Origin of the sequence: Amycolatopsis sp. NPDC004079 (genome assembly GCF_040610415.1) — a bacterium.
Taxonomy (GTDB): domain Bacteria; phylum Actinomycetota; class Actinomycetes; order Mycobacteriales; family Pseudonocardiaceae; genus Amycolatopsis; species Amycolatopsis halotolerans.
Genome location: NZ_JBEXMH010000032.1, coordinates 1 through 100,455, shown reverse-complemented (window position 1 = coordinate 100,455; position 100,455 = coordinate 1). Strand labels below are relative to the sequence as shown.

At 69.2% G+C, this 100,455-nt stretch carries 82 protein-coding genes, 1 rRNA gene and 1 other RNA gene; 58 read left to right on the top strand and 26 right to left on the bottom strand.

The window, feature by feature from the left end; genetic code table 11:
• Positions 1-388: 388 nt before the first annotated feature.
• Complete coding sequence (locus ABZX37_RS29075; RefSeq protein WP_354744809.1) at positions 389-718, bottom strand: MGMT family protein; 330 nt, start codon at positions 716-718, stop codon at positions 389-391.
• Positions 719-834: 116 nt separating this feature from the next.
• Between ABZX37_RS29075 and ABZX37_RS29070 the strand changes: the two genes are divergently transcribed.
• Entirely contained in the window at positions 835-4,008 is a 3,174-nt protein-coding gene (locus ABZX37_RS29070; protein WP_354744825.1) for an ATP-dependent DNA helicase, read from the top strand.
• A complete protein-coding gene (locus ABZX37_RS29065; RefSeq protein WP_354744807.1) occupies positions 4,005-7,397 on the top strand; it encodes an ATP-dependent DNA helicase in 3,393 nt (1,130 codons plus the stop codon). The genes ABZX37_RS29070 and ABZX37_RS29065 overlap by 4 nt, the downstream gene beginning before the upstream one ends.
• A gap of 3 nt (positions 7,398-7,400) precedes the next feature.
• Here ABZX37_RS29065 and ABZX37_RS29060 read toward each other — a convergent pair whose 3' ends face one another.
• Positions 7,401-7,784, bottom strand: a complete 384-nt coding sequence (locus ABZX37_RS29060; protein ID WP_354744805.1) for a DoxX family protein — start codon at positions 7,782-7,784, stop codon at positions 7,401-7,403.
• 106 nt (positions 7,785-7,890) lie between these two features.
• Here ABZX37_RS29060 and ABZX37_RS29055 point away from each other — a divergent pair, with 106 nt between their 5' ends.
• Both ABZX37_RS29055 and ABZX37_RS29050 read left to right on the top strand, forming a co-directional pair.
• Positions 7,891-8,973, top strand: coding sequence for a potassium channel family protein (locus tag ABZX37_RS29055; protein ID WP_344288523.1), 1,083 nt, complete (start codon positions 7,891-7,893; stop codon positions 8,971-8,973).
• A gap of 495 nt (positions 8,974-9,468) precedes the next feature.
• Positions 9,469-9,939, top strand: a complete 471-nt coding sequence (locus ABZX37_RS29050) for a hypothetical protein (RefSeq protein ID WP_354744803.1) — start codon at positions 9,469-9,471, stop codon at positions 9,937-9,939.
• Between the two features lie 159 nt (positions 9,940-10,098).
• Here ABZX37_RS29050 and ABZX37_RS29045 read toward each other — a convergent pair whose 3' ends face one another.
• A complete protein-coding gene (locus ABZX37_RS29045; protein ID WP_354744801.1) occupies positions 10,099-11,301 on the bottom strand; it encodes a neutral zinc metallopeptidase in 1,203 nt (400 codons plus the stop codon).
• Positions 11,302-11,499: 198 nt separating this feature from the next.
• On the opposite strand from ABZX37_RS29045, the gene ABZX37_RS29040 reads away from it, so the two are divergent.
• Genes ABZX37_RS29040 through ABZX37_RS29015 form a run of 6 tightly spaced genes read left to right on the top strand, consistent with a single transcriptional unit; the run spans position 11,500 to position 17,728 of the window.
• On the top strand, positions 11,500-13,008 hold the full coding sequence (locus ABZX37_RS29040) for a hypothetical protein (protein ID WP_354744799.1): 1,509 nt from the start codon (positions 11,500-11,502) through the stop codon (positions 13,006-13,008).
• Positions 13,002-13,637, top strand: a complete 636-nt coding sequence (locus ABZX37_RS29035) for a DUF4129 domain-containing protein (RefSeq protein WP_354744797.1) — start codon at positions 13,002-13,004, stop codon at positions 13,635-13,637. The genes ABZX37_RS29040 and ABZX37_RS29035 overlap by 7 nt, the downstream gene beginning before the upstream one ends.
• A complete protein-coding gene (locus ABZX37_RS29030; protein ID WP_354744795.1) occupies positions 13,634-14,773 on the top strand; it encodes a DUF4350 domain-containing protein in 1,140 nt (379 codons plus the stop codon). Before ABZX37_RS29035 ends, ABZX37_RS29030 begins: the two co-directional genes overlap by 4 nt.
• 11 nt (positions 14,774-14,784) lie before the next feature.
• Positions 14,785-15,735, top strand: coding sequence for a MoxR family ATPase (locus ABZX37_RS29025; RefSeq protein WP_354744823.1), 951 nt, complete (start codon positions 14,785-14,787; stop codon positions 15,733-15,735).
• A complete protein-coding gene (locus ABZX37_RS29020; protein ID WP_354744793.1) occupies positions 15,736-17,016 on the top strand; it encodes a DUF58 domain-containing protein in 1,281 nt (426 codons plus the stop codon).
• 40 nt (positions 17,017-17,056) lie between these two features.
• Positions 17,057-17,728, top strand: coding sequence for a hypothetical protein (locus ABZX37_RS29015; protein ID WP_354744791.1), 672 nt, complete (start codon positions 17,057-17,059; stop codon positions 17,726-17,728).
• Here the strand turns inward: ABZX37_RS29015 and ABZX37_RS29010 are convergent.
• On the bottom strand, positions 17,725-18,729 hold the full coding sequence (locus ABZX37_RS29010) for a stage II sporulation protein M (RefSeq protein ID WP_354744789.1): 1,005 nt from the start codon (positions 18,727-18,729) through the stop codon (positions 17,725-17,727). The genes ABZX37_RS29015 and ABZX37_RS29010 overlap by 4 nt on opposite strands.
• A 66-nt stretch (positions 18,730-18,795) precedes the next feature.
• On the opposite strand from ABZX37_RS29010, the gene ABZX37_RS29005 reads away from it, so the two are divergent.
• The 6 genes from ABZX37_RS29005 to nudC are packed head-to-tail and all read left to right on the top strand — an operon-like array spanning position 18,796 to position 25,954.
• Complete coding sequence (locus ABZX37_RS29005; protein ID WP_354744787.1) at positions 18,796-19,644, top strand: RDD family protein; 849 nt, start codon at positions 18,796-18,798, stop codon at positions 19,642-19,644.
• 4 nt (positions 19,645-19,648) lie between these two features.
• Entirely contained in the window at positions 19,649-20,752 is a 1,104-nt protein-coding gene (locus ABZX37_RS29000) for a hypothetical protein (protein WP_354744785.1), read from the top strand.
• Positions 20,749-22,257, top strand: a complete 1,509-nt coding sequence (locus tag ABZX37_RS28995; RefSeq protein WP_354744784.1) for a DUF2207 domain-containing protein — start codon at positions 20,749-20,751, stop codon at positions 22,255-22,257. The genes ABZX37_RS29000 and ABZX37_RS28995 overlap by 4 nt, the downstream gene beginning before the upstream one ends.
• 9 nt (positions 22,258-22,266) lie before the next feature.
• On the top strand, positions 22,267-23,559 hold the full coding sequence (locus ABZX37_RS28990; protein ID WP_354744782.1) for a pitrilysin family protein: 1,293 nt from the start codon (positions 22,267-22,269) through the stop codon (positions 23,557-23,559).
• Complete coding sequence (locus tag ABZX37_RS28985) at positions 23,556-24,947, top strand: pitrilysin family protein (protein ID WP_354744780.1); 1,392 nt, start codon at positions 23,556-23,558, stop codon at positions 24,945-24,947. Before ABZX37_RS28990 ends, ABZX37_RS28985 begins: the two co-directional genes overlap by 4 nt.
• Positions 24,947-25,954 carry an NAD(+) diphosphatase gene (nudC, locus tag ABZX37_RS28980; RefSeq protein WP_354744778.1) on the top strand — a complete coding sequence of 336 codons (1,008 nt, stop codon included), beginning with the start codon at positions 24,947-24,949 and terminating at the stop codon, positions 25,952-25,954. The genes ABZX37_RS28985 and nudC overlap by 1 nt, the downstream gene beginning before the upstream one ends.
• A 3-nt stretch (positions 25,955-25,957) precedes the next feature.
• Here nudC and ABZX37_RS28975 read toward each other — a convergent pair whose 3' ends face one another.
• Complete coding sequence (locus ABZX37_RS28975; protein ID WP_354744776.1) at positions 25,958-26,824, bottom strand: pentapeptide repeat-containing protein; 867 nt, start codon at positions 26,822-26,824, stop codon at positions 25,958-25,960.
• A gap of 223 nt (positions 26,825-27,047) precedes the next feature.
• Here ABZX37_RS28975 and ABZX37_RS28970 point away from each other — a divergent pair, with 223 nt between their 5' ends.
• The 6 genes from ABZX37_RS28970 to ABZX37_RS28945 are packed head-to-tail and all read left to right on the top strand — an operon-like array spanning position 27,048 to position 33,758.
• Positions 27,048-28,244, top strand: coding sequence for an ROK family transcriptional regulator (locus tag ABZX37_RS28970; RefSeq protein ID WP_354744821.1), 1,197 nt, complete (start codon positions 27,048-27,050; stop codon positions 28,242-28,244).
• Positions 28,245-28,269: 25 nt separating this feature from the next.
• Positions 28,270-29,646, top strand: coding sequence for an extracellular solute-binding protein (locus ABZX37_RS28965; RefSeq protein WP_354744774.1), 1,377 nt, complete (start codon positions 28,270-28,272; stop codon positions 29,644-29,646).
• Positions 29,643-30,632, top strand: a complete 990-nt coding sequence (locus tag ABZX37_RS28960) for a sugar ABC transporter permease (RefSeq protein ID WP_344288496.1) — start codon at positions 29,643-29,645, stop codon at positions 30,630-30,632. Before ABZX37_RS28965 ends, ABZX37_RS28960 begins: the two co-directional genes overlap by 4 nt.
• Positions 30,629-31,519: a carbohydrate ABC transporter permease gene (locus ABZX37_RS28955; RefSeq protein ID WP_354744771.1), complete on the top strand. Its 891-nt coding sequence runs from the start codon at positions 30,629-30,631 to the stop codon at positions 31,517-31,519. The genes ABZX37_RS28960 and ABZX37_RS28955 overlap by 4 nt, the downstream gene beginning before the upstream one ends.
• The gene (locus ABZX37_RS28950) at positions 31,516-32,781 is read left to right on the top strand and encodes a 6-phospho-beta-glucosidase (RefSeq protein WP_354744769.1); all 1,266 of its coding nucleotides are present in this window, start codon (positions 31,516-31,518) and stop codon (positions 32,779-32,781) included. Before ABZX37_RS28955 ends, ABZX37_RS28950 begins: the two co-directional genes overlap by 4 nt.
• Positions 32,778-33,758, top strand: a complete 981-nt coding sequence (locus ABZX37_RS28945) for a BadF/BadG/BcrA/BcrD ATPase family protein (protein WP_354744767.1) — start codon at positions 32,778-32,780, stop codon at positions 33,756-33,758. The genes ABZX37_RS28950 and ABZX37_RS28945 overlap by 4 nt, the downstream gene beginning before the upstream one ends.
• A 43-nt stretch (positions 33,759-33,801) precedes the next feature.
• On the opposite strand, the gene ABZX37_RS28940 is transcribed toward ABZX37_RS28945, so the two are convergent.
• The 4 genes from ABZX37_RS28940 to ABZX37_RS28925 form a co-directional block, all read right to left on the bottom strand.
• On the bottom strand, positions 33,802-34,311 hold the full coding sequence (locus ABZX37_RS28940) for an SRPBCC domain-containing protein (protein WP_354744765.1): 510 nt from the start codon (positions 34,309-34,311) through the stop codon (positions 33,802-33,804).
• A complete protein-coding gene (locus ABZX37_RS28935) occupies positions 34,308-34,649 on the bottom strand; it encodes a metalloregulator ArsR/SmtB family transcription factor (RefSeq protein ID WP_354744763.1) in 342 nt (113 codons plus the stop codon). The genes ABZX37_RS28940 and ABZX37_RS28935 overlap by 4 nt, the downstream gene beginning before the upstream one ends.
• A 90-nt stretch (positions 34,650-34,739) precedes the next feature.
• On the bottom strand, positions 34,740-36,107 hold the full coding sequence (locus ABZX37_RS28930; protein WP_354744761.1) for a gluconate:H+ symporter: 1,368 nt from the start codon (positions 36,105-36,107) through the stop codon (positions 34,740-34,742).
• Positions 36,104-36,598: a gluconokinase gene (locus ABZX37_RS28925; protein ID WP_354744759.1), complete on the bottom strand. Its 495-nt coding sequence runs from the start codon at positions 36,596-36,598 to the stop codon at positions 36,104-36,106. Before ABZX37_RS28925 ends, ABZX37_RS28930 begins: the two co-directional genes overlap by 4 nt.
• Positions 36,599-36,724: 126 nt before the next feature.
• Here ABZX37_RS28925 and ABZX37_RS28920 point away from each other — a divergent pair, with 126 nt between their 5' ends.
• Both ABZX37_RS28920 and ABZX37_RS28915 read left to right on the top strand, forming a co-directional pair.
• A complete protein-coding gene (locus ABZX37_RS28920; RefSeq protein WP_354744819.1) occupies positions 36,725-37,408 on the top strand; it encodes an FCD domain-containing protein in 684 nt (227 codons plus the stop codon).
• 25 nt (positions 37,409-37,433) lie between these two features.
• Positions 37,434-38,333, top strand: coding sequence for a cobalamin biosynthesis protein (locus tag ABZX37_RS28915; protein ID WP_354744757.1), 900 nt, complete (start codon positions 37,434-37,436; stop codon positions 38,331-38,333).
• A 4-nt stretch (positions 38,334-38,337) separates the two neighbouring features.
• On the opposite strand, the gene ABZX37_RS28910 is transcribed toward ABZX37_RS28915, so the two are convergent.
• The 3 genes from ABZX37_RS28910 to ABZX37_RS28900 form a co-directional block, all read right to left on the bottom strand.
• Positions 38,338-38,946 (bottom strand): FMN-binding negative transcriptional regulator, encoded by a 609-nt coding sequence (locus ABZX37_RS28910; RefSeq protein WP_354744755.1) that lies wholly within the window; start codon positions 38,944-38,946, stop codon positions 38,338-38,340.
• Between the two features lie 67 nt (positions 38,947-39,013).
• On the bottom strand, positions 39,014-39,844 hold the full coding sequence (locus ABZX37_RS28905) for an SURF1 family cytochrome oxidase biogenesis protein (protein ID WP_354744753.1): 831 nt from the start codon (positions 39,842-39,844) through the stop codon (positions 39,014-39,016).
• 48 nt (positions 39,845-39,892) lie between these two features.
• Complete coding sequence (locus tag ABZX37_RS28900) at positions 39,893-40,354, bottom strand: low molecular weight protein-tyrosine-phosphatase (protein WP_354744751.1); 462 nt, start codon at positions 40,352-40,354, stop codon at positions 39,893-39,895.
• Positions 40,355-40,394: 40 nt separating this feature from the next.
• Here ABZX37_RS28900 and ABZX37_RS28895 point away from each other — a divergent pair, with 40 nt between their 5' ends.
• From ABZX37_RS28895 to ABZX37_RS28880, 4 genes are all read left to right on the top strand, one after another.
• Positions 40,395-41,213, top strand: coding sequence for a Nif3-like dinuclear metal center hexameric protein (locus ABZX37_RS28895; RefSeq protein ID WP_354744749.1), 819 nt, complete (start codon positions 40,395-40,397; stop codon positions 41,211-41,213).
• A gap of 17 nt (positions 41,214-41,230) precedes the next feature.
• Positions 41,231-41,968 (top strand): C4-type zinc ribbon domain-containing protein, encoded by a 738-nt coding sequence (locus ABZX37_RS28890; RefSeq protein ID WP_354744747.1) that lies wholly within the window; start codon positions 41,231-41,233, stop codon positions 41,966-41,968.
• A complete protein-coding gene (locus ABZX37_RS28885; protein WP_354744745.1) occupies positions 41,965-43,107 on the top strand; it encodes a bifunctional RNase H/acid phosphatase in 1,143 nt (380 codons plus the stop codon). The genes ABZX37_RS28890 and ABZX37_RS28885 overlap by 4 nt, the downstream gene beginning before the upstream one ends.
• 182 nt (positions 43,108-43,289) lie before the next feature.
• Positions 43,290-45,035: a hypothetical protein gene (locus ABZX37_RS28880; RefSeq protein WP_354744743.1), complete on the top strand. Its 1,746-nt coding sequence runs from the start codon at positions 43,290-43,292 to the stop codon at positions 45,033-45,035.
• On the opposite strand, the gene ABZX37_RS28875 is transcribed toward ABZX37_RS28880, so the two are convergent.
• The gene (locus tag ABZX37_RS28875; protein WP_354744817.1) at positions 45,032-46,210 is read right to left on the bottom strand and encodes an SLC13 family permease; all 1,179 of its coding nucleotides are present in this window, start codon (positions 46,208-46,210) and stop codon (positions 45,032-45,034) included. The two genes, ABZX37_RS28880 and ABZX37_RS28875, sit on opposite strands and share 4 nt — an antisense overlap.
• Before the next feature lie 77 nt (positions 46,211-46,287).
• Positions 46,288-47,418: a dimethylsulfone monooxygenase SfnG gene (sfnG, locus tag ABZX37_RS28870; protein ID WP_354744741.1), complete on the bottom strand. Its 1,131-nt coding sequence runs from the start codon at positions 47,416-47,418 to the stop codon at positions 46,288-46,290.
• A 109-nt stretch (positions 47,419-47,527) separates the two neighbouring features.
• On the opposite strand from sfnG, the gene rnpB reads away from it, so the two are divergent.
• The 10 genes from rnpB (at position 47,528) to ABZX37_RS28820 (ending at position 59,002) form a co-directional block, all read left to right on the top strand.
• Positions 47,528-47,921: RNase P RNA component class A (gene rnpB, locus ABZX37_RS28865), an RNA gene on the top strand.
• Positions 47,922-47,943: 22 nt separating this feature from the next.
• Entirely contained in the window at positions 47,944-48,801 is an 858-nt protein-coding gene (locus ABZX37_RS28860; protein ID WP_354744739.1) for a hypothetical protein, read from the top strand.
• Between the two features lie 470 nt (positions 48,802-49,271).
• The gene (locus ABZX37_RS28855; RefSeq protein WP_344288458.1) at positions 49,272-49,538 is read left to right on the top strand and encodes a hypothetical protein; all 267 of its coding nucleotides are present in this window, start codon (positions 49,272-49,274) and stop codon (positions 49,536-49,538) included.
• Between the two features lie 12 nt (positions 49,539-49,550).
• A complete protein-coding gene (locus tag ABZX37_RS28850) occupies positions 49,551-50,039 on the top strand; it encodes a hypothetical protein (RefSeq protein ID WP_354744737.1) in 489 nt (162 codons plus the stop codon).
• A 3-nt stretch (positions 50,040-50,042) separates the two neighbouring features.
• Complete coding sequence (locus ABZX37_RS28845) at positions 50,043-53,000, top strand: ATP-binding protein (protein WP_354744735.1); 2,958 nt, start codon at positions 50,043-50,045, stop codon at positions 52,998-53,000.
• Positions 53,001-53,046: 46 nt separating this feature from the next.
• The gene (locus tag ABZX37_RS28840; protein WP_354744733.1) at positions 53,047-55,125 is read left to right on the top strand and encodes a magnesium transporter; all 2,079 of its coding nucleotides are present in this window, start codon (positions 53,047-53,049) and stop codon (positions 55,123-55,125) included.
• A gap of 4 nt (positions 55,126-55,129) precedes the next feature.
• The gene (locus ABZX37_RS28835) at positions 55,130-55,729 is read left to right on the top strand and encodes a hypothetical protein (protein WP_354744731.1); all 600 of its coding nucleotides are present in this window, start codon (positions 55,130-55,132) and stop codon (positions 55,727-55,729) included.
• Positions 55,730-55,731: 2 nt separating this feature from the next.
• Entirely contained in the window at positions 55,732-56,730 is a 999-nt protein-coding gene (locus tag ABZX37_RS28830; protein ID WP_354744815.1) for a C40 family peptidase, read from the top strand.
• A gap of 121 nt (positions 56,731-56,851) precedes the next feature.
• Positions 56,852-58,780: a hypothetical protein gene (locus ABZX37_RS28825; RefSeq protein ID WP_354744729.1), complete on the top strand. Its 1,929-nt coding sequence runs from the start codon at positions 56,852-56,854 to the stop codon at positions 58,778-58,780.
• Positions 58,781-58,804: 24 nt separating this feature from the next.
• Positions 58,805-59,002, top strand: coding sequence for a hypothetical protein (locus ABZX37_RS28820; RefSeq protein WP_116203985.1), 198 nt, complete (start codon positions 58,805-58,807; stop codon positions 59,000-59,002).
• A 215-nt stretch (positions 59,003-59,217) separates the two neighbouring features.
• Here the strand turns inward: ABZX37_RS28820 and ABZX37_RS28815 are convergent, their stop codons facing one another.
• Positions 59,218-60,177 carry an AAA family ATPase gene (locus tag ABZX37_RS28815; RefSeq protein ID WP_354744727.1) on the bottom strand — a complete coding sequence of 320 codons (960 nt, stop codon included), beginning with the start codon at positions 60,175-60,177 and terminating at the stop codon, positions 59,218-59,220.
• A gap of 125 nt (positions 60,178-60,302) precedes the next feature.
• Here ABZX37_RS28815 and ABZX37_RS28810 point away from each other — a divergent pair, with 125 nt between their 5' ends.
• Both ABZX37_RS28810 and ABZX37_RS28805 read left to right on the top strand, forming a co-directional pair.
• Positions 60,303-61,709: an RNB domain-containing ribonuclease gene (locus tag ABZX37_RS28810; RefSeq protein ID WP_354744813.1), complete on the top strand. Its 1,407-nt coding sequence runs from the start codon at positions 60,303-60,305 to the stop codon at positions 61,707-61,709.
• Positions 61,706-62,470 (top strand): helical backbone metal receptor, encoded by a 765-nt coding sequence (locus tag ABZX37_RS28805; RefSeq protein WP_354744725.1) that lies wholly within the window; start codon positions 61,706-61,708, stop codon positions 62,468-62,470. The genes ABZX37_RS28810 and ABZX37_RS28805 overlap by 4 nt, the downstream gene beginning before the upstream one ends.
• Here ABZX37_RS28805 and ABZX37_RS28800 read toward each other — a convergent pair.
• Both ABZX37_RS28800 and gabT read right to left on the bottom strand, forming a co-directional pair.
• Positions 62,451-63,878 (bottom strand): aldehyde dehydrogenase family protein, encoded by a 1,428-nt coding sequence (locus ABZX37_RS28800; protein ID WP_354744724.1) that lies wholly within the window; start codon positions 63,876-63,878, stop codon positions 62,451-62,453. The two genes, ABZX37_RS28805 and ABZX37_RS28800, sit on opposite strands and share 20 nt — an antisense overlap.
• Positions 63,875-65,230: a 4-aminobutyrate--2-oxoglutarate transaminase gene (gene gabT, locus ABZX37_RS28795; RefSeq protein WP_354744722.1), complete on the bottom strand. Its 1,356-nt coding sequence runs from the start codon at positions 65,228-65,230 to the stop codon at positions 63,875-63,877. The genes ABZX37_RS28800 and gabT overlap by 4 nt, the downstream gene beginning before the upstream one ends.
• A gap of 153 nt (positions 65,231-65,383) precedes the next feature.
• Here gabT and ABZX37_RS28790 point away from each other — a divergent pair, with 153 nt between their 5' ends.
• Complete coding sequence (locus ABZX37_RS28790; protein WP_354744720.1) at positions 65,384-66,802, top strand: PucR family transcriptional regulator; 1,419 nt, start codon at positions 65,384-65,386, stop codon at positions 66,800-66,802.
• On the opposite strand, the gene ABZX37_RS28785 is transcribed toward ABZX37_RS28790, so the two are convergent.
• Positions 66,792-67,532 carry a cache domain-containing protein gene (locus tag ABZX37_RS28785; protein WP_344288433.1) on the bottom strand — a complete coding sequence of 247 codons (741 nt, stop codon included), beginning with the start codon at positions 67,530-67,532 and terminating at the stop codon, positions 66,792-66,794. The genes ABZX37_RS28790 and ABZX37_RS28785 overlap by 11 nt on opposite strands.
• A gap of 32 nt (positions 67,533-67,564) precedes the next feature.
• Positions 67,565-68,308 carry an FCD domain-containing protein gene (locus ABZX37_RS28780; RefSeq protein ID WP_344288431.1) on the bottom strand — a complete coding sequence of 248 codons (744 nt, stop codon included), beginning with the start codon at positions 68,306-68,308 and terminating at the stop codon, positions 67,565-67,567.
• 113 nt (positions 68,309-68,421) lie between these two features.
• On the opposite strand from ABZX37_RS28780, the gene ABZX37_RS28775 reads away from it, so the two are divergent.
• From ABZX37_RS28775 to ABZX37_RS28750, 6 genes are all read left to right on the top strand, one after another.
• Positions 68,422-69,837: a gamma-aminobutyraldehyde dehydrogenase gene (locus ABZX37_RS28775; RefSeq protein ID WP_354744718.1), complete on the top strand. Its 1,416-nt coding sequence runs from the start codon at positions 68,422-68,424 to the stop codon at positions 69,835-69,837.
• Between the two features lie 32 nt (positions 69,838-69,869).
• Complete coding sequence (locus ABZX37_RS28770) at positions 69,870-70,946, top strand: ABC transporter ATP-binding protein (protein ID WP_354744716.1); 1,077 nt, start codon at positions 69,870-69,872, stop codon at positions 70,944-70,946.
• Between the two features lie 26 nt (positions 70,947-70,972).
• Positions 70,973-72,181: an ABC transporter substrate-binding protein gene (locus ABZX37_RS28765; protein WP_354744714.1), complete on the top strand. Its 1,209-nt coding sequence runs from the start codon at positions 70,973-70,975 to the stop codon at positions 72,179-72,181.
• Between the two features lie 126 nt (positions 72,182-72,307).
• On the top strand, positions 72,308-73,189 hold the full coding sequence (locus tag ABZX37_RS28760; protein ID WP_354744712.1) for an ABC transporter permease: 882 nt from the start codon (positions 72,308-72,310) through the stop codon (positions 73,187-73,189).
• 9 nt (positions 73,190-73,198) lie between these two features.
• Positions 73,199-74,008: an ABC transporter permease gene (locus ABZX37_RS28755; protein WP_344288421.1), complete on the top strand. Its 810-nt coding sequence runs from the start codon at positions 73,199-73,201 to the stop codon at positions 74,006-74,008.
• Between the two features lie 114 nt (positions 74,009-74,122).
• Positions 74,123-74,785: an alpha/beta hydrolase gene (locus ABZX37_RS28750; protein WP_354744811.1), complete on the top strand. Its 663-nt coding sequence runs from the start codon at positions 74,123-74,125 to the stop codon at positions 74,783-74,785.
• Here ABZX37_RS28750 and pip read toward each other — a convergent pair.
• The gene (gene pip, locus ABZX37_RS28745; protein ID WP_354744710.1) at positions 74,766-75,710 is read right to left on the bottom strand and encodes a prolyl aminopeptidase; all 945 of its coding nucleotides are present in this window, start codon (positions 75,708-75,710) and stop codon (positions 74,766-74,768) included. The genes ABZX37_RS28750 and pip overlap by 20 nt on opposite strands.
• 96 nt (positions 75,711-75,806) lie before the next feature.
• Positions 75,807-76,781 (bottom strand): right-handed parallel beta-helix repeat-containing protein, encoded by a 975-nt coding sequence (locus ABZX37_RS28740; RefSeq protein ID WP_354744708.1) that lies wholly within the window; start codon positions 76,779-76,781, stop codon positions 75,807-75,809.
• A gap of 233 nt (positions 76,782-77,014) precedes the next feature.
• Here ABZX37_RS28740 and ABZX37_RS28735 point away from each other — a divergent pair, with 233 nt between their 5' ends.
• Both ABZX37_RS28735 and ABZX37_RS28730 read left to right on the top strand, forming a co-directional pair.
• Entirely contained in the window at positions 77,015-77,962 is a 948-nt protein-coding gene (locus ABZX37_RS28735) for an undecaprenyl-diphosphate phosphatase (RefSeq protein WP_354744706.1), read from the top strand.
• A 16-nt stretch (positions 77,963-77,978) separates the two neighbouring features.
• Entirely contained in the window at positions 77,979-78,917 is a 939-nt protein-coding gene (locus ABZX37_RS28730; RefSeq protein WP_354744704.1) for a cytochrome c oxidase assembly protein, read from the top strand.
• Between the two features lie 32 nt (positions 78,918-78,949).
• Here ABZX37_RS28730 and panB read toward each other — a convergent pair whose 3' ends face one another.
• The gene (gene panB, locus ABZX37_RS28725; RefSeq protein WP_354744702.1) at positions 78,950-79,840 is read right to left on the bottom strand and encodes a 3-methyl-2-oxobutanoate hydroxymethyltransferase; all 891 of its coding nucleotides are present in this window, start codon (positions 79,838-79,840) and stop codon (positions 78,950-78,952) included.
• Positions 79,841-80,084: 244 nt separating this feature from the next.
• Between panB and lysX the strand changes: the two genes are divergently transcribed.
• The 3 genes from lysX to ABZX37_RS28710 all read left to right on the top strand — a co-directional run bounded on the left by lysX (position 80,085) and on the right by ABZX37_RS28710 (position 85,471).
• On the top strand, positions 80,085-83,408 hold the full coding sequence (gene lysX, locus ABZX37_RS28720) for a bifunctional lysylphosphatidylglycerol synthetase/lysine--tRNA ligase LysX (RefSeq protein ID WP_354744700.1): 3,324 nt from the start codon (positions 80,085-80,087) through the stop codon (positions 83,406-83,408).
• A gap of 865 nt (positions 83,409-84,273) precedes the next feature.
• Positions 84,274-84,882: a hypothetical protein gene (locus ABZX37_RS28715; protein ID WP_354744698.1), complete on the top strand. Its 609-nt coding sequence runs from the start codon at positions 84,274-84,276 to the stop codon at positions 84,880-84,882.
• Between the two features lie 7 nt (positions 84,883-84,889).
• On the top strand, positions 84,890-85,471 hold the full coding sequence (locus ABZX37_RS28710) for a DinB family protein (protein ID WP_354744696.1): 582 nt from the start codon (positions 84,890-84,892) through the stop codon (positions 85,469-85,471).
• A 962-nt stretch (positions 85,472-86,433) separates the two neighbouring features.
• On the opposite strand, the gene ABZX37_RS28705 is transcribed toward ABZX37_RS28710, so the two are convergent.
• From ABZX37_RS28705 to secA2, 3 genes are all read right to left on the bottom strand, one after another.
• Positions 86,434-86,967 carry a methylated-DNA--[protein]-cysteine S-methyltransferase gene (locus ABZX37_RS28705; protein ID WP_354744694.1) on the bottom strand — a complete coding sequence of 178 codons (534 nt, stop codon included), beginning with the start codon at positions 86,965-86,967 and terminating at the stop codon, positions 86,434-86,436.
• Positions 86,968-87,135: 168 nt separating this feature from the next.
• On the bottom strand, positions 87,136-88,857 hold the full coding sequence (locus tag ABZX37_RS28700; RefSeq protein WP_354744692.1) for an NAD+ synthase: 1,722 nt from the start codon (positions 88,855-88,857) through the stop codon (positions 87,136-87,138).
• Positions 88,858-88,960: 103 nt separating this feature from the next.
• Entirely contained in the window at positions 88,961-91,300 is a 2,340-nt protein-coding gene (gene secA2, locus ABZX37_RS28695; protein WP_354744690.1) for an accessory Sec system translocase SecA2, read from the bottom strand.
• 99 nt (positions 91,301-91,399) lie between these two features.
• Between secA2 and ABZX37_RS28690 the strand changes: the two genes are divergently transcribed.
• On the top strand, positions 91,400-93,022 hold the full coding sequence (locus ABZX37_RS28690) for an alpha/beta hydrolase (RefSeq protein ID WP_354744688.1): 1,623 nt from the start codon (positions 91,400-91,402) through the stop codon (positions 93,020-93,022).
• Between the two features lie 92 nt (positions 93,023-93,114).
• Positions 93,115-94,431 carry an alpha/beta hydrolase gene (locus tag ABZX37_RS28685; protein ID WP_354744686.1) on the top strand — a complete coding sequence of 439 codons (1,317 nt, stop codon included), beginning with the start codon at positions 93,115-93,117 and terminating at the stop codon, positions 94,429-94,431.
• On the opposite strand, the gene ABZX37_RS28680 is transcribed toward ABZX37_RS28685, so the two are convergent.
• Positions 94,428-95,063, bottom strand: a complete 636-nt coding sequence (locus ABZX37_RS28680) for an LppX_LprAFG lipoprotein (RefSeq protein WP_354744684.1) — start codon at positions 95,061-95,063, stop codon at positions 94,428-94,430. The two genes, ABZX37_RS28685 and ABZX37_RS28680, sit on opposite strands and share 4 nt — an antisense overlap.
• Before the next feature lie 92 nt (positions 95,064-95,155).
• Between ABZX37_RS28680 and ABZX37_RS28675 the strand changes: the two genes are divergently transcribed.
• The 4 genes from ABZX37_RS28675 to ABZX37_RS28660 all read left to right on the top strand — a co-directional run.
• Positions 95,156-96,445 carry an MFS transporter gene (locus ABZX37_RS28675; protein ID WP_354744682.1) on the top strand — a complete coding sequence of 430 codons (1,290 nt, stop codon included), beginning with the start codon at positions 95,156-95,158 and terminating at the stop codon, positions 96,443-96,445.
• A gap of 64 nt (positions 96,446-96,509) precedes the next feature.
• The gene (gene glnA / locus ABZX37_RS28670) at positions 96,510-97,853 is read left to right on the top strand and encodes a type I glutamate--ammonia ligase (protein ID WP_344288388.1); all 1,344 of its coding nucleotides are present in this window, start codon (positions 96,510-96,512) and stop codon (positions 97,851-97,853) included.
• Positions 97,854-97,896: 43 nt separating this feature from the next.
• On the top strand, positions 97,897-99,483 hold the full coding sequence (locus tag ABZX37_RS28665; protein ID WP_354744679.1) for an amidase: 1,587 nt from the start codon (positions 97,897-97,899) through the stop codon (positions 99,481-99,483).
• 679 nt (positions 99,484-100,162) lie between these two features.
• A 16S ribosomal RNA gene (locus ABZX37_RS28660) occupies positions 100,163-100,455 on the top strand; the annotation flags it as partial.

Genomic DNA, 100,455 nt, shown 5'->3' with positions numbered 1-100,455 from the left:
CCTTGAGGGAATCTAGTTCCCTCAAGGAGCCCTTCACGGACCTCTGCGGGAGTGGGGAACCGCCCCGGCCCGCTTCGCCCCGGCCGCGCGACACCACTGCCAAAACCCCAATGTGGCATTGGGTGCATCTGACGCACCGAACGCCACATTGGGTGCGTGGGACGCACCCAATGTGGCATTGGGGCGGAGTCCTGCCGAGCCATGCAGAAGTCGTCTCCGGCAAGCCGTGGCCCGCGAGCCGTCGTGCGGGAGCCGCAACCTCGTTGCCGCGCGCGCCGGGCCTGGCCGGACGGTCGCCGAGCGGATGGCTCGGCCGGGTCGGCACGAATCCCGGTGTCATCGCGCCGGGGGCGGTGGCTGGTCGCCGTGCAGAGGTCGTGCGGAAGCTCTAGAACAAGCCGGGCGGCTCGTCCTCGTCAGGCTCGTCCCCGTTCGGTCGCCAGCGGTACTTCCGCAGGTCCACTTTCTCGCCGTCCGCCAGCACGCCCTCGGCGCGCAGTCGCTCCAGCTGTTCGTGCAGCAGGTGCGGCGCGGGGGTGCCGTTCGCGCGGAGGATGCGGTGCCAGGGGAGGTCGTGGCCGTCCTCGGCTAGGGCGCGGCCGACCATGCGCGGGGAGGGGGCACCGGAGAGCGCCGCGACGTCGCCGTACGTCGCGACTGTCCCCGCGGGTACGTCGGCGATGACTGCGCGTATCCGCTCGTGCAGTTCGTCGTTCATGACCCGGCAGATGATAGTCCCGCCGAGGGGTGTGCCGGTGCGCCACCCGGGTGAGCGGGCATGGTTCCATCGCTGATGTGCACGTGCGGAGAGCAGGGAACGGACAGGCGCGGCTGGTGCGCCCGCCGGTCCCCGCCGCACCCACGTTCACCTGGGACGAGGACGCGCGGCGGCTGCTGTCGGCTCCCTCGGGATTCCGCCGCGTGCTCGGCGGGCCGGGCACCGGCAAGACGGCGTTGCTCGCCACCGCGGCCGCGCGCCGGATCGCGGAGGGGGCGGATCCGGAGAGCGTGCTGCTGCTCACGACGTCCCGCCGGGCGGCGGACGCGCTGCGGGCCGACCTCACGCGACGGCTCACGTCCGATCCGGACCAGGAGTCTCCGCTGCCGCGCACGGTGAGTGAACCGCTCGTGCGCACAGTGCATTCGTACGCGTTTTCCTTGCTGCGCCTGGAAGCTCGCGCCGAGGAACTGCCGCCGCCGCGGTTGCTGGCGGGAGCGGAGCAGGACGTGGTCGTGCGCGAGCTGCTGGAGGGCGACCTGGAGGAGGGCGCGACGGGGTGGCCGGAGCAGTTGCGTCCGGCACTGACCGTGCCGGGGTTCGCCGAGGAGTTGCGCGACCTGCTGATGCGGGCGGCCGAGCGGGGGCTCGGGCCGGAGGACCTGACCGAACTCGGGCATCGCCAGGACCGCGAGGAGTGGGTCGCCGCGGGGCACTTCTGGGCGCAGTACGAGGAGGTCACCCAGCTGCAGGGGGCTGGCGGAAACGCGCTCGGCCTGCCTGCCGCGCCCGCGCTCGACGCCGCTGAGCTGGTGACGTCGGCGCTGCTCGCGCTGGAGGACGACGAGGAGCTGCGCGAGCGCGAACGAGGCCGGGTCCGGCACTTGTTCGTGGACGACGCCCATCACCTGGATCCGTTGCAGGTCCAGCTGATCCGCACGATCGGGCACACCGCGGAGGAATTCGTGGTGGCCGGAGATCCGGACCAGTCGGTGTTTTCCTTCCGTGGTGCGGACCCGAGGCTGTTCGCCGATTCCGACAACGACGGCGACCGGACCGTCATGCTGACCACGTCGCACCGGCTCGCTCCGACGGTCCGGGCGGCGGTCGCGAAGCTCGGTGCGACGTTGCCGGGCGCCTCGGCGCATCGGAAGTTGGTTACCCCGCAAGGGAAACGCGGCGGCAAGGTGCGGGTGCGGCTGATGCCGACCCCGGCGGCGGAGGCGAGCTGGATTGCCGATCAGCTCCGCCGGGCGCATCTCGTTGACGGGGTGCCGTGGTCGGAGATGGCGGTGCTGGTGCGGTCCCCGGCGCGGACTTTCCTTGTGCTGCAACGCGCTTTGCGTGCGGCTGGTGTGCCGATCGGTTCGGCTACTGAGGAACTGCCGTTGGCGAAGCATTCCGCGGTACGGCCGTTGCTGGCGGTGTTGCGGATCGCGGCGGAACCGGAATTGCTGGACGTCGACATCGCGGAGATGCTGCTGTCCTCGTCGCTTGGCGGGGCTGATCCGTTGGCGTTGCGGCGGTTGCGGCGCGGTCTTCGTCGGCTGGAGTTGGCTGGCGGCGGGCAGCGGTCGAGTGACGAACTGCTCGTGGAAGCGTTGCGGGGCGGGGACATTCTCGTCGGGCTCGCCGACAACGAGGCGTTGCCGGTCCGTAGGGTCGGCAAGCTGCTGAGCGTCACGCACCAGGCGGTGAGCCGTGGTGACGGCGTCGAGCAGGTGCTGTGGGAGCTGTGGCAGGCGAGCGGGTTGCAGGAACGGTTGCTGCGGCTGGTGGATCGCGGCGGTTCGCTGGGCGCGCAGGCTGATCGTGACCTGGACGCCGTGGTGGCGCTGTTCGATTCGGCGGGCCGGTATGCCGACCGGTTGCCAAAGGCGAGTGTCGCGGCGTTCGCGGACTATCTGTCGTCGCAGAACATCGCGGGAGACACGCTTGCCCCGGCGGCGATTCCGGGTGAAGGGGTTTCGCTGCTCACCGCGCACGCGTCGGCGGGTCGTGAGTGGACAGTCGTCGCGGTCGCCGGGGTGCAGGAGGGTGCGTGGCCAGATATGCGGCTGCGCGGTTCGTTGCTGGGTGTGGAGCGACTGGTCGACTTCCTGTCCGGAGTGGACGAACACGACAAGGTGTCCGCGATCGCGCCGATCCTTGCCGAGGAGCGGCGGCTGTTCTACCTCGCGGCGAGCCGGGCGCGCCGGACGCTGCTGGTGACCGCGGTGGCCGGGGAAGACGAGCAGCCGTCCCGATTCCTCGATGATTTGGAAGAGAACGGTGCCGACGACGGCATGCTCGACTCCCGGATGAAGCCGCCGGGACGGTCGCTCGTGCTGGCCGAATTGGTCGGCGAATTGCGCGAGGTCGTGTGCGACGACAAGGCTGATCCGGAACGTCGGCAGCGGGCGGCGAAGCAGCTTGCCCGGCTGGCTGCCGCCGGGGTTCCGGGGGCGCATCCGGACACTTGGTACGGGTTGATGGAAGCGTCCACAGAGGATCCGGTGCACGGGCCGGGCGACCTCATGCGGATCTCGCCGTCCACTGTGGAAATCCTGGTCAAGTGCCCGCTGCGCTGGCTGATCGAACGGCACGGCGGCAGTGATCCGGCGCAGCTGGCAGCGGTGACCGGAACTCTCGTGCACGGTCTGGCGCAGGCGATCGCGGGCGGGAGTACCGAGGAGCAGATCCAGGCAGCGTTGGACGAGGCGTGGGTTCGGGTGGACGCTGGTGCGCCGTGGTTCTCCCGGCGCGAACGGTCCCGCGTGGAACTGATGCTGCGCAACTTCGTGTCGTGGCTGGAAAAGTCGCGGCAGGAGCTGATTGAGGCCGGGGTCGAGCAGGACATCGAGGTCGAGTTGCCGATGGGCGACGAAGAGGTGCGCGTGCTGCTGCGCGGGCGCGTCGACCGGGTCGAGATGGACAAGGACGGGCGTCCGGTGATCGTGGACATCAAGACCGGCAAGGTCCCGGTGTCCGGTGCGGACGCGGAGAAACACCCGCAGCTCGCCGCGTATCAGCTGGCGGTGCTGCTCGGCGCGGTCGAGGGCAAGAACACGCCTGGCGGCGCGAAACTCGTCTACGTCGCCAAGGGGAACAACAAAACCGGGGCCACGCAACGAGATCAGCCGCCGATGGACGAGGACAGCGGTCGCGAGTGGCTGGAACTCGTGCGATCCGCCGCGGCTGCGGCAGTCGGTCCGGATTACCAGGCGCACGAGAACGCCGACTGCGACCGGTGCCCGGCGCGCGGTTGCTGCCCGCTGCGTCCGGAAGGGCGTCAGGTGACCGGACCGTGAGCCCGGTGGTGCTCGCCAACCCCGTCGGACCCGCGGAAATCGCTGACGCACTGGGGTTGCACCGTCCGACGCCCGAGCAGGCGACCGTGATCGCGTCGCCGGTCGAGCCGTCGCTGGTCGTCGCGGGCGCGGGCGCGGGCAAGACCGAAACCATGGCCGCGCGCGTGGTCTGGTTGGTGGCCAACGGAATCGTGAGCCCGGAACGGGTGCTCGGCCTGACCTTCACCCGGAAAGCCGCGCGTCAGCTCGGGGAGCGGGTGCGGGCGCGGCTTCGGCGGCTCGCTGGCTCGGGACTGCTGGAGCGGATCGATCCGTCGGGTGCGTTGCGGTCCACTGTGGTCGCGGGTGAGCCGACTGTGCTGACTTATCACGCGTATGCCGGGCGCTTGCTGTCGGAACACGGTTTGCGGCTTCCGGTGCAGCCGGGTGTCCGGTTGCTGTCGGAGACTTCGTCGTGGCAGCTCGCGCACCGGGTCGTGTCCACTTGGGACAACGACCTGGACACCGACCGAGTGCCGCCGACGGTCACCGCGCAGCTGCTCGCGCTGGCCGGTGAACTGGGCGAGCATCTGATTTCGACGGAGAAGCTCGGGCAGTACACCGAGTGGCTGTGCGAGGTCATCGAAAACGCTCCGCGGGCTAAAGGCCAGCGCGCGTCGCTGCCGGTGAAACTTCAAGACGTGCTGGCAGCGCAACGATTTAGGCTCGCGCTGCTGCCGTTGGTCGAGGATTACCACCGGCGCAAACGGGCGGAAGGCGCGCTGGATTTCGCGGACCAGATGTCGTTGGCCGCGCAACTCGCGGACAGCTATCCGGCAGTGGTCACGGGGGAGCGCGAGCGTTACGGGGCCGTGCTGCTCGACGAATACCAGGACACTGGGCACGCACAGCGAGTGTTGCTGCGGTCGTTGTTCGGCGGCGTTGATCATCCGCCGATGCCGGTGACCGCGGTTGGTGACCCAGCGCAGGCGATTTACGGCTGGCGCGGAGCGAGTGCGGCGAACCTTCCCCGGTTTACTACGGACTTCCCGCGTCGCGGCGAGGAACGGCTCGAAACCGCACACGAATTCGGGCTGCTCACGAGTTTCCGCAATCCGCCGGAAATTCTGGAGCTGGCCAACGCGATCTCGGAACCGTTGCGGCAGCGCGGACTTGGCGTCGAGCGGTTGCGGGCGCGGGACGGTGCTGGCCCGGCGGACATCGCGGTCGCGTTGCTGCCGGATGTGCGCGCGGAACGCGAGTGGGTCGCCGACGCGATGGCGCAACGTTGGCATGCGGAGAAAGAAGAATCCGGCAAGCCGCCGACGGCTGCGGTCCTAGTGCGCCGTCGGGCGGACATGGCCCCGATCGCGGCGGAAATGCGGATGCGCGGGCTGCCGGTGGAAGTCGTGGGTCTCGGCGGATTGCTGGACGAACCGGAGGTCGCCGACCTCGTGTCCACGCTGCGGGTGCTCGCCGATCCGCTCGCGGGCAGCGCGGCGGCTCGGCTGCTGACCGGTGCGCGCTGGCGGATCGCGGCGGCGGACGTCGCGGCATTGTGGCGGCGGGCCAACGAACTCACCTCGCCCGAGCCGCGCGCGAAGGAGGGCGAGGAACCGGAACTGGTCGCCGAGCGCGCGGAACAAGCCGGACTGATCGACGCCGTCGACGAACCCGGCGCGCCCGAGCGTTATTCCGCGGAGGGGTACCGCCGAATTCGCCGTATCGGTGCGGAATTGACCGCATTGCGTCGTCGGCTGGATCAGTCGCTGCCGGAATTGGTGGCGGACGTCGAACGCACGATGCTGCTGGATGTCGAATCGCTCGCCCGTCCAGGATCGGCTGGCCGCGCGCATTTGGACGCGTTCGCCGAGGTGGTTACTGATTACGCGGAAACCGCGCCGACTGCGACTCTGTTGTCCTTTGTGGACTACCTGAACACCGCGGCACACGCGGAAGACGGCCTTACGCCCGGTGAAGTGCAGGTGGTTCCGGACCGCGTGCAGGTGCTCACCGTCCACTCGGCCAAGGGGTTGGAATGGGAAGTGGTGGCTGTCCCGCACCTGGTGGCTGAGGTGTTTCCGGGCAAGCGTCGTTCGTCGTCGTGGTTGCGCACTTCTACCGCGCTGCCCGCGCATTTGCGCGGCGACTCGGCGGATCTGCCGAAGCTGCAGGTCGCGGAAGGCTATGACCGCAAGGAAGTGCAAGAAGCCCTGGAATTGCACGAGGAAGGGTTCGTCGCGCGCGAAGCCGATGAGGAGCGACGGCTGTGTTACGTCGCGCTGACCCGTTCCGAACGCGCGCTGCTCGTTTCCGGGCATTGGTGGAACGAAAGCAGTACGCGCGCTAAAGGACCGTCGATCTTCCTGTCCGAGATCGCCGAGGTGATGGGCGAGGCCGATCCGCCGCTGGGCGTGGTGGACGTCTGGGCGGACGAACCGGAGGAGGGCGAGGAGAACCCGCTGGTCGCGGACTCGCGGACGGCGAAGTGGCCGGTGGATCCGCTGGGCGACCGGCGGTCCGGCGTGGCCACCGGGGTGGATCTGTTGCGGGCGGAAATGACTGCCCTGGAAGAAGAACCCGAGCCGGAACCCAAAGCCGAGGCCGAACCAGAAGCCGAGCCTCTCCCCGCAGCCGAGGACGACGAAATCCCGCTGCCGCCGGAACCCGAGGACGAAGAAGAGTACCTGCCAGACGACTTCGAAGACGACGAAGACGTCATCGACCCGGAAGACCCGGACGGCTGGGCCGCCGACACCGACGTCCTGCTCGCCGAACGCGCCCGCTCGCAGTCCACAGTGGATCGCGTCGCACTGCCCGCACAGCTGAGCGTGAGCCAACTGGTGGACCTGGCGTCCGATGCGGACGCTCTGGCGCAACGCCTGCGTCGCCCGCTTCCGTTGCCGCCCAACACCTTCGCCCGCCGCGGCACCGCATTCCACAGCTGGCTGGAGCAACGCTTCTCCGGCGACCGACTGCTGGAGATCGACGATCTGCCCGGCGCGGCGGACGTCGGCGAGGCTCCGGACACCGATTTCGAAGCCCTGCAAGAAGCTTTCGAGAACAGCGAATGGTCCGACCGTGTCCCGGTGGCCGTGGAGGTGCCGTTCTCCGCAGACGTCGAAGGCATCACCCTGCGCGGCCGGATGGACGCGGTCTACGCGGATCCGGACGGCGGCTGGACCGTTGTGGACTGGAAAACCGGATCCGTCCCGTCCGAAGAACGGTTGCCAGCACTGGCTGTTCAGCTCGGCGCGTACCGATTGGCCTGGGCGGCGCTGAAGAAAGTCCCGGTGGAACGGGTGCGCGCGGCTTTCCACTATGTCCGACCCGGACACACGCTGCGCCCGGCCGATCTGCTGGACGCGGAAGGCCTGCGTGCCTTGCTGCGCAACGTTCCCCGCGAGTAGGAGCTACGCCCGATCGCGCACGGTCAACGCCCAGCTCACCAACGGCCACTGCATCGGCAGCCGCAGCCACGCCACCGCGCGATCCCGCGCCGGACGGCCGCGGCGCTGATAGTCCAGCGCCATTTTCACGTTCCCCGGGAACACCCCGACGAACAGCAGCGCCGCCGCCAACCCGCCCAGCCGGCGCGTGCGCGGCAGCGCGATCCCGGCGGCGACGGTCAACTCGGCGACGCCCGAGGCGTAGGTCCACGTGCGCCGGTCACCGGGCAGCTCTTTCGGGACCAGCGCGTCGAACGGCTTCGGCCGGGCGAAGTGCAGGACGCCCGCCCCGGCCAGGAGGGCGGCGAGAAGATGGGCCGGACGTTGCGACGCGCGAGGCTCGGACATGCGGCAAGCCTGCCACAGCATGATCGCCGTGACGGGTGTGCGGGTGCTCCGATTGGGTTATCCTCCCCGCTGTGAGTGACGCCGAACGCGCGCGGGGAGCCGGTGCATGAAGGCCTTGAAACGGCTGCCCCTGAACGTCCGGTTGAACGACCGGCCCGACCACGAGCTCGTCGGCGTGATCCGGATGCCGGAGCTGACCGTCAGCCCGATGCGGGCGATCGTCAAGCGGATCATCGGCGCGCTGCTGGCGCTGCTCGCCACGGTGCTGATCGTCTACCTCGACCGGGACGGCTACCGCGACGCCAACGGCGACGGCCTCTCGCTCCTCGACTCGCTTTATTACGCGACAGTTTCCCTCTCGACCACCGGCTACGGCGACATCGCGCCGGCCACCGCGTCCGCGCGGCTGGTGAACGTCATCGTGATCACGCCGCTGCGGGTGCTCTTCCTCATCGTCCTCGTCGGGACCACCCTGGAAGTGCTCACCGAGCGCTCCCGGCAGGCGTTCAAAATCCAGAAGTGGAGGACGAAGGTGCGTGACCACACCGTCGTCGTCGGTTTCGGCACGAAGGGCCGCTCGGCGGTCAACGCGCTGCTCGGCGACGAAGAGGTGCAGGCCAACCGCGTAGTGGTCGTCGACACCGACCAGCAGGCGCTGGACGCGGCGAGCGCGCTCGGGCTTGTCACCGTGCACGGATCGGCGACCAGGGCGGACGTCCTGCGCGTCGCGGGCGTGCAGCACGCGCGGGCCGTAGTGGTCGCGCCGAACCGCGACGACACGGCCGTGCTGGTCACCCTCACCGCGCGCGAGCTGGCCCCGAAGGCGCACATCGTGGCGTCGGTGCGCGAGGCGGAGAACGTGCACCTGCTGAAGCAGTCCGGGGCGAACCAGGTCGTGGTGTCGAGCGAGACCGCGGGGCGGCTGCTCGGGATGGCGACGTCCACTCCGCTTGTAGTGGACATGGTCGAGGACCTGCTGACCCCGGAATCCGGCCTGGCGATCGCCGAACGCGCCATCGAACCGAGCGAGGAAGGCGGCTCGCCCCGACACCTGCCGGACACGGTGCTCGGCGTGGTGCGTGACGGGGTGCTTTACCGGGTGGACGCTCCGCAGGCGGACGCGCTGGAGCCGGGGGACCGGCTGCTGTACGTCAAGAAGGTCACGCAGGTCGATCACATCGAGCGCTGAGGGTGCCGGGTTCGGGCTGGTTCCGGACCGCTCCAATGTGGCGTTGGGTGTGCTGAACGCACCGAATGTGGCGTTGGGTGCGTCGCACGCACTCGGGGGTCGTCTCAGCGGAAGCTGTGCGCGGCCCCGCTACGGCGATGCGGAGTGCTGGCTGGGCCGCGTGGCTCCCTGCTCCCGGCAGCGCCGGACCAGGTCCGGTGACCAGGAAGACCTCGCGCACCGTCGACCCGGCACCTGCTACTGAGAAACCCCAATGTGGCGTTGGGTGCGTCTGACGCACCCAATGTGGCGTTCGGTGCGTGGGATGCACCCAATGTGGCATTGGGGTGGGATTCGGGCCAGGTCGGTCGGGGGGCGGGCGGCGGGTGCGGTGGCGCGTGGGGCATCGGGGCGGCGGACGGCAGCGAGTGACGGTGCTCTCGCGGCGCGCGGCGGGGTCCCCCGTGCGCGGGCACCTCACTGGGTTTTGCCCCCGGCATCTGGAAGCATGGTGTCGTGCAGGTTTCCGACCCTCCGCATAAGAGCCCCGTCAAGCGGTGGCTGCAGGTGGGCATCCCGATCGCGACCGGGGTGCTCGTCGTGGTCTTGACGTGGCTCGCCGGTCCGGGGCTGCTCGGCATCCACGCGAAGTCTCCCGGCGCGCCGGTGGACGCCCAGATCACCAAGGCCGTCGACTGCTCCGTTCCCGGGGCGGCCGAATCGGTCTCGTTCCAGCTCGGCGGCAAACCGCGCCAGGGCACGCTCGACAGCTGCGGGCACGGCAAGGACGAGCACCTCCAGGTGGTGGTCCCGGACGATGCCCCGGACAGCGGCGTCGTCTCCGTCAGCACTCCGGACACCTCGGCGGGTTCGCAGGACCTGCGCGCGCCGATCGCGCTGGCGCTGCTGGTGTTCGCCTGCTTCTGCGGCGGGATGTACGCCTACCTGGTGATCCGCGGTTCGGGCAAGCTCGCGCTGCTCAGCTGACGCGACACCGCAGCCGCGCTCGGCAAACCACTACAGCCGCAGCACCAACCCTGGACCGGGACTTAGCCGCAACTGGCGAACCACTACACCTGTAGTGCCAACAGTGCGCCGGACACAGCCGCCCCGCCGCGAACCACTACGACCGCAGCGGCGACCAGTTCAGCTGACGTCCGAAGCGGACGCCGCGAAGGTGTTGCAGTCCGCGATCCGGTTGTCCTTCGCCCCGGCGCGCCACCACTGCGCGTAGTGCGCGTTGGTGCCGTGGTCGTGGCTGCGGGAAGTGTTGTCGCCGCGGGTTTCCTGGTCGTTCCAGGCCTTGTTGTACATGTCGCGGGTGATCGTGCCGCCGCGGTCGACGTGCGCGCCCAGGAACATTCCGGAGAAGCACTGCGCCTGTAGTTCTTTGCGGCGCGACATGTCGAGGCCCTCGGGGCTGTTCTGCCCGGCCGCGTAGATCTTCTGCCACGCGGCGTCCATGATGCCGGCGACTTCCTGCACGTGGTGGCCGTACTCGTGGGCGAACAGTGCCAGGTAGACACCGGGGTTGTTGCCGTACTGGTCGGTCTGCAGGCCCTTGAACGGGACGTACAGGTTGTTCTCGCAGTAGTACGCCGCGGTCGCGATGCCGACCTGGATGGTGCCGCATTCGGTGTCGAAGCTCGGCCCGGTCGGGAAGTGCAGCGCGGGCGGCGTGAACGGCAGGTTGTAGGACTCGAGGAACGGGCCCCACGCCGCGTCGAGGCACTTGCTCGCGGCGGTGAAGAACGCTTCCGCGCCGTCCTGCGTGCTGGTCCACTGCGGAAGGTTGCAGACGAGGTTCTGGAGGCCGGCGTTGCGGTCCTGCAGGATCGGGTGATCGGCCAGCTTCAGGATCTTGTGCGGGCCCGCGCTGACCGAGGTGCTCGGGCTTTCCGACGAACTGGACGGCGCGCTCGAAGCGGTGGACGAGCCGCTGGTGGGCGGCAGTTCGTAGGCGGACGTCGGCGAGGGCGGCGCGGCCTGGTAGCCGGCGTTGCTCGGACCCGACCCGCGGTTCAGCGAAACGATCGCGACGACGCCCAGCGCCAGCACCGCGACCGCGCCGAGGCACAGGCCGACGATCAGACCGGTCGGTTTGCGCGGCGGCACCGGATAGGACGGCGGCGGCTGCTGCCACGGCGGGCCCTGCGGCGGCGGACCTTGCGGCGGCGGGCCCTGATACGGCGGCTGCTGTCCCTGGTACGGCCCTTGTCCCGGCTGTGCCTGGTACGGACCTTGCGCCTGACCCGGGTACTGGCCCGGCGGCACCGGTCCTTGCCCCGGCACCGGCGGCGGTTGAACGGTCCCGCGTGGCGGCACCTGGCCGTAGGGCGGTTGCGTCATCAGGGCAGTCCCGGTGGGTCTCGGCGCGGGCCGGGCGTACCCCGGCTTGCCGTTCAGCATATCGGGGGACGCCCGGCGCGCCGCAGCACTTCGCCGGACTGCCTCGTCGCCCGGACGTCCCCCCAGGTCTGGCCGGGTGCGGACGGCTCTGGAAGAGTGACGGCAGCAACCGCAGGGCCGTGCAGACGAGGGGCTCCGATGACACATTCACCCGGTTCGTCCGGGCCGGGGGACGACACGCCTACGCCGAGCCGGGGCTTCGCGAGCCCCGACCCCGGCGCGTCCGCCGCCACCCCGCCGGAGACCGGCGAAACGGACACCTCCTCCTCTGGTGCCGGAATTTCGTCGTCCGCCAGCGAAAACTCCGGTTCGTCCGGGGAGAAGCAGGCCGCTTCGGACGGTCCGACCGGCGCTGATCCGTCGCCTGCCAGCGAAAACGCGACTGGCGCCACGCCGCCGCCGGGCTGGGCGAGTCCGGCTGGCGCGGCTCCGTCGCCTGGCAGCGAAAGTCCGGCTGACCCGACGTCGCAGCCAGGCGGGCAAAACCCGGCTGGCGCGCCTTCGCCTTCTGCCGGTGAGAATCCGGCAGCCCCGCAGCCGGGGAGCGAGACCTCAGCTGGGGTGTCTTCGTCTTCCGGCGGCGAGAACGCGGCTGGCGCCACTCCGGGACAGCCCGGCGCGTTCCCGCCTCCTGGCGCGACCTCGCCCCCGGCGGGCGGCCAGTGGCAATCCCCGGGCCAGCAACCGCTTCCGCAGTACCCCGGCGGCGGCTACGGCCGTCCCGGCGCCGGCTGGAGCCCGCACGGGCTGGGCAAACCGGGCGTGATCGCGTTGCGCCCGTTGAACGTCGGCGACATCCTCGACGGCGCGATCACCGCGATCCGCCGGTACCCGTTGCTGATCCTCGGGGTGGCCGCGGTCGTCGCGGTGATCTCGGCGGGGCTGAACCTCGTCGCGTCGCTGTGGCTGGTGCCCGATTTCAACCGGGTCGCCCAGCTCGGCCCGGCCGCGACGCAGCAACAGCAGCTCGACGCGGCGTACAGCCTGCTGGGCTCCGCCCTCACCGCACTGCTGCCCACGCTCGTGATTTCCATGCTGGCGCAGACTTTCCTCACCGGCTTCCTCACCGTGGTGATGGGCAAGGCGGTGCTCGGCCGTCCGGTCGACTTCGGTTCGGCGATGCGCGAAGCCGCGCCGCGCCTGCTGCCGCTGCTGGCGGTCACCATCCTTTACACGCTGGCCACGATCGTCGCCGCGGCGTTCTGCCTGCTGCCCGCCGTGCTGCCGTATGTGTTCTGGTCGCTCACCGGTCCCGCGCTGGTGCTGGAACGCGGCACGATCGGGCAGGCGTTCACGCGGTCGCGCCAGCTCGTGTCGGGCATGTTCTGGCGGGTGTTCGGGATTCTGCTGCTGGCGGGCGTGATCGGCTGGATCATCTCGGCGATCATCAGCATTCCGTTCAGCGTCGGCTCGGGCGCGTTCAGCGGCCTCTTCGACCCGCAGGCGACCCTGCCGAAGGTGACGACCGGCGGGCTCGTGCTGCAATCGGTGGGCAAGGTGATCGCGGAGACGATCATCATGCCGTTCACCGCGCTGGTCACCGTGGTGCTCTACATCGACCAGCGGATGCGCCGCGAGGGCATGGACATCGAACTGGCAAGGGCGGCGGGCATCCAGCCGCCGCAACCGCCGCAGCAGGCGTGGTGATCGGTTTTCTCGCCGACGTCCCGGTCGACATCGACCGGGACCCCGCCCGGCTGCGGGCGGCCCAGGAACTGACCGACCCGGGTTACGCGGCTGCGCGGCCGGGCTTTCTCGAGCAGGTCTGGCAGTGGCTCGGACGGCGGATTTCCGAGCTGTTCAACGCGTTGTCCGGGGTGCCCGGCGGCCCGCTCGGCCTGCTGCTGGTGCTGGCATTGGTGATCGTGCTGATCGTGGTCGTGCGGCTGCGGGTGGGCAAGGTCGGCCGGTCCGCGAAAACGTCCGGCGAGGTGTTCAGCGGACGGCGGCAAACCGCTGACGAGTACCGGAAAGCCGCCGAGGAAGCCGCTGCTCGCGGCGATTTCGCCGACGCGGTGCGGGACCGGTTCCGCGGGCTCGTGCGGGGGATGGAAGAGCGCGCGCTGCTGGACGTCCGCTCCGGGCGGACCGCGGACGAAGCCGTCGCCGAGGCCGGAAGGTTCCTGCCGGACCTCGCCGTTGAGCTCACGGCTGCCGCGCGGCAGTTCGACGACGTCCACTACGGCGGCCGGCCGGGCACCGAAACCGGTTACCGCGCTTTGTCCGAATTGGACGAACGCGTCCGTCGCGCCCGACCGGTTTTGGCGGACGCATGAGCACTGCTGTTTCGCCGGATCTGCGCCGAATCTGGCGTGGCGCCCGGGTTCCGCTCGCGATTCTCCTGCTGATCGTGATCGTCGCGATGGTCATCGTGCTCAGCCGCGGAAAGCAGACCAGCGGCGAATTCGACCCCGGTTCCTACGAACCGCGCGGCAGTCACGCTCTCGCGCATTTGCTGGAGCAGCAAGGCGTTCAAGTCCGCGCCGTGCATTCGCTCGCCGAGGCGCGGGATGCGGCCGACAGCGGAACTCTGCTGATCACCGCGCCGCAATTGGTGCCGACGAACGGGTTGGCCGACCTGCGACGCCGGGTCTCGCACCTCGTGCTCGTCGCGCCCGGATCGACCGCGCTGGGCATGGCCGCGCCGACAGTTTCCCCGGTGGGAGCGGGAGATGTCCGTACGCTGCAACCGGGTTGCACGGTCGGTGCGGCGGTCAGCGCCGGTTCGGTCACGCTCGGCGGACGGCACTACAGCACCGACGACAAGACAGCGCGCACCTGTTATCGCGACGGCAGCGAACCGAGTTTCGTGCAGCTGGCCGACCGAACCGGCACCGTGACCGTCCTCGGTGCCGCAGACGCGTTCACCAACGACCAGATCGCCAAGGAAGGCAACGCCGCGTTCAGCATGCGGCTGCTGGGCGATCACCGGCAGCTGACCTGGTACGTGCCGTCCACAGAGGACTCGGCGCTGGCCGGTGACAAGAAGCCGTTCGTCGACCTGATCCCGCCGGGCTGGCGCTACGGTGCGTTGACCGCCGGAATCGCGATCGTCCTTTTCGCACTGTGGCGTGCGCGGCGGCTCGGGCCGGTGGTGCGCGAACCGCTGCCGGTGGTCGTGCGATCGGCGGAAACGGCGGAGGGCCGGGCCCGGCTGTACCGGCGGGGCGGCGCGACCGGGCACGCGGCGGAAACCTTGCGTGAGGCAGCCAGGACACGGCTGCGGAAGAGACTGGGATTGCCGCGCGACGCCGGCCCGCCCGCGGTGGTGGAGACGGTGAGCGCGCGGACCGGCCGGGCGCCGAACGAGGTCGGGGCGGTGCTGTACGGCCCGTCGCCGTCCGACGAGACGGCGCTGGTGCGGCTGGCGGACGAACTGGACGCGGTGGAACGAGAGGTGGAGCGTTCTTGAGTACCGAACAGATGCAGGACGCGCGGGCGGCCCTGATCGCGTTGCGCACCGAGGTCGGGAAAGCTGTGGTCGGCAACGACGCGGCCGTCACCGGGCTCATCCTCGCGCTGCTCTGCCGGGGGCACGTGCTGCTGGAAGGCGTGCCGGGCGTCGCGAAAACGTTGCTGGTGCGCGCTTTGGCGGCGTCGCTGGACCTGAAGACGACGCGGGTGCAGTTCACGCCGGACCTGATGCCGGGCGATGTCACCGGGTCCATTGTGTACGACGCGCACAGCGGCGAGTTCTCCTTCCGCGAGGGGCCGGTCTTCACGAATCTGCTGCTGGCGGACGAAATCAACCGGACGCCGCCGAAGACGCAGTCGTCGCTGCTGGAGGCGATGGAGGAGCGGCAGGTCTCGATCGACGGCACTTCGCGGCTGTTGCCGGATCCGTTCGTGGTGATCGCGACGCAGAACCCGGTGGAGTACGAGGGCACCTATCCGTTGCCCGAGGCGCAACTGGACCGGTTCCTGTTGAAGCTGACCATGCCGGCACCGTCGCGTGAGGACGAAATCGGCATTCTTTGGCGGCACGCACAGGGTTTCGACCCTCGGAACCTCGCTGCGGCGGGCGTGCGTCCGGTCGCCGGGGCAGCGGAGCTCGCGGCCGCGCGGGAAGCGGTCGCGAAGGTGACCGTCGGGCCGGAAGTGATCGGCTACGTCGTCGACTTGTGCCGTGCTACCCGGGAACTCCCGGCGGTGCGCATCGGCGTTTCTCCGCGTGGCGCAACGGCTTTGCTGGCCGTGACGCGTGCGTGGGCCTGGCTGTCCGGCCGGGATTACGCGACGCCCGACGACGTCAAGGCACTCGCCCGTCCGGCGCTGCGGCACCGCCTCGACGTGCGGCCCGAAGCCGAACTCGAAGGCGTGACCGCGGACGGCGTCCTCGACCGGGTGCTGGCCTCCGTGCCGGTGCCGCGCTGAATGGCAGTCACCGGGCGGCTCGGGCTGCTGGCGCTCCTGGGGGCGCTGGTGGTCGGGCTGCTGTTCCCGTCCGGCACCGGCGTCGCGATCGTGGTCGCGGTGCTGCTGGTGCTGGTCGTCGTGGACCTCGTGCTGGCCGGGAGTGTGCGGGCGCTGCGTTTTTCGCGCAGCGGCACCACTTCCGTCCGGCTGGGGGAGCCCGCCGAGGTCACGCTGACCGTGACGAACCCCGGCGGGCGCACCGTCCGGGGTTCCCTGCGCGATGCCTGGCCGCCGAGCGCCGGTGCCGACGACCGGCACGCTCTCGTTGTGCCTTCCGGCGAACGGCGCGCGTTGACGACCGCCCTGCTCCCGACCCGCCGCGGCGACCGCGTCGCGGCCCGGGTGACCGTGCGCGCGGTGGGCCCGCTGGGCTTGGCCGCGCGACAGGGTTCGCACGAGGTCCCGTGGGCGGTTCGGGTGCTGCCGCCGTTCCACAGCCGCAAGCATCTTCCTTCGCGGCTGGCTCGGTTGCAGCAGCTGGACGGTCGCAATGCCGTGCTGATTCGCGGCCAGGGAACGGAATTCGACTCCCTGCGTGAGTACGTGATCGGCGACGACGTCCGCTCGATCGACTGGCGCGCGACGGCCCGCGCTTCGGACGTGATGGTGCGAACGTGGCGTCCGGAACGCGACCGGCAGCTGGTTTTGGTGCTGGACACCGGCCGCGTCTCGGCCGGGCGGGTCGGCGACGCGCCACGGTTGGACGCGGCGATGGACGCGGCGCTTTTGCTGGCCGCGCTGGCTTCCCGGGCGGGGGACCGGGTCGACTTGGTGGCTTACGACCGTCGGGTGCGGGCTTCGGTTCCGAATGCTTCGACGCCGTCTTTGGTGAACGCCCTTGCCACGGTCGAACCGTCGCTGGTGGAGACGGACGCGCGGGGCATGGTGGCGGAAGTGCTGCGGCGGACTCGTCGGCGGGCTTTGGTGGTGTTGTTGACGGGGCTGGAACCGGCGCCGTTGGAAGAGGGCTTGTTCCCGGTGCTGGGCTCGTTGACGGCTCGGCATGAGGTGCTGGTGGCTTCGGTGGCGGACCCGCGGGTGGCGGAGATGGCGGCTTCGCGGGGCTCGGCGGAGGCGGTTTATGACGCTGCCGCGGCGGAACGCGCGTTGGCTGGCCGGGAGTCGTCGGTGGCTTGGCTGACCCGGCACGGGGTCGGGGTGGTGGACGCGGTGCCGGAGGAGTTGCCGCCTGCGCTGGCTGACCGCTACCTAGCCCTGAAAGCGGCGGGCCGGTTGTAAGCGGTACCCGGTGGCGACTGGGTGCGGCAGGATGAGGCGAGTGACTATCGAGGCTGACTCCGGGGCGCGCACCGATGCTGAGCTGTTGTTTGTCGCGGTGGACCTCGGCGCTTTGCCCGCCTTGGAAGCGGTGGAGCGCAACACGGTCGCGTTGCGTGCGCTGACCAGGCAGGCTCGAATGCTGGTGGCATTGCCGAGGATGCCGAACGCCGAGCGGTACCTCTATTACCGGCAGGATCGGGCACCGCGTCGTGATGCGCTGTGGCGCGGCGCGGCGCCGTTGAGCGAGGAGGGCTGGGCGGCAGACCTGCGGGTGGCCCGGATGTCCATGGCCAGCCCGTGGCAGGTGGTGCTCGCGGAGGTGGCGCGGGCGTCGTCTCCGGTCGCCTACGGCGGTGCCGCGCTCATTGCGTTGCAGCAGCTGCTCAAGATGGTCATGACTTGGCAGCAGCACCGGGTCGAGCTGGAGCGAGCGGAACTCGATCTGCAAGCCCGCCGCCACGAGCTGGCTCTTCGGGTGATGCGCGAAAGCAGCACCGTGGTCGGTCAGCTGGCTTCCGAATCCGCAGACCCGGCAACGAAAGAACAGGCGATGACCTTCGTCGCGCAACACCCGGTCCCCAACGACCTCCTGGATTCCGTCGAGAACCTCAACGACGTCCGAGCCGCCGAGCTGATCCCGCCCGACGACCCCCGTGCGACCGGACGCTAGCCAGCTTCGGGAAGCGCGTCCCCGGCGGCGCGGCGGTCGACATCCCCAGTCTCCCCGTCCAGCGCGGCCCGCCGCCCCAGCGTGAACACGTACGTCAGGAACAGCAGCTCCACCACCGCCCCGATGCCGATTCGCAGCCACGTCGGCCAGCCGGACGGTGTCACGAACGCCTCGATCACGCCCGACACCAGCAGCACGCACGCCAGCCCCAGCGCCATCACCACGACCGACCGGCCTTGCTCGGCCAGCGCCGCGCTTCGCGATCGACGGCCCGGGTCCACCACGGTCCAGCCGAGCTTCAGACCGGTCCCGGCTGCGATGAACACCGCCGTCAGTTCCAGCAGGCCGTGCGGCAGCAGCAGTCCCAGCAGGACATCGCCGCGGCCGGCGGAGGACATCAGGCCGATCGCGATCCCGGCGTTCAGCGAGTTCATCCACAGCGCGGCGATCACCGGCAGGCCCAGCGCGACGCCCAGGAACAGGCACGTCGCCGCCACCCAGGCGTTGTTCGTCCACACCTTCGCCGCGAAGGACGCCGCTGGGCCGGTCGAGTAGTACGTCTCGTATTGGCCGCCCGGTGCGGTCATCGCGTGCACCTCGTCCGGCGACACCAGCGACGCGCGCACGTCCGGGTCGCCCGCGATCCACACGCCCAGCACCGCCATCACCGCGACCGACAGCAGCGCCGCCGGGATCCACCAGCGGCGGCTCAGGTACACCGCGGCCGGGAACCGCCGGGTGAAGAACAGGCCGACCTCGCGCCACGCCGGGCTGTGCGAGCCGGCCACCGCCGAACGGCCGCGGGCGACCAGCGCCGACAGCCTCGCCAGCAGGGCCGGGTCGGGCGCGGTCGAGCGGATCATCGACAGATGCGTCGCGGCGCGTTGATACAGCGTGACCAGCTCGTCTGCCTCCTGGCCGGTCAGCCTGCGCCGTCCGGCGAGCTCGCCGAGCCTGCTCCATTCGGCACTGTGCGCCGCGACGAACACATCGACGTCCACCGGCCACCTCCCTCGTCCGCCAGGATAGTGGCACCGGCGCCCGCGTCGGCGCTCTACGCTGGCCTCGTGCAGGAAGAGTCCGATCTCGTCACCGGTGAGGCCGTCGTCCTCGACCTGCGGGTGGCGAAGCTCGCCAGCCGCGCGGTCGCGATGCTGCTCGACGTCCTCGTCCAGGCCGCGTTGCTGCTGCTGGTGTTCGTCATGCTGATGCTGACCGCGGGGTCGTTCGACTCGGCGCTCACCGTCGCGCTGATGCTGACCACGTTCGTGCTGGTCGTGATCGGCTACCCGGTGCTGTTCGAAACGCTCAGCCGCGGCCGTTCGCTCGGCAAACTCGCGCTCGGCCTGCGCGTGGTTCGTCTCGACGGCGGCCCGATCAGCTTCCGGCACGCGCTGACCCGCGCGCTCGCGGGCTTCTTCGTCGACTTCTGGGCGCTCGGCTTCCTGGGCGCGGTGGCCGTCATCGTGTCGCTGACGTCGTCGAACGGCCGCCGCGTCGGCGACTACCTCGCCGGGACCCTGGTGATCCGCGAACGCGTGCCGCAGTCCGCGCAGGCGATTCTCATGGTGCCGCCCGGCCTCGAGGCGTGGGCCGCGCACTTCGACCTCAGCGGACTCACCGACGACCTCGCCATGGCCTCCCGCCAGTACCTCGGCCGCTACCACGAACTGCGCCCGGAAGCGGCCGCGTCGCTCGGCTTCGGCCTGGCACAGCAGGTTTCGGCGGCGATCGGCGTACCGCTGCCGCACGGGATGCCGCCGTGGGTCTTCCTCACCGCGGTGCTCGCCGAGCGCCGTAACCGCGATCACGCCCGGCTCGCGCCGATGCAGTACGGCCCGCCCGCCTACGCGCCGCCGCCGGTTCAACCTCCGGCGCCGCCGAGGTCCGACAACCCCTTCACCCCGCCGAGCTGAGGACATGCTCGCCGACGACGTCACCGTCACCACTGCCCAGGACGGTCAGCTCACGGTCATCGAGCGCATCGTCACCGACGCCCCCGCCGTCCATCGCATCGCCGAGCGCGTACCCGTCACTGACGACGAGGACCGGCTTTACTCGGTCACTGACCTGCATCTTTCCGGTGCTGCCAGTGCGAACGGAACGACGATCACGGTTACCGGTCCGGCCACCATTTCGTACACAGTGGACGGCGCGGTCGCCGCCGGGCAGGTTCGGTTTCAGCTCACTGGCGGCTGGGATCGTGCGGTCGATCGGGTCACTGCCGCCTTCAGCGCGCCGGGAGTGTCCGCCGCGGATTGCTACGCCGGTCAGCCGGGGTCGTCTCGGCAGTGCACTTTCTCCGAACTCCGGAGCGGGGGAGCGCATGCCGAACAGAACGTTCTGCGCCAAGGGGATCGGATCGATCTGGCCGTCCAAACCGGGCCGTTGCCGGAGAACGCCCGGTTTGTCCCGACTGGACCGTTGGCCGCCTTCGCGCCGGGTTTTCCTTCTGCCCTCAGTGGTCTTGCGTTAGTGCTCTACCTGCTCATCGGTGCCAGTGTGCTGCGTCGCCGCACCAGGCTGCGTCGTGAACTCGACCTCACCGGCACGGTCCTCGATCTCGTCGCCCGAGGGCATCTGCACATCGCCGACGGTCAGGTCAGCCATGGCGAAGCCGATCCGCTCACGCCGTTCGAACAAGCGGTCAAGTCAGCCTTCCGGCCGGGTCCGCTCGCTGCCGCACGGCCGGATCAGGCGGAACTGCGCACCCTTCTCGACGCCGAAGCGCATCGCCATGGCTGGCTGTCCACGAGGCAACCGCACGTCCGCCGAGCCGGGCTCATCCTGGTCGCTGCGGGCATCGTGACGACCGTCGTCCTCGCCCTCACCGTCGGCGAGGCGCTGATCGGCGTCGCGCTCCTGATCGCTGGAATCGCCACCTTCCTAGCCGCTCCTCTGGTTCACACCCGCCGTGGCGGCGCGTGGGGGAGTCCGACGGGGCGGGCCGAATCTCCGTTGGCGGCAGAGATCGGCGCGATCCAGGCCATGGCCGAACGGCGCTCGGCGGTGGCCGCGCAATGAAACTCGCCGCGCTGCTGCTGATCCCGTTCCTCTCCGCGGCGCCGGACCAGCCGTCGCTGCCCGGCCTGCCGCAAAGCGTCGAGGTAGCGCTGAAGGTCCAGCACGACGGCAGCCTGTCCGTCACCGAAGCAGTCTCAGTACCGCGCGACACCTCCATGACCCGCACGATCCCGTTGCGCGCCAACGCCCGCGTGCTCGGCATCCGCGACATCAGCATCGAAGGCGCGGGCAACGCCGAATCCGGCAACGACCAGGTGACCTTCTACCTGCGTGGCGGAACGTCCGTGCTCCGGTACACAGTGGACGGTGCGGTCGGCACGAGTCTTGGCGTCGAGCACGTGACCTGGGATGTAGCCGGTGGCTGGGACACCCGCCTCGAACTGGTCCGCGCGACTTTCGCGGCACCCGCCATCCCCGATGCGCTCAACTGCCTCGCCGGTCCGCCCGACTCGACGTCCCGCTGCGGCGCCGCGCAAATCGACCACTCCGGCCTGACCCGCGTCTCGGTGCCGAACCTCCAGCCTGGCTCGCGCGTACAGCTGACCGCCGAACTCCCTGGCGGCACAGTCGCCGCGACAGAGCACCTCATCCCCACCGGTCCCTTCGCCGCGACCGCGTCGGTGTGGTGGGCATGGCTGGCCTTCGCCGCGCTGTCGATCGCTGGTGCCGTCACAGTCTTCGTACGCCGCCGACGCGACCGACAGCCCGGCCGAGCCACTCCCGTGCAGCTTCTCGACAACGGCCGCTTCTCTTCACCGGACGGAGTACTCCCTGGACACGTAGGACTGCTACTCACCGGACGCGTCAGCTCCGTCGACCTAGCCGCGACAGTGCTCGACCTATGCGTCCGTAACTACCTATGGGTCACCGAAGACGGTCCGCACAGCTGGGTCCTCGTACGCCGCAACCCGCCCGACGAACACCTGACCGCCTTCGAGCGCGCGGTTTACGCAGCCGCTGTGCCGGGCGAAGCCGCGACACTCGCCGAAGTCCGCGAAGCAGGCGTACGCGAGCTAATAGCGGACACGGTCCGTCGCGGTTGGCGCTCCCCGAAGCGGCTGTCGAAGATCGGCCCGCGGCTATGTGGGTACGGCGTCTTCCTTACCGTCCTGCTGGCCTTCACTGTCGGTTACGCACAACTCGGGTTGGTGCTTCTCGCCACCGGCGTCGCCGTGACGGCCGCCGCGCGCCTTCTCCCGGAGCGCACGAAGGCTGGCCTAGACCTCCGAGACCGCCTTCTCGGCCTCAACGCACAGCTGCGCGCCATGGAAGCGCCAGACGACGAACTGCTCGTCTCTCGCGCGCTCCCGTACGCGTACGCGCTGGGCGAAGCAGACGCTTGGCTAGTTAACGCTTGTTCGCTGTCGGCGTACTGGTACGGCGCCTCGGGCGAGGACGCTGTGCCGTTGGTGCGGACCAGGGGATTCGTGGCCGCACTGACCGTCGCGTTCGAGGGCGCGAGGCACCTCCGACCGGACGAGCCCAAGACGCCCGCGCCTGCGTAGGGTGGAGGCATGGCCGATCCCGAGCTCTTCCGTTTCACGATCGACAACGGTCTGCGCGTGGTGCTCGCTCCTGACCCGACCGCGCCGGTGGTCGGGGTCAGCGTGCACTACGACGTGGGCTTCCGCTCCGAGCCGGAGGGGTTGACCGGTTTCGCGCACCTCTTCGAGCACCTGATGTTCCAGGGCAGCGAAAGCCTGGAGAAACTGGCGCACTTCCGGCACGTGCAGTCCAGCGGCGGCACCTTCAACGGTTCCACGCACCCGGACTACACCGACTACTACGAGGTGCTGCCCGCGGCCGCGCTGGAACGCGCGCTGTTCCTCGAGGCCGACCGGATGCGCGCGCCGAAGCTGACCGCGGAGAACCTGGCGAACCAGATCGAGGTCGTCAAGGAGGAAATCCGGCTGAACGTGCGCAACCGGCCGTACGGCGGATTCCCGTGGATCCTGCTTCCGCCGGTGCTGTACTCCACCTTCGCCAACGCGCACGACGGCTACGGCGCCTTCGAAGACCTCGAAGGCGCGACGCTGGACGACTGCGCCGCCTTCTTCGACACCTTCTACTCGCCGGCCAACGCGGTGCTGACCGTCGCGGGCGACTTCGAGGTGGAGGACGCGAAGGCGCTCGTCGAGAAGCACTTCGGCGACGTCCCGCACCGGCCCGCCCCGGTCCGCCCGTCGTTCGCCGAGCCGCTGCCGACGACGCAGCTGCTGGGCGAGCACACCGACGCGCACGCGCCGCTGCCCGCGCTGGCCGTGGGCTACCGGATGCCGGACCCGATCAACGACCTCGACGGCTACCTCGCGTACCTGGTGCTGGCCGGCGTACTCACCGACGGTGACGGTTCGCGGCTGCAGCAGCGGCTGGTGCACGTCGAGCCGCTGGTGGTCGACATCGGTGCGGGCGCCGGGCTGTTCGGCCCGTTCGAGGCGCGCGATCCGGACACGTTCACCATCACCGCGATCCACCCGCCGGAGGTGCCGCGCGAGCGCGTGCTCGCCGCGCTGGACGAGGAGCTGGAGAAGCTCGCGTCCACGCCGCCGGACGAGCAGGAACTGAAGAAGGTCACCGCGCGCTGGGCGGCGAGCCTGCACGCGGAGCACGACCGGCTCGTGTCGCGCACGCTGGCGCTCGGCGCGTTCGAACTGCTTTACGGCGACGCGTCGCTGGTCTACCAGCTCGCCGACCGCTTGTCCGCGGTCTCCGGCGAAGCTGTGTCGGCGGCGGCGAAGGCGCTGCGCCCGGACGCGCGCGCCGTGCTCGTCGTGAAGCCCGCAAGCACCGAAGGGACGGAACAGTGACCTCGGCTGAACAGGTCAAAGCCGCACACCGCAGCGCCGAGGAGATCGGCCGCACCGCCACCGGACCGCGCCCGCTGCCCGAACTGGGCCACCAGCGCGCCGCCGCCGATCTGTCCCATGTGGACACGACGCTCTCCAACGGGCTGCGCGTGCTCGCGGTGCGCAAGGCGAGCGTCCCGATGGTCGAACTGCGGCTGTGGATCCCGTTCGCGGGCGAGGACCGGATGCACGCGGCCACCGCGGAGGTGCTCGCGGAGACCGTGCTCACCGGCACGGCGCGGCGCGACCGGGTGGAAATCGACGCCGAGGTCGCGCTGATCGGCGGCGACCTGAGCGCGGGCGTGGACCCGGAGCGGCTGTACTTCGGCGGCACCGCGCTGTCCGACGGCCTGCCGACCCTGCTGGACGTGCTCGGCGACGTGCTCACCGGCGCCACGTACGGCGACACGGAGGTCGCGCGCGAGCGGGAGCGGCTGATCGAGCGCATCGCGGTGTCGCGCACGCAGCCGCGCACCATCGCGCGCGAAGCGCTGCAGAAGCACCGCTATGGCGATCACCCGGCGACCCGCGAGGTTCCGCAGGCCGAGGACGTCGCCGAGGTGACCGCCGAGCAGGTGCGCGCGCTGCACAACGCCTCGGTGCTGCCGCGCGGCGCCGTGCTCGTGCTGGTCGGAGACCTTGACCCGCAAGAGGTTCCGGCCGAACTGGAGCGTGCGCTCGGCGGCTGGAAGTCGGACCGTTCGGCCGTGGTGCTGCCGCCGCTGCCCGCGCTGACCGGCGGCAACGTCCTGCTGGTCCCGCGCGCCGGTGCCGTGCAGTCGCAGATCCGGCTGTCCGCGCAGACGGTGCCGCGCACCGACCCGCGGTACCCGGCGCTGCAGCTGGCGAACCTGGCGTTCGGCGGGTACTTCTCCTCGCGGCTGGTCGAGAACATCCGGGAGGACAAGGGATACACCTACGGCGCGCACTCGGGCTTCGAGTTCACCGGCGACAGCGCGGTGGTCAATGTGGACGCGGACACGGCCAACGAGGTCACCGCGGCGGCGTACCTGGAAACCCGGTACGAGCTGTTCCGGCTCGGCACCGTGCCGCCGACCTCCGAAGAGGTCGAATCGGTGCGGCAGTACGCGATGGGCTCGCTCGTCACCGGCACGTCGTCGCAGGGCGGGCTCGCCGGGCAGCTGATGGCGCTGGCGTCGAACGGCCTCGGCATCGAGTGGCTGCAGAGCCACCCGGAGCGGCTCGCGGCGGTGACCGAGGAACAGGTCGCCGAAGCGGCGGCGGAGTTCTTCGCGCCGGGCGGGTTCACCGGCGTCGTGGTCGGCGACGCGGACCTCCTCGCGCCGAAGCTGGCCGCGCTCGGAGTTTCGGCAAGCGAGAAGGACTGATGAGCGTTCCGTTCGAACTGGGGGCACTGCCGACGCTGTCGCGTTCCACAGTGGACCGTCAGGAAACCTTGCGCACCAACCCGGAGCGGCTCGCCGCGAAATGGTCGGAAGCCCGCGTGGTGCTGCTCGACGACACCGGTCGCACGCCGGTTGTCGAGGGAAGCTCGGCGCTGGCCACCCGCAAGGCGATGAATTTCGGCACCGAACCGCCCGCCGACGCGGTGTTCCTCGGCGAGTGGGAAGACATCGACTACTGGTCGCTGCCCGGCAGCATCGAGGGCGACGTCGACAGCGTGCGGCTGGCAGGCAGCTGGGGCGTGATCGAAGAGGTGCCGCGCGCCAACGGCGAGCTGTGGGTCGAGCTGCGCGGATACGGCGAGCAGCTGGACGACACGTCGGCCGGGCTGTTCACCACCGCGCAGGCATTGCGGCACTGGCGGCGGCAGTCGCGCTTCTGCACCCGCGACGGATCGCCGACGCAGCTGACCCAGTTCGGCTGGGCCAGCCGCTGCGAAGCCAAGGGACACGAGGAATACCCGCGCACCGACCCGGCGGTGATCTGCCTGGTGCACGACCTCGACGGAGTCAACGGCTCGCACGTGCTGCTCGCGCGGCAGCCGATGTGGCCGCCGGACCGGTACTCGGTGCTCGCCGGATTCGTGGAAGCGGGGGAGTCCCTGGAGGGCTGCGTCGTCCGCGAAATCCGTGAAGAGGCCGGGATCGAGGTGGGCGACGTGCGGTATCTCGGCAGCCAGCCGTGGCCGTTCCCGCGCTCGATCATGCTGGGCTTCACCGCACGCGCGGACCGCGAGGCGCCGCTGGTTCCGGCTGACGGCGAGATCGAGGAAGCGCTGTGGGTGTCCCGGGAGGACGTTCGGGCCGCGTTCCGAAACGCCGGGACTGGGGTGCCGACGCCGATCGCCGGTGGCGCGTCGAATCTGCTGCTGCCGGGGAATTCGTCGATCGCCCGGGTGATGTTGAAGGCATGGGCGGAAGCTGAGGAGTGACGATCAGGTGCGGGCCGCTTCGCATTCGGCGATGCGTGCCCGCACCCGTTCGTTCCCGGCGAGCTCGTCGGAAAGCTTGGTATCGCGGTAAATCCTCGCCGACACGAGCTGATCCGCGGTCAATCCCCATGCCCCGCGCAGATTCGCGCCGAGCAATTTCGCGTTGTCCATATTCGCGCCGGTCAGGTTGGCCTCTTCCAAGTCGGTGTTCTCGAAATCCGCCGACCGCAGGTCCGCTCGGATGAAATCGGCTCCGCCCAGCAGCGCCGCCTCGAAGTCCACTCGCCGCAACTGTCCGTTTTGGAACTTCCCGCGGCGCAGTTCGACCCGGCGCAGGTCCAGTCGCGGTTCGCCGTCCCGGATCGGGCGGCGGCACAGCACCGTCACCGCGGCCTGCAGATCCTCCGGCGGCCGCGGCGCGGCTGAGTCAGTCCCCGGCGACCGGTGCCGCAGGAACGCGGCGAGCACCTCGAGCACGGTGTCGTGGTCAGCTTCGCTGTCGCGCAGGATGCGTTCAAGGCTGTAGATCCCGCCGATCCGCTGGTCAGTGTTGGCGTCGCCGAGCAGTTTGATCGCCTCGACGTACCGGCCGGTCAACTGTTCCTGCCGGTGCAGATCGAACAGCTTCTGCGTGTGCCGGTGGTTCTTGTGCGTGTAGAGCAGGCCGAGCCCGCCGACGACCCCGGCCCCGATCGCGACCAGCGTCGTGCGGAACCCGGTGACCACCGCGCCGTCGGCCGGTTGCAGATCGCGCTCGCGCAGATGGCTGCCGTCGAGCCACCACGGTCCGCGCCACAGCAGCAGCGCGAAGACGACGAGGGCGAGCACGCCCCCGGCAACGGCCATCGCCTGTTTGGTCCTCGGTGTCATGGACCACATGATGCCGTTGGTCTGGACCGCGCACGGTCCGCGCTCGCCCGATCACCCTGTGCCGGTCGCTGACATCCCGCGGTACCAAGCCGTTACCCCGCCGTTTCCCTAGCCCATTGACGGCGTGTGGCCGCGCTCACTACAGTCCCGGAAAACCGTCTGTAAAGTTTCCTAATAAAGGAGCAGCCAGGTGCGAGCCGGCAGTCCGCGAACGTTGCGCGAGATGAACGACCGCGCGGCGATCGAGGCGTTGCTGCGGAACGGGCCGCTCACGCGGGCCGAGCTCGAGGCCGCCATCGGGTTGTCCAAGCCGGCCACCGCGCAGTTGCTCACCCGGCTTGAGCAGGACAACCTCGTCGGCAAGGCGGGGGAGCGGGCCGGTGGCGGACGCGGGCCGCGCGCGCAGTTGTGGGCGGTCAACGGCGGGCTCGCGCACGTCGCGGCCGTCGATCTCACCCCGCGGGTCGCGGACTTCGTAGTCGCCGACGTCGCCGGGGCCGTGCTCGCCGAGTATCGCGTGCAGCTTCCGGTGGCCGAGGGCGCGGACGTCGTCGGGTCGTTCGGGCAGGCGCTGCGCCGGGTCACCAAGGCCGCGGGCATGCAGCTCGACGATCTGGCCAATGTGGTCATCGGCGCGCAGGGCGCGTTCGATCCGCGCACCGGATTGCTGTCCTCGGCCCCGCACATCCCGGGCTGGCTCGGGTTCGACGTGCCGGCGCGGCTGAGCGACGAACTCGGCGTCACAGTCAAGATCGAGAACGACGTAAACCTTGTCGCGGTTGAGGAAATGACCGTCGGCAACGCGCAGGACGTCGACGACTTCGTGCTGGTCTGGCTGTCCGAAGGCGTCGGCGGCGCGGTCGTGATCGGACGGCGGCTGCTGCGCGGCGCGACCGGTGGCGGCGGCGAGATCGACTGGATGCGCGTCCCCGATCCGGCCACTGTGGACACTGGCGACAGCTGGCCGTCCGCCGGTGCGCGGTTCGGAAACCTGGTCGACTCGTCCGCGATCACCCGGCTCGCCAAGGCGCACGGCATCTCCGCCGACAGCGGCTGGGACGCCGTCACCCAGGCGCGGCACACGGCACACCAAGGGTTTCTGGACGATCTCGCGCGCCGCGTCGCCAGCGGAGTCGCGAGCCTCGTCGCGGTCGCCGACCCGCAGCTCATCCTGTTGTGCGGCGAGACCAGCCGCGCCGGCGGCGACGAGTTCGCCGGGATCGTCGCGGAGAAGCTGCACGAACTGGTCCTGCCGCGCACGCCCGTCGGCGTCGCTTCGGTGCAGGGCAACGCGGTGCGCGCCGGTGCGCTGCAGTCCGCGCTCGCCACCGCCCGTGAGGACGTCTTCGGCGTCGTCACCCCCACGCTCCTCGGGCCGCGTCGGTCCGCCGGAGAGCAAGCCCCGTCCCCGACCGAGTAGACCCACCCGAAGGACAGGAGGGTTCATGTCCGCTCCCACCCGCACCCGGAGAATCGCGCGCAAGCGCGGGTCTCTGCTGCTCAGCGCCGTCGCGGCGAGCACGCTGCTGGCCACCGCCGCGTGCGGTGCCGCCGCGCCCGCAGGCGGCGGCGACGCCGCGGCTCCGCCGAACAAGGACGACAAGCTCACCATCACCGTCTACAGCAAGTTCACCGACCGCGAGTACGGCGTGGTCACGAAGGCGCTGGACAAGCTCAAGGCGAAGTTCCCCAACATCACCATCAAGCACGAGGGGAACCAGGACGACGACAAGCTCACCCAGTCGATCCGCGGCGGGAACCCGCCGGACGTGGCGATCTCGTTCTACACCGACAACCTCGGCGCGTGGTGCTCGACGGGCAGCTTCCAGGACCTGAAGCCCTACATCGACCGCGACAAGATCGATCTCGAGCAGATCCCGCAGGCGGTTCGCGATTACACGTCCTACCAGGGCAAGCGGTGCGCGATGCCGATGCTCGCCGACGTGTACGGGTTCTTCTACAACAAGACGCAGTTCGCGGCCAAGGGCATCGCGGGCCCGCCGAAGAACACCACGGAGCTGTTCGAGGACGTCAAGAAGCTCACTGAGTTCAACCCGGACGGTTCGATCAAGACCGCGGGCTTCCTGCCGTCGATGCCGTTCTACGCCAACCAGGCGCAGTACTGGGCACCGAACTTCGGGGCGAAGTTCATCGGCCCGGACGGCAAATCGTCGCTCGCTTCCAGCCCCGGCTGGAAGGAGATGTTCGAATTCCAGAAGAAGCTCATCGACTTCTACGGCGGGCACGAGAAGGTCGAGAAGTTCAAGGCCGGGCTCGGTGACGAATACTCGAAGGACAACGGCTTCCAGTCCGGCAAGCTGTCGATGATCTACGACGGCGAGTTCCGCACCGCGTTCCTCAAGGACCAGATGCCTTCGCTCGACTACGGCACCGCGCCCGCTCCGGTGCTCGACAGCCTGGCCGGCCAGTACGGCGGCGGGTTCGGCACCGGCACGATCATCGCGATCCCGAAGGGCGCGAAGAACCCCGGCGCGGCGTGGGAGCTGATCAAGCAAGCCTCGCTCGACACCGACACCCTTGTCGAGATGGCGAATGGCCTGAACAACGTGCCCAGCACCAAGGATTCGCTGAGCTCGCCGAATCTGAAGATGCCGCCGCAGTTCAAGACCTTCACCGACATCTACAACAGCGGCAAGCTGGTCGCCAACCCGACCACGCCGATCGGCGACGCGTTCCTCAAGGCGGTCAACGACTTCGCCGAGAAGTGGCAGGCCGGGTCGGTTCCCGATCTGGACGCGGGCCTCAAGAAGGTCGACGCGCAGATCAACGACGAATTGGCGCAGAAGGGCGCCGGCGGATGACCACGCTGACCGCGGCGGAATCCGGAACCTCCTCCGCGCCGAATCAGGCGCGGAGGGGGTCTCCCCGGGCCAAGCGCAGGCGCACGGTGTTCTGGTTCATGGCACCGGCGACCCTCGGGTTCCTCATCTTCTTCGCCTACCCGCTCGGCGCGACGCTGTTCTACTCGTTCACCCGCTACGACCTGATCAACCCTCCACAGTGGATCGGGTTCGACAACTACGTGCGCATGTTCACCAGCGAGCCGCTGGTGAAAACGGCTGCGTACAACACGTTGTGGCTGGTGATCATCCTGACGATCTGCCGGGTGCTGTTCTCGCTCGGCGTGGCGTCGGTGATTTCGCGGCTGAAGAGCGGCGTCGGCATCGTCCGCACGCTCTGCTATCTGCCCGCGCTCGCCCCGCCCGCGGCCGCGACGCTCGCGTTCGTCTTCGTGTTCAACCCGGAATTCGGTCCGGTGAACCGATTCCTGCGGCTGGTCGGCATCGACGGCGGATTGTGGTTCAACAGCCCGGAAATGTCGAAGCCCGCGCTGACCCTGCTCGCGCTGTGGGGTTCGGGCGAGCTGATGATCATCATCCTGGCCGCGTTGCTGGACGTTCCGCAGGAGCAGTACGAGGCCGCGGAACTCGACGGGGCCGGCCCGATTCGCCGGTTCTGGCACGTGACGCTGCCGTCGATCTCGCCGGTGCTGCTGTTCGGCGTGGTCAACTCGATGATTTACGCGCTGCAGTTCTTCACCCAGGCGATCGTCGCCGCGTCCGCCTCCGCGGGAACGGCGGACGTCGCCGGGAACTCGAAACTGATCGGTGCGCCGGAGAACTCGACGCTGACGTATCCGATCTGGTTGTACGTGCAGGGTTTCCGGTACTTCAACATGGGCTATGCGGCGGCGATGGCCGTGTTGCTGTTCCTGGTTTCCGCTGGTTTCACCTGGATTCTGGTTCGGCAGATGCGTAAGACGCAACATCAGGAGGACGGGGCATGACGACGCTTTCGGCACCGCCGCGTCCGGCTCCTCCGGTGCATCCGCGGGAGAAGTTCAAGCGGCGCTGGGACAAGAAACTGTCCTTTGTGGCCACGCACGCGGTCGGCATCGCGCTCGGCCTGATCTTCATGCTGCCGCTGCTGTTCGTTTTTCTCACCTCGGTGATGAAGAGCGACCAGGCGATGACGTCGAGCCTGTGGCCGACGGAATGGCATTTCGAGAACTTCGTCGAGGTGTTCCGGAAGGCCCCGTTGCTGGAGTACTTCGGCAACAGCTTCCTGTACTCGGCGCTGGCGACGGTCGGGGCGCTGCTCTCGGCGATCCCGGCGGCGTACGGGCTGGCGAAACTCCGGTGGCGCGGGCAAAACCTGTGCTTCATGCTCGTCGTCGTCGCGATGATGCTGCCGCCGCAGGTCACTGTCGTTCCGCTGTACGACCTGTGGGTGCGACTCGGTTTCACCGGCACGTTGGTGCCGCTCATCGTGCCGTACTTCTTCTTCGACGCCTTCTCGATCTTCCTGCTGCGGCAGTTCTTCCTGACTATTCCGAAGGACTACCTCGAAGCGGCGAAGATCGACGGCTGCAACGAGTTCCGGGTGCTCACGCGAGTGCTGATCCCGATGGCGAAGCCGGGGATCGCGGCCACCGCGATGTTCTGCTTCCTGTTCACCTGGAACGACTATTTCGGCCCGCTGCTCTACACGGGCGAGAACAAAGACAACTGGCCGCTTTCACTGGCGATCGCGTCCTTCCGAGGCATGCACCACGTCGAATGGAACCTCACGATGGCCGCCACCGCGCTGATCATGCTGCCGGTGATCGTGCTGTTCGTGTTCGCGCAGAAGTCGTTCGTCAAGGGCATCACGTTCACGGGAGTCAAGGGATGAAACTGGCAGTGGTCGGCGGTGGGTCCACCTACACGCCGGAGCTGATCGACGGCATCGCCGGGCGGCGGGCCTCGCTCGACGTCGACGAGATCGTGCTGATCGACCCGGATGCCTACCGGGTCGAGGCGGTCGGCGATTTCAGCCAGCGGCTGCTGAACCACGCGGGGCATTCGGCCCGCGTGCGCACCACCGCGAATCTGGAGGAGGGCGTCGACGGCGCGTCGGCGGTTCTCATCCAGCTGCGCGTCGGCGGGCAGAAGGCGCGTGCGTCGGACGAGACGTTCCCGCATATGTGCGGTTGTGTCGGCCAGGAAACGACCGGTGCGGGCGGCCTGGCGAAGGCGCTGCGCACGGTGCCGGTGGTGCTCGACATCGCCGAGCGCGTGCGCAAGGTCGCCGGCGACGACACCTGGATCGTCAACTTCACCAACCCGGTCGGCATCGTCACCCGCGCGCTGCTGCAGGAGGGCCACCGGGCGGTCGGCCTGTGCAACGTCGCGATCAACCTGCAGCGCAAGTTCGCGAAGCTGCTCGGCGCGTCGACCGGCGACGTCAAACTGGTCCACACTGGACTGAATCACCTGAGCTGGGAACGCGGCGTCCTGGTCGACGGCGTCGACCGGCTACCGGAACTCCTTGCCCAGCACGCGGAATACCTCGGCGAAGAGGTCAGTGTGCCGGTCGAGTGGATGCAGCGGATGCAGGCCGTGCCGTCGTACTACCTCAAGTACTACTACTCGCACGACGCGCAGGTCGCGAAGCAGCAGACCGAACGTCCGCGCGCCGAGGTGGTCAGCGACGTCGAGGAAGAATTGCTGAAGATCTACCTCGACCCGGAGCAGGTCACGAAGCCGGATTCGCTGGAGAAGCGCGGCGGCGCGTACTACTCCGAGGCGGCGGTGCAGCTCGTGCACGCGCTCACCTCCGGCGGTGGCGCCGAGGAGCACGTGGTGAACGTCCGCAACAACGGCACGTTCGACTTCCTGCCGGACGACGCCGTGATCGAGGTTTCGTCCACTGTGGATTCCGCGGGCGCGACCCCGATCCCGCAGGCTCCGGTCGACCCGCGGTTCGCCGGGCTCATCGCCGGGGTCACGGCTTACGAGTACCTGGCCTTGGACGCCGCGATCAAGGGCGGCCGGGACCGGGTCGCGGACGCGCTGCTCGCGCACCCGCTGGTCGGCCAGTACGCCAAGGCGGACCAGCTCGCGGACGAACTCGTCGCACGCAACCGGGATTTCCTGCCCTGGGCGCGGGCATGAGCGACACCGTCGTCGCGATCGACGGGGGGAACAGCAAGACCGAGGTGCTGGTGGTTTCGCGGGACGGCGTCGTGCTCGGCGCCTCCCGCGGCCCCGGGGTTTCTCCCCAGCGCGTCGGCGTCGACGGATGTGTTGCCGCACTTGAGGAATTTGTCCAGGAGGCCCTCCGTGCCGGTGGGCTTTCGACCGAGCCGCCGTTCGCCGTGCACACCTCGGCGTACCTGGCCGGTCTCGACTTCCCTCGGGAAGAAGAGGCGCTGCACAAGGCTTTGTCGGCCCGCGGCTGGAGCTCCACTTTGGACGTCGGCAACGACGTGCTCGCTTTGCTGCGGGCTGGAAGTTCCGACGGCGCCGGGGTAGCAGTGGTGTGCGGCGCGGGAATCAACGGCGCTGGCTTCGCCCCGGACGGTCGTTCTTACCGATTTCCCGCGCTGGGCAAAGTGTCCGGCGACTGGGGCGGCGGCTACCGGCTGGGCGAGGAAGCCCTGTGGTGGGCCGTCCGCGCGGAAGACGGACGCGGTCCGCGAACTGCGTTGGAATCGGCTGTCGCGGAGTACTTCGGTGCTTCGAAACTGCTGGATGTGGTGCAGGGCTTGCACTTCGAGGAGATCGACGCCGCCTCGATCCACGGCCTCTGCCCGCTGTTGTTCGAGGTGGCCGCGTCCGGTGACGAGGTCGCGCAGGACGTGGTGACGCGGTTCGCCGAGGAGGTAAGCCTGCTGGTGGCCGCGATCATGCGCCGCCTGGACCTCACGACGTCCGCTCCGGAGGTCATCCTCGGCGGCGGCGTGCTGACCGGCGTCGGCGAACCGGTGATCGCGGATATCGAACGGCGCTGTCTGAAGGTGGCCCCGCGGGCGCAAGTGCGCGTAGTGGAGGTGAACCCGGTGGTCGGAGCCGCACTGTTCGGTTTGGACAAACTCGGCGCTTCTGACTCCGCGAAGGCAGCTTTGAAGGCTGCGACGCAACGCGCGTGAGCACGGGGTGGCTGCCCGAACGAGCAGCCACCCCATTCTCGGGTCAGGCCGCGATGCCCTTGCCGGTCTCCAGGACCGACTTCAGGTCGGACAGGATCCACGCCCAGCCGCCGCCCGCGTTCTCGCCCGGACCGGCGTTGACGTCCTCGTGCTGGCCGGACACGAGAGCCGCGTGGTTGGGCGCGCCGGTGACGTCGTGGGTGACGGTGAGCCGGGTGCCCGCGGTCTGCGTTTGCTCGATGTCGTAGGTGACCGTGGTGTACGGCTCCGCGACGAGACTCGGATCCATCTGCAGTTTCCACGTGACCACCAGCTTGCGCGGCGGATCGACCTCCAGCACTTCGCCGTCGAGGAGGTCGCTGGTGAACCCTGAGTCGATGAACTCCTGGGTCGGCTTGGTGCGGTGCTTGCCGCCGCGCTTGAGGTCGTAGTCGGCCAGTCCGGTGTAGCCGTATTTCTGGGTCCATTCCGGCTTCGTGATGGCGTCCCACACCGCCTGCGGGGTGGCCTTGATGTACACGCGGTTGACCTGCACGGTCGTGGTCTCGCTCATTTTCCGGGCTCCTTATAGGTTTCTTCGGCTTCGAGCTGGGCTTTGAGGCCCAGCAGCGCCGAGGTGTGGTGTGCGGTGTACTTGTCGATCCAGCGGTCGTGGATCTGCCGGATCGGGATCGGGTTCAGGAAATGCCGCTTTTCCCGCCCCTCCTTGCGCGAGGTGACCAACTCGGCCTCCTCGAGCAGCTTGAGGTGTTTCATCACCCCGAACCGGGACATGTCCACTTCGGACTCCAGCTCGGTGAGCGTGCGGCCGTCACGCGCGTAGAGCAGGTCGAGCAGGAACCGGCGGGTCGGATCCGCCAGAGCCTTGAAAACCAGGTCCTCGTCGGGCACGCACCGAGAATAGGTGACCAAAAGGTCACGTGTCAACCAAAGAGAACGGCCGCCGGGTTCGGAGCCCGGCGGCCGTCGAAGGGTTCGGCGCTAAAGCAACGCGCCCAACGGCAGGATCAACGCAATCGCCACCACCGAGATCACCGTCTCCATCACCGACCAGCTCTTCAGTGTCTGCCCGACCGACATCCCGAAGTACTCCTTGACCAGCCAGAACCCGGCGTCGTTCAGGTGCGAGAAGAAGAGCGACCCGGCGCCGATGGCGAGCACCAGCAGGGCGTTGTGCGTCGGGTCGAGGGTCGCGGCCAGCGGGGCCACGATGCCCGCCGCGGAGACCGTCGCGACCGTCGCCGAACCCGTCGCCAAGCGGATCGCCACCGCGACCAGCCAGCCGAGCAGCAGCGGCGACAGGTGCGCGCCCTTGGAAAGGCTGGTGATCACGTCGCCGACCCCGGCGTCCACCAGGGTCTGCTTGAACCCGCCGCCCGCGGCCACGATCAGCATGATCCCGGCGATCGGGGCGAGGGAATCGCCGATGATCGACGACAGCCGTTCCCGGTTCAGCCGCGCCGGGCGGCCCAGCACGACCATGCCGACGAGGACCGCCAGCAGCAGCGCGACGAGCGGGTCGCCGATGAAGTCGAGGACCCGGCGGACCGGGTTTCCCTTGTCCGCCAAGATGTCCGCGAGCGCCTTGGCCAGCATCAGGACGACCGGCAGCAGCACCGTGGACAGCGTCGCGAAGAAGCTCGGGCGGTGCTTTTCGTCGGTGCCTTCGGATTCCGGGACCAGCCGGGCGGGCGGCGCGGCGTCGGGCACCATCTTGGCGGCCAGGCGGCCGAACAGCGGACCGGCGATGATCACCGTGGGAAGCCCGACCAGCAGGCCGAGGCCGAGGGTGAGGCCGACGTTGGCGTTCAGCGAACCGGCGGCGGCCAGCGGGCCGGGGTGCGGCGGGATCAGGCCGTGCAGCACCGAGAGCCCGGCCAGCGCCGGGATTCCCAGCAGCAGCACCGGTTTCCCGCTGCGCTTGGCGACCAGCAGCACCACCGGGATCAGCATGACCAGGCCGATCTCGAAGAACATCGGCAACCCGATCAGCGCGGCGATCAACGCCATCGCCCACGGCAGCCCGCCGCCGCGGACCCGGCCGAGCACGGTGTCGACGATCCGGTCCGCGCCGCCGGAATCGGCGAGCAGTTTGCCGAGCATGGCACCGAAGGCGATCAATACGCCGACGGACGCGATAGTGCTGCCGACGCCGTTGGTGAAGCTCTTCAACAGCTTGTCCACCGGCATTCCGGCGACCAGTCCGAGCACGCCGGAGCCCAGCGTGAGCGCGAGCAGCGGGTGCAGTTTCACCTTGCTGATCAGCACCACGATCACGGCGATGGCGAGCACCGTGGCGAGGATCAGGCGGGTGTCGTGGCCGGTCCAGCCGGCGGCGAGGGTCGTCATGCGCGCTCCCGGAACGCTTTCAGCGCCGACGCGACGAGGTCGGCGGGCGGGCGGCTGATGTCGAGGGTCACTCCCGGCTCGTCCGCTTCCAGCGGTTCGAGGTCGGCGAGCTGGGAATCGAGCAGAGAGACCGGCATGAAGTGGCCGGTGCGGGTCTTCATCCGCTCGGCGAGCAGGTCGCGCGAACCGTGCAGGTGCAGGAACCAGACGTCCCCGCCGCCGCGGAGCACGTCGCGGTAGCGCCGCTTCAACGCGGACGAGCTCACCACCGCGCCGTTCTCGTGGTGCTTCCCGATCCAGGACGCGATCGCCGCCAGCCACGGCGCCCGGTCCTCGTCGTTCAGCGGGTGCCCGGCGGTCATCTTTTCGATGTTCGCCCGCGGGTGGAAGGTGTCCGCCTCGGCATACACGGTCCCGAGCTGCTCCGCGATCGCTGTGCCGACCGTCGTCTTGCCCGAGCCCGATACGCCCATCACCACGATGACCGTCATCCGCACCTCCCACGTCTTTGTGCTCTGGAGAGTCAAACTCAAAAGTACTACTTAATCAAGAAGAAGTAGTACTTAATCGAGTCAGAGCGCTAGGTTAACCCGGTGGGGACTGATCGGCACGAGGAGATGCTCGACGAGCTCGGCGCGGCCATCGCGAGCGGCGAGCTGGCGCCGGGCGCGGTGTTGCGCTCCGAGGAGCTGCAGGAGCGGTACGGGGCTTCGCGGACGGTGGCCCGCGAGGTCGTGCGGGTCCTCGAGACGATGGGGTTGACCAGCAGCCGCCGCCGCGTCGGGGTCACCGTCCGCGAGCCGGCCGAGTGGAACCACTATGACCCGAGGCTGATCCGCTGGCAGCTCGACGGCGCGGACCGGCCGGCCGCGCTGCGCACGCTGACCGAACTGCGCTCGGCCGTCGAGCCGTGCGCCGCCCGGTTCGCCGCGATCCGGGCGACCCCGGAGGAACGCGGGCGGATCCGCGCGCTGGCGGTGCACCTCCAGCGGACGGCGCGCGCCCGCGATCTCGACGCCTTCCTCGGCCACGACGTCGCATTCCACGATCTGCTGCTGTCCGCGTCGCGGAATCCGATGTTCGCGCAGCTGTCCTCAGTGGTCGCCGAAGTGCTCGCCGGCCGCACCGGGCACGGCCTGATGCCGGACGAACCGCAGCCCGAGGCGGTCGCGCTGCACGTCGAGGTGGCGGAGGCGATCGACCTCGCCGACCCGGTGCGTGCCGAACGCGCGATGCGCGACATCGTGGAGCAGGCACGCGAGGAAATCGCCGCGGCGGTGTCGAGTAATCTCGGCGACTGAATCGTCCACGTTCGGGGGGCTGCAAGTGAGCGCGGCGCGCGCGATCGGCTTGATTCTCGGTTTGGCCGCAGACGGAGCACTCGGCGACCCGCGGCGACGGCCGCCGGTGACCGCCTTCCGCCAGGTAGTCGCCGCCACGGGTTCGCGGCGCGCGGCCGGGCTCGGAATCGCTGGCGCGGCCGTCGCGGCTGGCGTGCTGGTCGAGCGGACCGGCCGCCGCAGCCCGGTGCTGCAGGCGACAGCGACGGCGGTGGCGACGTGGGCGGTCGTCGGCGCGTCCGGGCTGGCGACGCAGGGGACGGAACTGGCCCGCGATCTCGAAGAGGGCCGTCTCGAACCTGCGCGCGACACACTGTCCGAACTGGACCCGCGCGTCACCGACGGGCTCGGGACGATCGGGCTTTCCCGTGCGTCCGTGGAAACTTTGGCGGAGAACACGTCCGAAGTGGTCGTGACACCGTTGCTGTGGGGCGCGGTCGCGGGCGTGCCCGGGCTGCTCGCGGCGCGGACGATCGGACTGCTGCGTCGCCTGCTCCCCGGGCACTGGGCTATCGACCGGCTCGATGAACTCGTCCACCTCCTGCCGACCCGGGTGGCCGCCGCGCTGACCGTTGTGGGTGCGCCGGTGGTGGGCGGTTCGGCGGGTGGCGCGTGGCGGGCTTGGCGGCGCGACACGATCGCGCATCCGAGCCCGAACGCCGGTCGCGTTGAGGCGGCTTTCGCTGGTGCGCTGGAGATTCGGGTCGGCGGGCGGACCGAGTATCCGCAGGGCGTGGTGGAGCTGCCGGTGCTCGGGGTCGGCCGGAATCCGGACGCTGGGCACGTGACGCGCGCGGTGGAACTGTCCCGAGTGGTCGGTTGGCTGGCCGCCGGGACGTCGGTGGTCGTCGCGGTGCTGACCGGATTGCGTCGCCGAAACCCCTGAGCCGTCAGGGTTTCAGGTGCGCGATGGCCTCCGCGTCGCCGAAACCGTCCCGTTCGGACAGTCGGGCCCCGATCCGTTGCCGGTCCTCGGATTTCTTGTTCCCGCCGTACTTGAACTTCGCCCGCACCTCGGTCACGGTCAGCTCGATGCCGCGAATCCCGGGCAGCAGCCGCCGGTCCGGAGCGTCCACGGCGGACACCGGGGTGCGCTTGCCGTCCGGCTCGAAGTGCGCCAGCTGGTGGTTCAGCAGCGCGGCCTTCTCCGCCGGGTCGTCGACGATGCGGACGTCGCAGGCCAGCTGCACGCTCGCGTAGTACGACGTGGGCACGCCCAGCGCGGGATCGTCGGCGGTGTTCCAGTCCGAGCGGATGTACGTGTAATCGCCGGTCACCGTCAGCAGGGCGCGCGGGTGTTCCTCCAGCAGCGGCCACACCGGATTCGGCCGGGCGAGGTGCAGGCGGACGGTCGCTTCGCCGTCGAAGACGAAGTGCGTCGGCACCACCACCGGGAGATCACGGCCGCGGCCGCCGGCGACCAGTTCGCCGAAATCGTGTCCGGCGAGCCAGCCCCGCCATTCGTTCTCGTCCGCGGTGTCCCAGGGGTGGATCAGCATGCCGCCAGTATCAGCGCCGCGAGTGGCCCGGACAAAGGGCCATTTTTCCGGAGAACGACCAGGCCACTCAGGCGGTCGGTGTGTACTCGTCCTCTTCTTCGGCGAGCATCTCGGCGACGGACTTGCGCCGGCCGCGCTGCGGGCGTTCGGTCGTCAGCGCGCCGCCCGGACGCAGCTCGCGGATCGTGAAGTACAGCCAGCCCAGCAACGCCATCGTGCCGAACGCCAGCCACTGCAGTGCGTAGGAGAAGTACGGGCCCGATTCCAGCTGCGGCAGCGGAAGCGCCTTGAGCACGCCGGGCTGGTTCCCGTCGAGCTGGAAGTAGCCAGGCCGGATAGTGAGGCCGGAAGACTTCGCGACCACGCGCGAATCGACGGTGTAGCTCTGCAGCTTCCCGTTCGTCGACGCGTCAGCGAACGCGTCGCGGTTCTTCGGGTCCGTCTCGTCGCTTCGCACGCGCGCGACGACCGTCACCTGTCCGCCCGGTGCTGCCGCGTACGGAAGGACGCCGGAGTTGCTGCTGAGCCCGACGTAGCCGCGGTCGACGAGGTACACAGTGCCGTCTGTGGCGCGAAGCGGCGTGAGGACCTCGTACGCGCCTTCGCCCTGCACAGTGCGCAGCCGTGCGACAACTTCCGCCGAAGGCAGGTACGTGCCGGTGATCGACACGAGGTGCCACTCGGTGTTCTTGTCCGGCTTCGTTCCGGGCGGCAGCAGCTGTGCCGCGGGAGCGGGCTTCGCGGTGAACGACGTGGTCAGCGCGTTGTTCTGGGTGACCTGTTCGCCGTCGCGGCGGAACTGCCACGGGGCCAGCAACGTGTAACAGCAGATGGCGAAGGTGAACACCACCACTGTCAACGCCAGCCATCCCGGCCGGAGCAGAAACCGCAACCGCACCCCTCTACGGTAGGCCGTCGCGTTCCGTGCGCGCACCCGGACCGGACGTCACGCCTGTTCGCGGACCCAGTCCAGCAGTCCCGGCACGCTCCGCTCGATCATCCCGAGCACGTCCTCGAAGCCGTCGCCGCCGCCGTAATACGGGTCCGGTACCTCGGCATCTTCGGGGGCGGACGGGTCGAAGGACCGCAGCAGCCGTACCCGCGAAGGGTCTTCGACGCGGGACCGCAGGAAGCCCAGGTGACTTTCGTCGGCGGCGAGCAGCAGGTCGGCTTCGAGGTCTTCGTCGCTGACCTCGGCCGCGGTGTGCTCGGTGGGGTAGCCGTGCGCCTTCAACGTGGCGCGCGCCCGCCGGTCGGCCGCCTCCCCGACGTGCCACGGCCCGGTTCCCGCGCTGGACACGTGCACGGCGTCGGAGAGGCCCGCGTCGGCGAGCTTCTTGCGGAAGACGAGCTCCGCCATGGGGGAGCGGCAGATGTTTCCCGAACACACAAACACCAGGGAAGGCATGGTCGGAAGTCTCCCAGAGTGATCGTGCGAGGATCCCCAGGTGCCTGCATTAGCCGAGATCATCGCCGTCCTCGAACGCAGTTACCCGCCCCGGCTGGCGGAAAGCTGGGACGCGGTCGGGCTCGTCTGCGGAGACCCGGCCGAGGACGTCGCCCGCGTGTTGTTCTGCGTCGACCCGGTCGAGGAGACGCTCGCCGAGGCCGAGGAAATCGGCGCGCAGCTGATCGTCGCGCACCATCCGCTGCTGCTGCGCGGTGTGCACGGCGTCCCCGCGGACACCGCCAAGGGCTCGCTCGTGCACCGCATGATCCGCGGCGGCATCGCGCTCTATTGCGCGCACACCAACGCCGACTCGGCCGACCCCGGCGTGTCCGACGCGCTCGCGGAGGCCATCGGGCTCGTGGTCGACCGGCCGCTCGACCCGCACGAACCGGGCGGTGCCACCGGGATCGGCCGGATCGGGCACCTGTCCGCCGCGGAGCCGTTCGCGCAGTTCGTCCAGCGGGTCGCCGACGCGTTGCCGGTCACCGTGCCCGGCGTGCTCGGCGCGGGAGACGAGGACCGGCCGATCCGTACCGTCGCGGTGTCCGGCGGTGCGGGCGACTCCTATCTCGCGAAGGCGACGGCCGAGGGCGTCGACGCGTACGTGACCGCGGATCTGCGCCACCATCCCGCCGGCGAACACCTCGCCGCGGCGGGAACCGTGCCCGCGCTGGTCGGCTTGACGCACTGGGCCAGCGAGTGGCCGTGGTGCGGACAGGCCTCGGCCCTTGTCGGCGCGGCCTTTGCGGGTACCGTCGAAGCTCACGTCTCCACGCGGTGCACCGACCCGTGGACCATCCGCGCTACCACCCAGTAACTAAATCAGGGAGCACAGTGAAGGCCGACCCCGCCGTCCAGCGTCAGCTGCTCGAACTCGCGAAGGTGGACGCCGAGCTTTCGCGCGTCGCGCACCGCCGCCGCACCTTGCCCGAGCTCGCCGAGATCGAGGCCGGGGAGAAGTCTGCCAGGGAGAAGCGCGACGCGCTCGTGTCCGTCCAGACCGCGTCCTCGGACCTCGACCGGGAAATCGCCCGGCAGGAGAAAGAGGTCGAATCGGTGCGGGCGCGCGTCGACCGCGACCGCAAGCTGCTGGAATCCGGATCGATCGGCGCCAAGCAGATGACCGATGTCGAGCACGAGTTGCAGACGCTGGGCCGTCGGCAGGGAGCGCTCGAGGACGACCTGCTGGAGCTGATGGAGCAGCGCGAGGCGCTGGGCCTGGACGCGCAGCGCACCAGCGCCGAGGTCGACAAGGCGGTGCAGGAGGTCGAGGCCGCCACGGCGCGCCGCGACGAGGCGTTCAAGGACCTCGACACCACCGAGGCCCGCCGCAAGGAGGACCGCGCGAAGCTGCTGCCGCGGTTCCCGGAGCCGCTGCTCAAGCTGTACACCCGCGTCTACGACCACAAGGGCATCGGCGCGGCGCTGCTGCGGGCCCGCCGGTGCGGCGCCTGCCAGCTCGAACTCGACCGCAACACCATCTCAGAGATCAAGGCCGCGGCCGAGGACAGCGTCGTGCAGTGCGACAACTGCGGCGCGATCCTGGTCCGCACGCTGGAGTCGGGCCTGTGAGCGAACGGGCGATCGTCGAGGCCGACGGCGGATCCCGGGGCAACCCCGGCCCGGCGGGCTACGGCGCGGTCGTGAAGGACGCGGCCACCGGCGAGGTCCTCGCCGAGCGCTACGAATACCTCGGCATCGCCACGAACAACGTCGCGGAGTACTCCGGGCTCGTCGCCGGGCTCGCCGCGGCGGCCGAGCTCGGAGTGTCCATTGTGGACGTCCGGATGGACTCGAAGCTCGTGGTGGAGCAGATGTCCGGCCGGTGGAAGATCAAGCACGCCGCCCTGCAGCCGCTCGCCGCGCAGGCGCGCGAGATCGCGGCGGGCTTCGACCGCGTCGGCTACACCTGGATCCCGCGCGCGGAGAACTCGCACGCGGACCGGCTCGCGAACGTCGCGATGGACAGCGCCGGGTCCGGGGCCACCTCGCCCGCCCCGCTCGCCGAGACACGGCCGAAGGCCAAGGTTTCCGAGCCGGACCGGGTGTCCCCGGCGGGCTGGACCGGAGCCCGCGGCACGCCCACCAAACTGCTCCTACTGCGCCACGGCCAGACCGAGATGTCGGTCGACCGCCGCTACTCCGGTCGCGGCGACGTCCCGCTCACCGAACACGGCCGGGGCCAAGCCGCCGCGGCGGCGAAACGGCTGGCCGCGATGCCGGGGCTGATCGGCGAGGACGGCGAACCGGCCCCGATCATCTCGTCGCCGCTGATCCGCACCAAGCAGACCGCGCAGGCGGTCGCCGACGCGCTCGGCGGCCGGGTCGAAACGCATCCCGGCCTCATCGAGACCGACTTCGGCGAATGGGAGGGCCTCACCTTCGGCGAGGCCGCCGGGCGGGATCCGGAACTGCACCGCTGCTGGCTGAGCGATTCGTCGTGCCCGCCGCCCGGCGGCGAGAGCTTCGACGCGGTCCACGAGCGGGTCGGCAAGGCCCGCCGCGACCTCGTCGAGCAGTACGACGGACGCACGGTGCTCGTGGTCAGCCACGTGACGCCGATCAAGACCCTGCTGCGGATGGGGCTCGACGCCGGTCCGTCGCTGCTGTTCCGGCTGCACCTCGACCTGGCGTCGCTGTCGATCGTCGAGTTCTATCCCGACGGCAACGCCTCGGTCCGGTTGGTGAACGACATCTCGCATCTGTCCTGAGCAGCGTTGATGTGACGTGGATCACGGTCGGGGATGACGTGTGAAACGCCCCGAATGAGGTATTGGCTAGAGTGCGGTGTCGACCGCGGCGCCGCGGCGCTGGTCCCGGCCGGGACTTCAAGGGGGGCGCAGGCTCGTGCGTTTCTTCGGCAGCATCCGCAAGTGGAAACAGTGACGAGGACATGACGGCTAGCGCACTCACCGCAGTATCGGAGCCCGACCTGCCGGGGGAGGAGACGACCGACCCGCCTGCGCGGTTCAAGCTCAGCTGGCTGGCGTCGACGCTGGCGGTGCTGGCCGGCGTGGCCGCGATCGCCTGGCACGCCACCCGCTACGGGCACTGGATCGTCGACGACGCGGCCATCACGTTCTCCTACTCGCGCAGCGTCGCCGACGGGCTCGGCCCGGTGCTGGCCCCCGGCCAGCCGCCGGTGGAGGGCTTCTCGGACCCGACGTGGATGATCCTGCTCGCGCTGGGCAAGGTCGTCGGCCTCTTCGACAAGGGCCTGCTGTTCGGCATCCCGGACTACGTGCTGTTCCCCAAGCTGCTCGGCCTGTTCTTCGCCGCGGGCATCCTGGTGCTGTGCCATCTGGTGGCCCGGCAGGTGTTCCGCAGGCACGCGTGGGCGATCACGCTGGCCACCGGCCTCGGGCTGGCGGCGATCCCGTCGTTCGTGATCTGGGTGGTCTCCGGCCTCGAGAACTCGCTGTTCGCGTTCTTGATCACCGCGTTGGCGGCGCTGCTGTTCACCGCGCTGCGCAAGGAAAACTCGCTGTCGTTCAAGGTCGCGATCGTCGCGGGCGTGCTCGTCGCGGCCGCCGCGCTGACCCGGCCGGAAGGCCTGATCTACGCCAGCGCGTACCCGATCGTCCTGCTGTTCGGCGTGAAGCGCGAGGGTTTCTGGCCCAGCCTGCGGTCCGCGCTGGTGTCCATCGCGGCCTTCGCCGTGCTGTTCGGCGGCTACGTCGTCTGGCGCTACACGGAGTTTCACCGGCTGCTGGCCAACCCGTCGGTCGCCAAGAAGCAGGGGCTGCCCACCTTCGCGTCGATCATCCGGCCGAACCAGCTGGTGGAGTACGTGGGCATCGCGCTGACGCTCGTGCTGGTCGCGGCGGTCGTGTGGGCGCTGGTCAAGGCTCCGTGGCGGCGTCCGCTGATCGGGCTGGTCACGCCGCTCGTGCTCGGCGTGATCGCGTACGGCGTGATGGTTCCGGACTGGATGGCGCAGTACCGCTTCGCGACGCCGGTGTGGGTGCTCGGCACGCTGTGCGGCGTCATGGCCGTCGCCGAACTGCTGCGTTCGCTGGCGAAGGTGCAGTGGCGAGCGGTCGCGGCGCTCGTGCTCGTGGCCGCGTCGGTGCCGTCGGCGATCGGCTTCGTGAACCAGTCCGACGAGTTCATCAAGAGCCCCACCGTCCCGGCGTGCCTGATCGCGGACCGCTTCGGCCGCGGCTTCAACACGTACGCCGACATGCTCGGCCTGCAGCAGGCGTCGCTGCTGCTGCCGGACCTCGGCGGCTCGTCGATGACCAGCCGGCTCGAACTGGTCGACATGGCCGGCCTGGTCAACGCGCCGATCGCGGACCTCACGCACAAGGAAGACATCGCCGGCCTGCGCGACTACGTGTTCGACACGGTGAAGCCGACCTTCATCCACTCGTGGGGCCCGTGGGCGGACGGCAACGAGATCAGCATCGACCCGCGCATCGACCGGGACTATGTCCCGATCCTGGTGTACCCCGGCCCGGGCAAGCGCCAGGGAGACTTCGTCCGCAAGGACGCGGTCACCGACCCGGCGAAGCTCGCTGCCGTCCAGCACTACGCGCAGGTCACGATGATGAACGTGGAAGCGCAGCGGTTCGGGGACGGTCTCGACGACTGTGGCCCGACGTTGTCGCGCGGCAGCACGATCGCGCCGCGCGGCTAAAGCACCAGCCACAACGCGCACGTCGCCGCAGCCAAGGCCAGCGGCGTCGTGAGCGCGCCGAGCCTCAGGAATTCGCCTACCGGCGGATGCTGCCCGTGTCGGACGACGACACGGCGCCACAGCAGCGTCGCGAGCGAGCCTAGATACGTCGCGTTCGGGCCGATGTTCACGCCCAGCAGCACGGCGAGCAGCACGCCCTGATTCGGGTGCGGGCCGAGGACGGACAGCAGGATCAGCGTCGCGGGCAGGTTGTTGACGACGTTCGCCAGCACCGCCGCGATGGCGGCGGCGAGGAGCAGTTCGGGCAGCCCGGCCGTAGCCGGCAGGATTGAGCGCAGCAGCCCGCCGAGAACGTGTTCGTTGACCGCTTCGACCACCACGGCGAGGGCGAGCACGAAGAGGATCAGCAGCGGGGACGCCTCGGTGATCACCTGCCAGGGCCGGATCTTCCGCTCCGCCAAGGCTTTCGCGGCGAGGACGAGCGCGGTCAGCGCGGCGACCCAGACCGGTTCGACGTGCACCAGCTGTCCGGTCGCGAATCCGGCCAGCATGACCGCCAGCACGATGAGGGTGAAGACCGGCGCTTCGCGGTGTTCGGGGCGGCGGGTGCTGGCCGGTTCGCGGAGGTCCTTGCGGAAGAACCAGGCGAACGCGGCGAGTTCGACGGCGAGCGTGACCAGCCAGGGCAACGCCATCAGCGCGGTGAAACCGGCGAAGGTGAGGCCGGAAGCGGTGAAGGCGAGCAGGTTCGTGAGGTTGGAGACGGGAAACAGCGTGGACGCCGAGTTGGCCAGGTGCGCGCACGCGTAGACGTGCGGGCGCGCGGTGAGTTTCAGTTCCGCCGCGGTGGCGAGGACGACCGGGGTCAGCAGGACGACGGTCGCGTCGAGGCTCAGCACGGCGGTGACGATCGCCGCCGCGGCGAAGGTGAGCAGCAGCAGCCGAGGCTGCCGTCCGCGGCAGATTTCGGCGAGTTCGGCGCCTAGCCAGGTGAAGACTCCTTCTACCGCGGCGAGGTGGCTGACCAGCAGGATCGCTGCGAGAAAGCCCATCGTCGGCAGCATCTGGACGACCCGCTCGCCCGCTTCGTGCGGGGAAGTCAGGCCGAGCGCGAGGACGACACCGGCGGCGGGGACCGCGAAGACAGCCTCCGGGAGACCGCGCGGGCGCGCCATGGCGAACCAGAGCGTTCCGGCGAGAAGAAGCAGAGACAGGGCACCGTTCACGCCCGAACGCTAGCCGCCGCGAGATCTCAGATCCCCGCCGGTTCCGGGACTCCCGCACCGCGTTCCAGTACCCGCTCCTTCTCGCGGATCACCGGCAGCACCGCCCGGCCGAAGTGTTCGACGTCCTCCAGATAATGCAAAAACCCGAGCAGCAACAGGTTCGCGCCGCGCTTTTTGTACTCGATCGCCCGGTCCGCGATTTGTTCCGGAGTGCCGATCAACCCGGTCCGGAATCCGTCGTTGTACTGCACCAGGTCCGCGAACTCCGAATCCGCCCACATGCCCTTGGTGTCCGAAGTGGACTTCCCGGCCTGCGCGACCGCCGAGCGGAATCCTTCGACGGCGGGCACGTTCGCCTTCGCCACGATCTCCCGCAGCACCTCGCGCGCCTCGGCTTCGGTCTCGCGGGCGATCACGAAGCCGTTGAGCCCGAAGCGCACCGCGTGGTCGTTCTCGGCGGCGTACCCGCGCACCTCGTCGACCTGCTCGCTGAAACCGGCGAAATCCTTGCCATTGCTGAAATACCAGTCCGAAACGCGACCGGCCAGCTTGCGCGCCGCGGTGGAGTTGCCGCCCTGGAAGACCTCCGGATGCGGCCGTCCGGGGCCGGCGACCGGTTTGGGTTTGATGTCGAAATCGTGGATGCGGTAGAAATCGCCGCCGAACTCGGCGTGGTCGTCGGTCCACAATTGCTTGAGCACGCGGATGAACTCCTCCGAGCGGCGGTAGCGCTCGTCGTGTTCGAGCCAGGGCTCGCCGAGACCGGTGAACTCGTCTTTGAACCAGCCGCTGACCACGTTCACCGCCGCCCGGCCGCCGGAGATGACGTCCGCGCTGGCGATGAACTTCGCGAGCACGCCGGGCTGCCACAGTCCAGGGTGGACGGCCGCGATGACCTTCAGCCGCTGCGTCGCGAGCAGCAGCGCCAGGCTGAAACCGGTGGATTCGTGCTGGTAGGCGGCACCGTAGCTGGCGGTGTAGCGGACCTGGGTGAGCGCGTATTCGAAGCCGTTGTTCTCGGCGAGCACGGCCAGGTCGCGGTTGTACTCGTAGCCCCAATCGGTGCGCTGTTCGATGTCGCTGGTGACCAGGCCGCCGCTCACATTCGGGACCCAGTAAGCGAATTTCAGGGGTTCGTGGGGTTCAGGTGCGGACATGGCGGGAGTGAAACAGCGGCCGGGCGCGGTGGCAAAGGGCGTCCACGCGGTGGAATGTGCCAACCCGTGCCGGTGCTCCGGCCGTCCCCGGGTACGCTGCTCCGGCGGACGAGCTGGCAGGACGGTCGCGGCCCGGGTTCTCCCGGTCCGAGGAAAGTCCGGACTCCGCAGGGCAGGGTGGTTGCTAACGGCAACCCGGGGCGACCCGCGGGACAGTGCCACAGAAAACAGACCGCCCCCGTCTCACGGCGGGGGTAAGGGTGAAACGGTGGTGTAAGAGACCACCAGCATCCCGGGTGACCGGGATGGCTCGGTAAACCCCACCCGGAGCAAGGCCAAGAGGGAGCTTCGCTCCTGCGCAGGCGATCGAGGGCGGCCCGCCCGATGCCTGCGGGTAGGCCGCTGGAGCCTGCCGGCGACGGCAGGCCGAGATGGATGACCGTCGCCCGGTCCGCCGCGAGGCGGCCCGGGAACAGGATCCGGCTTACATGCCAGCTCGTCCGCCCGATCGCTACGATCGGGCGCATGGGTCAAGCCGTCGCCGCCGCTGTCGCCTTCCGGACCACCTTCGACGCTCTGCACGCTCCCGTCTACTTCGCGCCGGAGACTCAGCAGCGGCTCGCCGCCGTGGGGCTCAAACCGGGGTCGATGACCTACTTCGCCAGCCGCGCCGCGGCGATGGGCGCGGTCGGACCGGGCACGGTCACCGCGACCTTCTACAGCTTCAGCCCCAGCCTGATCGCGCACTTCGTCCCGCGTGTCTGGACGCTCGCCACCCCGGAGACCGTCCTGGAAGCCCGGCTCGCTGCCGTCGACGAGGTCTACCGCAGGCTGTTCGGCGCCGAGACGCTCGCGTCCGCGGAGGTCGCCGAGGCGGCGGCGCTCGCGCGCGAAGCGACCGAAGGCTGCCGTCCGGAGGGGCGTCCGCTCTACGCCGCCCACGCGGACCTGGCGTGGCCCGAGGAGCCGCACCTCGCGCTCTGGCACGCGACCACGCTGCTGCGCGAGCACCGCGGAGACGGGCACGTCGCGGCGTTGACCACGAATGGCCTGCCCGGTCTGGAGGCACTGGTCACGCACAGCGCGACGGCGAACGGAACACCGCCAGACACCGCCAAACGCACCCGCGGCTGGAGCGACGACGAGTGGGACGCGGCCGCGTCCAGGCTGGCCGCCGACGGAATCCTCGGCGCGGACGGCGCGCTCACCGAACGCGGGCTGGCGTTCCGCGAACACGTCGAGACGGCGACGAACGCGGCGGCACAGGGCCCGTGGCGGCGCCTCGGCGAGGAGAAGACGGCTCGGCTGGAACAGCTGTGCGCCGCGCTCAGCCGCCGGGTGATCGAAGCCGGCGCGATCCCCAGCAGCGCGTTCCGGGCCTGATCCTCGAGACGGCCTGGAACTGCCCGGGATCACGCTTTGTAGTGAACAAATGCGCACATCGGACGTGATGGTGACCGTTATCGCATCAGAGAGTGATCAATTCCGGATTGTTTTCCAATCCGGTTGTCACTCACCGGACTCGCGGCGGAACGCCGATCGGGGCATGCCACACTGGTCCCTGCCCGACACGCCGGTCCGGGGCGCACTGAGAGTGAGCGCCGCACGATTTGCGGAGCCGCACCGCCGGAACACTGCGCAATCCGGGTGGCTTGGGTTATTCCGGAGCACCCTTGCCACGATGATGGAGGGCGAGGAATCCTGACCACCGGACCGCAGCACCCGCCCGTTAACCACAAGTCGACATCTACGCAGCGCGCTTTGACCATTACCCCTTGTAACGCCATGATGGTGTTCGTAGCTTCGCCGAAGCCAGAACAGCGCGGCGCCTGCCGTGCACCGGGAGTATCGCGATGACCAGCATGACCGCCCTTGAGACGTTCGTGGCCGAAGGGCTCGGCACCAGCAACGTCCGCACCTGGCTGCTCGACAACGTCATCCCGCTCGTACTGCTGGCGGTGGCGTTGCTGCTGCTGTGGCTCGGCGGCGGCAAGGGCGACAACGCGGGAGTCATGCGGCGGCTCGCCGGTGTGGTCATCGCGCTCGCGATCATCGGACTCGCGGTCAGCGGAGCGGGCGTCAACGTGGGCCAGTGGATCGCCGGCCTCTTCACCGGCTGAGGCGGAGCAGGCGTGCGGATCAGGACCGATGACGAGGTGTACCGGGTCGATGCCGTCTGGCTCGGCCCGCCGAAAGCGACTTTTCCCTGGCGAGCCCGATACGTGGCATGGCTCGTCGGCATTCCGGTCTTCCTGGTCGTGCTCACCGTGGAGCGGTGGGTCGGCTGGAGTTTCGGGTTCTTTTCCACGGCGTGGGCGTTCGTGGCCACGATCGTGATCACCAGGCTGATCACCGCCAAGATCAGTCACGAGCGCCCGCTGGGCGCGGTGATCGCGATGATGGGCCAGGAATTGCGCGCGCCGCGCGAACGGTCCTCGGGCGCGGGCGGCGCGGTGAGCGCCAGCCGGGTCCGGGTGCGGGCGGAGCGCCCGCTGCCGAAGCACAAGAGAAGGCGGCAGTACCAGCACCGCGACCCTCGTCGCGGTGCTGGCACGAGTGCCGGGAAACAGGGAGCACCACGAGCGCGCCGGAGCCGCCCCGCGGCTCGGGCCGGGAGGTAGTCGTTGTTCGGTCGCGGCGGAAGCCGAGGGAAACGGGAGCAAGACGTCCCCGCCGGCGCGTGGAACGCGCCACCGCGGGGCCGTCCGCCGTCCGGCGGCACAAACTCCGGCGGCAAGGGCCGCCGGCTGCCCGGTGAGCAGGCGATACCGGCGTACACGCCGTCGATCGCCGCGCGCAGCATCGACGGCCACCTGCTGCGGACCGGGTACGAGGTGTACGCCTGGTACCGGCTCGCGCCGCAGCGCTGGTCGTTCCGTTCCGATTCGCAGCGCCGCGACCTGATCGCGGCCATCGCGGGCCAGTACGCCGAACTGCAGGGCCGCTGGCTGCACCTGCGCGTCACGAACCGGCCGTACCCGATCCGGATGTGGGCCGAGGCGCACGTGCACAACGCGGTCGGCAGGCCGGGCGACGTGCCGGGCGCGCTGTCGTTCGACGACTACCTGATCGGCGAGCAGCAGCAGCTGATGGGCCGCTCGATGGCGGAAAAAGAGGTCTACCTCGGCGTCCAGGTGCAGACGCGGCGCATGGTGGACCGCGCGGTCGAACGCGCCGCGCCGGTGCTGCGCCGGATCCTGCCCGAGGCGGTCGACGCCGAACTGGCCGCGCTCGACTCCGAGATCGAGCACCTCGACCAGATCATCGGCAGCGCCGGGCTGGAAGGCCGTCCGGTGCACGCCGAGGAGATGTCCTGGCTCATGCACCGCTCGTGCTCGCTGGGCCTTCCCGCGCCGCGGAACATGCCCGCGGTGCCGGGTGCGGCGTGGGAGCCCGAGGACCTCGCCAGCTTCACCGACGCGGCTGATTTCCACGCCGACCCGTACGCGCCCACGGTCACCGTGCGTGGCCGCACCGGGTCCAACGCTGGCGTGTCGCGGCATCTCGCGGTGCTCACCGTCGGCCAGATGCACGGGCTGCAGATCCCCGAGGTCGACGACCCGTGGATCCAGCACGCGGACCGGCTGCCCGCGGCGGTCGAGGTGTCCGCGCGGATCTACGTGCGGCGTCCGGAAGAGGTGTCCGGCGAGCTGCAGCGGCAGATGAACAAGGTCCGCTCGCAGGTCAAGCACTACACCGACGAGCACGAGCTGGAACCGCCGCAGTCGCTGGCCCGGCAAGCGGGCCGGGTGCTGGAGATCGACGACGAGATGACGTCGGGCTTCACCGCACTCGCCACGCGCGTGCGGTCGTGGTGGCGCCTCGCGGTGTCCGGCCCGACCGAGCGCGACGCGTTGCGGCTGGCCCAGCAGCTGCTGGACCTGTACAAGCCGAAGATCGCCATCGAGCACCCGGAAGCCCAGTACGCGATGGCCAGGGAGTTCATCCCGGGCGAACCGCTGGCCTCGGGCGCGTACATGCGCCGCGGTTCGGTGGTGTGGACGGCGTCCTCGGTGCCCACCGCGACCGCGGAGGTCGGCGACCGGCGCGGGATCCTGCTCGGCGAAACGGTCACCGCGACGCGGCGTCCGGTGGCCTGGGACCCGTGGATGGCGCAGGAGATCCGCGACGGATCGGGCCTCACCGCGATGGTCGCCGGACTCGGCGGCGGCAAGTCGTTCCTCGGCGGCGGCATCGTCTACAAGACGCTGCGGGCCGGGGCGCACTGGACGATCCTCGACCCGTCCGGCCCGCTGTCGCGGCTGTGCGACCTGCCGGAGATCCGGCCGTACGCGCGGCCGATCAACCTGCTCAACGCCCAGCCGGGCATCCTCAACCCGTACCGCGTGGTCGCCGATCCGCTGATCGAGCACTTCATGGACGAGGAGGACCCGGAACGCTCGTGGCGGCGCGAAAAGGCGCTGGCCGGGGCGACCCGGCGGCGGCTGGTGCTCGACGTGCTCACCGGCGTGCTGCCGTACGAGGTGTCGCGGATGGCGCAGACCCGGATCGTGCTGCTGCGCGCGGTGCGCGCGGTCGGCGGCCGGTTCGACGCGGACCCCGGCCAGGTCATCGACGCGCTGCGGCGGGATTCGAGCGAGCACCACGAGCACGCGGTCGTGGTCGCGGACTTCCTGGACGAGATGCGCGAGCGGATGGCGCTGCTGATCCCGGAAACCGACGCGGACCCGTACGCCGAGACCCGCGACGACCGGATGACCGTGCTGACCATGGCGGGCCTGACCCTGCCGAAGGACGGCGTCCCGCGCGAGTACTGGACCGACGCCGAATCCCTCGGCGTGGAGATGCTGAACCTCGCGGCGTGGCTGACCCAGCGGTCGGTGTACGAGAAGCCGAAGGAACTGCGCAAGGGCGTCTGGATCGACGAGGCGTTCTTCCTGTCCGAGGTGCCGACCGGGCGCGTGCTGATGAACCGGTTCGCGCGTGACTCGCGGAAGTGGAACGTCCGGGTGCTGCTGTCGTCGCAGATCCCGGCGGACTTCCTGAAGATCCAGGGTTTCGTGGCGCTGCTGGACTCGGTGTTCGTCGGCAGGCTCGACGACGACGACGCACAGGCCGACGCGCTGCGGCTGCTGAAGGTGCCGGTCGGCGTCGGCTACGAGCAGGTCGTCGCCGCACTGGGCCGTCGGCCAGGAGCCCAGCGCGGGCTGGAACGCGACATGGAACCCCGGCAATTCATCTTCGGCGACGGCGCCGGCGGCGTGGAACGCATCCGCGTCGACTTCTCCGGCCCGCATCTCGACCCGCTGCGCGCGGTCATGGACACCACCCCGGGCTCGCCCGACGCGCGCACGAAACCCGGCAGCGAACTCGTGGCACCCCACGAGGACGAGGCCAAGCCGTATGTCCCCGCCCCACCGGAGGACGACGAGCTGGAACACGACTTCGAACTCCAAGCGGAACTCGAGGTCGGTCTTGCCGACGAGCAGCTCCTGGGCTCGCCGGACCCGCTCGCGTCCGAGACCGGCGAGGTGGAGGGTGCAGTGCGCAACGGACGGCAGGAGGACCGGCACGCCCGCGCCGGCGGCAAGGGCGGCGGCACCGGCAGGGATGCCGCATGAACCCCGGTGATCCGGGCCGGCCCGCGCCGGCTGTGAGGAGGCCTGCGTGAACACCGTCTTCACGCTGGCGTTCGTCCTCGCGTTCGCCGCCGGCTGGCACGCGCTGCGCAAACGCGTCAAGGAGGGCCCGAAGCCGGGCGGGCGTCGGCCCAGCCGGCGTGCGTCGCTGCTGGCCGTGGTGGCGGTGATCGGCCTGCAGACGGTGCTGTTCGCCCCGGCGGCCAACGCGGCGGCTTGCGGGGAATCGCCTAACCCGGAGCGTCCGGGAGCGGGCATGGTCGGCGCGCTCGACCCGCCCGAGGGCCATGGCGAACCTGGCAGCGCCTACATCGACTACAGCTACGCGGGCACGGTCTGGAACACCTATCAGACCAACTGCACGGCGCTTTCCGCCATCGCGTCGCCCAGCTCGACCATCGACACCTGGGCCGGGAACCAGCTGTTCAACGTCGGCAAGAACATCGTCGGCGCCACGAACTCGCTGCACTACACCGTCCTCGAGGGCGGGTTGCTGAACCCGATCTACAACGCGGTGAAATCGGGCGCGGAGAAGGTCTACAACAACATCTACGCGCAGTTGTTCGGCCTGGTCGCGCTGATCTTGTCGATCATGTTGTTCCGCAACATCTGGCGCGGTGACCTCGCCGGGGTCAGCAAACGGGCGCTCTACGCGATGGCGGGCGTCTGGCTGGCCGCTTCGTCGCTGGCGATGCTGAGATATTTCGATCCGATCGACAAGGCGATCGTCCAGACCACCACCAACATCCAGGCGGGATTCGTCGACTCGTCGCAGAACCGGATCGTCCGCGACATCCTGCCCACGGACCTGCACAACCAGGTCGTCTACGACAACTGGCTGCGCGGCGAGTTCGGTTCGCCCACCGCCCCGCAAGCCCAGCAGTACGGCAAGCCGCTTTTGGACGCGCAGGCATTCACCCGCGATCAGCTGGTGAACGGCGACGACGCCAAGCAGAACGTCGTCGACGCCAAAAAGGCCGCCTTCAAAGACATCTCCACCAAGCTCGGCCCCGCCACCGGCTACTTCACCGGCGAGGCGGGCGGCCGCACCGGCGCCGGGTTCCTTGCCCTGGGCCAGAGCCTCGTCTACTCGCTCTTCCAGTTGCTGGCCAAGGCGTCCGTGCTGCTCGCGCAGGTGCTGATCCGCCTGTTCGCGCTCACCGCGCCGCTGATCGGGCTGGTCGCGCTGCTGAACCCGGAGATCCTGCGCCGCGTGCTCAAGGTCGCCGGCGGCATCGCGTTCAACCTGGTCGTGCTGTCGGTGCTGGCCGGCGTGCACGCGCTGCTGCTGCAGGCGATCTTCGCCGCGGGCGACGGGCTCAACCTGCTCACCAAGATGGTCCTCGCCGGCCTCATCACGGTGCTGTTGTTCCTGGTCGGCCGGCCGGTGCGGCGGCTGTGGCAGATGGTCGAGATGTCGGTCAGCATGGTCGGCGCGGCGGTGCCGTCGCCGGGCGGCGGGCTGTTCTCCCGGTTCCGCCGGAAGAACGGGCCGACGCCGCAGGACGAGTTCTGGCAGAACGTCCGCGACACCGACGACGTCGTCGACGGCGAGCAGCGCGGCCCGATCGGCGCGACGGTCGGCGGCGGCCGGTATCGGCCCGAGGCGGCGGTGTTCGCCAGCTCGCAGCGGCTCGACAACGGCTCCCGCGCGGCCCGGCCCGCGGCGGCCTGGTCCGGTGCTCCGTGGCCGGGCGCGGTCGGTCCCGCGCAGTCGGCCGCGGGCGCGCTGCCCGCGGGCGGCGGGGGAGGCGCGCCGGTGTTCGGCCAGTACCACCCGGTGGCCGGTGCGCCCGGCGACTACGTCATGGCGGGTGCGCGCTGGCCGGTCAAGGAAAGCCGCCAGGTCGACACGTCCCCGGTCGCCGACCGGCGGTGGAGCGACGAGCCGGAACCGGTGGTCGTGCCGTCCCGGATGGCCGCGCCGGACCGCGGCTACTCCTCGCCTGCCCCGGACCAGCCCGGGTTCACCGTGCCGACCCAGGGCATCCGGGCCCAGCCGCGCCGGGTGGACCCCGAGGTCGTGGCCGGGAAACCGGTGTTCGTGCTGTACCGCCCGTCGCGCGGCATCGAGGTCCGCGACACCGACCAGGTCATGGGGCGGTGAGGCGATGCCGATCCGCACCAACCGCGGCCGGACCGCGGTGTACCGCCGCCTGTGGGGCTACCCGCTCCGCTCGCCCCGGCACCTCGTGGGCACGCTGGTGTTCCTCGCGCTGGTGATCACCGCGCTGGGCATCGGCCTGCCGAAGGTGCTGGGCAAACCGGCGTCCGCGCAGCCGGGAGCGGCTCCGCCGAACTCGTCGGCCGGACCGCGCACCGGCGTCGCGGCTCCGGTGCCGAGCACTGAAACCCTGCCGACCCGGCTGTCGCAGCCGCTGGTCACCCCGACGTCGGCGCCGCCGAGCCCGGAGGCGGTGAACGTCGCGAGGCAGTGGGCGAACGCCTGGGTCCGCCATCCGGCGGGCATCTCGAACGCCGACTGGCTCAACGGGATGCGCGGGCTCACCACCGACGAGTACCTCCCCGTCATGTCCACAGTGGACCCCGCGAACATCCCCGCCACCAAGGTCACCGGCGATCCGACGGTCACGCAGTCCTACTCCAGCTCGGTCAAGGTCGTGGTCCCCACCGACGGTCCGAAACTCAGCATCACCGTGGTCAAAATCAGCGCGGGGTGGCGAGTGTCGGATTACGACCAGGCGAGCTGACCGTGAAGCTGGCCATTCTCGTCTCGGTGCTGATCGCCGCGGTTTTCGCCACGGTGCTCACCACCAACGTCGTGACGAAGGTCGTGAACGACCAGCAGCAGGCGGCGGCCGGCGGCATCGCGCTGACCTCGTGCGACGCCGCGATCGGCCCGACCCAGCCCGGCCAGCCGGAGCAGGGCGGTTCGGACGCCGCCGAACTCGACCAGGAGTCGCGCGGCACGGTTTCGCTCATCATCGCGATCGGCAAGCAGCGCAGCCTCGCGCCGCGCGCGTGGCAGGTCGCGATCCAGGCCGGGATGACCGAATCGCGGCTGCACAACGTGAACTTCGGCGACCGCGACTCGCTCGGCATCTTCCAGATGCGCCCGTCGATGAACTGGGGCAGCGCGGCCCAGGTCACCGACCCGAACTACGCGATCAACAAATTCTTCGACGTCCTGCTCGGCGTCCCGGACTGGGAAAACCTGCGCCCCGGCGACGCAGCGCAGCGAGTCGAGCGGTCCGGTTTCCCGGACCGGTACCACCGCTGGGAGGCCATGGCGGCCTCGCTGGTGCAGAACATGGGCCAGATCGCGGATGTGGTCGGCTGCGGGCAGGGCATGGGCGCCGCGCTGCCGCCGAGCCAGGCCGCCGCGCAGGCGATCAAGTTCGCCCTCGGCGAGCAGGGCAAGCCCTACATCTGGGGCGCGACCGGCCCGGACTCCTACGACTGTTCCGGCCTGATGCTGCGCGCCTACGAGTCGGCGGGCGTGGTCCTGCCACGCGTTTCGCAGGACCAGTACAAGGCGGGCGCGATGTTGCCGGTGCGCGAAGCACAGCCCGGCGACCTGATTTTCCTCGCCACCGACCCGGCCGACCCGACGACCATCCACCACGTCGCGATGTACCTGGGAGACGGCAAGATCGTCGAGGCCCAGCAGACCGGCGTCCCGGTGCACATCCGCCCGTTCTCGTTCGACGAGCGTCAAGTGGTGCCGCAGGCGGTGCGCCCCGGCGTCTAGCATGGGTGCGGGAGGCATCGGCTCTTGACCCGCGGGCGCCCAGTACCGCGGGTCCGGATTCACCCCGAAGTCGCGGCCTGTCCACGAGCACGTGGCCGCGCGCTGGCAGAGGATGGCACACGTGGCACGGAAATTCGGCAAGCGAGGCAAGTCAGGCCAGAGCGAGCCCCAGGACCCGGCGGCGCTGTTCGGCGCACCGCAGCCGCCGCGCCAGTCCGCGCACCCCGCGTCCAGCACCCCGTTGGCGGACCTGCTGAACCAGGGAATGCCCGGAGTGGACGGCGGGTACGTCGTCCTGCCGCGCTCCCTGGCGGAGGGCATGTCGCTGCCGTGGCAGCAACAAATGGCGGCTTTGCTGGCCCAGTTCCACGCAGGGCATGCGCGGTTGTCGTGGCCGGTCTATCGGGTGGTCCCGTCCCGTTACGAGCGGTTGGTCGATCTCGACGAGGAGCAGCTCGCGGAGGCGGGTTACCTGGTGGAGATGGACGCCGAAGGGGAGATGGTTTACCGGGAACGGAGCGGCCGGAAGGTCCAGGACCCGGACCGGACGACTGTGCTGGTGTCCTGCCTGGACCCGATCCCGCGCCCGGCCGCGGCGGGTCCGGCGCCTGCCGGGGAGGTGCGGCCGGTGGGGCCGTTGCCCGCGCCGGTGCCGATGAACATCGGACCGGCACCGGTGTGGCGGTCGGTTCCCAACGGGCCTGAGGAGGGGGCGGCTGGGCCGGTTAACACTGGTCAGGTGCCTCGTCCGCCGGAGGAGACCCGCTCGGCCGCTGGTACTGGCTCGGTTCCGGTAGCGAATCCGGAGCCGGTGACGAACGGCCAGGTCAAGGCACCGGAACCGCCCGCGCCTGTCCCGCCTGCGCCGCCCGCTGCGATGGCGGAACCGCCCGCGCCGGTCTCGCCCGCTGCGACGGCTGACCAGGTTCCGGAGACGGCCAGCCCGGCACCTGTGGCAGAGGCGCCCCAGCCTGATCCAGTGCCCGCAACTGACTCGGGCACGACTGTCGAAAAGCCGGTTCCTCCGCGCAACTCGGGCACCGCGGATTCCGCTCCGCCCGCGGTGGAAGAGGTGCCGCCCGCGGTTCCCGCACCGACGATTCCGGCCTCTCCGGCCTCTGCCCCCGCACCGCACGAGGCTCCGGCTCCCGCGCAACCGGTCGATTCGCAGTTGCGGGCGAGGCAGTCGTGGCAGCCGAAGCCGTACGTCCACGAGCCGAGGCAGCCCGCGCGACCCGCGGAACCATTGCCGCCGCAGGGAAATCCAGCGCACGGCCAGGCTCCTCAGCCAGGAGTGCAACAGCCGCAGTACGTCGCTCCGTCCCCGGCGCCGCAAGCTCCGTCCGCGCACCCGCCCGTTTCCGGGACACCGCAACAGGTTCCGCCTCCTGCCGCGCCGGTCACGGAGCAGCCGCCTGCGCAGCAACCCGCGCAGCCGATTCCGCCGACTGCACCGGCTGCGCAGCACCAGACTCCGCCCGCGCCTGCCCCGCAACAGACCGCGCCGGTGCAGCAACCGTCGGCGCAGCCTGTCCCGCAACCGCTTCCGCCAGCGAACCCCCCTGCCCAGCAACCGCTTCCGCCCGCACCCAGCGCCCAACCGGCTCCGCCCGCGCAGCAATCCCCAGCGCAACCGGCAAACCCGAACGCGACCGGACCGTCGCAGCCGGTCCCTCCCGCCACGGGCACCCCGTTCCAACTGCCGCAGCCCAGTGGCCGCCGACGGCCCGCCGAGACCGGACCGGACGGACGACCGCTGCCGGTTTTCCCCGGGCAGGAAACTGGTCCGTCCGGGCCACCGCAGCCGTCGCGGACGTATCGGGAGGAGCCGCCGGTCTTTCCCGGCAAGGAATCAGCCGTACCGCCGGTGCCGAAGCCGGATTACGGCGCTTCCTCCCCGGCGGACGACGCGGCGACCCCGCCGCGCGGCATCCCGGTTCCGGACGACCGCGGGTGGTTCGACGAGCACCCCGACCACGAGGACGACGGCCCGACCGACTTCGGGCCCACCGGGCAGCCCACCGAGGTCCCGTTCCGCTGGCGCAAATGAGCGGGCAGGTGTCAGGCTGAACCCATGTCTGACGACCCGAACCCGGACCAGGGCTGGTACTACAACACCCGGACCCGCGAAGTCGAGCACCTGGAACGCAGCCGAGGAGCGGACCTCCTCGGCCCCTACCCGGACGAGGCCACGGCCCGCCGTGCGCTCGACATCGCCCGCGAACGCACCCGCCAGGCCGACGCGGCCGACCGTTCGTGGGACGGCGACTGATCGTCTGACGCTCGCGGTCAGGCCTGAGTGGCGGGAGTCGGCTCGCCAGGCCCCGGACATAGAGCGCGCCTGTCAGGCCGATGCGACAGCGACTGGCCTGCTGGTTCCCACTGCCAGACCTGACTGGCGGGCGCAACCGGGCCGCGGGACAACGGAAAACCGCCGACCGGACACATCAAGTCCGGTCGGCGGCCTCGGTCCCTTCACAAAGACAGCTATCCCGCCACGAGAGCCGGATCCAGGACGAACTCCGGGTCTACCTGCTCCGCCAGATCCGCTCCCGCGCGCCCGTTTCCCCAGGCCCGCGCGTTCCGCAGGTGGAATTCCACTCCCTGCCGCTGATACCGAGCCCAATCGCGCGGCGTCGTGTCCACCAGTTCCTGCATCGCGGCCAGCGTCGCCAGGTTGCGCGGTTCCAGTTCGCCGATCGGCCGCGTCGTGCCGCGTTCGGCAGCTCGGACGTGGCCGGACGTCGTCATCCAGCCCAGCAGGGCCGAACCCAGTTGCGTGGTCAGGAAATCCACGTCGTCGCTGTCGGTGACCTTGTTCCCGACGGCAACCAGGTGAACCCCGAAGTCCCGCGCGTGATCCGCGTACTGACGGTAAACACCGACGCTGCGCAGGGTCGGTTCGCATACCAGGAACGTCACGTCGAAGCGCGTGAACAGACCCGAGGCGAACGCGTCGGCGCCGGCGGTCATGTCCATCACGACGTACTCGTCCGTGCTGTCCACCAGGTGGTTCAGCAACAACTCAGCCGCGCCGACCTTCGAGTGGTAGCAGGCGACGCCCAGGTCGTCCTCGTCGAATTTGCCGGTGACGCCCAGGCGGACGTCGCCTAGCGGGCGGAAGCAGGTGTCGAAGACGGGGTTGTCTTCGAACGGGCGCACGAGCCGCGAGCCGCGGCCGGGCGGGGTGGTTTTGATCATGGCGTCGGCGGACGCGATCCGCGGGTTGTCGCCGCGCAGGTAGTCCTTGATCAGCGGCATGTGCTCGCCCAGCGTCGGCCACGCCAGCGCCTGTTCTTCGGTCGCGCCCAGGGCTACCGCGAGGTGCTGGTTGATGTCGGCGTCGATGGCCAGCACCGGTTTGCCCGCACCCGCCAAGTACGAGACGAACAGCGACGAGAGCGTGGTTTTCCCGCTGCCGCCCTTGCCGACGAACGCGATCTTCACCGATTCGGCCCCTTCTGAAAATGAAGACGGTTATCAATGCCAGGCAGGCTACACCCGACCGGCCCGCGCCCGAACGGGCGATCATCGGCGGTTCGGCGGGATAGTGTTGGACCGTGCCGCCACTCGTGCTGAGGACGCCAGCGTCGGGAGGGGACTTCGGTCGTCTCCGGGCGGAGTTCGCGCTGCCGGAGTCGTTCGGGCCCGCGGTGCTCGCGGAGGCCGAAACGGCGGTGCTCGATCCGCTCGCGTCGGCCGGCGGCCGCGAGGACGCCACTGACCTGCCGTTCGTCACGATCGATCCGCCCGGGTCCAAGGATCTCGACCAGGCGATGGTGATCGAGCGGCGCGGCACCGGGTTCCGGGTGCAGTACGCGATCGCGGACCTGGCGGCGTTCGTGCCGCCGGGCGGGGCGCTCGATCACGAGGCGCGGCGGCGCGGGCAGACGCTGTACCTCCCGGACGGCAATGTCCCGCTGCATCCGCCGGTGCTGTCCGAAGGCGCGGCCAGTCTGCTGCCAGGCGAGATCCGGCCCGCGGTGTTGTGGACGATCGACGTCGACGAGGCTGGGGAAATCGTCGCCACGCGCGTTCGGCGGGCACTGGTGCGTTCGACTGAGCAGCTTGACTACGAAGGGGTCCAGTCGTCGCTCGACGCCGGGAAACCGCATCCGTCGGTGGCGGCGTTGCCGGAGCTGGGCCGGTTGCGGCGCAGTCTCGCGGTACGGCGCGGCGCGGTCGAGTTGCAGTTGCCGGAGCAGGAAATCAGCGGCGACATCGACGGCGGCTGGATTCTCGCGCGCCGGCCGCGGACGGTCGTCGACGCGTGGAACGCCGAAATCTCTTTGCTCACCGGGATGGCCGCGGCACGGATCATGATCGACGCCGGGATCGGGGTATTGCGGACGCTGCCGTCGCCGGAGCCGGACGCGGTGGAATGGCTGCGCCGGTCCGCGGCGGCGACCGGGCTGGCCTGGCCGGTCGAGCTGACGGTGTCCGAGTTTCTGTCTACTTTGGACCCGGGACAGCCCGCGTCGATGGCGTTGTACGCGGACACCACCAGGCTTTTGCGGGGCGCGGGTTACACGGCCTTCGCCGGGGAATTGCCCGCGGTTACGACGCATGCCGGGATCGGCGGGGCGTACGCGCATGTCACGGCGCCGATTCGTCGGCTGGTCGACCGGTTCGGCACCGAGGTGTGCCTGGCGGTGACGGCGGGGCGCGACGTGCCGGATTGGGTCCGCGAGGCGTTGTCTGAAGTACCGGCGCAGATGTCCGCTTCGGACAGTCTGGCCGCGCGGGTCGAGCGGGCGTGCATAGATCAGGTCGAGGCGTGGGTACTCGCTGAACATGTGGGTCACGAGTTCACCGCGGTGGTGCTGCGCGCGGAGGAGACGCGCGCGGAAATCCTGGTCGAGAACCCGCCGGTGATGGCGAAGTGCTCCGGCGAGAAGTTCCCGGAGGGCGAGCGGATCGCGGTGCGGCTGACCGAAGTGGACGTCGAGCAGCGGAAGGTGTCGTTCGAACGGGTATGAGGAACTCGGAACTGGTCGATGATCTCGGGGAGCCGGTGCCGATCGAGGGGCCGCCGCGGCGAGTGGTGTCGCTGGTGCCTTCGCTGACCGAGGCGGTGGAAGTCAGCGCGCCTGGGCGGTTGATCGGGGCGACGGACTACTGCACGCATCCGGCCGATCTGGACGTGGAACGGGTCGGTGGGTCGAAGTACCCGAAGCTCGACCGGGTGCTCGCGCTCAAGCCGGATCTGGTGCTGGCGAATTCCGAGGAGAATCGGCCGGAGGACGTCGAAACCCTGCGCGCCAACGGGATTCCGGTGTTCGTCATGGCCGCGGCGGAATCCGTGCCCGCGGCCCTGGGTTCGTTGCGGCGGATTTTCGGTCAGGTGTACGGCATCGACGAACCGGAATGGCTCGACACCGCGGATGAGCTGTGGCGCGAGGTGGAGCCGGTGCGATACCGGGCGGTGATCCCGGTGTGGCGCAAGCCGTGGATCGTGCTGGGGCGCGACACCTTCGCCGGTGACGTGCTGCGCCGCGTCGGGATTGAGAATGTCTACTCGGGACACTCGGAGCGGTATCCCCGGCCGTCGCTGGAAGAACTCCAGAAGACCGGGGCCGACCTGGTCGTACTGCCCGACGAGCCGTACGAATTCACCCAGGACGACGGCCCCGGCTTCTTCCCGGAGATGCGCCCGGTGCTGATTTCCGGGCGCTACCTCACGTGGTACGGACCGTCCCTCGTGGACGCCTGCGCGGCGCTCAGAGAGTCAGTCCAGTAAGGACGGTCACGCGCTCCTCGGTGAAGTCCGCCATCGCCGCGGCCGGGCCTTCCCGGCCGACGCCGGAGTCCTTCACCCCGCCGTACGGCATCTGGTCGGCGCGGAAGCTCGGCACGTCGCCGACCAGCACGCCGCCCACCTTGAGCCGCGCCGACACGTCGAACGCCGTCGGCAGATCGCGGGTGAAAACGCCGGTCTGCAAACCGAAGCGGGACGCGTTGATCCGCTCGACGCCGTCGTCCACAGAGGACACGCGAACCAGTGAGACCACCGGGCCGAACACCTCGTCCGCCATCACCGAAGCGTCCTCGGGAGCTTCGGCGAGCACGGTCGGCTCCACCGTCGCACCCTTGCGGCCACCGCCGGCCAGCAGCTTGGCACCGGCGACAACCGCGTCGGTGACCCAGGATTCGACCCGCGAAGCAGCTGCCTCGTTGACCAGCGGGCCAACGTCGACGCCGTCCTCGCGCGGGTTTCCAGTGCGCAGCGCGGCGACCTGCTCGAGAACCTTCGCCTGCAGTTCGTCGTAGACGTCCGTGTGCGCGTACACCCGCTGCACCGAAATGCACGACTGTCCGGCCTGGTACATGGCGAACGTCGCGATCCGCTGTGCGGCGAAGTCGAGGTCAGTCCAATCCGGACAGACGAGCACCGCGCCGTTGCCGCCGAGCTCCAGCGCGACGTGCTTGCGCGGCACGCTGTCGCGGATCGCCCAGCCGACCGGCACCGAACCGGTGAACGACACGACCGGCAGCCGCGGGTCCTTGACCAGTTCGGCGGTCGCTTCGTTGCCCAGCGGCAGAATCGACCAGCTGCCCGCCGGAAGATCGGTCTCGGCAAGGATTTCGCCGAGCAGCAACGCGGTCAGCGGCGTCGCCGGGGCCGGCTTGAGCACGATCGGCGCGCCGACCGCGATCGCCGGGGCGACCTTGTGCGCCACCAGGTTCAGCGGAAAGTTGAACGGTGTGATGCCCAGCACCGGACCGCGCGGCACGCGCCGGACGAGCGCGAGCCGTCCGGTGCCGCCCGGGTCGGTGTCGAGGCGCTGCAGGTCGCCGGAGAACCGGCGGGCCTCCTCGGACGCCCAGCGGAACGTCGACACCGCACGGCCGATCTCGCCGCGCGACCACTTCAGCGGCTTGCCCGATTCGGCGGTGATCAGCTGCGCGATCTCCTCCGCCCGCTCGGAAAGCCGCCGCGAGATGTGGTCCAACGCGCCGGCGCGGACGTGCGCGGGCAGCGTCGCGTACTCGTCGGCGACGTCGGCCGCGGCCTGGACCGCGGCCTCCACTTCGGACGGTCCGGGAAGATAGTGCGAACCGGCCTCGGAACCGTCGAACGAATGCCGGACGACGGTGGTTTCGCTGCTGGTTACCGGCTTTCCGGCCACCCAGAACGGGAAAGTCACTTGCGGGCCTCCGTGGCGATTGCGTACTCGAGAACGGCGAGGCCTTCGTCGAGCAACTCGTTGGACAGGGACAGCGGGGGAAGCAGCCGGACGATGTTGCCGTACGTGCCGCAGGTCAGCACCACGACACCCTGTGCGTGGCAGGCGGCGGCAATGCGCTTGGTGAGGTCGGCGTCCGGCTCGTTCGTGCCCGGCTTGACGAACTCGGCGGCCAGCATCGCGCCGCGTCCGCGGATGTCGCCGATCACGCCGGTTTCCTCGGCCAGCGCCCGAAGCCGCGGCAGCACCAGTTCCTCGATGCGCTTCGCGGAACCGGTCAGGCCGTCGTTGCGCATGGTCTCGATCGCGCCCAGCGCCGCGGCGCACGCGATCGGGTTGCCGCCGTAGGTGCCGCCGAGCCCGCCCGGGCCGACCGCGTCGAGCAGCTCCGCGCGCCCGGTCACCGCGGCGAGCGGAAGACCGCCCGCAATGCCCTTGGCCGTGCAGACCAGATCGGGGATGACGTCCTCGTGCTGCGAGGCGAACCAGTTTCCGGTGCGGCAGAAGCCGGTCTGCACCTCGTCGGCGACGAACACGACGCCGTTCGCCTTGCACCACGCGGAAATCGCGGGCAGGAAGCCGGGCGCGGGCTCGATGAACCCGCCCTCGCCCTGGATCGGTTCGAGCACGACGGCCGCGACCTGGTCGCCGCCGATCTGCTTCTCGATCCGGTCGATCGCCTGCCGCGCGGCCTCCGGGCCGGCCAGCCCGTCGCGGTACGGGTAGGAGCCCGGCACGCGGTACACCTCGGGCGCGAACGGGCCGAAGCCGTGCTTGTAGGGCACCGATTTCGCGGTCATGCCCATGGTCAGGTTGGTGCGGCCGTGGTAGGCGTGGTCGAACACCACGACGGCCTGGCGACCGGTGGCGGTGCGCGCGATCTTCACCGCGTTCTCGACCGCTTCGGCACCGGAGTTGAACAGCACCGACTTCTTCGCGTGGTCGCCCGGGGTCAGCTCGGCCAGCGCCTCGCAAACCTCCACGTAACCCTCGTACGGGGTCACCATGAAGCAGGTGTGGGTGAACAGCGCCGCCTGCTCGCGCACTCGGTCGACCACCTCGGGCGCGGAATGCCCGACGCTCGTCACCGCGATCCCGGAACCGAAGTCGATCAGCACGTTGCCGTCGGCGTCGGTGAGCAGTCCGCCGCTGGCGGAGGTGATGTAGGCGGGCAGCGTGGACGCGACCCCGGCGGCGACCGCGTTCGCGCGGCGTTCTTGCAGCGCGCGGGAGACGGGCCCGGGGATCTCGGTCTGCAGCCTGCGCTGCCGGGGTGCCGGAGCCTGCGGCTCGGCGGCGGTGCTCGTGGTCACGGCGCTCCTACGTCGCGGGTCGTGAGTGTTAATCCCGGTTAGAACCGCGATGCGCACTCACGAGCTTTCAGGTGGGTCGCCCTCAGGATGGGGCCTGCGCCGCCCGCCGTCAGCTGGCCGTTCTGTCCAACTTGACGTCTACAATTAGCCGTTATGGCACTGACCCTGCGCGCCCTCGCCGCCGAACCCGCGCTCGGCCTGCGTGTGGTCGCGGGCGAGGCCGGGCTGGACCGCCCGATCGGCTGGGTGCACCCCACCGAGCTGACCGACCCGCAGAGCTTCCTCGAAGGCGGGGAACTGCTGCTCACGACCGGCCTGACGCTCTACAGCGCGACCTACGCGGCGTACATCCGGCGGCTGGTCGAGGCGGACGTCGCCGGGCTCGGCTTCGGTGTCGGGCTGAGCCACGCGAAGGTGCCGGACGCGTTGGTAGCGGTCGCCGACGAGGTCGGGTTGCCGGTACTGGAGGTCCCGCGGAAGACGCCGTTCATCGCGATCACGCGCGCGGTGTCCCGGTCGGTCGCAGCCGACGAGTATGCCGCGACGGTACGGATCGGCCGCGCTCAACAGGAGCTGACGAGGACCGCGGTCGGGCGCAGCGGTGCGGGGGGAGTGGTGCGGCGGCTCGCGCGGCTCATCGACGGCTGGGTCGTGCTCTACGACTCCGCCGGACGCGTGCGCGAGGCGTCGTCGGCCAAGGCGCGCAGTGCCGAGCTGGACGTCACCGGCCTTCGCGCAGGCACGCGCGTGGTGTCCCATGGCGACGACGAGGTCGTCATCCAGACTCTGCACACGCGGGGTGCGTTGGCGGTCGGTACCGCGGAACCGTTGGACAGCACCGGACAGCACATCGTCAACACGGCGGTATCGCTGCTTTCCCTTGCCCTGGAACAGGATCGGGCACAGCGGCTTTCGCTCTCCCAACTGCACACCGGCGTGCTGGAGCTGCTCGCCGCCGGACACCGTGAGCTGGCTCGCGAGGTCGTGCCGGATCTTCCGCCGGAGCCGTGGACGGTGCTCGCGGTGGCAGGAAGCAAGGCCGCGCGAAACACGCTGTACGAACGGCTGGAAACCCTTGCCGGGCAAGTGTTCGCCGCGCATCGCGGGGACAAGCTGATCGTGCTGGCCGAGAACGACGAGGTGAGCGCGATCGTCGCCGAGACCGGGGAGTTCCACAGTGGACTGTCGACAGGGGAGTTCCCGACCGCGCTAAGGCAGGCGGAAGAAGCAGCCGAGGCGGCGCGGACCCAGCGCGTGCCGATGCTGCGCTACGCCGATCACGCTGGGGCCGGACTGCTCGGCGTGGTCGATCACCAAGCCGCGCAAGCGTTTTCCGACCAGCTCCTCGCGCCGGTGCGGGAGTTCGACCGGACCGGTCGCGGCGACCTGGAGCTGTCCCTGCGCTGCTGGCTCGAGCACCACGGCCACTGGGACCTCGCCGCGACGAAGCTCGGCGTGCACCGGCACACCTTGCGCAACCGGGTCACCAAGGCGGCCGAACTGCTGGGCCGGGACCTCGACGCACCGGGCGTCCGCGCGGAACTGTGGTTCGCCCTTCAGATTAGGTCGTGACCAGCAACGTGATCGGCGAATCTCCGCAGCGCCGCAACGTCATCCCGCCCGGCGCCGTGTACGGTTCCGCACCGGAGGCCCACCAGGCTGGCACGTCGATCTCGCGCACCAGCGACCCGGTCGCCTTCCGCACGCTGTTCGAGACGATCACCCGGCCCTGCGCGTTGAGCAACGCGGCGGTCCGGCCGAGCGCGCGAAGCCGGCGACTCACCGTGCGCTCGAACTCGCGCACATACACGTCCGCACCAACGACTCCGGCGAATTCCTCACCGCGCGTGACCGGCACGGTGAACGTCAGCGTGTATTCGTCAGTGCAGAGATAGTCCACGTACGGCCCGTTGACGTGCCGCCGTCCGCTGTCGCGCGGGACGGTAAACCACGATTGCCGCGTGTAGTCAAGGAAATTAGGGCTCTCCGGATCGAGACTGATGAACAGCTGTTCCGGCGCGCCGTCGTCGGTGCGGCACGAAGTCCACCACTCGAAGCCGAGTTCCTGATCAGCCAGGACATTCGGCGCGCTCACGAAGCCCGCGCCGACCACGAGGCCGCCGAGCGCCTCGATGACCTGCGGCCGGATCGTGTGCAGCGCTTCGGCGGACAGGTCGGCGGTTTCGCCGAGCAGCGTTTCCGCGGCGGCCAGAACTGGTTTCAGGCGCGCGAAAATCTCCTCGACGAGGGCGGAAACCTGGGTCACTACCTCTTCGCCGGTCAGCGTGTGGGTGTCGGTCACGATGCTCACCTCGTGATGCGGGTCATCGGAGCTTACGGCGTTTCGAGGGTCAGGTGCAGATCTGCGAGCCGATCAAGCGCGCCGAGAAGGTGTTCTTCGGTCAAGGCGCGCGCCCGATCGCCGTCGGCCGAGGCGATCGCGGTGACGATCGCCTGGTGCTCAGCGTAAGACCCACGGCAGGTTTCCTTGTCGCCGAGGGGCGCCCAGAGCAATACGCCGTGTTCGCTCTGCAGCTGAACTTCCTGGTTGGTGAGCCGCGGGGACTGTGCGGCGGCGGCGACTTCGAGGTGGAAGTGCCGCTCCGCGCGGGTCGCGTCGGGGCCGCTCGCGCCGAGGAGGTCTTCCGCGGTGAGCCGCAGCCGTTCGAGATCTTCGGGAGTGCTGCGTTCGGCGGCGAGTTTCGCGGCCGAGCCCGCGACGGCGAGGTAGTGGTCGCCGAAGTCGCGAAGTTCAGCCATTGAGACCAATCGCAGGCGTTCGGCCCAGGAACTCTGCGCGGGCCAGTCCGGGGTGCGCACGAAGCTGCCGCCGCCGCGCCCGCGCCGCGTTTCGACGAGACCCTGCTGCCGCAGCACCGCGAGCGCCTCGCGCACAGTGACCGTGGAGACGCGGAACTGCGCGGCGAGTTCGGCCTCGCTCGGCAACTGCTCGGCGTCGTCGAGGAGACCGAGCGTGATGGCGTCGAAGAGCCGCGCCGCGACCGCTTCCGCGCGCCCCACCTGTTCCAGCGGGGCGAACATCGCCAGTCGTGCGCTGTTCGACATCTCCTTGCGCATCGTTGGTCCACCCGTCTCGGCATCCGTTGGTGCCAATCCTGCCCCAGGGCCTTGTCATTTGAAATATGGAGTTATATGTTTCATTCTGCCACGGAGAGTCAGGAGGCGCACGCGTGCAGGAGTTGAAGCACTACATCGGCGGGACCTACGTCGACTCGCTGTCCGGAAAGGTCGCGGAAATCGTCGACCCGGTTACCGGGCGTGCGTACTGCACCGCGCCGGTGGCCGGCGCCGAGGACGTGGACCGCGCGCTGAAGGTCGCCGCGGAAGCGTTCGAAAGCTGGCGCGAGACCACCCCGGCGCAGCGGCAGCTCGCACTGCTGAAGATCGCCGACGCGCTCGAGTCGCGCGGCGAGGAGATCATCCGCGTCGAAGCGCAGGACACCGGCAAGCCGTTCGCGCTGACCATGGAGGAGGAGCTGCCCGCGGTCATCGACCAGGTGCGCTTCTTCGCCGGCGCCGCGCGCGTGCTCGAAGGCCGTTCGGCCGGCGAGTACATGGAAGGCCACACGTCGTTCATCCGCCGCGAGCCGGTCGGCGTCTGCGCGCAGGTGACGCCTTGGAACTACCCGCTGATGATGGCGATCTGGAAGATCGCGCCCGCGCTCGCCGCGGGCAACACCATCGTGCTCAAGCCGTCCGACACCACGCCTGCCTCCACGCTGCTGCTCGCCGAGATCTGCGGCGAGCACCTGCCCGCGGGCGTGTTCAACGTGATCTGCGGCGACCGTGACACCGGACGGGCGTTGGTAGAGCACGACATTCCGGCGATGGTGTCGATCACCGGCTCGGTGCGAGCAGGCATCGAGGTCGCCGGTTCGGCGGCGCACGACGTCAAGCGCGTGCATCTCGAACTGGGCGGCAAGGCCCCGGTGATCGTGTTCCCGGACGCGGATCTCGAAGCAGCCGCCGAAGCCATTGCCGCGGCTGGATATTTCAACGCGGGCCAGGACTGCACGGCCGCCACTCGCGTGCTGGTGCACGACGACGTGCACGACACGTTCGTCAACGCGCTCACTCGCCAGGCCGAGGCGAACAAGACCGGCACGGACGACGACGTCGCCTTCGGTCCGCTCAACAACGAGGCACAGCTGGAAAAGGTCTCCGGCTTCATCGACCGGCTCCCCGCGCACGCGACTGTCCACTGTGGAGGACGGCGCTCCGGCGACGAGGGCTATTTCTACGAGGCCACCGTGGTTTCCGGCGTCCAGCAGGACGACGAGATCATCCAGAACGAGGTCTTCGGCCCGGTCATCACGGTGCAGCGGTTCACTGAGGACGACGAAGCGCTCAAGCACGCCAACGGTGTTCCTTACGGCCTCGCTTCCTCGGTGTGGACCAAGGATCACCAGCGCGCCATGAAGTTCTCGGCGAAACTCGACTTCGGGTGCGTGTGGATCAACACGCACATTCCGCTCGTGGCCGAGATGCCGCACGGCGGGTTCAAGCGGTCCGGCTACGGCAAGGACCTCTCGCTGTACGGCCTCGAGGACTACACCCGCGTCAAGCACGTGATGAGTGCGCTGTAGCCGTCGTGACCAGATCCATGGGAAGGCCCGTCATGCCCCATCAAGCCCCCGCCGAGACCCGGCCGCCGGGAAGGCGTCCGCAGTCCGCGCAGCCGGCGATCCGGCTCACCGGACTGGAAAAGCACTTCGACAAGGTGCGCGCCGTGGACGGGGTCGATCTCGACATCCCGCCCGGCGAGTTCTTCTCGATGCTCGGCCCGTCCGGTTCCGGCAAGACCACCGTGCTGCGGATGATCGCCGGGTTCGAATTGCCGACCGCGGGCACGATCGAGCTCGAAGGCAAGGACGTGAGCCAATTGGCTCCGTTCGACCGCGACGTCAACACGGTTTTCCAGGACTACGCGCTCTTCCCGCACATGACGGTGCAGCAGAACGTGGAGTACGGCCTGAAAGTCAAGCGGGTCGCGAAAGCCGAGCGCCGGGACCGGGCGAAGGAAGCGCTGCGCACGGTGCGGCTGGAGGACTTCGGCGACCGCAAGCCGGCGCAGATGTCCGGTGGACAGCGACAGCGCGTCGCGCTCGCCCGCGCTCTCGTAAATCACCCGAAAGTGTTGCTTTTGGACGAACCCCTTGGCGCGCTTGACCTGAAGCTGCGCCAAGCCATGCAGGTCGAGCTCAAGCAGATCCAGCGCGAGGTCGGCATCACCTTCGTCTTCGTCACCCACGATCAGGACGAGGCGCTCACCATGAGCGACCGGATCGCCGTGTTCAACGCGGGCCGCATCGAACAGGTCGGTACTCCGGTCGAGGTGTACGAACGCCCGGCAAGTGCTTTCGTAGCAGGGTTTGTCGGCACCTCGAACCTGCTCAGCGGCCGCGGCGCCGAGGCGGTGATCGGCAGGCCGGGCGTCTACAGCATCCGGCCGGAGAAGATCCGCATCGACGGAGACCTTGCGTCTCCGGCCGGTCCCGGAGAGACTTCTGCGACCGGTTCGGTCACGGATGTCGTTTATGCCGGTTCGACGGTGCGCTACGCTGTCGCGCTCGATGCCGGGGGCCAATTGTCCGTTGTCCGCCAGAACACCAGCGAGCCGACCGAGTTCGCCGACGGTCGCGTCCGCCTGCGCTGGCGCCGCGAACACAGTTTCCGGGTCCCCGAAGCCGGCTAGTTCCTCACGGGAAGGTTTCTCTCGCTATGAAGAACAGGAAGACGCTGCTCGCAGGGCTGTGCGGCGTGAGCCTCCTGCTCGCTGCCTGCGGCACCTCGGGCTCCGACTCCAAAGCGGGGTCGGCGCCAGGCGCACAGGGCTTCACGCCGCCGAAGCTGAACGCGCTGACGCAGCTCGGCCAGCCGGAAGGCCAGCTGAACGTGCTCGCGTGGCCCGGCTACGCGGAAAACGGCTCGAACGACGCGAAGGTCAACTGGGTCACGCCGTTCGAACAGCAGACCGGGTGCAAGGTCAACGTCAAGCCGTTCGGCACCTCGGACGAGGCCGTGACGCTGATGAAGACCGGGCAGTACGACGTGGTTTCGGCGTCCGGCGACGCCTCGCTGCGGCTGGTCGCCTCGGGTGACGTCGAGCCGGTCAACACCGCGCTCGTGCCGAACTACAACGACATTTACCCGTTCCTCAAGAACAAGTCGTGGAACAGCGTCAACAACGTCGCCTACGGCATCCCGCACGGCTGGGGCGCGAACGTGCTGGCCTACCGCACCGACAAGGTGCAGCCGGAGCCGAAGTCGTGGTCGCCGATGTTCGACGAGAAGTCGCAGTACAAGGGCAAGATCATTGCCTACGACTCCCCGATCTACATCGCCGACGCCGCGCTGTACCTGATGGCGCACCAGCCTGACCTGGGCATCAAGAACCCGTACGCCTTGGACGACAAGCAGTTCAAGGCGGCCACGGACCTGCTGAAGAAGCAGCGCCCGCTGGTCGAGGAGTACTGGTCGGACTACCTCAAGGAAACGCAGTCGCTCAAGAGCGGCGACGGCGTGATCGGCACGGCCTGGCAGGTGACGGTGAACCTCGCGAAGAGCGAGGGCGCGCCGATCGCGGCCACGGTGCCGAGCGAAGGTGCGACCGGCTGGTCGGACACCTGGATGGTGTCCGCGAAGTCGCAGCACAAGACGTGTGCGTACAAGTGGATGGACTACATCACGAGCCCCAAGGTGAACGCCCAGGTCGCCGAGTACTTCGGTGAGGCCCCGGCGAACTCCAAGGCCTGTGCGGAGTTCAAGGACAAGTCGCTGTGCGACACCTACCACGCCAACGACGCCGCGTACGCCGCCAAGATCCAGTACTGGACCACGCCGATCCCGCAGTGCCTCGACGGCCGCACGGACGTCAAGTGCAAGGACTACGGCGACTGGACCCGGGCCTGGACCGAGATCAAGGGTTGACCGACTCTCGCGGATGCCGGTTCCCACCGCGCCGGCATCCGTGAGTCCGCCGGGGGTTGCGGGCCCTCCCCAATGTTCCCGCAGCCCCCGGCTTTTTCTCCCTTCCGCACCCGAAAGCGCTAAGACATGACCGCCGTGAGCCCGCCGAGTCACCGCATCTCGGCTTTCTTCCACCGCAAACCCCAGCTGCGCCTCGGACTTCTCCTCACCGCGCCGATGCTCTGGCTCGGCCTGGCCTACCTCGGCGCGCTCGCCGCCCTCTTCATCACGGCCTTCTGGTCCACCGACGTCTTCACCGGCAAGGTGGTCACCGACTGGTCCTTCGACAACTTCGTCACGCTGTTCAGCGATTCCGTTTATCGCACGATCACGTTCCGCACCGTCGGCATCGCGCTGCTGGTGACCGTGATCGACGCGGTGATCGCGTTCCCGATGGCGTTCGCCATGGCCAAACTCGCGTCGCCGCGGGCGCAGCGGCTGCTGGTGATCATGGTGATGACGCCGCTGTGGGCGAGCTACCTGGTGAAGGCGTACGCGTGGCGGACCCTGTTGTCCGGCAACGGGGTGCTGAACTGGCTGCTGAACCCGCTCGGCATGTCCGGCCCGGGATACGGCGTCACCGCGACCGTGATCACGCTGTCCTACCTCTGGCTGCCGTACATGATCCTGCCGATCTACGCGGGCCTCGAGAAGCTTCCGACGTCCCTGGTGGACGCTTCCGGCGACCTCGGCGCGAAATCCTTCCGCACGTTCCGTTCGGTGATCCTGCCGCTGACGTTCCCGGCGATCGTCGCGGGTTCGATCTTCACCTTCTCGCTGTCGCTCGGCGACTACATCGCGGTGAAGATCGTCGGCGGTACCTCGCAGATGCTCGGAAACGTCGTGTACGACAACATCGGCGCGGCCAACAACCTGCCGTTCGCCGCGACCGTCGCGACGGTTCCGGTCGTGATCATGCTCGTCTACCTGGCCGCGGTGCGTCGCACCGGTGCGCTGGACAACCTCTAGGAGACCGCCGTGCGGATGTCGAAACCCGCCCGGGTGCTGCTGTGGACCGCACTCGGCGCCGGATTCGCGGTGATCTATTTCCCGCTGCTGGTGGTCCTGCTGAACTCGGTCAACGCCGACACCACGTTCGGCTGGCCGCCCAAGAGCTTCACGCTCGAATGGTGGGGCCGGGCGATCACCAACGAGGGCGCCCTGCACGCCTTGTGGACCAGCGTCATCGCCGGGCTTTCCGCGACCGCGATCGCGTTGGTGCTCGGCACGATGGCCGCGTTCGCGTTGCAGAAGTACCGGTTCTTCGGGCGCAACTCGTTGTCGCTGCTGGTGATCCTGCCGATCGCGCTGCCCGGCATCGTCACCGGTATCGCCTTGAACAACGCGTTCCGGACGATCTTCGGCCTTGACCTCGGGCTGATGACGGCGATCGTCGCGCACGCCACGTTCTGCATCGTGGTGGTGTTCAACAACGTGGTCGCCCGGTTGCGCCGGATGGGCGGGAACCTGGAAGAAGCGTCGATGGACCTCGGCGCGGACGGCATGACGACGTTCCGCCTGGTGACGTTCCCGATGCTGCGATCCGCTTTGCTGGCAGGCGGATTGCTGGCGTTCGCGCTGTCGTTCGACGAGATCATCGTGACGACGTTCACGCTCGGCACCGGCATGGAAACGCTGCCGATCTGGATCTACAACAACCTGTTCCGCCCGAACCAGGCCCCGGTGGTCAACGTGGTGGCGGCGGTGCTGATCATCGTGTCGACGGTGCCGGTCTACCTGGCACAGCGACTTTCCGGCGGCGACAGCTCCAGCGGCGGCCGCATCTAGCTCCGAAGGTCCGTGAAGGGCTCCTTGAGGGAATCAGATTCCTTCAAGGAGCCCTTCACGGCTTTAAACCGGTTGCCGCGCCCGAGGACAGCGGGCACAGTGCGGTCAGTGGACATGCGTGATCATGGCGGCACTGGCGTCCCGGTCGTCTTGCTGCACGGCGGCGGTGGCCGCACGAGGCACGACTGGGATCACCTGGTCCCGCTCCTGCCCGAATTCCGGGTCGTCGCCTACACCTTCCGGCCGGGGCCGTGGAACTGGCAGCAGGCGTTAGCCGATCTCGCCGACGTCATCCGGCATTTCGACCTCGACCGACCCGCCGTCGTCGGACATTCGCTCGGCGGCATGCTGGCGGCGCTGTGGGCCGCGGAACATCCCGAGTGCCCGCTCGCGGTCAACCTCGACGGGCACACGAATCCCACCGGCCCGGTACTGCGCGGCTTCGTCGACGAGCAGGTCCGGCTGTCGGAGGATCCCGATCTCGGCGCGCTGATCGCGGCGTTCGACGAACTCGACCTGATCGCGACTTACCGGGCCACGCGGTGCCCGCTGCTGGTCGTCTCCTCGCTGCGGCCGGAAGCCGGGATGCTGCTTCCCGAGGAGGTCGGCGTCGCGTTCGCCCGGTACCGCAAGGAATTCGGCGACCAGCTGGCCGCCGCTGCCGCCGATACTCCGCTGCTTTCCCTGCACGAGACCGACACCGGTCACGACGTGCATTTCGAAGCGGCGGAGGAAGTCGCCGACCTGATCCGCCGGGCTACCGGAACCCGTCCGTAGCCTCGCGGAGGGCGGCGAGGATGCCGGGATCGGTAACGGCGTGTCCCGCGGATTCGGTGAGCTTCAAGGTCGAACCGGGCCAGGCGCGGTGCAGCTGGTACGCCGTGATCGGCGGGCACACCGCGTCGTAACGCCCTTGCACCAGCACTCCGGGGATCCCGGCGAGCCGGTCAGCATCCCGGATCAGCTGGCCTTCTTCCAGCCACGCGCCGTGCTGGAAGTAGTGCACCGCAAGCCGAGCGAACGTCAGCGCGAACTGCGGATTCGAGTATTGGTTTACAAAGGACTGTTGCGGCAGCAGTGCCACTGTCGCGCCTTCCCAGACGCTCCAAGCGATCGCGGCCCGTTCGCGTACCGCAGGGTCGGGGGAGTGCAGCAGCTCGGCATACCCAGCGAGCGGGTCTTCCCGCTGAGGACCATCCAGCGGCTCCAGGAAGGCGTCCCACTCCGCCGGGAAGAGATTCGCCGCGCCACCACGATAAAGCCAGTCCAGTTCCCGTTGGCGCACCGTGAAAATCCCGCGCAACACCATCTCGGACACCCGCGACGGATGGGTTTCGGCATACGCCAGCGCAAGCGTCGAACCCCACGACCCGCCGAACAACTGCCACCGCTCGACGTTCAGCCGTTCGCGCAGCAGCTCCATGTCGGACACCAAGTGCCACAACGTGTTCGCCGACAGATCGTCGCCCGCGTTAGGTGTGCTGCGACCCGCGCCGCGCTGGTCGAACAGGATGATCCGGTACGCCTCGGGGTCGAAGTGCCGCCGGGTCATCGGCGCGGTGCCGCTTCCCGGCCCGCCGTGCAGCACCACCACCGGTTTCCCCTGCGGGTTCCCGGCTTCCTGGCAGTAGATCCGGTGCCCGTCGCCGACGTCCAGCATTCCGTCTGCTCGCACCGGGATCGGCGGGTAAAGCTCGTCCATACCGGACACTCTTCCCGAAGGCTTCCGGCTCCCCGAAAGGAGGGTGGGGGCCCGCCCCCGCCGCCGGGCTGAGCGGGCCCCCGTCTGTGATCGCGGTCAGCAGCCTGGTGTCGCGGCTACGTTCGCGAAGCCCTTCCCGGCGTTCGTTACCTTGTTGCTGGCGCAGACCTTGTTCCCGGTGGCCGCCTTGACCACGTAGAAACCGTAGGCCGAGGGCGCCTGCACGTCCGCGGTGTTGTCCGAGAAGGTGTTGTTCTGGCCCCAGCCGTCGACCTGCACGTGGACCTCGAACGACCCGTAGGTCGCGTCGTGCACGAAAACCTTGCTGCCCTTGTTGCCGGTGACCAGGTATCCGTTGCCCTTCACGTCGACCCAGCTGTCGGCGTAGTTCTCGCCGCTCTGCCCGGTGCCGTCGAAGGTGTTGCCGCGCAGTTCACCGCCGGTGGTGCCTTCCTTGACGTCGATGGACTCCGCGCGCACGTTCGGCCCGATCTTGTTGCCGATCGCCTTGTTGCGGTCGCTGTGATCAGGCTGCCCGCCCGGCCAGTTGCTGGTGGCCGAACCGAAGTAGATGCCTTCGCCGAAACCGCCGTTTTCCTTGCCGGTGTCGGAGATTTCGGAGTTCTGCACGACGTTGTCGCTGCTGTCGTGCTGGAAGTGGATGCCCTCGTTGCCGATGCCGGTCACCTTCAGCCCGTCCACCAGCGTGTGGTTGACGCCCAGCGCCATCACGCCCTTCTGGCCGCCGGTGACGGTGAACCCGGACAGCGTCCAGTAGCTGCCGGTCAGTTCGATGGTGCGGCCGCCGGACGCCTGCACGACCGCGCTGCGCGGGCCGGTGAGGGTGATCCGGCCGGAGTCGGTGCCGTTGGCGGCGGCCTTGAAGTTGCCGGTGTAGGTGGTGTTCGCGGCCAGCTGGATCGTGGTGCCCGGCTTGGCCGAGGCCAGCGCCGTCTTCAGCTCGGCGGAAGTCTTGACCGGGACTGTCCCGGCGGACGCCGCGGGTGTGGCGAGTGCGAGCAGTGCTGCGGCTCCGGCAGTGGCTGCCAGAACCCGATTGCGGACACGCATTCCAACCCTCCTCGTCGAGGCTCGATGACTTCGGATGCGGCGTGCGCTCACGCTAAGACATCGAGAGAACACTGGTCAAGTACATGATTGATGTTCATGGATGTGAACAGAATGAACAAAGGGTGGCCGGAAAGTGTCGCCTGCGACTGTTCCCGCCCGGCTTGCTCGGAGTTAACCCGGTCCTCGGTAGCTTTTCCGCGGAATGCCCGAACTGCGGCGAGAAAGGCCCGTGAATGTCCGCGGTCAGCTACCTCGAGTCCATTGTCGTCGGCGCTTTGCAAGGCGTGTCGGAATTGTTTCCGGTGTCCAGTCTCGGACACAGCGTCCTGTTGCCGGCGCTCGTCGGCGGAAGCTGGGGCCGCGACCTGAGCATCGGGAAGGACTCGCCGTATCTCGCGGTGCTGGTGGCGATGCACGTCGCCACCGCGATCGCGCTGATCCTCTTCTTCCGGCGCGACTGGGTGCGCATCGTCACCGGCTTGTGGACGTCGATCCGCCGCCGCGAGGTCCGCACGGCCGACCAGCGGCTCGCGTGGCTGCTCATCCTCGCCACGATCCCGGTCGGGATCGCCGGGCTGCTGCTGGAAAGCCTGCTGCGCGACGTGCTCGGCAAGCCGGTCCCGTCGGCGATCTTCCTCGCGCTCAACGGCGGGGTGCTCTTCGCCGCGGAGAAGTTCTCCCGCAAGCCCAAGACGGCGGTCGCGCGGGAGGAGGAGACCATCGATTTCAGCGCCGAGGAGACGATGGTGATGCGCGCGGTGACCATCGACGAGGCGACCGACGTCCGGCTGTCCAAGCTGAGCGTGAAGGAAGCCGTGCTCATCGGTTCGGCGCAGATTTTGGCTCTGCTGCCCGGGATCAGCCGCTCTGGCATCACCATGGTGGCCGGTCTGCGCCGCGGTCTCGACCACGAGGACGCCGCCCGTTTCGCCTGGCTGCTCGCGACGCCGGTGATCCTCGCCGCGGGTGCGTTGAAGATGCCGTCGCTGTTCACGCCGGAGAGCAAGCCGTCGCTCGGCCCGGCGCTGGTCGGCAGCGTGGTGGCGTTCATCGCCTCCTACATTTCTGTCCGTTTTCTGACGAAATACTTTGAAACGCGCACCTTGACCCCCTTCGCCATCTACTGCGCGGTCGCCGGAATCGGCAGTCTGATCTTCTTCGCGGTGTCAGGGGCGGCGTAGGGCGCGATTTCGCCGGGTGCACACTGAACGCATCGAAATCGTGCCTGACCTGCCGCCGCTGAGCGGATCGACGTTGTTCACGGCCTGGACCTTGGATGTCCCGGCCGTGGTCGTCGCGCTCGCGCTCGGCGTCGGCTACGTCGTGGCGGCACGCCGTCAGGAGTGGTCAGCGGGCCGGACCACAGCGTTCCTCTCCGGGCTGGCCACGCTCATCCTCGTCACGTGCTCGTTCCTGGGCGTGTACGACACGACGCTGTTCTGGGTGCGCGCGACGCAGAACACCGTGCTGCTGATGGTCACGCCGCTGCTGCTCGCGCTCGGCGCGCCGGTGACGCTGTTGATGCGCACCGCCCCGCCCAGGGTCGCCACATGGCTGCGTACGCATGGCCGTGGCCGCTTCGCGCAGTTCATCACCTTCCCGCTGTGCGTCACCGTGGTGTTGATCGCGCCGTTCCTGCTTATCTACCTCACGCCGCTGTACGAGCTTTCGCTCGACTCAGCGGTCGTCGGCGGCCTCGTGCGCGTGGTGCTCGTGCTGGCTGGCTTCCTGTACTTCTACAGCCGCGTGCAGCTCGACCCGACGCCGCGCAACGGCTCGCACCTGGTGTCGGTGTGGATCTCGTTCACCGAAGTGATCTTCGACGGCGCGCTCGGCCTCGTGCTGTGGCTCGGCCCGCTGCTCGCGCCCGCGCACTACGACGCGGTGCACCGCGACTGGGGACCGGACCGGCGCACGGACCAGATCATCGGCGCGGGCGTGCTGTGGATCGGCGGAGACGTCGCCGGGCTGCCGTTCGTCGGCGCGCTCTTCATCAGGTGGGCCCGCGACGACGAAAAACGGGCGAAACGGCTCGACCGGAAACTGGATGAGGAGGCAGCGGCAGGCGAAGCACCGGCGAAGGGATTGTGGTGGGAGAGCGATCCGGAACTCGCCGAACGGTTCCGCCGCTCGTGAGTGCCGGTTCGCACCGGCACTCACGAGGCAGCTCAGTGGAACGCGTGCTCGGGCGCGGGGAACTCGCCGCGCCGGACGTCCTCGGCGAACGCCGTCGCGGCGCTCTGCAGCACCCCGGCGACATCGGCGTACCGCTTCACGAACCGCGGCGCCTTGCCGCGGCGCAGCCCGGCCATGTCCTGCCAGACCAGCACCTGGGCGTCGCAGTCCGGGCCGGCTCCGATGCCGACCGTCGGGATCTTCAGCTCGTGCGTGACGCGCTTGGCCGCCTCGGCGGGCACCATCTCCATCACGACCGCGAACGCGCCGGCTTCCTGCAGGGCCAGCGCGTCGGCGAGCAGCTTCTCCGCCGCTTCGCCGCGCCCCTGCACCCGGTAGCCGCCGAGGTTGTGCTCGCTCTGCGGGGTGAAGCCGATGTGGCCCATGACCGGGATCCCGGCCGAGGTGAGCGCCTCGACGTGCGCCGCGAACCGGTGCCCGCCTTCGAGCTTGACCGCGTGCGCGCGGCCCTCCTTCATGAACCGGACGGACGTGGCCAGCGCCTGCTCCGGGGACAGCTGGTAGGAGCCGAACGGCAGATCGGCCACCACGAGCGCGCGTTTGGCCGCCCGGGTGACCGAGCGGACCAGCGGGAGCAGTTCGTCGACCGTGACCGGCAGCGACGTGTCGTAACCGAACACGTTGTTGGCCGCGGAGTCGCCGACCAGCAGCACGGGGATGCCTGCCTCGTCGAAAAGCTCGGCGGTATACATGTCGTACGCGGTGAGCATCGGCCACGGTTCGCCGCGGTCCTTCAGCTCGCGCAGATGGTGGATCCGGACTTTTCGCGGCTTGGCCTGGCCGGCGGTGCTCGCCGGGCCGGTTCCGTAAGGGGCGGCCACCTCGCCGGCGGCGCCGTCGGGTTGGGCAGACTGGGCAGACATCGTCGTCGACCGTCCTTCCCTCGAGGCCTCGCGGAGGTCCCCGGGTCGTGGAGTCAGTACCGGACACAGCCTGACACGCGCGCGGAAGGGCCCCAAGGTCGTGCGACCAGCTTCACACGGCCGGGTAGCGACAACCGTTTTGCCTCCTGTGACGTCTTGATAGGCACCGGACCGATATGCGTCCGGTGGTGAGAAAGTCCGGCGCCTCCCTCGACGGGGCGGACGCGCCGCAAGAAAGGGACCAATGGGAACCCCAGTGAGCGCCCGCCCGCGCAGCCTCGGCTGGAAGGCCCGCGCCGGCGGTCTCGTGGCCACTGTCGTGCAGCTCGCGGCGATCTTTTCGATCGTGCTGCTGCTCGCCGGCGGACGGCACGGGCACCTGCTGAACGGCATCGACATGGCGTTCGGCGCGGTGAGCGTGCCGACCAGTTCGAGCCTGGTGATCGTGCTGCTGCTCGTCGTGCTCGGCGCGGCGCTGCGCAGGCGCAAGAAGGCCGCGCTGTACGTGCTCGTGCTGTTCCAGGTCGCCGGCCTGGTCACCACGCTGGTCCTGCAGGCGCTGCTGCTGTGGGCTCCCGACCTGCTGACTCTCACCGCCCGTCAGATGCGGCACATCCCGACGCAGGTGGGCGCGCTCGCGGTGGCCGACGTCATCTCGATCCTGCTGATCGTGTTCCTGCTGTCGTTGCGCCCCGCGTTCCCCGCGCGGCTCGCCCCCGGCGCCTGGTGGAACGGCCTTTCCGTGCTGTTCGTCGGGTTCCTCGCGGTGATCGTGTGCGGCTGGGCACTCACCGAGGTATTCCCGGGCAGCCTTGGCGACGCGTGGGAGCGCTTCGCCTGGGTGGTCAACCACGCCACCGGCGAAAACCTGCAGCTGCGCCGCATCGGCGTCGGCGAAGGCCCGGCGTGGATTGACGTCGTCCTCGACCTCGGCGCGACCTTCGTGTCCACTGCCGCGCTGTACACGCTCTTCCGCGGCGTACGCAGCCGTCGCATTCGGACAGACCACGAAGAACTGCAGCTGCGCCGTCTGCTGGGCGAGTACGGCGAGGACGACTCGCTCGGCTACTTCGCCACGCGCCGCGACAAGAGCGTCATGTTCGCGCCCAACGGCCGCGCCGCAGTGACGTACCGCGTGCTCGCGGGCACCACGGTGGCGAGCGCAGACCCGATCGGCGACCCCGACGCGTGGCCGGACGCTGTGCAGGCGTGGCTCCACGAAGCGCGTACGTACGGCTGGACGCCAGGCGTGCTCGGCGCGAGCGAGAAGGGCGCGAAGGTGTACGCCGCCGCGGGGCTGCGCGCGCTGCAGATCGGCGACGAAGCGGTCCTCGACGTCCGAGAGTTCTCACTTACCGGTCCTGAGCGGAAATCCGTGCGACAGGCGGTGAAGCGGATCCAGCGCGCCGGGTACACCGTGCAGGTCCGGCGACACAGCGAAATCCCCGAAGACGAGATGGTGCAGCTGCTCGCCCGCGCACAGCAGTGGCGCGTCGACGAGACCGAGCGCGGCTTCTCGATGGCGCTCGGCCGTCTCGGCGACCCGAGCGACGGACGCAGCGTGATGGTCGAGGCGTACGACGCGCGCGGCGAACTGCGCGGCCTGTTGTCGTTCGTGCCGTGGGGCCGTCGGGGCCTCTCGCTCGACTTGATGCGCCGTGACCGGGACGCCGAAAACGGGCTCAACGAGTTCATGGTCGCCGAGGTCGTCGCGGCCGCGCAGCACGTCGGCGCGCAGCGGATTTCGCTGAACTTCGCGATGTTCCGCGCGGTGTTCTCCGAAGGCGAGCGCATCGGCGCCGGACCGGTGCTGCGCGCTTGGCGTGCGGTGCTCGGCCTCGCGTCGCGTTTCTTCCAGCTGGAATCGCTGTACCGGTCGAACGCCAAGTACGGCCCGGAGTGGGAACCGCGGTTCCTCTGCTACTCCTCGGCTAGGCGGCTCCCGCGAGTCGGCATCGTCGCGGGCGCGCTGGAGGGCTTCGTGCCCACCGGCCGCGCGCGTTCGCTGCGGCTGGAGAACGTGGGGGAGGATTTCGTCGCGCAGGTCCGGCGCATCGACGAGGAGGCGGCGCAGGTCGTGCCGCGGCCCAAGCGGCGTCCGGAACAGGTGCGCGTGCGAGTGGCCAAAGTGGACAAACTGCGGGAGCTCGGGGTGGACCCGTACCCCGTCGGTTTCTCCCGCGAAGACCACCTCGGCGACATCGTGCACACGTTTTCCGGACTGGAGCCCGATTCCCACACCGGAAAACGCGTCCGGGTAGCCGGGCGTGTCCTGGCCCTGCGCACCCTCGGCGGCCTGTGTTTCGCGCGAATCAAGGACTTCTCCGGCGAACTGCAGCTGATGCTCGACGCGAAGGTCCTCGACCTCACCGGCTGGCGAACCGGCGTGGACCTGGGCGACCATGTCGGCGTGAGCGGCGAGGTCATCACGTCCCGCCGAGGCGAGCTGTCCGTGCTCGTGGACGAGTGGACCGTCACCGCGAAGTGCCTGCATCCGTTGCCGGACAAGCGAAAGGGCCTCACCGACCCGGAGACGCGAGTACGCCAGCGTTACCTGGACCTGGCGGTCAACCCGGACTCCGCGAACATGCTCCGCCTGCGCTCGACGGTCGTCCGCGCGGTCCGCGAACGCCTGCACCAGGGCGACTTCCTCGAGGTCGAAACCCCGATGCTGCAGACCATCCACGGTGGTGCCAACGCGCGACCGTTCGTCACGCACATCAACGCGTACGACATGCGGATGTACCTGCGGATCGCCCCGGAGCTGTACCTGAAGCGCCTGTGCGTGGCCGGCGTCGAGCGGGTTTTCGAGCTGAACCGGAACTTCCGGAACGAGGGCGTCGACGCGACCCACAACCCGGAATTCACGATGCTGGAGGCGTACCAGGCGTACGCGGACTACAACGCTATGCGCCACCTGATGCGCGACCTGATCCAGTACGCCGCCGAAGCCGCGTACGGCGCACAGATCGTGCGACGCCCCGACGCCAACGGCCGCGTCGTCGAACACGACATTTCCGGCGACTGGCCAGTGATCCCCGTGCACAAGGCCGTGTCGGACGCCCTCGGCGAGGAAATCGACTCCCGCACCCCCATCGCCACTTTGCGAAAACTGTGCGCCGCCGCCGGAGTCCCGGCTCCTGAGGAAGCCAGCGCGGGCGACCTGGTCCTCAAGGCGCACGAGCACCTCGTGGAGGGCTCGACGGTCCTGCCGACCTTCTACACGGACTACCCGACCGAGGTCTCCCCGCTGACCCGCCAGCACCGGACGGACCCGCTCCTGGCAGAACGCTGGGACCTGATCGCGTTCGGCTCGGAAGTCGGGACTGCGTACACGGAGCTGACCGACCCGCTAGAGCAGCGTCGCCGGTTGGAAGCGCAGTCCTTGCGCGCGGCGAGCGGGGATGTCGAGGCGATGGAGCTGGACGAGGACTTCCTGCTGGCACTGGAACACGGAATGCCGCCGACTGGCGGGTTGGGGCTCGGAGTGGACCGGCTGCTGATGATGCTGAGCGGGACGTCCATTCGGCAGACGGTGCTTTTCCCGTTCGTCCGTCCGCAGGGGTGAGGTTGGTTCGGTTGCTTGCGGCCTTGCCTCACCGTGGTGGACGCCTACAGCTGCGGATCTTGTCGGCTTCTTGCCCCGCTCGGCGACGCTGACGTCTGTGCGCAGCTCTGCTTGACTCCGGCTCGCTCTCGCGCGGATAGACAGAGGGCGGTTGTAGTGCTCTGCTCTCGTGGGTCGTGGGTCGTGGGTCGTGGGCCGTGGGTCGTGGGCTCTGCTCTCGTGGGCTGTGGGCCGTGTCGGCAATTGCAGACGCCGCACCCCGCCACCGCTCGCCGAAATCCGCAGCCACAAGAACCCGCCGCTTCCGATGGCTCGCAGATGTCGGCAACTGCAGACACGCCGCTGCCATCCGCGCAAGACCGTGGGCCAGGCACTCCACCCGCAGGTCACCGGCCGTCCCGACCATCGCCCGCGGTCAGCCGCCCAGTCCATTCCGTGGCCAGCCGCCCCGGTGCTTTCCGCGGCTAGTCACCTCAAAACCTCGCAGCCGTCCGGTGTCGTGAAACGCCACGGCCATCCGGCCTCGCGATATCCCACAGCCGTCCGGCGTCGCGGACCCCCGCACCCGTCGGGCGTCGCGGAACCCTGCGGCCGTCAGGCCTTGCCGCCCTGCCCTCCCACCACGCCGGGCCGCCCGCGGTGTCCCCTCCCTGCTCCCTCCCTAGCCCCCGCAACCCCCGGCCAAGTTCTGAACGTCTCTCACGTTCGAGGCAGGTATTGGCAGCCCGCCAACCATGATCCGGTAGCCTCCCCCAAGGATTCGGTGCGTGAGTTCGTGGTAGCGGATGGTGTCCGGAACCTCCGGTAAGTCACGGGTGTGACACCATCCGGCACTTCGTCGCAGAGATTCGCTTAGGGTGGGCAAGTGCGTGCTGCGCGGGTGGCTTTGATAGTCCTGCTCGGACTGGGTTTGGCGGGATATTCCGCGTGGCTGCTGGAGTTCTTCATGCAGACCGGGGTGTCGGCGACCGATCAGCCGGTCTGGGATTTGTTCTACGCGCAACCGGTCTTCCGCATCGCGACGGGCATCGGCGGCCTGGCCTTTTTCCTCACCGGACCGGCCCTGATGCGGCTCGCGCCGGCCCATTGGAGCGGGCGGCTGACGTCCGTTTCGGTGTCGGTGTTCGGGATCGTGCTGATGGTGTGCGCGGGCGTCCCGGAGACGGTGGTGACTCCGAACCTGCTGAGCGCGGCTGTCGCCGTCGGCGCGTTCAGCCTGATCTTCTGGTGGCCGTCCGGTTGGCGAGCCTGTGCGGTGGGTTGCCTGGTAGTCGTGCTGGTCGCGTGGGCGCTGGTGGTGGCGTCGACGCTGGCCGGGCACCTGGAGGGCGTGTTCACCAGGATTCAGCTGGTGGTGCACGCGGCGCAGGTCGTGATCGGCGGCGCGTACGTCATGCAGACCCCGGTTCCGGTCCGCGGCCGAAAATTGTCGGTGGCGGGTGCGATGCTGCGGAGCAACAGACACCGGAAGTGAGGCCACCATGGCTGGCAAAGTCTCCCCAACCCCTGACGAACGCGGCGGTTTGCTCGGTTTCCTGGCCCAGCAGCGGCAAGCGGTGAAGACCGCCGCGTACGGCCTGACCGACGAGCAGGCGCGCGCCGTGCCCAGCGCGAGCGCCCTGAGCGTCGGCGGGCTGCTGAAACACGTGTCGTCCACCGAAAGCGACTGGATTGACCACGTGCTGCGCATCCCGCCGAAACCCTTCGCCGAAAGCATGGCGACCTACCAGGAAAACTACCGGCTCGGCCCGGACGAGACGCTGGAGTCGGCCATCGCGGCTTACGACCAAGTCGCCGCCCGCACCGAAGAGGTCATCGCCGGGGTCGAGGACCTGAACCAGGAAGTCCCGGTCCCGAAGGACGTGCCCTGGTTCCCGGACGACGTGTCGGCCTGGTCCGTCCGCTGGGTGCTGCTGCACCTGATCGAGGAAACCGCCCGCCACGCCGGCCACGCCGACATCGTCCGCGAATCTTTGGACGGCGCCACAGCCATGCCCTTGCAAGCCGCGGCAGAGGGCTGGCCGGAGACGGACTGGCTGAAGCCGTGGAAACCGGCGGAATGAGCTGAGTTTCGCTGATCATTCGCCCGGTCAGCCGCGGTGGTCGAGCCAATCCGAGTCGGACTGGCCGAAGGTGGGCCAGCAGTGACGCTTGAGCTAGGCGGGATTGGCTGGCTGAAGCGGGCTGCTGGTTAGCCGTGGCGGGTGAGCCGGGAGCGTTTGACTGGCTGGCTGAGGTTGGCGGGCCTGGCCAGCCGTGACGGTTGAGCTAGGCGAGTTGGGTTGGCTGAAGGTTGGTCGGCTGTGACCGTTGGGCTAAGTGAGTTGGGTTGGCTGAAGGTTGGTCGGCCGTGACGGTTGAGCTAAGTGAGTCGGGTTGGCTGAAGGTTGATCGGCTGTGACCGTTGGGCTAGGCGAGTCGGGTTGGCTGAAGGTCGGTCGGCCGTGATGGTTGAGCTCGGAGCGTTGGGCTCGCTGGAGGTCGGGTTGGCCGGTCGCCGTGCCAATAGCGGCTGAGCCAGACCTGGTGGCTTGGTTGGCTGTCGGGCCGGGTGCCGCTGACTTCAACGGTTGGGGCGGGCGGCCAACTGGGGGCGAGCGATTCCTCCGGGCGGACTGCTTCGGTCGGCTGCGGCGGTCAACCCACTGGCTTGGCTGGCGAGAGGCCTGAGCTGGAACGGGTCGGCGGCTGGCGACGGACGAGCCACGGGGGAGTGGCTTTCAGCTGGCTGAAATGACTGAGCCAGGGGCTGGATCGTGCCTGACCAGTTGCGGACGTCGTGATCGTCGGCTGGTTGGCCGCGGGGCCAACCAGCTGTCGACCGGGCAGCCTCAACCGCCTGCGGTCTTTGCGCGGCACATGGGTGCACTCGGTTGGGAACCTGCGGCACTGGGGGTGCGGCTGGATTCGAACCGAGTGCGCCAAGGCTTCAGCGTGCTCACGAAGCTCCAGGTGGCAGCCGGGCAAGCCTTCAGCGAGCCTCCCGGCCGGTCCCCCAAAGCAGATCAGCTCCCGCACCCGCCTGTCAGAACAGCGTCGGTTCCTCCGGAAACGCCCCTTCGATCACCAGCATCCGCCGCTTAGTCGCAACCCCGCCCGGTGCCGAGAAGCCGCCGGTGTTCTTGCCTGCTCCCAAAACCCGGTGGCACGGCACGATGATCGGGAACGGATTGTTCCCCATCGCCTGTCCGACAGCCTGCGCGGAACCCGGCGCACCCAGCTGATGCGCGATATCCCCGTACGTCAGGACTTTCCCCGGCGGAATAGCCCGCGCGACGTCGTACGCGCGCCGGTTGAAGTCCGGCACGTCCCGGTAATCCAACGGTGCCGCACGCAAATCGCGAGCCTCTCCCGACAGCAGCGCGACGACATCCTCCACCACCGCGCGAAGTTCCTTCGGCACCGGCGATTCCACCGCGTCCGGGAAGCGGGTCGCGAGGTGCGCGCGCGTCCGCTCAGCCGTGCTTCCGGGCAGTGCGGTTCCGATCACCGCACCGTCCCGCCAGGCGAGGCCGCACGCCCCGATCGGGGTGTCGAACACCGTGTACCCAACCGTCATACCGCCCAGCGTACGACCCGGCACCGACAGAAACTGGCGAGAAAACGACACGACCCTGGAGCCGCGGCGAACCCGGTCAGCGACGATGAAGACGAAGGCGACCGCGACAACCGGCCAGGCCGCGAACCCCGGTCAGGCCGCAAACCCCGGACAGATCGCAAACCCCGGTCAGGACTTCCGTTCCCGCCACCCGTTCGTCATCGGAAGCCGTCGGTCCCGGCCGAACGCCTTGAACGTGATCTTCGTGCCCGGCGGGTACTGCCGCCGCTTGTACTCGGCTCGGTCGACCAGGCGCACGACCCGGTCGATCGTCTCCGGGTCGAAGCCCGCCTCGATCAGGTCCGCGTAGCCGCGGTCGTTCTCGACGTAATCGTCCAGGACGTCGTCCAGCAACTCGTAATCCGGCAGCGAATCCGAGTCCTTCTGGTCCGGCCGCAGCTCCGCCGACGGCGGCTTCGTGATCGAGTTTTCCGGGATCGGCGGCGTTTCCCCGCGCTTGGCCGCTTCCTCGTTCCGCCACCGGGCCAGCTGCCACACGTGCGTCTTGAACAAGTCCTTGATCGGCGCGAACGCACCGACCGCATCGCCGTAAATGGTCGAGTAGCCGACGGCCAGCTCGGTCTTGTTGCCGGTCGCCAGCACCAGGTGGCCGTCCAAATTGGACAGAGCCATCAGCAGCATCCCGCGCACCCGCGCCTGGATGTTCTCCTCCGCGAGCCCGGTCAGCTGCAACTGATTGACATACACGTCCACCATGTCGCCGATCGGCTCGACCCGGTAGTGCGCGCCGATCCGCTCCGCCAAGTCCGAAGCGTCATCCCGCGAGTGCGACGACGAGTACTTCGACGGCATCGAAACGCCGTACACGTTGTCCCCGCCGAGTGCGTCCGCCGCCAACGCCGCGCAGACCGCCGAGTCGATTCCGCCCGAGAAGCCGAACGTGACCGACGAGAAGCCGTTCTTGTGCACGTAATCGCGCAGCCCGACGACCAGCGCCGACCACACCTCGGCCTCGTCCGACAGCGGTTCGCTGATCGTCGGAGCGACCAGCGGCGAGTACTCAACCAGCGGCGAGTCATTCAACACCCGCCGGTGCACTTCCAGCCCGTCGAAAGAGCCCGTGGCGGCAGCACTGGCGACAGGCAGGTCCAAGTCCAGCACCAGCAGGTGCTCCACGAACTGCGGGGCCCGCGCGAGCAGAGTCCCGTCCGCGCCGACCACCAGCGAGTCGCCGTCGAAAACCAGGTCGTCCTGACCGCCGACCTGGTTAGTGTACACCAGCGGCGCGCCCGCCTCGGCCGCGCGCCGGGCGATCAGCGGCAGCCGCTGTTCGTCCTTCGACCTCTCGTACGGCGACGCGTTCGGCGCGACCACCAGGTCGACTCCGGCCTTGCCCAGCGCGGAGATCGGGCCGCCGTCCTGCCAGATGTCCTCGCAGATCACCATGCCGATGTCGACGCCGTGCAGCCGCAGCACCTCGAGTTCGGTGCCCGGTTTGAAGTACCGGTGCTCGTCGAACACCCCGTAGTTCGGCAGGTGGTGTTTGAACTGCCGGGCGACGACCTCGCCGCGGTACAGCGCCGCCGCGGCGTCGCGCGGGCCGATTTCGTCGTGGTCGAGGTAGCCGACGTACGCGAGCACGTCGCCGCAGCCTGCCTCGTCGAGCCGGCGCGCCAGTTCGGTCACCGAGCGCCGGGACGCGTCGGCGAACGTGCGCCGGAGCGTGAGGTCCTCGACCGGATAACCGGTCTGGGACATCTCCGGGAACACGACGACGTGCGCGCCCGCCTCGGCGGCCTTGCGGGTCCACTCGACGGTGAGCGCGGTGTTCCCGTCGATGTCGCCGACGGTGGTGTTGACCTGGGCCAGTGCGATGCGCAGTTGCGGCATGCCGCCATTCTGTCCCACCGCACCGACAGAAACTACGCAGAGGTGAGCCAGAGAACGGCGAAGGGCCCCTCACCCGCGGCGAGAGGCCCTTCGAAAGAAGGAATCAGGACTTCTTCATCCGCATCATGCTGCGCACCTTCTTGACCGTCTGCTCGAAGTCCGAGTCGAACGGGTTGTCGTGCACCAGGTACGTCCACGTCGTGTTCGCCCGCCGCACGCCGACCTCCTCGAGGTCGAGGCCGTCGTCGGTGATCTCGGCTTCCTCGAGCGTCTTCGCCGCGCGCGAGGCGGATTCGGCGATGATCTTGTGGAACTCCGGGATCGCCGCGCGGTGGAACTCGTCCAGCGGCGTCTCGCGGGCCAGCGCGCGCAGGTGGATGCTCTCGCGCACGTCGGTGAGGTACGCCAGGTGGTCCGACCACAGCTGGTCGAGGTGGAACAGCCGGACCTCGCGGCACACCTGCTCGAGCCGGTCGGAGTCGTCCAGCTTTTCCTTCAGCTCGGCGAACTTCTCCGGCTGCGCCTTCTCCAGTTCCTCGGCCGCGAGCCCGGTGTGCAGCACCTTGTCGCGGTGCTCCAGCAGCTCGGCGCGCTGCCGCTCGATCAGCCGGGTGTAGCGCCAGGTGTTGCGGTGGATCTCCAGGTCGACGCCCTCGGCCACGCGCTGGGCGTGGTTGAGCTGCCGGTGCGCGGCCGGGTCGGTGATCTCGCCGGTCTCGGTGTCCGCGTCGATGCCGTCGGGCAGATCCGGCGCGTTCGACAGCACGAGGTCGTCGTTGAGGCTCGCGAAGAAGATCGCGCTGCCCGGGTCGCCCTGCCGTCCGGACCGGCCGCGCAGCTGCCCGTCGAGGCGGCTCGACGGATACCGCGCGGTGCCGATCACGTGCAGGCCGCCCAGCTCGGCGACCTCTTCGCGGGTCGTGCCGTCGCTGCCGCCGAGCCGGATGTCGGTACCGCGACCGGCCATCTGCGTGGACACGGTGACCGCGCCCTTCTTGCCCGCCTCGGCGATGATCGCGGCCTCTTCGGCGTCGTTGCGCGCGTTCAGCACGACGCACGGCAGTTCGGCCTTCGCCAGCTTCTCCGCCAGCTCCTCGGACTCGGCGACGTCCTGGGTACCGACGAGGATCGGCCGCCCGGTCTCGTGCACCGTGCGGATCTCCTCCTCGATCGCGCGCAGTTTCTGCGACGGCGAGGCGAAGACGCGGTCCTGCTGGTCCTCCCGGACGTTCGGGGTGTTCGGCGGGATCACCGCGACCTCGAGCTTGTAGAACTCGCGCAGCTGCTCGGCGACCGCGACGGCGGTACCGGTCATGCCCGCGACCTCGGGGTAGCGCGCGAGCAGCGCCTGCACGGTGATCGAGTCGAGAATCTCGCCCCGGTCGGTGGCGGTGACCTGCTCCTTCGCCTCGACCGCGGCCTGGAGGCCGTCCGGCCAGCGCTGCAGTTCGGCGACGCGGCCGCGGGCGGCGTTGATCAGCTGCACCTTGCCGTCGCGGACCAGGTAGTCGACGTCGCGGGTGAGCAGCGCGTGCGCGTGCAGGGCGACGTTCACCGCGGCGAGCCGGTCCGAACCGGATTCGTCGTACAGGTCGACGCCGCCGAGCGACTTCTCCACGACCGACGCGCCGGCGCTGGTCAGCCACGCGTTGCGGCCCTCGGAGTCGGTCTCGTAGTGCAGGCCGAGGCGCAGCCGCCGGACGATCTTGGCGACCTCCTCGTCGGCGTCGTTGTGGTCGATCGAACCGGCCATGACCAGCGGCACCCGCGCCTCGTCGACCAGCACCGAGTCGGCCTCGTCGACGATCGCCACCTCGGGAGCCTTCTGCACGAGGTCGTCGGCGTTCGTGACGAGCCGGTCGCGCAGCACGTCGAAGCCGATTTCGGCGACCGCGCCGTAGGTGACCTCCTTGCCGTAGGCCTCCTTGCGCTCCTCCTTCGAGTGCGCCGGTTCGACCCAGCCGACGGTGACGCCGAGCAGGTCGTACACCGGGCCCATCCACTCCGCGTCGCGGCGGGCGAGGTAGTCGTTGACCGTGACCACGTGCACCCGGCGCCCGCGCAGCGCGTACCCGGCTCCGGCCAGCGCGCCGGCGAGCGTCTTGCCCTCACCGGTCTCCATCTGCACGACGTGCCCGGTGAGCAGGCCCATGGTGCCGAGCAACTGGACGTCGAAGGCCCGCTCGCCGAGCTTGCGCCGGGCGGCCTCGCGGCCGAGCGCGCAGATCTCGATCAGCTGGCCGTCGGTGAACGAGGCGGCCCCGCCGATGGCGTCCCGCAGCTTGCCCGCGCGCTCGGTGAGCTCGGCGTCCTCGAGCTTCTCCAGCTCCGGTTCGAGCTTCTCGACGGCGGGCAGCAGCGCCTCGTAACGGGTCAGCTCGACGCTGCCCGGCCGCTGGATGATCCGGCGGAGCCGCTTGCCCACCCGGCTGATCAGTGCCACGCCTGGTCTCCTCGTGTCGATGTGTCTCCGGTCGCACCCGCACTGCCCAACGCGCCGACGGTGCGTTCGAGTTCCGCGCCCGGATGGCACGATCAAACCGTGCCACGTCATCCCAGCGCCAGCCCGAAAGTCCATCCGTTCGTCGCGTTAGCGGCTGCCGGCCTGCTCGCGACCACGCTCGCGGCGTGCGCGTCCAAGCCCGACCAGGCCGCACTCGCGCCGACGGTCGAATCGCACGCGCCGGTGGGCCCGGTGCCCGCCGGACTGTCGCGGTTCTACGGGCAGAGCGTGTCCTGGTCCGCGTGTGCACCCTACGCGACCTCGGACGACGCGCGATCCGCCTTCAAGGCGCAGGGAATCGAGTGCGGACGGCTCACGGTTCCGTTGAACTATGACAAACCGGACGGCCAGACGATCACCATCGGCGTGCTGCGCCACCGCGCGAGCGATCCGGGCCAGAAAATCGGTTCGCTCGTGGTGAACCCGGGCGGACCGGGCGCTTCGGGCATGGTCGCCGCGGCGGGCCTGATGGACCAGGTGTCGAAGTCCGATCTGGGCGACCGGTTCGATCTCGTCGGTTTCGACCCGCGGGGGATCGGGGCCAGCGAACCGCAGATCAAATGCCTGACCGGACCCGAGCGCGACGCCGACCGCGCCGATGACAGCGAGACCGACGGTTCTCCCGCTGGTGTCGCGAAGCAGGAGACGGAACAGAAGGACTTCGCCGCGAAGTGCACACAGCGGACGAAGTACGGCGACGACATGCTCGCGCACGTCGGTACGCGCGACGTCGTTAAGGACATGGACGTGCTGCGAAGCGTCCTAGGCGACGAGAAGCTCACGTACCTCGGTTACTCGTACGGCACGCGCATCGGATCCACGTACGCGGAGACCTTCCCGAAGAACGTGCGCGCGCTCGTTCTCGACGGTGCTGTCGACCCGACGCAAAGCCCGGAAGACTCACTCGTCGCGCAGGGCAAAGGCTTCGGCGGAGCGTTCAACGAGTTCGCGAAGTGGTGCGCGGCGCGTCAGGACTGCGCGCTCGGCAACAACCCGGCTGAAGCGACGAAGCAGTTCCAAGACCTCACGCGCCGGCTGATCGACTTCCCCGTGCCGGTGGGCGACGGCCGCAAGCTGTCGTACGACGACGCGACCACCGGTGCCATACAGTCCCTCTACCAGCAGAATCTCTGGGAGTACCTCAACACCGGGCTGAACGAGCTGAAGCTGCAGCGCGGCACGACGTTGGAGAAGCTCGCCGACATCTACAACGAGCGCAATCCGGACGGCAGCTACGGCACCACGCAGGACGCCTTCATCGCGATCCGCTGCGTCGACGACCCTCGCGTCACCGATCCGAAGCAGATCCTCGAAAGTCAGGAGAAATACGTAAAGGCGGCACCGTTCCTCGACGACGGCCGCCAAGCCAGCTCCGCTCGCGACGCGTGCGCGTTCTGGCCAGTGCCGAACACGTCGAAGCCGCACGAGCCGAACGTCGAAGGCCTGCCGAAGACCCTGACGATCTCGACGACGAACGACCCCGCGACGCCGTACCAGGCGGGCGTGAATCTCGCGAAGGCGCTGAAGGGTTCGCTGTTGACCTTCGAGGGGACGCAGCACACGGTGTTCCTTCAGGGCAACGCGTGCGTCGACAAGGCCGGTGCGGATTACCTGATCGACGGCACGACGCCGCCGGACGGCACTCGCTGTAAGGCCAACTGAGGTTGCGCTGGCTCGCGACGGTTGTGGTGGCGATGATGCTCGCCGCCACGGCTTGCGCGAGCCAGCGGGCAGCGCTCGATTGGGGACCGTGTGTGCCGTACGCGCAGACTGCTTTCGAGAAGGGTCTGTACGCGGATGAGTCGGTCGACTGTGCCCGGCTGACGGTGCCGCTCGACTACGCGAACCCGCAGGGCCGGACAGTGTCGATCGGTTTGCTGCGGCATCGGGCCACCGATCCGGCACACCGGATCGGGTCTCTCGTGCTCAACCCTGGTGGGCCAGGCAGTTCGGGGATGACTGCGGCGGCCACGTTGGCGCAGCCTGCCGGGACGCTTGCCTGGCAATTCGACCTGGTCGGCTTCGATCCTCGCGGTGTTCATGCGAGCGAGCCCCGTATCCGTTGCCGGTCGGATGCCGAGCAGGACGCCGCTCGTACGTCAGACGCCGGGAGCGCTGGCTGTCTTGAGAAGACCGGCGCGGAGTTTCTCGCGCACGTAGGCACGCGAGAAGTCGTACGCGACCTCGACGCGCTTCGTACCGCCCTCGGCGACGCGAAGCTCACGTACCTCGGCTACTCGTACGGCACACAGATCGGTTCGGCGTACGCAGAGGCGTATCCGGACAAGGTGCGTGCCATGGTCCTCGACGGTGCCATCGACCCCGCACAGAACTTGCCGCAAACACTGATCGCCCAAGCCGCCGGGTTTCAGGACGCCTTCACCCACTTCGCGCAGTGGTGCTCGAAGCAGCCTGGGTGCCCGCTAACCGGCGACGCGACCGCAGCCTTCCAGCGAATCGCCCGCCCTCCGGTTTCTGCGCTGCCCGGCCGCACGCTGTCCTTCGCCGACACCGTCACCGCGACGGAAGCCGCGCTCTACTCCCGCGCGAAGTGGCCGAATTTGCAGCAAGCACTTGAAGAACTAGCGACCACGCGTAGCGGCGCGAAGCTGCTTCAGCTGGCCGACGACTACTACCAACGCGACGAGAACGGCCACTACAGCGAAGCTTTCGACGCCTACTACGCCGTCCGCTGCGTCGACTACGACCGCGTCACCGACCGCGCGACCATCGACGCCGCGCACCGCCAGATGCGCACCGGCGCACCGTTCCTCACCGGCAGCTCGCCCGACGCGGGCGAACTCGACACCTGCTCGACCTGGCCCGTACCGCCGACCTCACGGCCGCACAGTCCGTCCGCGCCCGGCCTGCCGAAGACGCTCGTCATCTCGACCACGCACGACCCGGCTACGCCCTACCGCCAGGGCGTAGCGCTCGCGAAAGACCTCAACGCCGCACTGCTGACTGTCGACGACGTACAGCACGCAGCGTTCCTCAAAGGCAACGCCTGCGTCGACAAAGCGACAACGACATACCTCAGCACGGCCATCGCCCGAGACGGCAACTGCTAGGGCTGCTGATCCGTCAGCAGCACCTCGTACATCACCGGGCTGTCGCGGTCCGTCGCCGGCGGCACCTGCAGCCACATTCGCGCGAAGCGGCGCGGTTCGGCCGCCGTCACCCAGATCTTCACGTTGACGTCCGCGTGGATCTGCGGCACCAGCGTCGCCGCGACAGCCTGGGGCACGGTCCCGCCGACGCGGTAGCCGTCGACGTGCTGGATCGTCTCGCGGATTTCGGTTTTCGGCTGCTGGAGCGCGCCGAGGAGGCGGATCAGACCGCCGTGCGGACCGAGGAACCGGCTGACCGGGAAAGTCGTGGGACCGCTCGTTTCGGCGCCCTTCGTGTCCTTGGCGGTCGCGGTGTGCCCGGAGACGGTGAACGAGAACGACCGATCGGTGAATTCCGCGCTGCCGCTCGCCTGCCCGCCGCTCTTGAGGGTCGCGTTGCCGACGAGCTTGGTCATCGGCAGGCCGGGCAGCACGCCGTTGACGCCGACCGAGAAGTGCAGGCTGCGGACCTGGGAGAAGCTCTCCTTGGCGGCGGCGAGCAATCCGTCCGCCGCGGGCAAGGGGGGTGCCGCGGTGCAACCGCCGACCAGCCCGAGGAGCAGCAGCGCCGGCAGGACACGTCGGCTGAGCATGGCCGTGAGCCTACTTGGTTGGCCCGATCCTTTCGGATGGTGTCCTTCCGGCCACTGTCGACAGAGCCCCGGGCGCACCAGACTGACTGCTCGTGACCGTTGAGACTCGTCCTGCCCGCCGCCTGCACCGCGCCTGGTTCGTCGCGGCGGCCGCGTTCGTCGCCCTCCTCGCCGCCGCCGGCTTCCGCGCCGCGCCGGGTGTCCTGATCGATCCGCTGCACCAAGAGTTCGGTTGGTCCCGCGCCACGATCGGCTCCGCCGTCTCGGTCAACCTCGTCCTGTACGGCCTCTTCGCGCCCTTCGCGGCAGCGCTGATGGAGCGGTTCGGCATCCGCCGCGTCGCGGCTACCGCGCTGTGCGTTGTCGCTCTCGGCGCGGGCGGCACCGTCTTCATGAGCGCCAGCTGGCAGCTGATCCTTTGCTGGGGCGTGCTCGTCGGCCTCGGCACCGGCTCGATGGCGATGAGCTTCGCCGCGATGGTCGCGACGCGCTGGTTTGTGCGTCACCGCGGCGTCGTAACCGGCGTACTGACCGCCGCAGGAGCGACCGGACAGCTGATCTTCCTGCCGTTGATCGCGTCGCTGGCGGTGGACGACGGCTGGCGTACAGCGTCCATGGTCATCGCCATCGCGGCTCTCGCGGTGGTCCCGGTCGTGCTGTTGGCCGTACGCGACCATCCTGCTGACGTCGGCGCTGTCGCGTACGGAGCGCCCGAAGGCACTGAAGTCGAGCGTCCTGCGCCGAAGGTCGGCACTGTCCGCCGAGGGTTGACGGTGCTGTTCCAGGCCGCGCGCACCCGTACGTTCTGGCTGCTCGCAGTCGGGTTCGCCATCTGCGGAGCGACCACGAACGGGTTGGTCAGCACGCACTTCGTCCCGGCCGCGCACGACCACGGCATGCCGCAGACGACCGCGGCGAGCCTGCTCGCGCTGGTCGGCGTCTTCGACGTGGTGGGAACGATCGCGTCGGGATGGCTCACCGACCGTGTCGACCCACGGATCCTGCTCGGCGTCTACTACGCGTTGCGGGGAGTTTCGCTCGCCCTGTTGCCGCAGCTGTTCACGAATTCGGTCCAGCCGAGCATGTGGGCGTTCATCCTCTTCTACGGCCTCGACTGGGTGGCGACCGTCCCGCCGACGGTCGCGCTCTGCATCCGCTCCTTCGGAGAAGCTGGGCCGATCGTGTTCGGCTGGGTCTTCGCCTGCCACCAGCTGGGCGCGGCCTTCGCCGCTTCCGCCGCAGGCGCGGTGCGCGACCAGCTCGGCGATTACGCAGTCGCCTGGTACGTCGCCGCCGGGCTCGCGGTCATCGCCTCGGTCGCGTCGCTGTCGATCACCCGGTCAAGCAAAACTCAGAAACCCCAGCTCGCACAACTCGCGTGAATCCGTCTCCGATGTGGGTGACCCGTGAAACATGGCGTTAACACGTGCTGGTTAGGGTTCGGCCATGGATCGCCAGCAGGAATTCGTGCTCCGCACTTTGGAAGAGCGCGACATCCGTTTCGTTCGCCTGTGGTTCACCGACGTGCTGGGATTTCTGAAGTCCGTCGCGGTCGCGCCCGCCGAACTGGAGGGCGCGTTCAGCGAGGGCATCGGTTTCGACGGCTCGGCCATCGAAGGCTTCGCGCGCGTCTACGAGTCGGACATGGTCGCCAAGCCCGACCCGTCCACGTTCCAGGTGCTGCCGTGGGAGACCCCGGAGGGCGGCCCGTACTCCGCGCGGATGTTCTGCGACATCGCGATGCCCGACGGTTCGCCGTCCTGGGCCGACCCGCGGCACGTGCTGCGCCGCCAGCTGTCGAAGGCCAGCGAAGCCGGGTTCACCTGCTACGTGCACCCGGAGATCGAGTTCTTCCTGCTCGCCAACCTCCCCGACGACGGCAGCGAGCCCGAGCCCGCCGACAACGGCGGCTACTTCGACCAGGCCAGCCACGCCACCGCCACGCACTTCCGCCGGCACGCGATCGAAACCCTCGAGGCGATGGGCATCTCGGTCGAGTTCAGCCACCACGAGGGCGCGCCGGGGCAGCAGGAAATTGACCTTCGCTACGCCGACGCCCTGACCATGGCCGACAATGTGATGACGTTCCGTTACGTCGTCAAGGAGGTCGCGCTGACCCAGGGCGTGCGCGCGACCTTCATGCCGAAGCCGTTCACCGACCAGCCCGGCTCCGGCATGCACACCCACGTCAGCCTGTTCGAAGGCGACCGCAACGCGTTCTACGACGCGGAGGACCCGCACGAGCTCTCCGAGACCGGCAAGGCGTTCGTCGCCGGCGTCCTGCATTACGCCAAGGAAATCTCCGCCGTCACCAATCAGTGGGTCAATTCCTACAAACGGCTGATCAGCGGCAGCGAGGCTCCGACGACGGTGTCGTGGGGGAGGGCGAACCGCTCGGCGCTCGTGCGCGTGCCCATGTACTCGCCGGGCAAGGCCTCGTCGCGGCGCGTGGAGATCCGGACGCTCGATTCGGCGTGCAACCCGTACCTGGCCTACTCGGTGATACTGGCCGCCGGGCTGAAGGGCATCGAAAAGGGCTACGAGCTGCCGCCGCCCGCCGAGGACAACATCTGGCAGCTGTCGGACTCCGAACGCCGCGCCGCCGGTTACTCGCAGTTGCCGCAGAACCTCGGCGAGGCGCTCGCCGAGATGGAGAAGTCGGAGCTGCTGCCGGAAGCCCTCGGCGAGCACGTTTATGACTTCTTCTTGCGCAACAAGCGGGTCGAGTGGGACAACTACCGGAGCGCGGTCACTCCGTACGAGCTCCGGACCCTGTTGCCGATGCTCTGACGGGCCCCCGGGCCGTGCTCCGACGTTGGGGAGGCATCGGAACATGGGAAAAAGACTGCCCGCCGTACTCGCCGCACTGGTCGCGGCGGCGGGCTTGGCCACCGCGCCGCCGGCGGTCGCGATGCAGGATGAACCCGCGGTCGACACGGCTGGCCTGCATTTCGACCTCGACCGCGCCGACATCCCGTTCCTGCAGTACCGGATGGCGACCGGACAGCTCACTCCGACCCGGCTGACCAGCGCGTACCTCGCCCGGATCCGGGTGCTGGACCCGAAGGTCAACGCCGTCCTCGCGCTCAACCCGGCCGCGCTCGCGCAGGCCGCGGCCAGCGACGTCCGGCACCGGACCGGCCGCACCCGCGGTCCGCTCGACGGGATCCCGGTGCTGGTCAAGGACAACGTCGACACCCAAGACCAGCAGACCACCGCCGGTTCGCGCGCGCTGCGGAGCCGTCCGGCGAAGGACGCCACGCTGATCACCCGGCTGCGCGACGCGGGCGCGGTGATCCTCGGCAAGGCGAACCTGTCGGAATGGGCCAACTTCCGCGCCGCGAAGCCGACTTCCGGCTGGTCCGGCGTCGGCGGGCAGACCAACAACCCGTACGTCCTGGACCACAACCCGTGCGGTTCGTCCGCCGGATCCGCGGCGGGCGTGGCCGCGTCGCTCGCACAGGTCGCGATCGGCAGCGAGACCGATGGGTCGATCGTGTGCCCGGCCGGGATGACCGCGACCGTCGGGCACAAGCCGAGTCTCGGGCTCGTCAGCCGCACCGGCGTCGTGCCGATCTCCGCGGAACAGGACACGGCGGGACCCATCGCGCGCAACGTCGTAGACACCGCACTGACGCTCTCGGTGCTGCAGGGCCGCGACCCGGCCGACCCGGCCACTCTGCGCTACCCGTCGACCCAGCCGACCGACTACGCGAAGCTTCTCCGCCCCGGCGTCCTGCGCGGCGCCCGGATCGGCCTGTGGCGGCTGCCGGTGCTCGGCCCGGACACAGATGCCGTGGTCAGCAAGACGAAAGCTTCGCTGGAACGCGCTGGAGCGACGGTCGTCGAGGTGACCCTGCCGTACCAAGACCGGCTCTCGGCGCTGGAGTTCCCGGCGCTGCTGACCGAGTTCCACCGCGACATCGACGCCTACCTCGCCACGCGTCCCACCGGCCCGCGGAACCTCGCGGACCTCGTCGCGTACAACCGCGCTGACCCGCTGGAACGCACCTGCTTCGCTGGTCAGGAACTGTTCGAGCAGGCGCTCGCTGCACCCGGCCCGCAGGACCCGACCTACCTGAAGAACCGGGCCGAGCTGCAGGACCTGTCGCGCCGGTCCCTTGACGAGACCCTCGCGAAGTACGACCTGGACGCCATCGCGTCGCCGACGAACCCGCCTGCTTGGAAGACGGACTGCAAGGTCGGCGACAACGACGTGATCCCGTCCTCGACCCCGGCCGCCGTGGCGGGCTACCCGGCCGTCACGGTCCCGGCCGGTTCGGTCGGACCGCTGCCGGTGGGGATTTCGTTCATGGGCGGACAGTGGACGGACGGGAAGATGCTCGCCCTGGCCGCGGACTACACGCGGGTCGCGCCGGTTCGGGTTCCGCCTCGATACCTGCCCCGGTTGCCCGGGTAATCCCGTCGGGGCGCTGGTTTGTCGGCCGCCGGTCAGTGCACTGCACTGGCCGGCGGCTTTCGTTTTCGGCAGGCGCCGCTGCGGATCGAGTGGGCCGGCAGTCGGCTGACCTGCGTAATCGGGTTGCGCGGGCGACCGCGAAGGAGTGGACTTGGGCTGGTTCGAGGGCGTGCGGGCGGAGACCTGGGTCACTCGAGGGCTCTCCGGAGCCCGTCCGAGCGCTCCCGAGCGCCCGCGAACCGGTCGAATCGGCCCGCTGTCAAGGCTCTGACCAGCGGCGATGCCGTTAAGTGACCCCCCTGTTTTCGGGTGGTTGGAAGGCATGTAATCTTCTCTTCGTCGCCAGGAACACCGGGTCGGCGGGGCCGAAAGCCTCACCGACCAGGAGCCAGGGCCGAGCGGGTTGACACCGCGAAACGGACCAGGTAATGTTCAGCGTCGGCCCACGAGCGGCCGCCGACTCCCTACGACTAGCTTGTAGGAACCGGCATGCTCGACCAAAAGCTTGAAATAACGCATCGAGCTTGGCCTGGTTGATTCCAGGGCTGGTTCGGGGTGTGTTGCTTGAGAACTCAACAGTGTGCTAGTGAACTAAGCCAGTAGAGCTTATATGAAACCCCCTCGTCGGGGTTTCCTTTGAGAATATGATTGAGAATAGTCTCGATCGAACTTTACAGCATTGTTGGAGAGTTTGATCCTGGCTCAGGACGAACGCTGGCGGCGTGCTTAACACATGCAAGTCGAACGCTGAAACCATTTCGGTGGTGGATGAGTGGCGAACGGGTGAGTAACACGTGGGTAATCTGCCCTGTACTCTGGGATAAGCCTGGGAAACTGGGTCTAATACCGGATATGACCTTCGGAGGCATCTTCGAGGGTGGAAAGTTCCGGCGGTACAGGATGAACCCGCGGCCTATCAGCTTGTTGGTGGGGTAATGGCCTACCAAGGCGACGACGGGTAGCCGGCCTGAG

Bases quoted from the DNA above. Each gene is read 5' to 3' on its own strand.
- ABZX37_RS29075 (WP_354744809.1), bottom strand. From the start codon at position 718: ATGAACGACGAACTGCACGAGCGGATACGCGCAGTCATCGCCGACGTA.
- ABZX37_RS29060 (WP_354744805.1), bottom strand. From the start codon at position 7,784: ATGTCCGAGCCTCGCGCGTCGCAACGTCCGGCCCATCTTCTCGCCGCC.
- ABZX37_RS29055 (WP_344288523.1), top strand. From the start codon at position 7,891: ATGAAGGCCTTGAAACGGCTGCCCCTGAACGTCCGGTTGAACGACCGG.
- ABZX37_RS29045 (WP_354744801.1), bottom strand. From the start codon at position 11,301: ATGACGCAACCGCCCTACGGCCAGGTGCCGCCACGCGGGACCGTTCAA.
- ABZX37_RS29040 (WP_354744799.1), top strand. From the start codon at position 11,500: ATGACACATTCACCCGGTTCGTCCGGGCCGGGGGACGACACGCCTACG.
- ABZX37_RS29030 (WP_354744795.1), top strand. From the start codon at position 13,634: ATGAGCACTGCTGTTTCGCCGGATCTGCGCCGAATCTGGCGTGGCGCC.
- ABZX37_RS29025 (WP_354744823.1), top strand. From the start codon at position 14,785: ATGCAGGACGCGCGGGCGGCCCTGATCGCGTTGCGCACCGAGGTCGGG.
- ABZX37_RS29020 (WP_354744793.1), top strand. From the start codon at position 15,736: ATGGCAGTCACCGGGCGGCTCGGGCTGCTGGCGCTCCTGGGGGCGCTG.
- ABZX37_RS29000 (WP_354744785.1), top strand. From the start codon at position 19,649: ATGCTCGCCGACGACGTCACCGTCACCACTGCCCAGGACGGTCAGCTC.
- ABZX37_RS28995 (WP_354744784.1), top strand. From the start codon at position 20,749: ATGAAACTCGCCGCGCTGCTGCTGATCCCGTTCCTCTCCGCGGCGCCG.
- ABZX37_RS28990 (WP_354744782.1), top strand. From the start codon at position 22,267: ATGGCCGATCCCGAGCTCTTCCGTTTCACGATCGACAACGGTCTGCGC.
- nudC (WP_354744778.1), top strand. From the start codon at position 24,947: ATGAGCGTTCCGTTCGAACTGGGGGCACTGCCGACGCTGTCGCGTTCC.
- ABZX37_RS28975 (WP_354744776.1), bottom strand. From the start codon at position 26,824: ATGACACCGAGGACCAAACAGGCGATGGCCGTTGCCGGGGGCGTGCTC.
- ABZX37_RS28970 (WP_354744821.1), top strand. From the start codon at position 27,048: ATGAACGACCGCGCGGCGATCGAGGCGTTGCTGCGGAACGGGCCGCTC.
- ABZX37_RS28965 (WP_354744774.1), top strand. From the start codon at position 28,270: ATGTCCGCTCCCACCCGCACCCGGAGAATCGCGCGCAAGCGCGGGTCT.
- ABZX37_RS28960 (WP_344288496.1), top strand. From the start codon at position 29,643: ATGACCACGCTGACCGCGGCGGAATCCGGAACCTCCTCCGCGCCGAAT.
- ABZX37_RS28955 (WP_354744771.1), top strand. From the start codon at position 30,629: ATGACGACGCTTTCGGCACCGCCGCGTCCGGCTCCTCCGGTGCATCCG.
- ABZX37_RS28950 (WP_354744769.1), top strand. From the start codon at position 31,516: ATGAAACTGGCAGTGGTCGGCGGTGGGTCCACCTACACGCCGGAGCTG.
- ABZX37_RS28945 (WP_354744767.1), top strand. From the start codon at position 32,778: ATGAGCGACACCGTCGTCGCGATCGACGGGGGGAACAGCAAGACCGAG.
- ABZX37_RS28940 (WP_354744765.1), bottom strand. From the start codon at position 34,311: ATGAGCGAGACCACGACCGTGCAGGTCAACCGCGTGTACATCAAGGCC.
- ABZX37_RS28930 (WP_354744761.1), bottom strand. From the start codon at position 36,107: ATGACGACCCTCGCCGCCGGCTGGACCGGCCACGACACCCGCCTGATC.
- ABZX37_RS28925 (WP_354744759.1), bottom strand. From the start codon at position 36,598: ATGACGGTCATCGTGGTGATGGGCGTATCGGGCTCGGGCAAGACGACG.
- ABZX37_RS28920 (WP_354744819.1), top strand. From the start codon at position 36,725: ATGCTCGACGAGCTCGGCGCGGCCATCGCGAGCGGCGAGCTGGCGCCG.
- ABZX37_RS28910 (WP_354744755.1), bottom strand. From the start codon at position 38,946: ATGCTGATCCACCCCTGGGACACCGCGGACGAGAACGAATGGCGGGGC.
- ABZX37_RS28900 (WP_354744751.1), bottom strand. From the start codon at position 40,354: ATGCCTTCCCTGGTGTTTGTGTGTTCGGGAAACATCTGCCGCTCCCCC.
- ABZX37_RS28880 (WP_354744743.1), top strand. From the start codon at position 43,290: ATGACGGCTAGCGCACTCACCGCAGTATCGGAGCCCGACCTGCCGGGG.
- ABZX37_RS28875 (WP_354744817.1), bottom strand. From the start codon at position 46,210: ATGGCGCGCCCGCGCGGTCTCCCGGAGGCTGTCTTCGCGGTCCCCGCC.
- sfnG (WP_354744741.1), bottom strand. From the start codon at position 47,418: ATGTCCGCACCTGAACCCCACGAACCCCTGAAATTCGCTTACTGGGTC.
- ABZX37_RS28860 (WP_354744739.1), top strand. From the start codon at position 47,944: ATGGGTCAAGCCGTCGCCGCCGCTGTCGCCTTCCGGACCACCTTCGAC.
- ABZX37_RS28855 (WP_344288458.1), top strand. From the start codon at position 49,272: ATGACCAGCATGACCGCCCTTGAGACGTTCGTGGCCGAAGGGCTCGGC.
- ABZX37_RS28835 (WP_354744731.1), top strand. From the start codon at position 55,130: ATGCCGATCCGCACCAACCGCGGCCGGACCGCGGTGTACCGCCGCCTG.
- ABZX37_RS28820 (WP_116203985.1), top strand. From the start codon at position 58,805: ATGTCTGACGACCCGAACCCGGACCAGGGCTGGTACTACAACACCCGG.
- ABZX37_RS28805 (WP_354744725.1), top strand. From the start codon at position 61,706: ATGAGGAACTCGGAACTGGTCGATGATCTCGGGGAGCCGGTGCCGATC.
- ABZX37_RS28790 (WP_354744720.1), top strand. From the start codon at position 65,384: ATGGCACTGACCCTGCGCGCCCTCGCCGCCGAACCCGCGCTCGGCCTG.
- ABZX37_RS28780 (WP_344288431.1), bottom strand. From the start codon at position 68,308: ATGCGCAAGGAGATGTCGAACAGCGCACGACTGGCGATGTTCGCCCCG.
- ABZX37_RS28770 (WP_354744716.1), top strand. From the start codon at position 69,870: ATGCCCCATCAAGCCCCCGCCGAGACCCGGCCGCCGGGAAGGCGTCCG.
- ABZX37_RS28765 (WP_354744714.1), top strand. From the start codon at position 70,973: ATGAAGAACAGGAAGACGCTGCTCGCAGGGCTGTGCGGCGTGAGCCTC.
- ABZX37_RS28760 (WP_354744712.1), top strand. From the start codon at position 72,308: ATGACCGCCGTGAGCCCGCCGAGTCACCGCATCTCGGCTTTCTTCCAC.
- ABZX37_RS28750 (WP_354744811.1), top strand. From the start codon at position 74,123: ATGCGTGATCATGGCGGCACTGGCGTCCCGGTCGTCTTGCTGCACGGC.
- pip (WP_354744710.1), bottom strand. From the start codon at position 75,710: ATGGACGAGCTTTACCCGCCGATCCCGGTGCGAGCAGACGGAATGCTG.
- ABZX37_RS28740 (WP_354744708.1), bottom strand. From the start codon at position 76,781: ATGCGTGTCCGCAATCGGGTTCTGGCAGCCACTGCCGGAGCCGCAGCA.
- ABZX37_RS28735 (WP_354744706.1), top strand. From the start codon at position 77,015: ATGTCCGCGGTCAGCTACCTCGAGTCCATTGTCGTCGGCGCTTTGCAA.
- panB (WP_354744702.1), bottom strand. From the start codon at position 79,840: ATGTCTGCCCAGTCTGCCCAACCCGACGGCGCCGCCGGCGAGGTGGCC.
- lysX (WP_354744700.1), top strand. From the start codon at position 80,085: ATGGGAACCCCAGTGAGCGCCCGCCCGCGCAGCCTCGGCTGGAAGGCC.
- ABZX37_RS28710 (WP_354744696.1), top strand. From the start codon at position 84,890: ATGGCTGGCAAAGTCTCCCCAACCCCTGACGAACGCGGCGGTTTGCTC.
- ABZX37_RS28705 (WP_354744694.1), bottom strand. From the start codon at position 86,967: ATGACGGTTGGGTACACGGTGTTCGACACCCCGATCGGGGCGTGCGGC.
- ABZX37_RS28700 (WP_354744692.1), bottom strand. From the start codon at position 88,857: ATGCCGCAACTGCGCATCGCACTGGCCCAGGTCAACACCACCGTCGGC.
- ABZX37_RS28680 (WP_354744684.1), bottom strand. From the start codon at position 95,063: ATGCTCAGCCGACGTGTCCTGCCGGCGCTGCTGCTCCTCGGGCTGGTC.
- glnA (WP_344288388.1), top strand. From the start codon at position 96,510: ATGGATCGCCAGCAGGAATTCGTGCTCCGCACTTTGGAAGAGCGCGAC.
- ABZX37_RS28665 (WP_354744679.1), top strand. From the start codon at position 97,897: ATGGGAAAAAGACTGCCCGCCGTACTCGCCGCACTGGTCGCGGCGGCG.